Annotated in this window: 112 protein-coding genes, 7 tRNA genes, 1 pseudogene and 1 riboswitch (2 of these 121 only partly in view); of the genes and pseudogenes, 108 read left to right on the forward strand and 12 right to left on the reverse strand. The window is 60.2% G+C overall.

The window, feature by feature from the left end:
- From AKL28_RS01810 to AKL28_RS01895, 19 genes are all read left to right on the forward strand, one after another.
- Positions 1–366: the 3' portion of a hypothetical protein gene (locus AKL28_RS01810; RefSeq protein ID WP_050466359.1), read on the forward strand. The gene continues 3 nt to the left of window position 1, outside the view; only the last 366 of its 369 coding nucleotides appear in the window; the start codon falls outside the window, past its left edge; its stop codon occupies positions 364–366.
- Positions 367–380: 14 nt separating this feature from the next.
- A complete protein-coding gene (locus tag AKL28_RS01815) occupies positions 381–644 on the forward strand; it encodes a hypothetical protein (protein WP_050466360.1) in 264 nt (87 codons plus the stop codon).
- Between the two features lie 2 nt (positions 645–646).
- Positions 647–1,528: a hypothetical protein gene (locus AKL28_RS01820; protein WP_050466361.1), complete on the forward strand. Its 882-nt coding sequence runs from the start codon at positions 647–649 to the stop codon at positions 1,526–1,528.
- A complete protein-coding gene (locus tag AKL28_RS01825) occupies positions 1,525–2,229 on the forward strand; it encodes a phage adaptor protein (RefSeq protein ID WP_050466362.1) in 705 nt (234 codons plus the stop codon). The genes AKL28_RS01820 and AKL28_RS01825 overlap by 4 nt, the downstream gene beginning before the upstream one ends.
- A 2-nt stretch (positions 2,230–2,231) precedes the next feature.
- Positions 2,232–3,638 carry a hypothetical protein gene (locus AKL28_RS01830; protein ID WP_231602303.1) on the forward strand — a complete coding sequence of 469 codons (1,407 nt, stop codon included), beginning with the start codon at positions 2,232–2,234 and terminating at the stop codon, positions 3,636–3,638.
- Positions 3,638–4,054 carry a hypothetical protein gene (locus AKL28_RS01835; protein WP_050466363.1) on the forward strand — a complete coding sequence of 139 codons (417 nt, stop codon included), beginning with the start codon at positions 3,638–3,640 and terminating at the stop codon, positions 4,052–4,054. Before AKL28_RS01830 ends, AKL28_RS01835 begins: the two co-directional genes overlap by 1 nt.
- Positions 4,051–4,770: a hypothetical protein gene (locus AKL28_RS01840; protein WP_050466364.1), complete on the forward strand. Its 720-nt coding sequence runs from the start codon at positions 4,051–4,053 to the stop codon at positions 4,768–4,770. The genes AKL28_RS01835 and AKL28_RS01840 overlap by 4 nt, the downstream gene beginning before the upstream one ends.
- 12 nt (positions 4,771–4,782) lie before the next feature.
- The gene (locus AKL28_RS01845) at positions 4,783–5,283 is read left to right on the forward strand and encodes a hypothetical protein (protein WP_231602304.1); all 501 of its coding nucleotides are present in this window, start codon (positions 4,783–4,785) and stop codon (positions 5,281–5,283) included.
- Between the two features lies 1 nt (position 5,284).
- Complete coding sequence (locus AKL28_RS01850; protein WP_050466365.1) at positions 5,285–6,028, forward strand: hypothetical protein; 744 nt, start codon at positions 5,285–5,287, stop codon at positions 6,026–6,028.
- A 17-nt stretch (positions 6,029–6,045) separates the two neighbouring features.
- A complete protein-coding gene (locus AKL28_RS01855) occupies positions 6,046–7,254 on the forward strand; it encodes a hypothetical protein (protein WP_156226212.1) in 1,209 nt (402 codons plus the stop codon).
- A complete protein-coding gene (locus AKL28_RS01860; protein ID WP_082221327.1) occupies positions 7,175–10,015 on the forward strand; it encodes a glucosaminidase domain-containing protein in 2,841 nt (946 codons plus the stop codon). The genes AKL28_RS01855 and AKL28_RS01860 overlap by 80 nt, the downstream gene beginning before the upstream one ends.
- A gap of 148 nt (positions 10,016–10,163) precedes the next feature.
- On the forward strand, positions 10,164–10,415 hold the full coding sequence (locus AKL28_RS01865) for a DUF7940 domain-containing protein (RefSeq protein WP_050466368.1): 252 nt from the start codon (positions 10,164–10,166) through the stop codon (positions 10,413–10,415).
- Positions 10,412–10,858, forward strand: coding sequence for a D-Ala-D-Ala carboxypeptidase family metallohydrolase (locus tag AKL28_RS01870; protein ID WP_050466369.1), 447 nt, complete (start codon positions 10,412–10,414; stop codon positions 10,856–10,858). Before AKL28_RS01865 ends, AKL28_RS01870 begins: the two co-directional genes overlap by 4 nt.
- The gene (locus tag AKL28_RS01875; RefSeq protein ID WP_050466370.1) at positions 10,855–11,124 is read left to right on the forward strand and encodes a hypothetical protein; all 270 of its coding nucleotides are present in this window, start codon (positions 10,855–10,857) and stop codon (positions 11,122–11,124) included. Before AKL28_RS01870 ends, AKL28_RS01875 begins: the two co-directional genes overlap by 4 nt.
- A gap of 16 nt (positions 11,125–11,140) precedes the next feature.
- Positions 11,141–11,284: a hypothetical protein gene (locus AKL28_RS24990; RefSeq protein ID WP_231602305.1), complete on the forward strand. Its 144-nt coding sequence runs from the start codon at positions 11,141–11,143 to the stop codon at positions 11,282–11,284.
- A 536-nt stretch (positions 11,285–11,820) separates the two neighbouring features.
- Positions 11,821–13,548 (forward strand): GGDEF domain-containing protein, encoded by a 1,728-nt coding sequence (locus AKL28_RS01880; protein ID WP_050466371.1) that lies wholly within the window; start codon positions 11,821–11,823, stop codon positions 13,546–13,548.
- A 195-nt stretch (positions 13,549–13,743) separates the two neighbouring features.
- Positions 13,744–14,637, forward strand: coding sequence for a phytanoyl-CoA dioxygenase family protein (locus AKL28_RS01885; RefSeq protein ID WP_050466372.1), 894 nt, complete (start codon positions 13,744–13,746; stop codon positions 14,635–14,637).
- A 114-nt stretch (positions 14,638–14,751) separates the two neighbouring features.
- Positions 14,752–15,615 carry a sugar phosphate isomerase/epimerase family protein gene (locus AKL28_RS01890; RefSeq protein WP_050466373.1) on the forward strand — a complete coding sequence of 288 codons (864 nt, stop codon included), beginning with the start codon at positions 14,752–14,754 and terminating at the stop codon, positions 15,613–15,615.
- Positions 15,616–15,785: 170 nt separating this feature from the next.
- Positions 15,786–17,165 (forward strand): MFS transporter, encoded by a 1,380-nt coding sequence (locus AKL28_RS01895; protein ID WP_050466374.1) that lies wholly within the window; start codon positions 15,786–15,788, stop codon positions 17,163–17,165.
- Positions 17,166–17,252: 87 nt separating this feature from the next.
- Here the strand turns inward: AKL28_RS01895 and AKL28_RS01900 are convergent, their stop codons facing one another.
- Positions 17,253–18,290 carry a LacI family DNA-binding transcriptional regulator gene (locus tag AKL28_RS01900; protein WP_082221328.1) on the reverse strand — a complete coding sequence of 346 codons (1,038 nt, stop codon included), beginning with the start codon at positions 18,288–18,290 and terminating at the stop codon, positions 17,253–17,255.
- Between the two features lie 89 nt (positions 18,291–18,379).
- On the reverse strand, positions 18,380–18,805 hold the full coding sequence (locus AKL28_RS01905) for a MarR family winged helix-turn-helix transcriptional regulator (RefSeq protein WP_050466376.1): 426 nt from the start codon (positions 18,803–18,805) through the stop codon (positions 18,380–18,382).
- A gap of 178 nt (positions 18,806–18,983) precedes the next feature.
- Here AKL28_RS01905 and AKL28_RS01910 point away from each other — a divergent pair, with 178 nt between their 5' ends.
- From AKL28_RS01910 to AKL28_RS01915, 3 genes are all read left to right on the forward strand, one after another.
- Positions 18,984–20,189, forward strand: a complete 1,206-nt coding sequence (locus tag AKL28_RS01910; protein WP_050466377.1) for an HPP family protein — start codon at positions 18,984–18,986, stop codon at positions 20,187–20,189.
- Positions 20,190–20,295: 106 nt separating this feature from the next.
- Positions 20,296–20,418, forward strand: coding sequence for a hypothetical protein (locus tag AKL28_RS25280; RefSeq protein WP_269432160.1), 123 nt, complete (start codon positions 20,296–20,298; stop codon positions 20,416–20,418).
- Positions 20,419–20,740: 322 nt separating this feature from the next.
- The gene (locus AKL28_RS01915) at positions 20,741–20,950 is read left to right on the forward strand and encodes a DUF1289 domain-containing protein (protein ID WP_050466378.1); all 210 of its coding nucleotides are present in this window, start codon (positions 20,741–20,743) and stop codon (positions 20,948–20,950) included.
- A 9-nt stretch (positions 20,951–20,959) separates the two neighbouring features.
- Here the strand turns inward: AKL28_RS01915 and AKL28_RS01920 are convergent, their stop codons facing one another.
- The gene (locus tag AKL28_RS01920) at positions 20,960–21,601 is read right to left on the reverse strand and encodes a Maf family nucleotide pyrophosphatase (RefSeq protein ID WP_050466566.1); all 642 of its coding nucleotides are present in this window, start codon (positions 21,599–21,601) and stop codon (positions 20,960–20,962) included.
- A 183-nt stretch (positions 21,602–21,784) separates the two neighbouring features.
- On the opposite strand from AKL28_RS01920, the gene AKL28_RS01925 reads away from it, so the two are divergent.
- The 32 genes from AKL28_RS01925 to AKL28_RS02080 all read left to right on the forward strand — a co-directional run bounded on the left by AKL28_RS01925 (position 21,785) and on the right by AKL28_RS02080 (position 49,114).
- Complete coding sequence (locus AKL28_RS01925) at positions 21,785–22,282, forward strand: YceD family protein (RefSeq protein ID WP_050466379.1); 498 nt, start codon at positions 21,785–21,787, stop codon at positions 22,280–22,282.
- A gap of 102 nt (positions 22,283–22,384) precedes the next feature.
- On the forward strand, positions 22,385–22,567 hold the full coding sequence (gene rpmF / locus AKL28_RS01930; RefSeq protein ID WP_006463510.1) for a 50S ribosomal protein L32: 183 nt from the start codon (positions 22,385–22,387) through the stop codon (positions 22,565–22,567).
- A 221-nt stretch (positions 22,568–22,788) separates the two neighbouring features.
- Positions 22,789–23,892: a phosphate acyltransferase PlsX gene (gene plsX, locus AKL28_RS01935; RefSeq protein WP_050466380.1), complete on the forward strand. Its 1,104-nt coding sequence runs from the start codon at positions 22,789–22,791 to the stop codon at positions 23,890–23,892.
- Positions 23,893–23,908: 16 nt separating this feature from the next.
- The gene (locus tag AKL28_RS01940) at positions 23,909–24,895 is read left to right on the forward strand and encodes a beta-ketoacyl-ACP synthase III (RefSeq protein ID WP_050466381.1); all 987 of its coding nucleotides are present in this window, start codon (positions 23,909–23,911) and stop codon (positions 24,893–24,895) included.
- Positions 24,896–24,985: 90 nt separating this feature from the next.
- Positions 24,986–25,918 carry an ACP S-malonyltransferase gene (gene fabD / locus AKL28_RS01945; RefSeq protein WP_050466382.1) on the forward strand — a complete coding sequence of 311 codons (933 nt, stop codon included), beginning with the start codon at positions 24,986–24,988 and terminating at the stop codon, positions 25,916–25,918.
- Positions 25,915–26,670, forward strand: a complete 756-nt coding sequence (fabG, locus tag AKL28_RS01950) for a 3-oxoacyl-ACP reductase FabG (protein WP_050466383.1) — start codon at positions 25,915–25,917, stop codon at positions 26,668–26,670. Before fabD ends, fabG begins: the two co-directional genes overlap by 4 nt.
- Before the next feature lie 163 nt (positions 26,671–26,833).
- Complete coding sequence (gene acpP / locus AKL28_RS01955; protein WP_006463505.1) at positions 26,834–27,073, forward strand: acyl carrier protein; 240 nt, start codon at positions 26,834–26,836, stop codon at positions 27,071–27,073.
- 34 nt (positions 27,074–27,107) lie between these two features.
- Complete coding sequence (gene fabF / locus AKL28_RS01960; RefSeq protein WP_050466384.1) at positions 27,108–28,349, forward strand: beta-ketoacyl-ACP synthase II; 1,242 nt, start codon at positions 27,108–27,110, stop codon at positions 28,347–28,349.
- 55 nt (positions 28,350–28,404) lie between these two features.
- Complete coding sequence (locus AKL28_RS01965) at positions 28,405–28,911, forward strand: protein YgfX (protein WP_050466385.1); 507 nt, start codon at positions 28,405–28,407, stop codon at positions 28,909–28,911.
- Between the two features lie 93 nt (positions 28,912–29,004).
- Positions 29,005–29,607 (forward strand): RNA polymerase sigma factor RpoE, encoded by a 603-nt coding sequence (gene rpoE / locus AKL28_RS01970; protein WP_050466386.1) that lies wholly within the window; start codon positions 29,005–29,007, stop codon positions 29,605–29,607.
- Between the two features lie 78 nt (positions 29,608–29,685).
- Positions 29,686–30,366 carry a sigma-E factor negative regulatory protein gene (locus AKL28_RS01975; RefSeq protein ID WP_050466387.1) on the forward strand — a complete coding sequence of 227 codons (681 nt, stop codon included), beginning with the start codon at positions 29,686–29,688 and terminating at the stop codon, positions 30,364–30,366.
- Between the two features lies 1 nt (position 30,367).
- The gene (locus tag AKL28_RS01980; RefSeq protein WP_050466388.1) at positions 30,368–31,408 is read left to right on the forward strand and encodes a MucB/RseB C-terminal domain-containing protein; all 1,041 of its coding nucleotides are present in this window, start codon (positions 30,368–30,370) and stop codon (positions 31,406–31,408) included.
- A gap of 14 nt (positions 31,409–31,422) precedes the next feature.
- On the forward strand, positions 31,423–32,904 hold the full coding sequence (locus AKL28_RS01985) for a DegQ family serine endoprotease (protein ID WP_050466389.1): 1,482 nt from the start codon (positions 31,423–31,425) through the stop codon (positions 32,902–32,904).
- A gap of 92 nt (positions 32,905–32,996) precedes the next feature.
- A complete protein-coding gene (locus AKL28_RS01990) occupies positions 32,997–33,284 on the forward strand; it encodes a glutaredoxin family protein (protein ID WP_050466390.1) in 288 nt (95 codons plus the stop codon).
- A 205-nt stretch (positions 33,285–33,489) separates the two neighbouring features.
- Complete coding sequence (lepA, locus tag AKL28_RS01995) at positions 33,490–35,283, forward strand: translation elongation factor 4 (protein ID WP_050466391.1); 1,794 nt, start codon at positions 33,490–33,492, stop codon at positions 35,281–35,283.
- Position 35,284: 1 nt separating this feature from the next.
- The gene (gene lepB / locus AKL28_RS02000) at positions 35,285–36,199 is read left to right on the forward strand and encodes a signal peptidase I (protein ID WP_050466392.1); all 915 of its coding nucleotides are present in this window, start codon (positions 35,285–35,287) and stop codon (positions 36,197–36,199) included.
- 335 nt (positions 36,200–36,534) lie between these two features.
- Positions 36,535–37,641, forward strand: a complete 1,107-nt coding sequence (rnc, locus tag AKL28_RS02005; protein WP_050466393.1) for a ribonuclease III — start codon at positions 36,535–36,537, stop codon at positions 37,639–37,641.
- Entirely contained in the window at positions 37,638–38,564 is a 927-nt protein-coding gene (gene era, locus AKL28_RS02010; protein ID WP_050466394.1) for a GTPase Era, read from the forward strand. The genes rnc and era overlap by 4 nt, the downstream gene beginning before the upstream one ends.
- Before the next feature lie 84 nt (positions 38,565–38,648).
- A complete protein-coding gene (recO, locus tag AKL28_RS02015; RefSeq protein WP_050466395.1) occupies positions 38,649–39,488 on the forward strand; it encodes a DNA repair protein RecO in 840 nt (279 codons plus the stop codon).
- A 154-nt stretch (positions 39,489–39,642) separates the two neighbouring features.
- Positions 39,643–40,413: a pyridoxine 5'-phosphate synthase gene (gene pdxJ, locus AKL28_RS02020; RefSeq protein WP_050466396.1), complete on the forward strand. Its 771-nt coding sequence runs from the start codon at positions 39,643–39,645 to the stop codon at positions 40,411–40,413.
- Between the two features lie 7 nt (positions 40,414–40,420).
- Entirely contained in the window at positions 40,421–40,813 is a 393-nt protein-coding gene (acpS, locus tag AKL28_RS02025) for a holo-ACP synthase (RefSeq protein WP_050466397.1), read from the forward strand.
- Positions 40,810–41,838 carry a beta-N-acetylhexosaminidase gene (gene nagZ / locus AKL28_RS02030; RefSeq protein ID WP_050466398.1) on the forward strand — a complete coding sequence of 343 codons (1,029 nt, stop codon included), beginning with the start codon at positions 40,810–40,812 and terminating at the stop codon, positions 41,836–41,838. The genes acpS and nagZ overlap by 4 nt, the downstream gene beginning before the upstream one ends.
- A 33-nt stretch (positions 41,839–41,871) precedes the next feature.
- Positions 41,872–43,737: an excinuclease ABC subunit UvrC gene (uvrC, locus tag AKL28_RS02035; RefSeq protein ID WP_050466399.1), complete on the forward strand. Its 1,866-nt coding sequence runs from the start codon at positions 41,872–41,874 to the stop codon at positions 43,735–43,737.
- A gap of 107 nt (positions 43,738–43,844) precedes the next feature.
- Entirely contained in the window at positions 43,845–44,429 is a 585-nt protein-coding gene (gene pgsA, locus AKL28_RS02040; protein WP_050466400.1) for a CDP-diacylglycerol--glycerol-3-phosphate 3-phosphatidyltransferase, read from the forward strand.
- A gap of 48 nt (positions 44,430–44,477) precedes the next feature.
- Positions 44,478–44,553: transfer RNA gene (locus tag AKL28_RS02045), tRNA-Gly, on the forward strand.
- Positions 44,554–44,718: 165 nt separating this feature from the next.
- Positions 44,719–44,792, forward strand: a tRNA-Cys gene (locus AKL28_RS02050).
- Positions 44,793–44,800: 8 nt separating this feature from the next.
- Positions 44,801–44,876, forward strand: a tRNA-Gly gene (locus AKL28_RS02055).
- A gap of 64 nt (positions 44,877–44,940) precedes the next feature.
- Positions 44,941–45,016, forward strand: a tRNA-Gly gene (locus AKL28_RS02060).
- 395 nt (positions 45,017–45,411) lie between these two features.
- Complete coding sequence (locus AKL28_RS02065) at positions 45,412–46,380, forward strand: chemotaxis protein (RefSeq protein ID WP_050466401.1); 969 nt, start codon at positions 45,412–45,414, stop codon at positions 46,378–46,380.
- Positions 46,381–46,632: 252 nt separating this feature from the next.
- Positions 46,633–47,667, forward strand: a complete 1,035-nt coding sequence (gene cobT, locus AKL28_RS02070) for a nicotinate-nucleotide--dimethylbenzimidazole phosphoribosyltransferase (RefSeq protein ID WP_050466402.1) — start codon at positions 46,633–46,635, stop codon at positions 47,665–47,667.
- Positions 47,660–48,496 carry an adenosylcobinamide-GDP ribazoletransferase gene (locus tag AKL28_RS02075; RefSeq protein WP_050466403.1) on the forward strand — a complete coding sequence of 279 codons (837 nt, stop codon included), beginning with the start codon at positions 47,660–47,662 and terminating at the stop codon, positions 48,494–48,496. The genes cobT and AKL28_RS02075 overlap by 8 nt, the downstream gene beginning before the upstream one ends.
- 3 nt (positions 48,497–48,499) lie before the next feature.
- Positions 48,500–49,114: a histidine phosphatase family protein gene (locus tag AKL28_RS02080; RefSeq protein ID WP_050466404.1), complete on the forward strand. Its 615-nt coding sequence runs from the start codon at positions 48,500–48,502 to the stop codon at positions 49,112–49,114.
- Between the two features lie 18 nt (positions 49,115–49,132).
- On the opposite strand, the gene AKL28_RS02085 is transcribed toward AKL28_RS02080, so the two are convergent.
- Together AKL28_RS02085 and AKL28_RS02090 are read right to left on the reverse strand one after the other, a co-directional pair.
- Entirely contained in the window at positions 49,133–49,786 is a 654-nt protein-coding gene (locus AKL28_RS02085) for a response regulator (RefSeq protein WP_050466405.1), read from the reverse strand.
- Positions 49,779–51,164 (reverse strand): cache domain-containing protein, encoded by a 1,386-nt coding sequence (locus tag AKL28_RS02090; RefSeq protein WP_050466406.1) that lies wholly within the window; start codon positions 51,162–51,164, stop codon positions 49,779–49,781. The genes AKL28_RS02085 and AKL28_RS02090 overlap by 8 nt, the downstream gene beginning before the upstream one ends.
- A 362-nt stretch (positions 51,165–51,526) precedes the next feature.
- Between AKL28_RS02090 and AKL28_RS02095 the strand changes: the two genes are divergently transcribed.
- The 7 genes from AKL28_RS02095 to AKL28_RS25360 all read left to right on the forward strand — a co-directional run bounded on the left by AKL28_RS02095 (position 51,527) and on the right by AKL28_RS25360 (position 58,855).
- On the forward strand, positions 51,527–53,596 hold the full coding sequence (locus AKL28_RS02095; protein ID WP_050466407.1) for a carbon starvation CstA family protein: 2,070 nt from the start codon (positions 51,527–51,529) through the stop codon (positions 53,594–53,596).
- 13 nt (positions 53,597–53,609) lie between these two features.
- Positions 53,610–53,825 carry a YbdD/YjiX family protein gene (locus AKL28_RS02100; RefSeq protein ID WP_050466408.1) on the forward strand — a complete coding sequence of 72 codons (216 nt, stop codon included), beginning with the start codon at positions 53,610–53,612 and terminating at the stop codon, positions 53,823–53,825.
- Positions 53,826–54,176: 351 nt separating this feature from the next.
- Positions 54,177–54,629, forward strand: coding sequence for a hypothetical protein (locus AKL28_RS02105; protein WP_050466409.1), 453 nt, complete (start codon positions 54,177–54,179; stop codon positions 54,627–54,629).
- 123 nt (positions 54,630–54,752) lie between these two features.
- Positions 54,753–55,628, forward strand: a complete 876-nt coding sequence (htpX, locus tag AKL28_RS02110) for a protease HtpX (RefSeq protein ID WP_050466410.1) — start codon at positions 54,753–54,755, stop codon at positions 55,626–55,628.
- 161 nt (positions 55,629–55,789) lie between these two features.
- The gene (gene ybaL, locus AKL28_RS02115; protein ID WP_050466411.1) at positions 55,790–57,442 is read left to right on the forward strand and encodes a YbaL family putative K(+) efflux transporter; all 1,653 of its coding nucleotides are present in this window, start codon (positions 55,790–55,792) and stop codon (positions 57,440–57,442) included.
- Positions 57,443–57,570: 128 nt separating this feature from the next.
- A riboswitch (FMN riboswitch) is annotated at positions 57,571–57,745 on the forward strand.
- 105 nt (positions 57,746–57,850) lie between these two features.
- Entirely contained in the window at positions 57,851–58,366 is a 516-nt protein-coding gene (locus AKL28_RS02120; protein WP_050466567.1) for a 6,7-dimethyl-8-ribityllumazine synthase, read from the forward strand.
- A gap of 42 nt (positions 58,367–58,408) precedes the next feature.
- Complete coding sequence (locus AKL28_RS25360; RefSeq protein WP_402698565.1) at positions 58,409–58,855, forward strand: hypothetical protein; 447 nt, start codon at positions 58,409–58,411, stop codon at positions 58,853–58,855.
- 114 nt (positions 58,856–58,969) lie between these two features.
- Here the strand turns inward: AKL28_RS25360 and AKL28_RS02130 are convergent, their stop codons facing one another.
- Positions 58,970–59,533, reverse strand: a complete 564-nt coding sequence (locus AKL28_RS02130; RefSeq protein ID WP_050466413.1) for a DUF2242 domain-containing protein — start codon at positions 59,531–59,533, stop codon at positions 58,970–58,972.
- Between the two features lie 282 nt (positions 59,534–59,815).
- On the opposite strand from AKL28_RS02130, the gene AKL28_RS02135 reads away from it, so the two are divergent.
- From AKL28_RS02135 to AKL28_RS02170, 8 genes are all read left to right on the forward strand, one after another.
- Entirely contained in the window at positions 59,816–60,874 is a 1,059-nt protein-coding gene (locus AKL28_RS02135; RefSeq protein ID WP_050466414.1) for an NAD(P)H-dependent flavin oxidoreductase, read from the forward strand.
- Positions 60,875–61,103: 229 nt separating this feature from the next.
- A complete protein-coding gene (locus AKL28_RS02140; protein WP_050466415.1) occupies positions 61,104–61,325 on the forward strand; it encodes a hypothetical protein in 222 nt (73 codons plus the stop codon).
- Positions 61,326–61,544: 219 nt separating this feature from the next.
- Positions 61,545–61,637, forward strand: a tRNA-Leu gene (locus AKL28_RS02145).
- Between the two features lie 181 nt (positions 61,638–61,818).
- Positions 61,819–62,685 (forward strand): alpha/beta fold hydrolase, encoded by an 867-nt coding sequence (locus AKL28_RS02150; protein WP_050466416.1) that lies wholly within the window; start codon positions 61,819–61,821, stop codon positions 62,683–62,685.
- A gap of 66 nt (positions 62,686–62,751) precedes the next feature.
- Entirely contained in the window at positions 62,752–63,102 is a 351-nt protein-coding gene (locus AKL28_RS02155; RefSeq protein ID WP_050466417.1) for a RidA family protein, read from the forward strand.
- Between the two features lie 6 nt (positions 63,103–63,108).
- Positions 63,109–65,361 (forward strand): RelA/SpoT family protein, encoded by a 2,253-nt coding sequence (locus AKL28_RS02160; protein WP_050466418.1) that lies wholly within the window; start codon positions 63,109–63,111, stop codon positions 65,359–65,361.
- 161 nt (positions 65,362–65,522) lie between these two features.
- A tRNA-Val gene (locus AKL28_RS02165) sits at positions 65,523–65,599 on the forward strand.
- Between the two features lie 366 nt (positions 65,600–65,965).
- Positions 65,966–66,373, forward strand: coding sequence for a response regulator (locus AKL28_RS02170; RefSeq protein WP_050466419.1), 408 nt, complete (start codon positions 65,966–65,968; stop codon positions 66,371–66,373).
- Positions 66,374–66,459: 86 nt separating this feature from the next.
- Here the strand turns inward: AKL28_RS02170 and AKL28_RS02175 are convergent, their stop codons facing one another.
- Positions 66,460–66,651: a hypothetical protein gene (locus AKL28_RS02175; RefSeq protein WP_050466420.1), complete on the reverse strand. Its 192-nt coding sequence runs from the start codon at positions 66,649–66,651 to the stop codon at positions 66,460–66,462.
- A 515-nt stretch (positions 66,652–67,166) separates the two neighbouring features.
- Between AKL28_RS02175 and thrS the strand changes: the two genes are divergently transcribed.
- The 9 genes from thrS to AKL28_RS02220 all read left to right on the forward strand — a co-directional run bounded on the left by thrS (position 67,167) and on the right by AKL28_RS02220 (position 75,774).
- On the forward strand, positions 67,167–69,074 hold the full coding sequence (gene thrS / locus AKL28_RS02180) for a threonine--tRNA ligase (protein ID WP_050466568.1): 1,908 nt from the start codon (positions 67,167–67,169) through the stop codon (positions 69,072–69,074).
- 81 nt (positions 69,075–69,155) lie between these two features.
- Positions 69,156–69,677, forward strand: a complete 522-nt coding sequence (infC, locus tag AKL28_RS02185; protein ID WP_082221329.1) for a translation initiation factor IF-3 — start codon at positions 69,156–69,158, stop codon at positions 69,675–69,677.
- A gap of 235 nt (positions 69,678–69,912) precedes the next feature.
- Positions 69,913–70,110 carry a 50S ribosomal protein L35 gene (gene rpmI / locus AKL28_RS02190; protein WP_034291984.1) on the forward strand — a complete coding sequence of 66 codons (198 nt, stop codon included), beginning with the start codon at positions 69,913–69,915 and terminating at the stop codon, positions 70,108–70,110.
- 25 nt (positions 70,111–70,135) lie between these two features.
- Entirely contained in the window at positions 70,136–70,498 is a 363-nt protein-coding gene (gene rplT, locus AKL28_RS02195; protein ID WP_050466422.1) for a 50S ribosomal protein L20, read from the forward strand.
- A 192-nt stretch (positions 70,499–70,690) separates the two neighbouring features.
- Positions 70,691–71,707, forward strand: a complete 1,017-nt coding sequence (gene pheS / locus AKL28_RS02200) for a phenylalanine--tRNA ligase subunit alpha (protein WP_050466423.1) — start codon at positions 70,691–70,693, stop codon at positions 71,705–71,707.
- Positions 71,708–71,779: 72 nt separating this feature from the next.
- Positions 71,780–74,206, forward strand: a complete 2,427-nt coding sequence (pheT, locus tag AKL28_RS02205) for a phenylalanine--tRNA ligase subunit beta (RefSeq protein WP_050466424.1) — start codon at positions 71,780–71,782, stop codon at positions 74,204–74,206.
- 62 nt (positions 74,207–74,268) lie between these two features.
- The gene (locus AKL28_RS02210) at positions 74,269–74,682 is read left to right on the forward strand and encodes an integration host factor subunit alpha (protein ID WP_082221330.1); all 414 of its coding nucleotides are present in this window, start codon (positions 74,269–74,271) and stop codon (positions 74,680–74,682) included.
- A 3-nt stretch (positions 74,683–74,685) separates the two neighbouring features.
- The gene (locus AKL28_RS02215; RefSeq protein WP_050466425.1) at positions 74,686–75,087 is read left to right on the forward strand and encodes a MerR family transcriptional regulator; all 402 of its coding nucleotides are present in this window, start codon (positions 74,686–74,688) and stop codon (positions 75,085–75,087) included.
- A gap of 156 nt (positions 75,088–75,243) precedes the next feature.
- Positions 75,244–75,774 (forward strand): GNAT family N-acetyltransferase, encoded by a 531-nt coding sequence (locus AKL28_RS02220; RefSeq protein ID WP_050466426.1) that lies wholly within the window; start codon positions 75,244–75,246, stop codon positions 75,772–75,774.
- A gap of 126 nt (positions 75,775–75,900) precedes the next feature.
- Here AKL28_RS02220 and AKL28_RS02225 read toward each other — a convergent pair whose 3' ends face one another.
- Complete coding sequence (locus AKL28_RS02225; protein WP_231602306.1) at positions 75,901–76,509, reverse strand: phosphatase PAP2 family protein; 609 nt, start codon at positions 76,507–76,509, stop codon at positions 75,901–75,903.
- Positions 76,510–77,008: 499 nt separating this feature from the next.
- On the opposite strand from AKL28_RS02225, the gene epsL reads away from it, so the two are divergent.
- The 13 genes and pseudogenes from epsL to AKL28_RS02290 all read left to right on the forward strand — a co-directional run bounded on the left by epsL (position 77,009) and on the right by AKL28_RS02290 (position 93,060).
- On the forward strand, positions 77,009–78,181 hold the full coding sequence (epsL, locus tag AKL28_RS02230; RefSeq protein ID WP_231602307.1) for an XrtB/PEP-CTERM-associated polysaccharide biosynthesis outer membrane protein EpsL: 1,173 nt from the start codon (positions 77,009–77,011) through the stop codon (positions 78,179–78,181).
- An 8-nt stretch (positions 78,182–78,189) separates the two neighbouring features.
- Positions 78,190–79,602, forward strand: coding sequence for an undecaprenyl-phosphate glucose phosphotransferase (locus tag AKL28_RS02235; RefSeq protein WP_050466428.1), 1,413 nt, complete (start codon positions 78,190–78,192; stop codon positions 79,600–79,602).
- A gap of 231 nt (positions 79,603–79,833) precedes the next feature.
- Positions 79,834–80,622: a polysaccharide export protein EpsE gene (gene epsE, locus AKL28_RS02240; protein ID WP_050466571.1), complete on the forward strand. Its 789-nt coding sequence runs from the start codon at positions 79,834–79,836 to the stop codon at positions 80,620–80,622.
- Between the two features lie 65 nt (positions 80,623–80,687).
- Positions 80,688–82,094, forward strand: coding sequence for a chain length determinant protein EpsF (epsF, locus tag AKL28_RS02245; protein WP_050466429.1), 1,407 nt, complete (start codon positions 80,688–80,690; stop codon positions 82,092–82,094).
- Positions 82,095–82,172: 78 nt separating this feature from the next.
- Complete coding sequence (epsG, locus tag AKL28_RS02250; RefSeq protein ID WP_050466430.1) at positions 82,173–83,057, forward strand: chain length determinant protein tyrosine kinase EpsG; 885 nt, start codon at positions 82,173–82,175, stop codon at positions 83,055–83,057.
- 420 nt (positions 83,058–83,477) lie between these two features.
- Positions 83,478–83,627: pseudogene (locus AKL28_RS25365) on the forward strand (hypothetical protein); the annotation flags it as partial.
- A gap of 128 nt (positions 83,628–83,755) precedes the next feature.
- Positions 83,756–84,778, forward strand: a complete 1,023-nt coding sequence (locus tag AKL28_RS02260; protein ID WP_050466432.1) for a glycosyltransferase family protein — start codon at positions 83,756–83,758, stop codon at positions 84,776–84,778.
- Positions 84,779–84,780: 2 nt separating this feature from the next.
- Positions 84,781–86,217, forward strand: a complete 1,437-nt coding sequence (locus AKL28_RS02265; protein WP_050466433.1) for an MOP flippase family protein — start codon at positions 84,781–84,783, stop codon at positions 86,215–86,217.
- Positions 86,218–86,303: 86 nt separating this feature from the next.
- Positions 86,304–87,203, forward strand: coding sequence for a glycosyltransferase family 2 protein (locus AKL28_RS02270; RefSeq protein ID WP_050466434.1), 900 nt, complete (start codon positions 86,304–86,306; stop codon positions 87,201–87,203).
- A 49-nt stretch (positions 87,204–87,252) separates the two neighbouring features.
- On the forward strand, positions 87,253–88,692 hold the full coding sequence (locus tag AKL28_RS02275) for an O-antigen ligase family protein (RefSeq protein ID WP_050466435.1): 1,440 nt from the start codon (positions 87,253–87,255) through the stop codon (positions 88,690–88,692).
- A gap of 51 nt (positions 88,693–88,743) precedes the next feature.
- Entirely contained in the window at positions 88,744–89,970 is a 1,227-nt protein-coding gene (locus AKL28_RS02280) for a glycosyltransferase family 4 protein (protein ID WP_050466436.1), read from the forward strand.
- A complete protein-coding gene (locus AKL28_RS02285; protein WP_050466437.1) occupies positions 89,967–91,025 on the forward strand; it encodes an acyltransferase family protein in 1,059 nt (352 codons plus the stop codon). Before AKL28_RS02280 ends, AKL28_RS02285 begins: the two co-directional genes overlap by 4 nt.
- Before the next feature lie 52 nt (positions 91,026–91,077).
- Positions 91,078–93,060 (forward strand): acyltransferase family protein, encoded by a 1,983-nt coding sequence (locus tag AKL28_RS02290; RefSeq protein ID WP_050466438.1) that lies wholly within the window; start codon positions 91,078–91,080, stop codon positions 93,058–93,060.
- A gap of 68 nt (positions 93,061–93,128) precedes the next feature.
- On the opposite strand, the gene AKL28_RS02295 is transcribed toward AKL28_RS02290, so the two are convergent.
- Positions 93,129–94,541: an Atrophin-1 multi-domain protein gene (locus tag AKL28_RS02295; protein WP_231602308.1), complete on the reverse strand. Its 1,413-nt coding sequence runs from the start codon at positions 94,539–94,541 to the stop codon at positions 93,129–93,131.
- Between the two features lie 335 nt (positions 94,542–94,876).
- On the opposite strand from AKL28_RS02295, the gene AKL28_RS02300 reads away from it, so the two are divergent.
- The 5 genes from AKL28_RS02300 (at position 94,877) to AKL28_RS02320 (ending at position 101,264) form a co-directional block, all read left to right on the forward strand.
- On the forward strand, positions 94,877–96,070 hold the full coding sequence (locus tag AKL28_RS02300; protein WP_156226214.1) for a glycosyltransferase family 2 protein: 1,194 nt from the start codon (positions 94,877–94,879) through the stop codon (positions 96,068–96,070).
- 31 nt (positions 96,071–96,101) lie between these two features.
- Positions 96,102–97,256 carry a WecB/TagA/CpsF family glycosyltransferase gene (locus tag AKL28_RS02305; protein WP_231602309.1) on the forward strand — a complete coding sequence of 385 codons (1,155 nt, stop codon included), beginning with the start codon at positions 96,102–96,104 and terminating at the stop codon, positions 97,254–97,256.
- A 65-nt stretch (positions 97,257–97,321) separates the two neighbouring features.
- Positions 97,322–98,644, forward strand: coding sequence for a UDP-glucose dehydrogenase family protein (locus AKL28_RS02310; protein ID WP_050466440.1), 1,323 nt, complete (start codon positions 97,322–97,324; stop codon positions 98,642–98,644).
- 58 nt (positions 98,645–98,702) lie between these two features.
- Positions 98,703–99,821, forward strand: coding sequence for a sugar phosphate nucleotidyltransferase (locus AKL28_RS02315; RefSeq protein ID WP_050466441.1), 1,119 nt, complete (start codon positions 98,703–98,705; stop codon positions 99,819–99,821).
- Positions 99,822–99,845: 24 nt separating this feature from the next.
- Positions 99,846–101,264, forward strand: a complete 1,419-nt coding sequence (locus tag AKL28_RS02320) for a mannose-1-phosphate guanylyltransferase/mannose-6-phosphate isomerase (RefSeq protein WP_050466442.1) — start codon at positions 99,846–99,848, stop codon at positions 101,262–101,264.
- A 437-nt stretch (positions 101,265–101,701) separates the two neighbouring features.
- Here the strand turns inward: AKL28_RS02320 and AKL28_RS02325 are convergent, their stop codons facing one another.
- Positions 101,702–102,868 carry a glycerate kinase gene (locus tag AKL28_RS02325; RefSeq protein WP_050466443.1) on the reverse strand — a complete coding sequence of 389 codons (1,167 nt, stop codon included), beginning with the start codon at positions 102,866–102,868 and terminating at the stop codon, positions 101,702–101,704.
- 328 nt (positions 102,869–103,196) lie between these two features.
- On the opposite strand from AKL28_RS02325, the gene AKL28_RS02330 reads away from it, so the two are divergent.
- The 6 genes from AKL28_RS02330 to AKL28_RS23805 all read left to right on the forward strand — a co-directional run bounded on the left by AKL28_RS02330 (position 103,197) and on the right by AKL28_RS23805 (position 105,760).
- Positions 103,197–103,400, forward strand: coding sequence for a hypothetical protein (locus tag AKL28_RS02330; RefSeq protein ID WP_050466444.1), 204 nt, complete (start codon positions 103,197–103,199; stop codon positions 103,398–103,400).
- Positions 103,401–103,674: 274 nt separating this feature from the next.
- Positions 103,675–104,472 carry a hypothetical protein gene (locus tag AKL28_RS02335; protein ID WP_231602310.1) on the forward strand — a complete coding sequence of 266 codons (798 nt, stop codon included), beginning with the start codon at positions 103,675–103,677 and terminating at the stop codon, positions 104,470–104,472.
- The gene (locus AKL28_RS24310) at positions 104,465–104,680 is read left to right on the forward strand and encodes a hypothetical protein (protein WP_156226215.1); all 216 of its coding nucleotides are present in this window, start codon (positions 104,465–104,467) and stop codon (positions 104,678–104,680) included. The genes AKL28_RS02335 and AKL28_RS24310 overlap by 8 nt, the downstream gene beginning before the upstream one ends.
- On the forward strand, positions 104,677–104,949 hold the full coding sequence (locus AKL28_RS02340; RefSeq protein ID WP_050466445.1) for a hypothetical protein: 273 nt from the start codon (positions 104,677–104,679) through the stop codon (positions 104,947–104,949). The genes AKL28_RS24310 and AKL28_RS02340 overlap by 4 nt, the downstream gene beginning before the upstream one ends.
- Positions 104,950–105,049: 100 nt before the next feature.
- A tRNA-Pro gene (locus AKL28_RS02345) sits at positions 105,050–105,126 on the forward strand.
- Between the two features lie 409 nt (positions 105,127–105,535).
- Entirely contained in the window at positions 105,536–105,760 is a 225-nt protein-coding gene (locus AKL28_RS23805; RefSeq protein WP_082221331.1) for a hypothetical protein, read from the forward strand.
- Between the two features lie 88 nt (positions 105,761–105,848).
- Here AKL28_RS23805 and dmeF read toward each other — a convergent pair whose 3' ends face one another.
- Complete coding sequence (gene dmeF, locus AKL28_RS02350; protein WP_050466446.1) at positions 105,849–106,799, reverse strand: CDF family Co(II)/Ni(II) efflux transporter DmeF; 951 nt, start codon at positions 106,797–106,799, stop codon at positions 105,849–105,851.
- An 8-nt stretch (positions 106,800–106,807) separates the two neighbouring features.
- On the reverse strand, positions 106,808–107,083 hold the full coding sequence (locus AKL28_RS02355) for a metal/formaldehyde-sensitive transcriptional repressor (protein WP_050466447.1): 276 nt from the start codon (positions 107,081–107,083) through the stop codon (positions 106,808–106,810).
- A gap of 308 nt (positions 107,084–107,391) precedes the next feature.
- On the opposite strand from AKL28_RS02355, the gene AKL28_RS02360 reads away from it, so the two are divergent.
- The 6 genes from AKL28_RS02360 to cheZ form a co-directional block, all read left to right on the forward strand.
- Positions 107,392–109,029: a methyl-accepting chemotaxis protein gene (locus AKL28_RS02360; RefSeq protein ID WP_414735679.1), complete on the forward strand. Its 1,638-nt coding sequence runs from the start codon at positions 107,392–107,394 to the stop codon at positions 109,027–109,029.
- Between the two features lie 194 nt (positions 109,030–109,223).
- The gene (locus AKL28_RS02365; protein WP_082221332.1) at positions 109,224–110,093 is read left to right on the forward strand and encodes a CheR family methyltransferase; all 870 of its coding nucleotides are present in this window, start codon (positions 109,224–109,226) and stop codon (positions 110,091–110,093) included.
- On the forward strand, positions 110,090–110,695 hold the full coding sequence (gene cheD / locus AKL28_RS02370) for a chemoreceptor glutamine deamidase CheD (protein WP_050466449.1): 606 nt from the start codon (positions 110,090–110,092) through the stop codon (positions 110,693–110,695). The genes AKL28_RS02365 and cheD overlap by 4 nt, the downstream gene beginning before the upstream one ends.
- A 69-nt stretch (positions 110,696–110,764) precedes the next feature.
- Entirely contained in the window at positions 110,765–111,841 is a 1,077-nt protein-coding gene (locus AKL28_RS02375; protein ID WP_050466450.1) for a protein-glutamate methylesterase/protein-glutamine glutaminase, read from the forward strand.
- 181 nt (positions 111,842–112,022) lie between these two features.
- A complete protein-coding gene (gene cheY / locus AKL28_RS02380) occupies positions 112,023–112,418 on the forward strand; it encodes a chemotaxis response regulator CheY (protein WP_050466451.1) in 396 nt (131 codons plus the stop codon).
- A 1-nt stretch (position 112,419) separates the two neighbouring features.
- A protein-coding gene (gene cheZ / locus AKL28_RS02385; protein ID WP_269432162.1) for a protein phosphatase CheZ crosses the window boundary here: on the forward strand, positions 112,420–112,811 show its 5' portion. The gene runs 244 nt beyond the window's last position; the window shows 392 of its 636 coding nt (coding positions 1–392); the start codon lies at positions 112,420–112,422; the stop codon falls past the right edge of the window.

Here is a 112,811-nt window from a genome sequence, read left to right on the forward strand (position 1 = left end):
GGTTGCTACATCAATTCGGAAATCGGTTACTACGAGGGTGACCAGATCAGCCATCACGATCAAGAAGTGCCACAGCGCCCAGATCCGAACGCTGGCTGGGATGGGCAAGCATGGCAGGCGTCTCCGGCGCCTGTGCCGACAGCAGTCACACCGCTGCAGGCGCGCCGTGCTCTTCTGGCGGCCGGCTTGCTGAATGCGGTCGACCAGGCTGCCGCGGCGGCTGGTGGAGAGGCCCAGCTGGCTTGGGCCTATTCAGCGACAGTAGAGCGTGCCAGCCCGTTCGTGGCTGCGCTTGCCTCTGCGATTGGGCTGTCGAATGAGGATGTCGACGAGCTGTTCCGGCAAGCAGCCCAATATACGATCTGAAAGAGAACAACGACATGAGAGATTCTCAGAACTGCGACACTCCAGCTTGCCAAGAGGCAGCCGACCGTGCCGTAAAGAAGGTATTTGCAATCTTGGGGGTTGATGTCGACAAGCCGGAGTCCGTCGAAGAATTCCGCGAGGACTTGCGTTTTGGGCGCCGGATGCGCCGGACGGCAGATAAAGCCAGGGATCACACCATTCTGGTGTTCATTGGCATCATGGTTGCCGCTGTGCTGGGTGCGATATGGGCAGGTATCACCAAATTCGGAGGGCATTGAGCATGAGTGCTGCACCCGCCTATAGCCGTTCCAAGAACTTTCTGGACAATACATCTGATCGTACCGACCATGCTGCGCTGAATTCCGAGTTTGATGCGGTATCGACATCCATCAACGCGCTGCGCAGTAATGCCGCGGAGATTCAGGGAGACGATGGCACCCTGAAGGAAGGCATCGTCAGCACCGCCACGCTGGCAGATGACGTGAAGCAATTGCTGGGCGTGGCCAGTTCTGGTGGTGCCGTGGTGAATCCATCCGGCGCATGGGAAGATGCTCGCGGCCTGATCGCAGAACGATCATATTTCGATGGCCGCCCCAAAGCATTCAGCTTCCTGGCGATGGATCAAGGCTTGGTGTATTTCAAGCTCTCGCAGGCTATTGCCGATTGGTCGCCTGGCTACCCATTTGGCAAGGGGGATCCAGGTGCTCAAGGTGAAACTGGGCCGCAAGCCACGGTCGATTATTCGTTGACGGTGCGCAAAGACGTAACCATTAGCCAGTCGATGAATGGCCCATTATCTGCGCTGTCGTTCTCCGCATCCCAGAGCGTGGCCGCACCACTGTTCCAATTCCAGGGCGCGCCCCTTCGGCTGACCGCATCAAATACCCGCTTGCGTCTGGATGACGGTGCGAGTAAGCCGCAACTTGCCAGCCTGGAACTGGCCTCTCTCGTAACGAATGGCGCCGGGGCAACCAATACTGGCGTGAAGCTGGCGAACGGCACGGACATTGGTTTGCTGTTCGATCCTGCCGGCGCGGCGGCTGGCAAGTTGGCCGGTGTCGCAGTCGGCTCGGCGCAAGCCAGCCTGACCGGGAAGACCACTATCACGGTCACGCTGGCGGTGGTGAATAACCAACTTCAAATCGGAGTAACTACGGCATGAACGGATTCGAGGAACGCAACAAGACGTTGGGCGAACTGCGTCGCCGGCTTCGCGCGCGCCTGGGTTTCGCCGTGCAGGGCCCGGCCGCAGAGAACAATCGGGACGTGCTGAACGACATCCTGCAGGAGGCCCATGAATTTATCGCCGGCGAGGTGGACGCCTCTGGGATGCGAAAGAAATGCATTTTGACGCTTTCGCCCGGCTCCTACTTGTACGACTGGCACAACGATCTTGAGGATGAAAATATCGACCCAAGTCATGTTTTCTCTATTTGGGTGATGGTCGGTGACACGCGCCGAGATCCACTGATCCAGGGCATCACCGAACGTCATCGTGAGCAATCCGACCTGCGGGACTTTCCTTTGCGTTACGACACGTTGAATGGCCAGATGGAACTGTGGCCAATTCCTGGCGGCGCATATCCCCTCATCATCGAATACACAGCCCCCATTGCACGTTTCGAGCAGGATCAGGACCGTCCGAGCGTGCCGTGGCGACTGCTGTTCCAGTATGCCCTTGGCGTCGCCAAGGCCCACTACCGTCACCCCGATGCCCAGGTGGCCGGGCAGACATTCGAAAGAATGCTGGCGAAATACAAGGATGCGCAGCATGAGAATCGCCGTTATTTTGCGACCCATGACCAACCGCGCGAGCCCCAGGTGGTCACCGACGGCAACGGAAATTTTTCTTTACGTGTGTGAGCATGGCTATCCGCGCTATTACTTTCGACCGCTTCGATTTGGGCATTGATCGCCGCAAGGGAGCATCCGTCTCTGACGCCAACCGCCTGTTGGAAATGAAGAATGCCTATGTCACCACCGGGCTGGCAACCCAAAAGCGCCCAGGTCTGGCGAAGGTGACGACGTTGGAATCTGGCACGAAAGGGCTGTTTGCCGGCCTGGGGAAGCTCAATACTTTCTATGGGCAGGGAAGTCTTTCTCACGCTGACACGCGCTTTGTCGCGCACAAGGTTGCGCATCCAGGTGGCGAGCGCCCAGTCAAGGACGTGTGGTTTGCCGACACGTTCAACGCCTATATCTATACGGCTGTCGAATATGCCGATGGCACTGTAAAGCACCACTATCTCGATGGATCGGCCACGACCGCGATTACGGATACCAACTGCCCGCATACCAAGGCTGTCATGAAGACTGCTTCGCGCATCTTCGCCGCCGGCGCGGGCGATGGTTCCACGGTGCGCTACTGCAAGGCGTCGGGCCCTAGGGATTGGACTGCGGCCAATGATGCCGGATTTCTTCCCACTGGCCTGCAATTCAGCGGTGACCGTAGCGCCAACGCCCTGGGCCTGTATAAATCCAGCCTGGTGGTGCTGTCGCGCGATGGCCTGCAAATATGGGATGTTCAGAATGTTGACCCCACCACAATGAGCTTGACCGACCGCGTGGAAAACGTCGGCACCAGCTTTCCGCGCACTGTGCGCAACGTGTCGGGCGACCTCTATTTCCTGGCCGACTTCGGTTTCCGGTCGATCACGACCTTGCAGTACACCAACAATCTTGCCGATGTGGACGTGGGCAGCCCCATCGATTCCATCGTGGTTCCTGAGATTCGGCAAACCGAGGCTGTGCCGCAAGCCTTTTTCCACTATGGCACGGGGCAATATATTTGCGTCGTCGGCCGCGAACTCTATGTTTATTCCGTGTCGCGCACAGCCAAGATCGCAGCATGGTCGCGCTACAGCATTCCTTTTCAGGTTGATGCGACCGCCGAGTTGGCCGGGGAGCTGTATTTCCGCAGCGGAGACGATATTTATCGTTTCACCGCCGACGCCTATACCGATGACGGTTCCAGCTTCGAAGTATTGGTGCAGCTTCCCTATATGGATTTGAAGGCGCCGGGGCAACTCAAGCGAGTCGTGGGCGTGGATATGGTAGTTGATGGCGAATGTACGGTTTCACTGGGCTATGACGTGCGCTACCCAGATGCGGTCACGCCGCCGGTGCGCGTGCGCGGCAATACGCGCCCCGGCGGCATCATTCCGATCGAGGTATCCGGTACCGAGTTTTCGTTGATTCTGCGTAACCTGTCGAGCAAGCCTTTCCGTGTCGACGCCGCCACCATCTATTACGAAAGCCTGGGGGCTGTCTGATGGAATCGATATTTCTCCGCGGCCCCAGCGAAACCGCCGCAGAATTCCCCCGTGTGCGACACCTATTTGAGCGCGTCACCAACGAGGCGGCCAAGGGAGAATTCACGGTGCAGGATCTGGAGCGCTTGGCGGGCGAGGGGCGGATTATCGTAGGCGTAGCGCTGCTTGCAAATACCCCCGTCCTGGCTGTGGCTCTGGAGTTCATCCATTACCCGCAGTACACGGTGATGAATGTGGTTGCGCTGGCCGGCGAGCAGCTACCGGCGGTCATGCAGGCGTTTTGGCCGGCGCTGCGGGAATACGCGCGAGAGGCTGGCGCGACGCACATACAAGCCAGTTGCAGCCCGGCGATGGCGCGGCTGCTGGCGAAATACGGATTTGAGGAAACCTACCGCACCATCAGGAGCAAACTATGACCCGACAAGATCAACTCGCCCAACTCGCCCAGGAATTCAGCGGCCCCGCTCTCAACGCATGGCCCACCGACAGGGCCGGAAAGCTGCGGCCGCACAAGGGAGGCGGCGGCGACGATGGCGGTGCGCGTGAGATGGAAAACCAGCGGCAGCAGCGCGTTGCGGATGCCACCAATCGCATCAGCCAGATTTTCGACAGCGCCAACCGGGACGCACTGTATGGCCAGCAGAAACAGGCAGTGTATGACCTGAACACTCAAGACGTGAACCGCCAGTTTGGGGAGGCTGAACGCGCTAACCGTTTTGGCCTAGCCCGTGCCGGCTTGCTGGGTGGCAGCGCAGACATCGACAGTAACGCCGAACTCACGCGCCGCACAAATGAGGGCCTGGTCAAAGCTGCAGGTATTGGCGACCAGGCGGCGGCCGATCTGCAAACCTCGGACGAGCGCGCGCGGCAGAACCTGATTTCGATGGCGCAGTCCGGCATCGATACCGGCGCCGCCGGGCAACTGGCATTGCAGCAGCTGGATGCCAATACAGCGAATGCATCTTCTGCGCGCTCTGGCGCCACGGTAGGTAACCTGTTCGGTGACCTTGCCAATGCCTACCTGTACGGGCAGCAGCAGAAAGGCGTACAGGCTGGTCTGGCGCCGTATACCAACTTCCAGCCGGGCGTGACCAACGGCAATACGCGTAGTTCCTACGGCGGTACTCAATAAGTGGGGAAAAGCATGGCTGATATTGAATCCCGGGCATTGACGGCGCCGCAGCCTGCCGAGTTGGCGGTGGTTTCGCCGTGCCTGCCGGCGATGGCGCCGGCGGCCATCGAAAAGGTTCGCCGGCTGGAGGCATTGTCGCTGGAGCAGTGCGAGCAAGTCGAATTCCCGACCGCGCACCTGATCCACGGCGGCATGTATGCACGCACCTTGCACATGTCGGCTGGCACGGTGCTGACCGGCGCGCTGTTGAAGATCCCAACGGTGCTGATCGTTGCCGGCGATTGCGCGGTGTTCATTGGCGAGGAAACCATCGAACTGCGCGGCTACAACGTGCTGCCCGGCAGCGCCGGCCGCAAGCAGGTTTTTTTGGCGCACACCGATGTCGACATGACGATGTTCTTCCCATCGAAGGCAGGTTCCGTAGGGGAGGCGGAGCAGGAATTTACCGATGAATACGAAATGCTGATGACGCATCGTCTCGGCGGCGATAAGACCCTGATTACAGGAGAGTGATATGGCTGGGGCAATTAGCGGAACCACGATGGCCGCGATCGCGGCAATGGTTGCAGGCGCTGCCATGCAGTACAAGGCGCAGCAGGATGCGGCCAGCCGTCAACGGCAGCAGATTCAGTCGGAATTGCAGCGCCAGCAGGATTATCAGAAGCAGGCGGAGAAGGTCGCCCTCGATCGAGTGCAGGACTACGACCCCGAGCAGCGCCAGAACCGGCAGCAGCAGATCGAGCAGCAGGTGACCGATGATTTGTTGCAGCCAGTTCAGCAAGCGCAGCCTGGGATGCAAGCGCAGTCAGCCGTACAGGGTAGCGTGTCGCAGGATTACACCGCGGCACGCGCGCAGTCGCAGGCCGAGCAGATGAAGTCCGCCGAGGCGCTGGCGCGCATCATGGGCAAGATCACCGGCGCGAACCGGCTGCGGCAGGATGAAGCCCTGAACATGATGGCGACGGGGCAACAGATCGATCGCCTCAAGAATTTTAGCCAGGGTAGCCAGGGCGTCGGCCAACTGGAAGCGCAATTGGCGGGAACCCCCGATGGCGGTTTAACGCTGGCCGGTAGCCTGGCGCAGACGTTGGGCAGCGTTGGGCTGATGGGTGGCTTCTCGGGGGCATCCACTGCCGGCGGCGCTTCTTCTGCCGGAACTACGGCAGATGTATGGGCCGGTCAGGCACCTAAAGTCGGCGCGAATTTCACGAATGGAGGTCTTGGTTTCAAGGCTCCAGCTTCTTTTGGTTGGCCCTAATTCTCGTAGGTGATGACATGGCAGGAATCGACGGAAATTTCGCAAGTGGCCTTTCTTCCGGCTTGAGCAAGGCAATTCAGGCTGTGGGGCTTGGTGGCGATGTGAAACAGCAGGCCCAGATGCAAGCCGGCTTGATTGGCGCGCAGACGGCAAAGTATGGCGTGGATGCCAACGAAGGCGCGCGCCTATCAGCATTGCGGCAAGATCCTGGGTTCCTCAAAAGCATCTCCGCCCTGTATGGACCTGGCGCCGCCGCGGCATTCCAGGCCGGCGGCGATGCCGACAAGTTCGGTGGCAACGCCATGGACATGCAGAAATACCAATTCCGCGACCGCGTGCTGAACAATATCGGAGATCCCGGTACCGACCCGACCAAGATCAACATGGGAACGTCCGCGGTGGAAGGAAAGACTTACGAGCCGTTCCGCCCGGTGGGTGATACCGGCTATACGGTGAATCAGGGAACTGGCGCGGTGGGCGTGGGCAATCCTGGCATGGCCGGCCTGTTCCAACAGGGCCAGCAGGCGCAAAACAACCTGCGCACCGCCCAGGCCGGCCAGGCCGCGCAGTCTGGCCGCAACTTCGACGCCACGCGCGGCGTGGTCATCGACACGCGCACCGGCACCGCCATGCCCGTCACGCTGCCCGATGGCGCGCCGCTGCCACCTTCGGCAGCCAGCTACAACAAGGCCTACGACGAGAACAAGGCGAAGGATATGGTCGCAGCGGAGGACTCCATCCGCAAGGCTGGCATGCAGGCGCCGGCCACCCTGGGCAATCTCTCCGAGATGGAGCGACTGGTGGGCAACTACGATGGCGGCCGTCTGACGGGCATGGCCATGAGCGCAGCCTCCATCGGGAACTCGCTGGGTATCCCCATCGACCCGAAGCTGGGCGACAAGCAGGCCGCCGAGGCGTTGTTCAATGAATTCGCCCTGAAGCTGAAGAATGCCGGCGGGGCAAACCAGCTGCCAGGCGCGCTTTCTGACCGCGATCTGGCGTTCTTGCAAGCAACCTCGCCACAGCTCACCCAATCCGCGGCTGGTCGCCAGTCGATCATCGACCGGCATCGAAAGCTGGCCATGCGCGACCAGCAGGTAGCGAACATGGCCCAGGCGTACAAGGAACGCAACGGCGGGCGCCTGGATGATGGATTCTTTACCCGTCTTTCCGCCTGGTCGCAGCGCAATCCTCTTTTCAGTGAGCCGGCCCATGGCAACCCCTGACGAATTCGTGCAGCAATATGGCCCAAGCGCCGCGCGCGCCGCGCGTACGCTGGGCGTGGATCCATCTATTCTTCTGGGGCAGTTTGGCCTGGAAACTGGGTGGGGGCGCTCGGTGGTGCCAGGAACGAACAACCTGGGCAACATCAAGGACTTCTCCGGCGGCGGCGTGGCGGCGCGTGACAACATGACCGGCTCCGCCGACCGCTACCGGCAGTACGCCACGCCCGACGCCTTCATGGACGATTACGTGAACCTGATCCAGCAGAAGTATCCGCAGGCGGTCGGCGTCGGAAATGACGCGGTGAAGTTTGCGCGTGCGCTGAAGTTTGGCGGCTATGCCGAGGATCCTGCCTATATTCCCAAGGTTGCCGGCGCCGCCAGTACGGTGCGCCGCTTGGGTGACAAGCTCACGTCTTTCCTGTTTCCCTCGGCACAAGCCGGCGAATTGCCTGCCAACAGGTTCGATGACATTTTTGCGGATATGCCCAAGCCGGCGGCACAAGCACCTGCTGCGGAACCGGCACCAGCACCAACAGCACCTGGTGCGGCGCCGCGCCAGGCTGCTCCGGCTGGCGCTGATCCCTTTGCCGACATTTTTGCAGATGCGCCTGCAGCGAAGCCTGCCACACCAACTCCCGCCAAGCAACCCGTGCCGGCGGTAAAGCCCGAGCGCGCAGCCGTACAGCAGGTCGGTGATGCCCTGATGGACATCCCCCGCCAAGTTGGCCTGACGGCTCGATACGGAATGGAGGGACTTGGGCGGGCCGTGGGCCTCTTCACCGAGCCGTTACGGAGGGTTGTTGTCAATCCCGCGTTGCGCGCGTTGGGCCTGCCTGAGGCCGTTCCTGCCGAGGAATTGGCATCTCGCGGTGCCTCGGGGCTGGGCTTGCCGCAACCGACGAACGCGAATGAGCGAGTGGTGGGTGATATTGCCCGTTCGATGGCGGGTGCCGGCGGTCTGGCTGGCACTAGCAACGCCCTGGCGCGTGGCGCGACCGGCGTAACCAGGACGGTTCTGCAAACATTGGGGAGCAACCCAGGCCAGCAGATTGCATCCGCGGCCGGCGCCGGTGGCGCTGGTGGTTCGGTGCGCGAAGCTGGCGGCGGAGAGGGTGCCCAGGCCATCGCGTCGCTGATTGGCGGTCTTGCTGCGCCGCTGGCCACCCAGCAGGGCACGCGCGCCGTATCCTCGGTTGCAAACCGGTTGAGCCCGCCCAGCACACAAGAGGTCGAGCAGCAGATTAGGCTGGTCATGGACAGGTCGGGGGTGGACTGGGGCGCGGTACCAGAGCGCGTGCGCCAGATGGTGCGGGAGGAAGCCGGTCAGGCGCTGCGAACCGGTGGCGACTTGAGCGGAGACGCGCTACGCCGGCTGGTGGACTTTGGCCGCGTGCAAGGCGCGACGCCGACGCGCGGCATGTTGACGCTCGATCCTGTGCAGATCACACGGGAACGTAACTTGGCGAAAATCGGGGCCAACGCCAGCGACGAAGGGCTGCAAGGGCTAGCGCGCGTCCAGAACAGCAACAATTCGGCGCTGATTGGCGCGCTGAATAATGCCGGCGCGAACACGGCTGATGATGCCTATGCCGCCGGCCAGCGCGTCATCGATGCCTTGCAGCGGAACGTCGACACCCAGCGCGGCAACATCAACAACTTGTATTCGGCGGCGCGCGACAGTGCCGGCCGGAGCTTTCCACTCGATGGTGCCGCCTTTACGCAACGTGCTTCGCAGGCACTGGATGACGCGCTACTGGGCGGCGCGCTGCCCGCCGACGTGCGCAATCACTTGAATCGCATTGCGCAGGGCGAGGTGCCATTCACGGTGGATTATGCGGAGCAGTTGAAAACCCGTATCGGGAACCTGCAGCGCGCCAGCCAAGATGGGCAGACCCGCATGGCGCTCGGCGTGGTACGCCGAGCATTGGACGATACGCCCGTCCTTGGCTTGGGCCAACAAACGGGGGCCGCCGGAGCGCGCGCAGTCAATCCTGGTAACCTGCCGGCGATTCCTCGCGTTCCAGACCTTGGCGAGCAGGCCGTGGAGGCCTTCAATCAGGCCCGCTCGGCAAACCGTTCGTTTATGCAGCAGGTGGAAAATACGCCGGCACTTCAGGCGGTCTACGATGGCACGGCCACGCCTGACCAGTTCATGCAGCGGTACCTGATCGGCTCGGCAGCCAAGGCAAGGGACGTGGAGGCGATGCGTACAGCCATTGCCGCCGATCCGGCCGTAGGCGACACCATCCGGGCGCATATTGCATCCTGGCTCAAGGGCAGGGCGCTGAACGGCGCCGCGGACGAAGTGGGGAATTTCAGTGCATCGAACTACAACAAGGCCCTACAGGCTATCGGTGGGCAGAAGCTGGCAGCGTTCTTTTCGCCCGATGAAATTGAGCAATTGAGGGCCATTGGCCGCGTCGGTAGCTATATGGCTCATCAGCCCGTCGGCAGCGCCGTCAATAACTCGAACTCTGGCGCGCTGGTGCTGGGCCGCGGCATGGATTTCTTGAATGCCGTTGCCAGCAGGTCATTGCCTTTAGGTATCGGCACCACGATTGTCGGAGCAATTCGCGGAGCGTACCAGAATGGGGCGGGGTCGGCTGCATCAGCGGCGGCGCAGCGCGTGCCGCCAGCGCTCGTACAGCCTACGGCGGTCAATCAGGCTGCCCGTGCATTGCGGTGGACTTCGCCGGTGGCATACAGCGCACTATTTCCCGCTGCGGGAATTCCACCAAGCCAGGATGATGGACGCCGCTAAATAGCCCAGAAAAATGGGATTCATGCCGAAGAGGGTGCCACTGTTTTCCATGTTCTTTTGATGTGGTTTAGAAAAATCCTCCTGCGCCGGAGCAGGAAGCCATAGTGACGCAAATTATGGACTTCAATGCTGCCGGGAGGTGATAAAAATGAAATTCCGCATCGGACTGGCCGAGGGCTGGCAAGAGCTGCACCGCAAGAGCAGCGTGCGCTTCTCGGCGGCCGTGGCCTTGCTGGCGTCGGTCGGGCCGCAGATTGCCCAGGCATGGGGGATGGTGCCGGATGACCTGAAGGGCTACCTGCCCACCAGCGTCAAGCAGACCATCGGTTACCTGGTGCTGGCCTGCGCCTTTTTGGCGTTGCGCTATACCAGGATCGAGCGGAAGGGGCCGACGCCATGAACCTGACTGACCACTTCAGCCTGGCCGAGCTCACCGCCAGCGAGACGGCCGCGCGCCGTGGTATCGACAACACGCCCTCGGCAGCCATCATCAAGAACCTGACGCGTATCGCTCAACTTCTGGAGCGTGTGCGCGTGCTGCTGGGGAGCAAGCCGATCCTGGTGTCTTCCGGCTATCGTGCACCGGCACTGAATGAAGCGGTCGGCGGTTCCAAGACTAGCGCCCACATGCAGGGCCTGGCCGCCGATTTCATTTGCCCCGGTTTCGGCACACCGCTGGCTATCTGCAAGCGCCTGGATTCACTGGGCCTGGAGTTCGATCAATTGATCCAGGAAGGCACATGGGTACATATCGGCCTGGCCGCCGAAGGTCAGAAGCCGCGGCGCCAAGTTCTGACCGCCAAATTCAGCGCAGGCGGCACAACCTATGGGAGCGGACTGTGATCGACATCATCCTCAAGGCGTGGCCCTATCTGCTGGCCGCCATCGGCGCCATCGCGGCCCTTTTCTTCAAGCAGGGCGCCGACAAGACCAAAGCCCAGGCTGCGCAAGAAGTTGCTGAAATTAAACAAAAAGTTGCAGAACAAAACGCCGCTGCCGCCCTATCGGGTGCCAATGCGGCAAAGGAGCGTACCGATGTGGAAAATACTATTGCCGGCCACCCTGGTGAGTCTGGTCAGCGGCTGCGCGACGAATGGTCCCGCGATTAATCCGGCGCCGGTGATCGTGGACAACAGCTGCGCCTGGGCCAAACCGATCTACATCAGCAAGCAGGACAAGCTGACGGATGGGACGGCTGACCAGATCCTGGCGCACAATCTTGCCGGCGCTGGTCGGTGCGGATGGAAGCCGACCAGCCAGAAGAAATAGCGCGTTGTATTGTTGCAACTTGCGCAACCCATTCCGACGCGTATAATCCGCCGCTTGCTTGTGGGGGAAATATTGCCCAACTGGGCGCAAACAGGGCCGTTTGCGCACTTGATGCAAAAGCAACAAATGCAGAGCCATGCGGCTTTGAGGGCTGCGCAGGATTCGCTACCTTGACTCGAAATCAGGCGTACGGTTTCCCGTACCGTGGGTTCGAATCCCACCCTCTCCGCCAGTTAGCTTGTAGGTAAAAGTAAGGCCCTGACATTCTCAGGGCTTTATTTTTATGTGCGCGTGCGCTTCTGTTGCCGTCGGCGTGATGGCAATCAAATACACATCGGTATCGCTGCTCTCAAGGGGAGGGACTGCGATGCCGGCTGTCAGAATCATCTCCAGTCCGGAGACGTCTCAAATCGGGTTTCATGCATCGGAACCCGTCCATGATTTATTTTCATCCCCGCTCACGATCTTCTATTTGTTGCTTGATCGGCCTTGTTGTATTCCTGAAAAATCGCAAGCCTTTGAAGCGGGCCAAAGAAATGTCCTTGAATCGACTGTTCCGGCTAATTTCCATCGCATTGCTGATGTTGTTTTTGGCGTTGGCGGTGTCGCTGGTATGGATTGAGTGGAACATATACCAGAGCAGCACCAATACCGTTCCGGCCTTGAAGCGATTCCGCCTGGGCCTGGTCGCGATGGAGCAGGTGTCGGCCGAACGTGGGCCGGCCAACGCCTTCATGGGTGCACGGGATGATGAGCGCGCGGTCCTTTATCAGCGCTTGCAGGCGGCGCGGGCAGCCAGCGATGCCGCACTGGCCGATCTGCGTGCCGCCTTGGAAAAGGATTCGGTGCAGCGTAATTCCGGCATTCTCGAAAAGGTCAGGATCGTGCAGCAGACCTTGGGTCCCGCCCGCGCGGCAGTCGATCATGTCGGCCAGCAGGCGCAGGGCCAGCGTAGCCATCTCTATATCGTTTCCGCGGTCAATGGCATGATGGATGTGATTCCGATGCTGGTGCGGATAACGGGGGAATTGGTCGGCACTGTCGACCTGGCCGATCCGGATTTGCGCGACGGCCTGGCCGGGGTGCGCGCGACAGCCAGCCTGCGCGAATATGCCGGGCAGGTGGGATCTCGCTTTACCGCTCCGCTGATCACCCATAACACGCTCAACCCGGATGAAGTCATCGAGATCGGCCGGCTTTATGGGCGGATCGAGTTGCTGCGTTCGCTGCTGGGGGCGCAGCTTGCTGCGTATTCGTCGCAGCCGCAATTTGCGCAGGGACTGGCCAATCTGGACAAGCAATATTTCGACAACGGTTTCCAGTTCATCGACTACTTGCTGCAGGTAGGCCTGAAGTCCGGCGATTACGGTATTACGCCGGCCGAACTGGCGGCGCGTTATGTGCCGCAGATGAAGGCCATCCTCGATTTGCGCGACATTATTCTTGATGACTTGATGGCCCGGGCCGAGCGCCGCAACTTGCAGGCGCGTAATTTTCTGGTCCTGGTGATCGGGTTGACCATAGTTGCCTGCCTGTTCTTCCAATTATTGATGTACATGATCCGCAAGCGCGTAGTCAGTCCGCTGGTCACTGCGACCGATTTGGTGGTGGGATTGGCCGACGGCAAGCTGGGACAGGAGATTCCCGCGGCCAGGTACGACGACGAGATCGGCGGCATGATGCGGGCGTTGCGCGTGCTGAAAGAACGGATCCTTGAGCGCAATAGCCTGGCGCGCGAACGCGAGGCGCTGATCAGCCAATTGCAGACATCTTCCAATACCGATTTCCTGACCGGCTTGTTGAACCGGCGCGCTTTTTTCTCTTATGGCGAGCAGCAGATGGGCGTGGCACAGCGCTATCGGCGCAACCTGTCCGTGGTGCTGTTCGATATCGACCATTTCAAGCGCATCAACGACAGCCATGGGCATTTGTCTGGTGACGCTGTCTTGCGCGGCGTCGCGCAAATCGCAGCGCAATTGCTGCGCAAGGTGGATGTGCTGGCGCGTTATGGCGGAGAAGAGTTCATTGTGCTGTTGCAGGAGACGGATATCGGCAAGGCTGAAGCGGTGGCGCAGAAGTTGCGCGTGGCGCTGGAGCAAAAGGAGTTCGATGTCGATGGCGGCCAGCGCATCAAGATCAGCGCCAGTTTCGGTGTGGCGGCGTTGAGCGAGGGGCATAGCCTGGAGCAACTGATCAAGCTGGCCGATACCGCGCTGTATGTGGCTAAAGAACGCGGCCGCAACCGCGTAGAAGTCAGCGTTTGATGGTGGGCCGGGGCGCCGGCAGTTGGATGCGGAAAGTCCACCGGGCGGAAAAATATTTGATGGGCCGGAGTTGACTCCGGTTTTTTTGCGACATATTATGTTCGCGCGAACATTGATTTTGGAAAGCAGGGCGCAAGTATTCCCAGGTACCCCGCCGAGGCGGGCAGAACACCATTCCTATCAAAGGAGACAGCCATGATCACGCAAGGGCAGGTTTCGCAATATCAGGACGAAGGTTGGCTGGTGGTGCCCGACCTTCTCAACGACATCATGCGGCAGCGGATGAAGGATGCGCTGGCGCAGTGGGTGGAGCAATCGCGCAAGGTCAGCGACCATACCGATGTATTCGATCTCGAGCGAGGTCACACTGCCGCCGACCCGCGTTTGCGCCGCATCAAGCAGCCGCACAAGAACCATCCGGTGTTTGAGGAATTCATCCGTTCGAAGGCAGTGCTTGAGGTGCTGGATGCCTTGCTGGGGCCGGCTTTCCGGCTGCAAAACTCCAAGCTCAACCTGAAATCTCCGCGTTTTGGTTCACCGGTGGAGTGGCATCAGGATTGGGCTTTCTATCCGGCCACCAACGACGACATCCTGGCAGTGGGCGTGATGCTGGACGATACCTCGCTGGAAAACGGCGCCATGCTGGTGGTGCCGGGCTCGCACACCGGGCCGACTTACGACCACCATGATGCCGATGGCCGTTTCTGCGGCGCGCTCGATCCCAGCCAGCCGGGTCTGCACCTGGACCGGGCGGTGCCTATCGTCGGCAAGGCAGGTTCGGTCTCCTTCCACCATGTGCGGGCGATACACGGTTCGGCACAGAACCGGTCGACCATGTCGCGCAACTTCCTGCTCTATGAGGTGTGCGCGGCCGATGCCTTCCCGCTGATGGGCGTTCCCGATCTCGACGACTTCAACAGCCGGCTGCTGCAGGGCGAGCCGACCATCGTGCCGCGTTTTCGCGATACGCCGGTGCGCATGCCGTTGCCGCCGGCATTGAACCAGGGGTCGATCTACGAGAACCAGTCGGCCAGCGGCAAGCGTTTCTTCGAACAGGTGGATGTGCCGCAGCAGGCGGCCAGTACCTGAACCGGCGTTTCCGTTTCACTTCGGGGCGGCACACCGCCCTGGCACGAACCTGGCGCCAGCTCATCCGCATGGGCCGCGCCGGAGGGACGAACATTTTTGCAGAGGCAAGCACCCATGCAAACGTTTCGCGTGTACCAATCGCTATGGGCAATGGAGCGCCGCCGTCCGGATGGGCAGGAATGGACGCTGGAACAAAAGTTGTCCATGATCCGCGACGCCGGTTTCGACGGCGCCGGCGTGCGCTTTGCCGATGTCCAATACGCCCGTACCGTCACCGCGTTCCTGCGCGAACATGGCATGAGCTGGCAGGCCCAGTGCTATCCGCGCACGGTCGATGACTTGAAGCCCATCATCGAACATGTGCAGGAGCTGGGCGCCGACCACATCAACCTGCAGGCCGACGTACGGCCTTACACGCTGCAGGAATGCATCCCCTACATCGAAGGCTGGCGCCGGCTTGCCGAGGACGCCGGCATCGCGCTGCATATCGAGACACACCGTGACCGCATGACCACCGACCTGCTGTTCACCCTGCATCTGCTGGACCGTTTCCCTGACCTGAGGCTGACGGCGGACCTTTCGCACTATGTGGTGGGGCGCGAATTCGCCTGGCCGATTTCCGCGGAAAACCATGCGCTGATGCACCGAATCATCGATAACGCCTGGGGCTTCCATGGCCGCGTCGCCAGCCGTGAACAAATCCAGTTGCAACTGGCCTTCAAGCAGCACCGGCAATGGGTGGAATTGTTCATGGACTGGTGGGAATACGGTTTCAGGAGCTGGATGGCGCGCGCGGGCGACGGTGCGGTACTGACCTTCCTGTGCGAACTCGGCCCGCCCGAATACGCGATGACCGGCGCCGATGGCTATGAGTTGTCGGACCGCTGGGAAGAGGCGCAATTGATGATGCGCATGGTGCGCGCGTTATGGGCCCGCTGCATTTCGGAGCAGGCCATCGCGCCGGCCAGGCGCGCCTGACGCGCCACGGAGCAGAAACGAATTTACTCAGGAAGCAGGCAGGAAGGAGCAACGACGACGGCAGTACATCCAATCGCAGGAAAGACGAGGCCAGTGCCGGACACATAACAAAACAGCCGGCCGGTGCGCAAAGCACCGCATGCGCCCGTCAACCAACAGGAGAGAGACACATGAACACAATCGCAGGTACCCGGGCGCACCCGGTGAACCACGGCCGTGCGCAGGCGCCCGGCCAAGCCTCGACATCGGCGGAGAACCTGAGCGAGGCAGAGATCCGGCAACGCAAGATGGCGCTGCGTTCGTCGGTGATCGGCACGGCGCTGGAGTGGTACGACTTTTTCCTTTACGGCACGGCGGCGGCGATCGTCTTCAACGTGCTGTTTTTCACCAAGCTGGATCCGATGATCGGCACGCTGGCCGCTTTCGGCTCTTACGCACTGGGGTTCGTGGTGCGCCCGCTGGGCGGATTCGTGTTTGGCCACATCGGCGACAAGATCGGGCGCAAGAATGTATTGGTGGTGACGCTCGTGATGATGGGCCTGTCCACCACGCTCATCGGTGTCTTGCCTACTTATGCCAGCATCGGCATCGCTGCGCCGATTCTGCTGACCTTGTTGCGGCTGGTGCAGGGCTTCGCCGCAGGCGCCGAGTTCGGCGGTGCGGTGACCATGTCGGCCGAGTATGCTCCGCCCGACAAGCGCGGCTATTACGCCAGTTGGCCGGGTGTCGGCGTGGCGCTGGGGGTGGTGCTCTCGGCCGGCGCATTTGCGCTGGTGCGCATGATGCCGGAAGCCGACTTCATGAGTTACGGCTGGCGCATTCCGTTCCTGCTCTCTTCAGTTGGCCTGGCGGTGGGGATCTATATTCGCCTGTTTGTGCAAGAGTCGCCCACTTTCGAAAAGATGAAGCAGCGCAAGACGGTGGCGAAGGCCCCGATCAAGGCGGTCTGGCAAGAGCAGAAGCGTAGCCTGCTGATTGCCATTGGCGCGCGTTTTTCGGAGAACACGGCGGGCTACATCTTCCAGGTGTGGGCGTTGTCGTATCTCACCGCCCAGCTCAAGGTCGAAGCCAGCGTCGGCCTGATGGCGGTGCTGATCGGCGCGAGCATCGGGGCCTTGCTGAATCCGTTTTGGGGAGCGCTGTCGGACCGCGTTGGCCGGCGACCAGTGTATATCCTCGGTATCCTCGTGATGATACTGGGCGCCTTCCCGTTTTTCTGGATGCTGGAGACGCGGGAAACTCCGATGATCATCGGCGCTTTCGTGATGATGATCGTGTTCGGGCTGTATCCGATGTTTTCGGTGCAGGCGGCTTTCTTCGCTGAACTGTTCCCGCCGAGCATGCGCATGAGCGGCATCTGCTGCGCGCGTGAACTGTCGTCGGTCATCACCGGCGGCATGGCGCCGGTGATCGCCACGGGCCTCCTGGCTTATTACGGCGGCAGCTACTATCCCATCATCGGGTACATCATGTTCATGGGCGGGGTGGCGCTGGTGGCTTTGCTGATCGCACCGGAGACGCGCGGCATCGTTTATGACGAGGAGCAATAGCGCACGGAAACAGGCAGGGCAATGGAGACGGCCGGTGTGCGCTTCAGTGTTGGCCGCACCGGCCGTTTTTGCCTGGATGGCAGCGGGTCAGGTACTTTCGCGTTCGACGATGGAGTAGCCCAGGTCGCATATCGGCTGGGCCACGCCCAGGCCGTTGAAGCGCGCCAGCAGCATTTCCGCCGTGGTCAGGCCGATCTGGTGGCCGCTGATCTGCACCGTGGTCAGCGCCGGCGTGACTTCGGGGGCGATCTCAAGATTGGCGAAGCCGGCCAGCGCAATCTGCCTGGGCACCTGGATTCCGCGCCGGATGCATTCCATCGCGGCGCCAGCGGCGATGACGTCATTGCTGAAGAAGACGGCATCGACATCGGGATGCTCTCGCAGCAGCAAGCCGATTGCTTCGCGCCCCGCGTGGAGGAAGGAACCCAGCGGGATCTTGATGTGGATCGGCTCCTGCGCGCCATGCGCCAGCACGGCATCGCGCATTCCCGAAAAGCGCGCCATGCCGCGCGGATCTTCGCCGCCGATGAAGGCCATGCGGCGGTATCCCTTCTTGATGAGGTAGTCGCCCATGGCGCGTCCGGCTTCATGGTTGTTGAAGCCGACCAGCATGTCGATGGGGCGCTTGGTCAGGTCCCAGGTTTCCACCACCGGGATGCCGGCTGCCTTCAGGCGCTGGCGCGTGCGGGCGGTATGCTGGACACCGGTCAGCACCAGGCCGTCGACGCGGCGGCCGATGAAGGCTTCCACCAATGCCGTTTCCGCCGTTTCAGAATAATTGGTCTGCCCCAGCAGCAACTGGTAGCCCTGCTCGCTGAGCTTTTCCGACAGTCCGCGCACGGTTTCCGCGAAGATCGAATGGCTGATGGTGGGGACGATGGCAGCGACGATGCGAGTGCGGCGCGACGCCAGGCCGCCGGCCAGCATGTTGGGGATGTAGCCCATGCTGGCGATGAAGGATTCCACCTTGGCGCGGGTCTCGGGAGAAACCTTTTCCGGCGTATTGATCACGCGCGACACCGTGATGTGCGACACACCGGCGGCGCGGGCAACGTCTTCCTTGGTGATGGCGCGTACTGGAGCGGCGCTGGCGGGTGCTGGCTCGGTATTAGGTTTTCTTGTCATTGGCAGGATTCATTTGCGGACCCGAGTGGTAAGCATAGCAGCATGGCTTGCCGGGATCAGTTGCGGAAAACCGCAGTTTGCCGCCGGTTTCAATCGCGGTCGTTGAAGGCCGAGATGTGCGAAACCTGGAACACGCCAGACAGGGATTGCAGTTCGTTGCGATGCAACTGCGCCAGCCGGTGCAGGTATTCCTCGCCGAGATCGGTCAAGCGTACCTGTACCAGGCGTTTATCGCGGTCATCGGGCGTGCGTGTGACCAGGCCGGCTTTCACGCAACGGGTAACCAGCGCCACAACGCCGTGATGCTGGGCCTGCAGCCGCTCCGCCAACTCGCTGATGCTGGCCCATTCGCGGCCGGGAAACCCCTTGATATGCAGCAGCAGCAGGTATTGCAGCGGCGTCAGGCCTTCGCTCTGGGCGGCATCTTCGGAAAAGCGCAGGAAGCGGCGCAATTGGTAGCGGAAGTCGGAGAGCGCTTCGAAGTCTTCCTTCTGCAGGCGGGATGCGCTTTTCATCGGCGGCGCCCATGTCCGCCGGACATGGAGTCTGTTGTGCGCATGTGCGGCAAGCTTGCTGCGCAGCAGGTGGAGTCAGACATAAATATCATCTTATGATGTAATTGCGGTTTGGCTGCGCTTCGCCGGTGCGTAGCCGTTTAATGTATGAAAAGACAAAAGACGCCGAAAAACAGATATGCCCGATTCTATCTTGCTGTGGCTTAAAAGTTTCATTCCGCCCAGAAACAACGTTGACCGCTTCGAGCGCATGCGCTCCTGTGCCGGGAGCCTGTTCGGCATCCTGCTGGTGGGTTTGGTGAGCTATGCCATCTTGCCGCATGAAGCCAGGACCATTTGGCTGATTGCGCCCATGGGCGCATCGGCGGTGCTGCTGTTTGCGGTGCCATCGAGCCCGTTGGCGCAACCGTGGTCCATCATCGGCGGCAATCTCAGTGCCGCATTGATTGGCATCAGTTGCGCCAAGCTGGTCCAGGAGCCGGCATTGGCTGCGGCGCTGGCCATTTCGCTGGCGATCGGAGCGATGTTCTTGTTGCGCTGCCTGCATCCACCCAGCGGGGCCGTTGCCTTGACTGCCGTGCTGGGCGGGCCGGTGGTGCACGACATGGGCTATCAGTTCGTATTGGTGCCGGTCGGCTTGAATTCGGTGCTGCTGTTGCTGGCGGCGTTGTTCTTCAATAACGCCAGCGGCCGCCGCTATCCGCATGCCCAGCAGAGCGTTGCACCGCATCCGCACCAGACCAGGGACGAATTGCCGATCACGCGGCTGGGCTTTTCGCATGAGGATCTGGACGAGGTGCTGAAGAGCTATAACCAGGTGATCGACATTGGCCGCGATGACCTGGAAGAGATTTTCATGCAAACCGAGATGCGCGCTTATCACCGCCGTTTCGGCGAGACGCGCTGCGAGGCGGTGATGTCGCGCGATGTCGTGGCGGTGGAATTCGCCACCAGCCTGGACGATGCCTGGAGGCTGTTGCAGAGGCATCGCCTGCGCGCTTTGCCTGTGATCGACCGGGGACGGCATGTGATCGGCATCGTCAGCCGCAGCGATTTCCTTGAACATGCCGGTGCGGAAGTGCATACCGGCCTGGCTGCGCAATTGCGCAAGCTGTTGCATCGCGTGCCATTTTCCCATTCCGATAAGCCTGAAGTGGTCGGCCAGATCATGAGCCGGCCGGTGATTTCAGCGGAGGTGGATACGCCGCTGCTGGAGCTGGTGCCGCGCATGGCCGATGGCTTGCACCAGATCCCCGTGCTGGACGCCGATGGCAAGTTGGCGGGCATGCTGACCCAGTCCGACATGATCGCCGCGCTGTATGAGAAGAATCTGGCGGCGGCCCGTGCGGCATCTGCCGGTGCCGGCTTGCGCAGTGCGGCTTGACAGGGTGGGCGGGGAAGGCGATTCTGCGCGGAACGATTCCCGCGATGAGTGATTGATGCGATATGTTAAGGAGAAAGGGCGGGAGCAGGTGTAAAGGAGAGCTGTGATGAGGATGAGTACGTTGGCTGTCGCTATTGCCATGATGCTGGCTCTGTCCGCCTGCGAGCGCAAGGGTGTGAATCCGCCCAAGCCGGTGACATCGATGCAAGCCATGCCTGCCTCGGGGTGAAAAGGGCGGAAATGCCGGCCTGGCACGAGTTATTGGAAAGGTGAATATCTGCTATTGCCACAATAAAGCAGACTCGGCGTTGGCGGATCGCTATAGTTGCACCTGTCTCCTCCAATCTCCTCCTTAAGAAATTGGATTCAAGCCCGCAGCCAACAGGTTCGCGGGCTTTTTTTTTGCCCGTTTTCCCCGGCCGCAGGTGTGCAATTTGAGGGGGCCGGCGGGTGGTGGGCGCTTCTTGGTAAGATGGAGGCTGTTGCGCGGTTAGTCTGACGCGCTGCGCGCCGACCGGCAGCGCTCCATGTTTTTTGTTTCAGAACCGTCAATGTCCCAAACGCCCCAAATACCTTCGCCTCCCCCTGAACGGCCCGATACGCCTTGCGTGGCTGTCTGCTCCACTACTTTTGACGACGTTTGCCGCGGTTGCGGGCGGACGGTCGATGAGGTGGCGCAATGGGTATTCATGAATCCCGAGGAGCGCGAAGTGGTGTGGCAACGCATCCTGGCGCAGGGATATCCGCGCCGCAATTACTGAGCCGTCTTTTCAGCGCGGCTGCGCAGCAGGCTGGCCGAAGAAAGCGACGCCGGCCTGGCGCAGCATATCGGTCAGTGCGATCAGCGGCAGTCCGGTGAGGGCGGTTGGGTCATCGCTTTGTATGCTTTGCAGAATGGCAATGCCCAGGCCTTCGTTTTTTGCGCTGCCGGCACAATCGTAAGGTTGCTCGATGCGCAGGTAGGCGTCGAGTTCGGCGTCTGGCAAGTCGCGAAATGTCACGAGGGTTTGTACGTTACGCATCTGTGCTGCGCGAGCCGCATCGGGCTTGCGGCCATCCCACAGGCACAGCGCAGTGTGGAAGATGACCTGGCGGCCGCGCATTTTCTGCAGTTGTTTCAGCGCATTGGCATGGTTGCCGGGCTTGCCGATCTGTTCGCCGTCCAGGGTCGCTACCTGGTCCGATCCGATCACCAGCGCGGCTCCCGCCTTGGCCGCTACCGCCGCCGCTTTTTCGCGCGCCAGGCGCAAGGCGGTGGCATCGGGCGTTTCGCCGGGATGCGGCGTTTCGTCGATGTCCGGCACCATGGTGTCGAAGGGCAGGCCGAGGCGGCTGAGCAATTCTTTGCGATAGACCGAGCTTGATCCGAGAATCAGGCGTGTCGGTACGGCGATAGTGTTGTCTTGCGGCATGGCGGCAGTCTTGTTGTGCGGATATTGATGTGGCTGGAAAGGCAAGATTGCCGCCCAAATCCGGCCGAAAAGACGTTGCGCGGCGACAGCCAGGCGACAAATTCGCAGAAAGCGCGCTAACGCTTTGACTGGTAAGGAAATTTTCTGTTATTATCGCAGGTTTTCCGGATTGCAGCTTTGGATATGAATGCACTTGTGATCGACGCGTTCGAGTTTTGCCGGCTGAAACAGCAGGCCCAGGGCGAGATTCCGGTTGCTGAATTAGGTCGTCTGGCGCAAGAGACGGTTGACCGTTCCGGCACGATAAAGTGGGCTTTGGCCGGCGATATCGACAAGCTGGGGCAGGCTCAACTTAGTCTGGCAGTGTCGGGTGCCGTTAATCTGATCTGTCAGCGTTGCCTGACGGCATTGCATTTCGAGATTGATTCGAAGTCGCTGCTGGTACTGGCAAAAGATGAGGCGCAGGCCGATGCGATCGAAGAGCTGATTGACGATGAAGGAATTGATGTCATCGTCGGTTCGGCAACTTTCGACGTAGCCAACCTGGTCGAGGATGAAGCGTTGCTTGCGTTGCCTGTGGCGCCCAAGCACGATGCCTGTCCAGAGAGTGGTGTGGCGGCTGAAGCCAAAGGTACTGAGCGGGCCTCCCCGTTTGCAGTGCTGAAGAAGTTGAAGCAGTAATTGTTAGGGGATGTCTGGCAGGTGCCGGGCAGCAGCATCCGGGTTGATGGAAACCTGAATCCGGTGTGTTAAAATTTTCAATCTTAAGGTTTAGGAGTAATCATGGCCGTTCAACAGAACAAAAAGACCCCGTCGAAGCGCGGTATGCACCGTGCACACGACTTTCTGACTGCACCTCCGCTGGCTGTCGAGCCGACGACTGGTGAGACCCACCTGCGTCACCACATCAGCCCGAACGGTTTCTACCGTGGTCGCAAAGTGCTGAAGACCAAGAACGACGAGTAATCTCATTTATTGAGCTTGCTGTTTTTGGAGAAAAGCGGCGCAATGAGCTTCCATTCCAGGAGGTTCATTTTGCGCCGCTTTTTTATGCCTGCGGCATTCGTGTCTGCAGGTATGCCTGCCTGCTTGTCGGCGTATCAATTGCGCCCCGGCTTGTGCGTGCCATTTTGAATGGTGCCCAATCTGCCTCATAATATGGGCTGGCAAGGCTCTGAATCAAATCGATGACCATCAAAATTTCAATCGACTGCATGGGTGGCGATCACGGCCCGTCAGTTACTCTCCCAGCCGCTGCCTCTTTCATCCGTCGTCAATCCGATGCGGAACTGATCCTGGTCGGCCAGGAAAGCGTGTTGCAACCGCTATTGAAAAAGTACAAGCTGGCCGGCGAGCCGCGCGTACAAATCCGCAATGCCTCCGAAGTGGTCACGATGGAGGATCCGATCGAGGTGGCCTTGCGCCGCAAGAAAGATTCTTCCATGCGCGTGGCGGTGACCCTGGTCAAGGACGGCCAGGCACATGCCGCAGTATCGGCCGGCAATACCGGCGCACTGATGGCGGTATCCCGCTACGTGCTCAAGACCCTGCCGGGCGTGGACCGGCCCGCCATCTGCACCATCCTGCCGAACCAGAAGGATGGTCCCACCTACATGCTCGACCTTGGCGCCAATGTTGATTGCGAACCCCAGCATTTGCACCAATTCGCCTTGATGGGCTCGGCGCTGGTGTCGGTAATGGAAGGCAAGCCCAAGCCGACGATCGGCTTGCTCAATGTCGGCGAAGAAGACACCAAGGGCAATGAACTGGTCAAGGAGACGGCCGGCTTGCTGCGGGCGGACCATGAGAAGGGTATCCTCAACTTCTACGGCAACGTGGAAGGCAATGATATTTTCGAGGGCACGACCGACCTCGTCGTCTGCGACGGTTTCGTCGGTAACGTGACGTTGAAGGCCTCCGAAGGGCTGGGGCGTTTCGTCAAGAGCGTGCTGACATCCGAATTCAAGAAGGGCTTGGTCAACAAGCTCGGCGCGCTCATTGCTTATGGCGCGATCAAGGCGCTGTCGCGCCGTCTCAATCCTTCCCGTTACAATGGCGCCAGCCTGCTGGGACTGAAGGGGCTTGTGTTCAAGAGCCATGGCGGCGCCGATGTATATGCCTTTGAATGGGCTATCCGCCGCGCGTATGATGCTGCCAAGTATGACGTGCTCGCGCGCATCGGCGCGACCATGGCAGAATTGATGCCCCAGGGACAGGGGCGCCCGGCCGAGGCGGCCGTCGCGGCTGAAGAGCCAGCGGTGGTGCAGGCTTCGCTGCAACAACCGAACTAACAGAGCAAAAAACGGTATGACCATTTATAGCAAAATCGTCGGTACAGGAAGTTATCTGCCTGCCAAGCGCGTGACCAACAACGAACTGGCTGCACAACTGGCAGAGCAGGGCATTGAAACCTCGGATGAATGGATCGTTACGCGCAGCGGCATTTCCGCGCGCCACTATGCGGAACCGACCCAGCTTTCCAGCGACCTTGCGCTGGCGGCTGCGCAGCGTGCGCTGGAAGCGGCTGGCATGCAGGCCAACGATATCGACCTGATCATCCTGGCGACGTCGACACCGGATCACCTGGGCGGTTTCCCCAGCACGGCCTGCGTGGTGCAGCACAAGCTCGGCATCACCAATGGTTCGCCGGCGATGGACGTGCAGGCAGTGTGCAGCGGCTTCGTCTACGCGATGTCGGTGGCCGACAGCTTCATCAAGTCCGGTGCGCACAAGAACGTGCTGGTGATCGGTACGGAAGTGTTTTCGCGTATTCTCGACTTCAAGGATCGCAGCACCTGTGTGCTGTTCGGCGATGGCGCCGGCGCGGTGGTGATGAGTGCATCAAGCGAGCCGGGCGTGCTGGCATCCAAGTTGCATGCCGATGGCAGCCATGGCCACATCCTGTGTGTGCCGGGCAACGTTGGCAATGGCGCCGTGGCTGGCAGCGCTTACTTGTACATGGACGGCCCGGCAGTGTTCAAGCTGGCTGTGTCGGTGCTGGACAAGGTTGCCCGCGAGGCGCTGGCGGCTGCCAAGGTCGACGCTTCCGAGATCGACTGGCTGATTCCGCACCAGGCCAATATCCGCATCATGCAAGGTACCGCCAAGAAACTGGGGCTGCCGCTGGAGAAGATGGTAGTCACCGTCGGTGAGCATGGCAACACGTCGGCTGCTTCGATCCCGCTGGCGCTGGATCAGGCGGTGCGCGATGGCCGCGTCAAGCCTGGCCATACCGTCATGATGGAAGGCGTGGGCGGCGGTTTCACCTGGGGCGCTGTGCTCGCCCGAATGTAAGGCTGGAGCGCCGCCGGGGCCGTTGCGGTATTGCGGCCTCATGGGCGGCGTTTCGTTTTCTGTTTCATCCAACCTCAATCAAATCCAAGCATGACAAAATTTGCTTTTGTTTTCCCGGGCCAAGGCTCTCAGGCGATCGGGATGCTCAACGGTTTCGCCGATAATGAAGCGGTTCGCCAGACCGTGGCTGAAGCGTCCGACGCCTTGCAGTTCGATTTGGGCAAGCTGATTGCCGAAGGCCCGAAGGAAGACCTGGACCTGACTACCAATACGCAGCCGGTCATGCTGACCGCCGCCGTGGCGTTCTACCGCGCCTGGCTGGCGGCTGGCGGCCAGGCGCCGGCGCTGGTCGCCGGCCACAGCCTGGGTGAATACTCCGCATTGGTGGCGGCTGGCGTGATCCAGTTCAAGGATGCGGTGCCGCTGGTGCGCTTCCGTGCCCAGGCCATGCAAGAAGCCGTGCCGGTCGGGCAGGGCGGCATGGCAGCTATTCTCGGCTTGTCCGACGACGATGTGCGCGCCGCGTGTGCGGAAGCGGCGCAATCGGAGGTGGTCGAGGCCGTCAATTTCAACGCGCCGGCGCAAGTCGTGATCGCCGGCCACAAGGGCGCTGTCGAGCGGGCTTGCGAGATCGCCAAGGCCAAGGGTGCCAAGCGCGCGCTGTCGCTGCCTGTATCGGCGCCGTTCCACTCGTCGCTGCTCAGGCCTGCATCCGACCGGCTGCAGGCTTATCTGGCCAATGTGGCGTTCGTCGCGCCGCAGATTCCTGTCATCAACAACGTTGACGTGGCGATAGTTGGCGAACCTGCTGCCATCAAGGATGCGCTGGTGCGCCAGGCGGCCAGCGCGGTGCGCTGGGTCGAGACCGTCCAGAAGATGGGCGCCGACGGCATCACCCATGTCATCGAATGCGGTCCGGGCAAGGTGCTGACCGGCCTGACCAAGCGTATCAACGGCGAACTGATCGGCGAGGCTATCGTCGACCAGGCGTCCCTGGAAAAAGTATTGGAGCTGCTCAAGTGAGTACACAGAATCTGCAAGGACAAGTCGCGCTGGTTACTGGCGCATCGCGCGGCATCGGCCGCGCCATCGCAGTGGAGTTGGCAAAGCAGGGCGCCAAGGTGGTGGGTACCGCCACTTCGGAGGCTGGTGCTGCCGCCATTAGCGAATATCTCAACGCCTTGCAGCCGGAGTGCGGCAAGGGGCTGGTGCTCAACGTCAACGATGCCGCAGCTTGTACCGCCATCGTCGAACAAGTGCAGAAGGAATACGGTTCGTTGTCGATCCTGATCAATAACGCCGGTATTACGCAGGACCAGTTGGCCATGCGCATGAAAGACGAGGAGTGGGACAGCGTCATCGCTACCAACCTGACCGCCGTGGGCCGCCTGTCGCGCGCGGTGCTGCGCGGTATGATGAAGGCCAGGCACGGCCGCATCATCAGCATCACTTCGGTGGTGGGGGAGGCCGGCAATCCCGGCCAGATGAATTACGCTGCCGCCAAGGCCGGCGTGGCAGGCATGAGCCGCGCATTGGCGCGCGAGATCGGCAGCCGCAACATCACCGTCAACTGCGTGGCACCCGGCTTTATCGATACCGACATGACCAAGGCGCTCAACGAGCAGCAGTCCGCCGCGATCCTGCAGCAGATTCCGCTGGGCCGCCTGGGCGCCGCTGAAGAGGTGGCGGCGGCGGTGGCCTTCCTGGCTTCGGCGCAGGCGGGCTACATCACCGGCAGTACGCTGAATGTGAACGGCGGCATGTACATGGGTTAAGCATGTTCCAAGGGATTGATTTAAATCCTTTTGGTGCATTTTGTTTGAAGTTAAGCTGGACTTGGCGCAATCTTGCCAAGAATAGTTAAAAGTAAATTTTCCCCGCGCAAACCTGCTAAAATGCGCGCACTTTTGTAACCTATCTATCCTCTGGAGGAACAATATGTCCGATATCGAACAACGCGTTAAGAAGATCGTCGCTGAGCAACTGGGCGTCGCCGAAGCCGACATCAAGAACGAATCGTCGTTCGTTGACGACCTGGGCGCTGACTCCCTCGACACCGTCGAGCTGGTCATGGCTCTGGAAGATGAGTTCGAAATGGAAATCCCTGACGAGCAGGCAGAGAAGATCACCACCGTGCAACAGGCGATCGACTACGCCAAGTCGCAAGTCAAGGCCTAACAAGGGCTTTGGACCAAGTTTGTAGGAGAATTGCTTGAGCCGCACTCGTGAACGTCGTGTAGTCATTACCGGCCTGGGGTGCATTTCACCTGTCGGCAACAATATCGCCGATACGTGGAGTGCCATCAAGGAAGGCAAGTCCGGCATCGCCACCATCACCAAGTTTGACGCTTCGCCATTCACCACGCACTTTGCTGGTGAAGTGAAGGGCTTCAATATCGAGGATTACATCCCCGCCAAGGAAGCGCGTCACATGGATACCTTCATCCACTACGGGATGGCAGCCGGTATCCAGGCCATTGAAAATAGTGGTTTGACGGTAACGGACGAGAATGCCGAGCGTATCGGCGTCATGATCGGTTCCGGTATCGGTGGCCTGCCCCTGATCGAAGAAACTCATGCGGAGCTGACCAACCGCGGCCCGCGTCGCATCAGCCCGTTCTTCATCCCGGCCTCGATCATCAATATGATCTCCGGCAACCTGTCGATCAAGTACGGCATGAAGGGCCCCAACCTGGCCATCGTGACGGCTTGCACCACCGGTTTGCATTGCATCGGCGCATCTGCGCGCATGATCATGTACGGCGATGCCGACGTGATGATCGCCGGCGGCGCCGAGTCCAGCGTTTCGCCGCTGGGTATCGGCGGGTTCGCCTCGGCGCGCGCGCTGTCGACCCGCAACGACGATCCCGCCACCGCGTCCCGTCCGTGGGACAAGGATCGTGACGGGTTCGTGCTGGGCGAAGGCGCCGGCGTGATGGTGCTTGAAGAATATGAGCACGCCAAGGCTCGCGGCGCGACGATCTATGCGGAGCTGCTGGGCTTCGGCATGAGCGGCGATGCCTACCATATGACCGCGCCGAACCTGGATGGTCCGCGCCGCTGCGTGCTCAATGCATTGCGCGACGCCGGCGTCAATCCGGATGAAGTGCAGTACCTGAATGCGCACGGTACCTCGACCCCGCTGGGCGACAAGAACGAAACCGAGGCGATCAAGGCCGCTTTCGGCGATCACGCTTACAAGATGGTAGTCAATTCGACCAAGTCGATGACCGGCCACCTGTTGGGCGGAGCCGGTGGCCTGGAAACGGTGTTGACGGTCCTGGCCGTGCATCACCAGATCTCCCCGCCGACGATGAACATCATCAATCAGGATCCGGAATGCGATCTCGATTATTGTGCGAATCAGGCGCGTGATCTGAAAATCGATATTGCCGTGAAGAACTCTTTCGGCTTCGGTGGCACCAACGGTACACTGGTCATCGGCAAGATGTAAAATGCGGTACCCGGCTTTCAGGTGAAAGCCGGGTTTGTCATTTTGATGGCGTCTTATGTCGACGATAGCGGTTTCTGCGGATATCAAACCTTCCCGTCTGCTTTTGCTGGTCATGACCTTCGCCTGCTTGTGCGTGGTTTTGGTCGGCGTTGCGGTGTGCCTGTTGCTGTCGGGGCAACTTTCATGGCTGCTGCGTGGTATCTTGGCGGCAGCCAGCCTCATTGCTGCGGCCATTGCGCTGTTTCTCGTCTTGCGCGGACGCAAGACCATCTGGTTGCATATCTCCGCCACGGGCCAGATTCGTGTCGTGGAACATCTCATCAACAGCAGTAGTGCCCGGGCCAAGCCCCAGGTAATGAAGGCCGGCCTGGCCCAGCTGTTGGCTGGGACTACTGTTTGGCCTGGCATGCTGTTTTTGCGCCTGCGTCTTGAGAATGGCAAGACCCGCACCATCCCAATCCTTTCGGATTCTGTCTCCGAAGATACATTCAGGGCGCTTTCCGTGGCATGCCGCTGGTTGGTCAGCCACAATATGGCCAAAACCCAGATGCTGGAAAAATAGGTCGATAGAGCTTGAAAATTGCCAAATCGGAACCATCTGGTTGAGGGCAATAGCCATAGAAAAACAAGGCGATAAAAGAACAAGGAATCCGGTTTGACGACAGAACGCGAAATAGACCAGCTGCTTGTTGAACGCGTCCAGCGTGGCGACAAGAAGGCGTTCGAGCTATTGGTAGTCAAGTATCAACGTAAGCTGATGCGTCTGGTGTCGCGGCTCGTGCGCGACCAGGCGGAAGCCGAGGATGTGGTGCAGGAAGCTTTTATCAAGGCTTACCGCGCGCTGCCGCAATTTCGCGGCGATTCGGCTTTTTATACTTGGCTTTATCGCATCGGCATTAATACCGCAAAAAATTATCTCGTTACTTTGGGAAGGCGAGCTCCAACTTCTACGGAAGCAGACGCTGAAGAAGCTGAAACTTTTGACGATGGAGACCACCTAAGGGACATCAACACTCCTGAGTCGATGTTGGCCACCAAGCAGATTGCTCAGACGGTCAACGTGGCGATGGAGGCATTGCCGGAAGAATTACGTACTGCCATCACGTTGCGCGAGATCGAGGGGTTGAGCTACGACGAGATTGCAGATGCGATGAATTGTCCAATCGGTACCGTGCGCAGCCGCATTTTCCGTGCACGGGAAGCCATCGCCGAGAAGTTGCGTCCGTTGCTGGATACGGCAGCGGACAAGCGCTGGTGACGCCGCTGGTAATGTTGTTGATAAGAAACAAAATAATAAAGCGGGTATGGAACTAAGATTTTTGCCGGGTGACTGCTTATGGATGCCAAAGTAACAACCAGAGAACAGATCTCTACGCTTGCCGATGGTGAGCTGAGTTCTGAAGAGATGACTATTGCCCTTGCCGCTTTGCGTTCGTCGCAAGATGGCCGTGAAGCCTGGGAGGTCTACCACCAGATTGGAGATGTCCTGCGCTCCGAGGAAATGGACATCTCATTGAGTGCCGGCTTTTCGGCCAAAATGAGCGCTTTGCTGGATGCAGAGCCTGCGATCGTGGCGCCCCAAGCGTCTGCGGACGCATCGAGCGAGGCTGCGGTGGTGGTGCCCTCTGCCGCCAACGGCGATCACCAGGCGGTGCGCCCGCGTGGCCGGAGCCGCTTTTTCCTGCCGGGCGCCGCTGCGGCTGCAGCTGTCGTGGCTGCCGTATTCGTGGCGATGCCGCAGCAGGCTGTCGTGACTGCGGATTCGGGGACTTCCCCGGTACAGGTCGCTTCAGCGCCAGTCGTCGTGCCGTCGGCGATTTCCAATGTGTCGGCTAACGGCGCTGCGGGGGACGGTTCGCAAAACGTCACTCAACTGAGCACGTTGGCGCAGCAAGGGGAAGTCAAACGCGATCCGCGCATCGACGATTACCTGTTTGCCCATCAGCGCTTCTCGCCGTCATACAGCTCGGCGCAATACGCGCGTTCTACCGCTTTCTCTGTTAACGCAGATAAATAATATGTGGCAAAAAGGGCATTTGCTCAGGCTACTTCCATTCCTCTCCACTTTATTCGTACTGTCCGCCCAAGCGGTGGATGGTACGCCACCACCGGCTACGAGGCAGGCTCTATCTGCTTCTGCTGCCGCGGCTCAAGCCCAGCTGAAGAAGATTCAGTCTGCGGCACAGCGTCTCAGCTATTCGGGTACTTTCGTTTATCAGCAAGCCAACCAGATGCGCACCTCGCGCATCACGCACATCCTGGCCGGCAAGAACGAACTGGAAAAGCTCGAAGTATTGGACGGCAAGCCGCGTGAATATCTCCGCAATAACGATGATGTCGCCTGTTATATTCCTGACGCCAAGACGGTATTGATCGAGAAGCGCGTTACGCGCGATGTTTTCCCCGCCATTTTGGGCGCCGATCCGGAGGATCTGGTGAACCATTACAATCTGAGCATGGGTGGAGATGAGCGGGTGGCCGGCAGGGATTGCCAGGCGATTGTGCTGGAACCCAAGGACAAGCTGCGTTATGGTTACCGATTCTGGGCCGACAAGAATTCCGGCCTGTTGCTGCGGGCGCAGACGCTGGACAGCAAGGGGGAAATCGTCGAGCAGATTGCTTTCACCCAGATTGAAATCGGCCCGATCGACCGCGCCCGGATACGTCCCAGCTATACCGATACGCGTGGCTGGCGCATCGAGAAGGCAGCGATGAGTTCGGTTGATCTGTCCGGTTGGAGCGTCACGCCGCCACCGGGGTTTCGCAAGGTCCAGGAAGTACGCAGGCTGATTTCCGATACGGCAGACGCCGGAGCATCGTCGGCCCAGAATCGGCCGGCCGAGCGTGAAGTGTCGCAGATCGTGTTTTCCGATGGACTGGCAGCCATTTCGGTGTTCATTGAAGCCGGTGGCCAGAATCATAATGAAGGTGCAATCCAGCAAGGGGCGCTGAATATCGTCGGCCGGCGCCAAGGAGATTACTGGCTGACTGTGGTGGGGGAAGTGCCTGCTGCCGCGATCCGCCAGGTGGCTAATTCGATCGAGCTAAAAACCAAATAAAAGAGAACGTTGCAATGACTTCACTGAAGAAAACTATCGTCGCTTGCTCACTGCTGGCAGCATCCGTTTTTGTGGCCGTTCCCGCAGCGTCTGCGGCACCGGCCGTGGTGGCGCCCAGCGTGGCGGGGTTGCCCGATTTTGCCGATATTGTCGACCGTACCGGCCCAGGCGTCGTCAACATTCGCACCACTGAACGTGTGCGTAATGGCGGCCAGGTGCAAGGGGGCATCGACGATCCTGAAATGCAGGAATTTTTCCGCCGTTTCTTTGGCATTCCCATTCCGCGCCAGCAGCAGCCGGGTACCCCCCGCGGCAATGGAAAGCAAGGCGGCCAAAGCCAGCAGGAAGAGGTGCCGCGTGGCGTAGGATCCGGTTTCATCATTTCGGCGGACGGTTTTATCCTGACCAACGCCCACGTGGTGGATGGCGCCAGCGATGTCTATGTGACGCTGACCGATAAGCGTGAATTCAAGGCCAAGATCGTTGGCGCCGATACCCGCACCGACGTTGCCGTGCTGAAGATCGACGGCAGCAACCTGCCGCGCCTGGCCATGGGTGACTCGGACAAGATCCGGGCCGGCGAATGGGTATTGGCCATCGGTTCGCCGTTCGGCCTGGAGAACACCGTGACTGCCGGCATCGTTTCGGCCAAGGCACGCGACACCGGCGATTATCTGCCGCTGATCCAGACCGACGTGGCGGTCAATCCCGGCAATTCAGGCGGTCCGCTGATCAACCTCAAGGGCGAGGTGATCGGTATCAATTCGCAGATCTACAGCCGTTCGGGCGGCTTCATGGGCATCTCGTTCGCGGTACCCATTGATGAAGCGCTGCGTGTGGCCGACCAATTGAAAGCCAGCGGCCGCGTGACGCGCGGACGCATCGGTGTGCAGATTGGCGAAGTTACCAAGGATGTGGCCGAGTCGCTGGGCCTGGCGCGTGCACAAGGTGCGCTGGTGCAGCGCGTCGAGCCGGATGGCCCGGCGGCGAAAGCCGGCCTGGAGGCTGGCGACATCATCCTGAAGTACAACGGTGCTCCAATCGAACGCCCGAGCGATCTGCCGCGCATGGTTGGCGCCACCAAGCCGGGCGCCAAGGCGACTGTGAATATCTGGCGCAAGGGCAGTGCGCGCGACGTCAGCGTGGCCGTGGTGGAGCTGGAGGCCGACAAGCCCAAGCAGGCCGAGGAAAAGAAGGCCAAGCCGGACAATACGCCCAACGCGCTGGGCCTGATCGTCAGCGATCTTTCCGACGCGCAGAAGAAGGAGCTCAAGGCGGATAACGGCGTGCTGGTTGAGGCCGCGAGCGGAGCTGCTGCGGCGGCGGGTATTCGTCCCGGCGATGTCGTGCAACGCCTCAACGATGTCGATATCAGGGATGCCAAGCAATTCAACCAGTTGGTGGCCAAGCTGGATGCCAAGAAGCGTGCGGCGGTATTGATCCGCCGTGGAGATTCTTCGCAATTCGTGCCGTTGCGTCCTAACGGCGGCAACTGAGGCCGATAAAAACGCGCCGTCTCGGTGCGAGAGGCTGCAAACCGTGGTCTGCAGCCTTTTTTATTGTCTGAGCCGGGTGGGCAAGAGGTGAGATGGCCGATACGCTTCGTTTCGTGATTTACTCCCGCAGTTATTGCCATCTATGCGATGACTTGCGGCAAGCCTTGCTGACCAGGCTGGATGGACGGGCGGCTGATATCGAGATGGTGGATGTCGATGCGGATCCTGCCTTGGTGGAACGCTATGACGAACTGGTGCCGGTGCTGATGGCGCAGCAGCGTGATGGCGAATGGTTGCAACTCTGCCATTATTTTCTGGACGAATCTGGTCTTCAGGTCTTTATCGATGGTGTCGACGGCCAGGGCACCGGCGCGCGATAGGATATTTTGCCGAATTCCTCCGAGGAAATTTTTTCTTCCCGGAAGATCGTATGCATGCGTGACAGGAATGGTCTGGACTACAGGAAAGACGCGATTCTCCCTCTGAAATCCGGTAAAATGCCGGGTCGAACAAGCTGTTGCAAAGGCGCTCGGCTGGGACTGCTCCCGCTACAGAGCGCCTTTTTTTATCGTTACCCGTCTGTTAATGAACAATATTCGTAATTTCTCGATCATCGCCCACATCGACCATGGCAAATCCACCTTGGCCGATCGCATCATCCAGTTGTGTGGAGGTCTCTCCAACCGTGAAATGGAAGCCCAGGTGCTGGACTCGATGGATATCGAGCGCGAGCGCGGCATCACCATCAAGGCGCAGACCGCCGCCCTGTCGTACAAGGCGAAGGATGGTCAGGTCTACAACCTCAATCTGATCGATACCCCGGGACACGTCGACTTCAGCTACGAAGTCAGCCGCTCGCTGTCCGCCTGCGAGGGCGCATTGCTGGTGGTGGATGCCTCGCAAGGCGTGGAGGCGCAGACGGTGGCCAACTGCTACACCGCGCTGGAGCTCGGTGTGGAAGTGGTGCCGGTGCTGAACAAGATCGACTTGCCCTCGGCCGATCCAGACAACGCCAAGAGCGAGATCGAAGAAGTCATCGGCATCGACGCCTCCGACGCCACACCGTGCTCGGCCAAGACCGGCCTGGGCGTGGAAGACGTGCTCGAAGCCATCATCGCCAAGGTGCCGGCACCGAAGGGCGACGCCGATGCGCCATTGCAGGCGCTGATCATCGACTCCTGGTTCGACAATTACGTCGGTGTGGTGATGCTGGTGCGTATCGTCAATGGCACCTTGCGTCCCAAAGACAAGATCCTGTTCATGGCCACCGGCGCCCAGCACCTGACCGAAAGCATCGGCGTGTTCACGCCCAAGTCGCAATCGCGCGAGGCGCTGACAGCAGGGCAGGTGGGCTTCGTCATTGCCGGTATCAAGGAACTCAAGTCCGCCAAGGTGGGCGATACCGTGACCCTGGCAGGCAAGCCGGCGCCGGCGCCGCTGCCCGGCTTCAAGGAAGTGCAGCCGCAAGTGTTTGCCGGCCTGTTTCCGGTCGAAGCCAACCAGTACGACGCGCTGCGCGACTCGCTCGAAAAGCTCAAGCTCAATGACGCTGCATTGATGTACGAACCGGAAGTATCGCAGGCGCTGGGCTTCGGCTTCCGCTGCGGCTTCTTGGGCCTGCTGCACATGGAAATCGTGCAGGAGCGCCTGGAGCGCGAGTTTGACATGGACCTGATCACCACCGCGCCAACCGTGGTGTATGAGGTACAAATGCGCGACGGTACATTGCTGATGGTGGATAACCCGTCGAAGATGCCGGAAGTCTCCAAGATCGAGGAAGTCCGCGAACCCATCGTCACGGTCAACCTGTACATGCCGCAAGAATATGTCGGCTCGGTCATCACGCTGTGCACGCAAAAGCGCGGCATCCAGACCAACATGAGCTACCACGGCAAGCAGGTGCAACTGACTTACGAAATGCCGATGGCCGAGATCGTGCTCGACTTCTTCGACCGCCTCAAGTCGACTTCGCGCGGCTACGCCTCGATGGACTATGAGTTCAAGGAATATCGCGCGGCCGATGTGGTCAAGGTCGACATGCTGATCAATAGCGAGAAGGTCGATGCGCTGGCCATCATCGTGCACCGTGCGGCGGCGCAGTTCCGCGGGCGCGCAGTAGCGGCCAAGATGCGCGAGCTGATTCCGCGCCAGATGTTCGACGTGGCGATCCAGGCCGCCATCGGCGCCACCATCATCTCGCGCGAGAACGTCAAGGCGTTGCGCAAGAACGTGCTGGCCAAGTGCTACGGCGGCGACATCTCGCGTAAGCGCAAGCTGCTGGAAAAGCAGAAGGCCGGCAAGAAGCGCATGAAGCAGGTCGGCTCGGTGGAAATCCCGCAGGAAGCATTCCTGGCAATCTTACAAGTGGAAGAGAAATAACATGCAGGCATTGTTGGGCAACTTCGCACTGATTCTGTTCGTCTTGATGGTGGTGACCGGCGTGGTCTGGTTTGCCGATGTGTTCTTCCTCTCCAAGCAGCGCAGCGCCCGTGCCGATGCGGCATTGGCCGAGTTCGACGCCCGCGTGGCGCGCGACAACGCCGAAGGCATCAAGCGCGAAGGCAATGTGGCCAGCGGCCGCGCCGATCTCAAGGCCAAGCTGCTCAAGCAGCCGGCATGGATTGAATATTCCGGCAGCTTCTTCCCGGTGATCGCGCTGGTGTTTTTCCTGCGCTCCTTCCTGTACGAACCGTTCAAGATCCCATCGAGTTCGATGGTGCCGACCTTGCTGGTGGGCGACCTGATCCTGGTGAACAAATACACCTATGGCATTCGCCTGCCGATCATCAATAAGAAGATCATCGAGGTGAACGATCCCCAGCGCGGCGACGTCATGGTTTTCAAGTATCCGAAGGATACGACGGTCGATTACATCAAGCGTGTTGTAGGCGTGCCTGGCGACAAAATAGTCTATAAAAACAAGCGTTTAACGGTGAATGGTGAAGAAATCTCTTATAAACCGCTGCCGGATTATCTGGATGAAGAAAATCTGACGTACTATAAGCAGTGGCAGGAAAACCTGACCGGCGTGGAACACAAGATCCTGACTGACGAGCGCGCTCCGAATTTCGTACCGAACCCTGATGCCTTCCCGCATCACGAGCTGTGCACCTATAACGCCGAAGGCTTTGCCTGCACGGTGCCGCAGGGCGAATATTTCATGATGGGCGACAACCGGGACAACAGCCTGGACAGCCGCTATTGGGGATTTGTCCCCAATCAGAACATTGTCGGAAAAGCATTCTTCGTCTGGATGAATCTGGGCGATTTAAAGCGGATCGGCAGCTTCAAGTAAGGCGCCGCATCCTGGTAAGAACCTGCTCCCGCTCTCCCCGGGAGTTGGTCAATCGTCCTTTCGGGATGGGATGCAAGGCGCAAAACGCAGTCGGGCCGGTGGCCCGGCGAGGCTTTGCAACGCCGCAGACCGCCTGAAAGGGCGATTGGACAACCCCGGTGGAGAGCGGGAGCAGGTTCTAAGTAGTTTCCATTGGGCATTTTTGCATTGTGGAGGCAGACCGGAGCAGTTTTCAGCTTTGCTTTGAACCGATCCCGCTGACTAATCAGGCTGGGCCGATGTGCGCAGCGCCTTGCGCGCCACACGGACAACTGGCCTGAATGACGGATGAGAAAATGGATCCTCAACTCTTGCAACAACGGCTAGGCCACAACTTCAAGGACGCTTCTTTACTGCAGCAGGCCTTGACGCACCGTAGCCATAGCTCTTTGCATAATGAGCGGCTGGAATTCCTTGGCGATTCGGTGCTGAACTGCGTGGTGGCTTCGCTGCTGTTCGACCGTTACGACAAGATCGACGAAGGCGATTTGTCGCGCCTGCGCGCCAATCTGGTCAAGCAGCAATCCCTCTATGAAATCGCCCAGCGGCTTGAGCTGTCGCAGTTTCTGCGCCTGGGCGAGGGCGAGCTTAAATCGGGCGGTTTCCGCCGTCCGTCGATTTTGGCCGACACGCTTGAAGCGCTGTTTGGCGCGATCTTCCTTGATTCCGGCTTTGAAGCGGCACGCGCGGCGATCCGTGCGTTGTACCTGCCGGTGCTGGAACACGTCGACCCGCGAACCTTGGGTAAGGATGCCAAGACCCTGCTGCAGGAGTTTCTGCAAGGGAAGAAGATCCCGCTGCCGCAATACAACGTCATCGCCACCCACGGTGCGGCCCACAATCAGGAGTTCGAGATCGAATGCCTGGTGCCCAAGCTGGACATCCAGGTTTTCGGTACCGGCGGCAGCCGCCGTGCCGGCGAACAGGCAGCGGCCAAGCTGGCGCTGGAGGCCGTCCAGCTGGCGCTGGCCAAGACTCCCTCCGCCAGCCGCAAGCCGCGTGCACGCACGACCCAGCTCAAGCTGGCCGGCATCGCCACCATCCAGCCGGACGCTCCTGACGTGGCGGAACCGTCGGCCAAGGGCCATCGCCCGGATACCGCCGAGCGCAGCGCCAACGTCAAGCCCTTGAAGGGCGAAGTGCGCGCCGACAAGAGCGACCTGGTCGACAAGGCCGAGCGCGCGGAAAAGGTGGAGAAGATCGAGAAAGCCGAAAAGGCTGACAAGAGCGATAAAGGCGATAAAGCCGACAAACAGGACAAAGCCGTGAAAGAGCCGAAAGACGCAAAGGAGGCCCGTCACCAGGCCGCCAGAGGCGACGGCAAGACCAGCGGCGACCGCAGCGAAGCGGTGGCAGAACCCATTTCGGCAGCCTCGGCTGCCACGCAATCCAAGACAGCATGACAGACTCTCCAATGACCGGCACTGAGCCGGCACCGGTGCCGGGCGATTACCGCTGCGGCTATATCGCCATCGTGGGCCGTCCCAACGTCGGCAAATCGACCTTGATGAACGTCCTGGTCGGCGCCAAGGTCAGCATCACCTCGCGCAAGGCGCAGACCACGCGCCACCGCATTACCGGTATCCAGACCATCGGCGAGACGCAATACGTCTATGTCGATACGCCGGGTTTCCAGACCCGCCACAGCAATGCGCTGAACAAGACGCTCAACCGCACCGTCACCAATACGCTGACGGCCGCCGATGTGATCCTGTTCGTGATCGAGGCGGGGACGTTCGGCCCGGCCGACAAGCAGGTGCTGGACCTGCTGCCATCCAACGTGCCGTGTATCCTGGTGCTGAACAAGTCGGACCGCAGCAAAGACAAGGCCACGCTGATGCCGTTCGCGCAGGAGGTCGCCTCCCACCGCGATTTCGCCGCTGTGGTGCCGGTGTCGGCCAAGCAGCGTTTCCAGCTGGATCGCCTGCAGGAAGAGATCCGCAAGCTGCTGCCGCACAATCCGCCGATGTTCGACGAAGACGACATCACCGACCGCAGCGAGAAATTCCTGGCGTCCGAGATCGTGCGCGAGAAGGTGTTCCGCTTCGTCGGGGAAGAGTTGCCGTATACCAGCACCGTGCTGGTTGAGAAGTTTGAACAAGAGGGCAACCTGCGCCGCGTGTTTGCCGCCATCCTGGTCGAGCGCGACACCCACAAGGCCATGGTGATCGGCCAGAAGGGCGCGCGCCTGAAGGAAATTTCGACCCAGGCCCGGCTCGACATGGAGCGCCTGTTCGGCGGCCCGGTCTATCTGGAAATCTGGGTCAAGGTCAAATCCGGCTGGGCTGACAACGAAGCCGGTTTGCGCGCCTACGGTTACGAGTGACCTGGTCGGCAGGCGCTGCAGCACATTTCATGGCATACCGCCGCCCAGCTTGACGCGGCACAACGCATTCAGGACGGATATTTGATGACTACCGTGCTTTCCGAATCCCAGCTTGCCGGCCAGGTTGAAGGCGCCGTCACTGTCGTGCCGGCCAAGACTGACGCTAAAAAGCCCGCGCGCGCGCCAGCGCGCAGCCGCGCTGTCCCGGAGAAAGAGCATCGGGTACAGGCGCAGCCGGGCTTCATTCTGCACAGCTATCCCTATAAGGAAACCAGCCTGATCGTCGACGTGTTTTCACGTGACCATGGCCGTGTGGCGCTGGTGGCCAAGGGGGCCAAGCGTCCGCATTCCAAGCTGCGCGGTGCGCTGCAGACTTTCCAGCCGCTCTCGTTGTCATGGAGCGGCAAGTCCGAAGTGCGCACGCTGACCGAGGCGGAATGGGTAGGCGGCCTGCTGCCGCTGGAGAAATCGGCGCTGCTGTGCGGTTTCTACCTCAATGAATTGCTGGTCAAGCTGCTGGCGCGCGAGGACGCGCACCCGGCGCTGTTCGACCATTACGTGGCTACCCTGAACAAGCTGGCCCACGGCGAGAATGCACCCATCGTGCTGCGCCAGTTCGAACGCTTCCTCCTGAAGCAAACCGGCGTGGCCGGCAACTGGGGCCTGTGCACGGTCAGCGGCAAGACGGTGCAGCCGGATGGCGTGTACGTGGTTGATCCGGAGCAGGGTACGCGTCCCGAGCGCCTGTCCGACCGGGCGCCCAAGGTCTCCGGCAAGACCTTGCTGGACATGGAGCGCGAAGACTACAGCGATCCGACCACCCAACTGCAAAGCAAATTCCTGATGCGCTACCTGCTGGCCCACCATCTCGGCGGCGCCCAGCTCAATACGCGCCAAATCCTGATCGACCTGATGCAGCTTTGATCCGGTTTGCATGGGCAAGCCGTTCGCATTCCTGGTTGACGCAAGGTTTGATATGGCGCCACCGGACATGCGCCGATATGGATAAAATCACCGGTTTCCCGGCGCCGTGCAGGCGCCACTTTGACAGAACCAAGCACATACGATTCCAGACGCCATGAGTTTCCTGCAACCCGCCGGCCCGTCCATTGAACTGGGCATCAATATCGACCACGTCGCCACCTTGCGCAATGCCCGCGGCACGGCCTATCCCGACCCGATCAAGGCTGCGCTGGAAGCGGAAGAGGCCGGCGCCGACGTCATCACGCTGCACTTGCGCGAAGACCGCCGCCACATCCGCGACGCCGACGTCAAGGCGATCCGCCCGCTGCTCAAGACGCGCATGAACCTGGAAGCGGCAGTGACGCGCGAGATGATCGATTTCGCCTGCGCCATCAGGCCGCAGGATGTCTGCCTGGTGCCGGAAAAGCGCACTGAGGTCACTACCGAAGGCGGCCTCGACGTGATCGGCCATTTTGCCGACGTACAGGCGGCGATCCGCCAACTGCAGCAGGAAGGCGTGCGCGTCTCGCTGTTCATCGATCCCGACCCGCAGCAGATCAAGGCCGCAGCCGAAGCGGGTGCGCCGGTCATTGAGCTGCATACCGGCCGCTACGCCGACGCTACCAGCCAGAAGGAGCAGCAGGACGAACTGGAGCGCATCCAGGGCAGCGTGCTGGAAGGCGTCAAGCTCGGCCTCAAGGTCAATGCCGGCCACGGCTTGCACTACACCAACGTGCAGGCGATCGCCGCCATTCCGCAAATTGCGGAGCTCAATATCGGCCATGCGGTGGTGGCGCATGCGGTGTTCGCCGGTTGGCGCAATGCCGTTTCCGAGATGAAGGCGATCATGATCAAGGCGCGCCTGGCCGCTATCGGCAAGGTTTAACGCAAGCATGATTTACGGCATCGGTACCGACATCCTCCAGATCTCGCGCGTGCAGGCCGCACTGGGCCGCCACGGCGACCGCTTCGCCGAAAAGATCCTGGGGCCGGAGGAAATGCAGAAATACCTGCGACGCAAAGCCAAGGTCGAAGCGCGCGGCATCCGCTTCCTCGCCACGCGCTTTGCCGCCAAAGAAGCCTTTTCCAAGGCGATTGGCATGGGCATGCGCATGCCCATGACCTGGCGCGCCATGCAGGTGTTGAACGCACCCAGCGGCAAACCGGTGGCGGTATGCAGCGGCGCCCTGAAGGAGTGGATGGAGCAGCAGGGCCTTTCCGCCCAGGTGTCGATTACCGACGAGGCGGAATACGCCGTCGCATTTGTCATTGTGGAGAAACCATGAGTAAAGCAGGCAAGGCCCTGGGGCCGGTCATGCTGGATGTGGTCGGCACGCGCCTGGAGGCGGACGATATCAAGCGCATCCAGCACCCGTTGACCGGCGGCGTGATCCTGTTCACCCGCAATTATGAAAATCGCGCCCAATTGGTCGAATTGACCTCGGCCATTCGCAAGGCGCGCCCGGGCGTGCTGATCGCGGTCGACCATGAGGGCGGCCGCGTGCAGCGTTTCCGTACCGACGGTTTCACGCTGCTGCCCGCCATGGGCAAGCTGGGGGAGACCTGGGACAAGGATGTGCTGCATGCCGCCAAGCTGGCTACGGCAACCGGTTTCGTGCTGGCTTCCGAATTGCGTGCCTGCGGCATCGACCTGTCGTTCACGCCGGTGCTGGACCTTGACTATGGCGAGTCCACGGTCATCGGCGCGCGCGCTTTCCACCGCGACCCGCGTGTGGTCACATTGCTGGCCAAGAGCCTGAACCATGGCCTGGCGCTGGCGGGCATGGCCAATTGCGGCAAGCATTTCCCCGGCCACGGTTTCGTCGCAGCCGATTCGCATGTGGCCATCCCGGTCGACGAGCGCGAGCTCGACGCCATCCTCGGCGAAGACGCGACGCCTTACGACTGGCTGGGCATGAGCCTGGCCGCCGTGATGCCGGCGCATGTGATCTATCCCAAGGTGGACAAGCACCCGGCCGGCTTCTCGGTGAAGTGGCTGGGCATGCTGCGCCAGCGTTTCGCCTTCCAGGGCGTCATTTTCAGCGACGACCTCAGCATGCATGGCGCCAGCGTTGCCGGTGGCGCGCTCGATGCGGCGCAGGCTGCCATCGATGCCGGCTGCGATGTCGCGCTGATCTGCAATTCGCCGGACAAGGCCTGGCAGATATTGAACGGCCTCAAGGGCGGCACGGACGCCGCCTCGGCCGCGCGCCGCGCGGCGCTGGTGCCGACGTCTGCCGCATTGGACTGGGATGCATTGCAGGCCGACGCGCGCTATCTGGCCGCGCGCGCGCTGGTGTTGTCGCTGTAACGCTGGCGCGCGTTTCGCCATCCAGCCGCCGCCATGTCAGAGCCCATCGTTACCCCGTTACCCGATCCGCGCGAACTCGTGCTGGAGACGGTCGCACGGCTGCCGCACCTGCCAGGCGTCTACCGCTATTTCGATGTGCAGGACAACGTGCTGTACGTCGGCAAGGCGCGCGACCTGAAGAAGCGCGTTTCCAGCTACTTCCAGAAGACCCTGACCAGCCCGCGCATCGCCATGATGGTGGAGCGCATTGCGCGCCTTGAGACCACCGTCACGCGCAGCGAGGCCGAGGCGCTGCTGCTGGAAAACAACCTGATCAAGACCTTGCGTCCGCGTTTCAACATCCTGTTTCGCGACGACAAGTCCTATCCCTACCTGAAACTCACCGGCCATGCCTACCCGCGCATGGCCTACTACCGTGGCGCGGTCGACAAGCGCAGCCAGTACTTCGGGCCGTTCCCGAATGCCGGCGCGGTGAAGGAATCGATCCAGATCCTGCAGAAGGTGTTCCTGCTGCGTACCTGCGAAGACAGCGTCTTCACCAACCGCACGCGGCCCTGCCTGTTGCACCAGATCCATCGCTGCAGCGGGCCGTGCGTGAAGCTGATCAGCACCGAGGATTACGCCATCGATGTCGAGAACGCATCGAAATTCCTGCGCGGACGCCAGACCGAGGTGATGCAGGCGCTGGAGCAAAAGATGCATGCCTTTGCGGCCGACCTCAAGTTCGAGCAGGCGGCGGCGGTGCGCGACCAGATATCGTCGCTGTCATCCGTGCTGCACCAGCAAAGCATGGAGACGGTGAGCGACGCCGACATCGACATCATCGCCGTGGTGGTGCAGGGCGGACGCGCCTGCGTCAACCTGGCGATGGTGCGTGGCGGCCGCCACCTGGGCGACCGCGCTTATTTCCCGACACAGGTGGACGACGCGCTGGCCACCGGCGAGGAGGCCATCGAGGTGGAGGTGCTCAAGGCTTTCCTGGCCCAGCATTACATCGACAAGTTCATTCCCTCGGCGCTGATCGTCAATACCGAGTTCGACGACCCGGCGCTGATGGTGGCGCTGATGGAGCAATGCGGCCACCGCATCGCGCTGACTTTCCAGCCGCAAGGCCAGCGCCGCCAGTGGCTGGAGATGGCAGCCAAGGGCGCCGGGCTGTCGCTGGCGCGGCTGCTGTCGGAGCAGGGCTCGCAGCAATCGCGCACGCGCGCGCTGGCCGAGGTGCTGGGGCTGGAGGGCGAGGACCTGGAAAACCTGCGCGCCGAATGCTTCGATATCAGCCACACCCAGGGCGAAGCGACCCAGGCCTCGTGCGTGGTGTTCCATCACCATGCGATGCAGAACGGCGAATACCGCCGCTACAACATCAACGACATCACACCCGGCGACGACTATGCGGCCATGCGCCAGGTATTGCTGCGGCGCTACGAGAAGGTCGCCAACGGCGATGGCGTGATGCCGGATATCGTGCTCATCGATGGCGGCCGCGGACAGGTGGAAATGGCGCGCCAGGTGCTGACCGAACTCGGCCTGGATATCAGCCTGATCGTCGGCGTGGCGAAGGGGGAGGGGCGCAAGGTTGGACTGGAAACACTGGTGTTCGCCGATGGCCGCCCGTCCAGGGAGCTGGGCAAGGAATCGGCTGCGCTGATGCTGATCGCGCAGATCCGCGACGAAGCCCACCGTTTTGCCATCACCGGCATGCGCGCCAAGCGCGCCAAGGCGCGCCAGACCTCGCGCCTGGAAGAGATCGAAGGCATCGGCGCCAAGCGGCGGCAGCGTTTGCTGGCACGCTTTGGCGGCTTGCGCGGCGTAGCCGACGCCAGCGTGGATGAATTGGCCTCGGTGGATGGCATCTCGCGTCAGCTGGCCGAAGAGATCTACCGCCAGTTGCATTGAGCCCTCAATCAATGGTTCTCATCGCCCGGTGAGCCGCGGGCAGGGCTACTCTGCTACTATTCGGTAAAATTTTTTGTGTACGCCGCTTCCAAAGACCAACAAGACGTATGCCTTTCAATATTCCCATTTTGCTGACCTGGCTGCGGGTCGCGCTGATCCCGCTGGTCGTCGGCGTGTTCTACCTGCCGGAAATCGGCCTGAACCGTTTCGAGCAGGGCATCGCATCCACCATCGTGTTCATCGTCGCCGCGCTGACCGACTGGTTCGATGGTTTCCTCGCGCGTCGCTGGAACCAGACTTCGGCGTTCGGCGCCTTCCTCGATCCGGTGGCCGACAAGCTGATGGTGACCGGCGCCTTGCTGGTGCTGGTGCATCTGGGCCGGGTGCATCCGGTCATCGCTTTCATCATCATCGGCCGCGAGATCGCGATTTCGGCGCTGCGCGAGTGGATGGCGCAAATCGGCGCCTCCAAGTCGGTGGCCGTGAGTTCGCTGGGCAAGATCAAGACGACCGCGCAGATGATCGCCATTCCCATGCTGCTTTACTACGACACGCTGCTGGGCGTCGTCGACACGCGGCTGTGGGGTACTATCCTGCTGCTCGTCGCGGCGGTGCTGACGGTGTGGTCGATGCTCTACTATCTGCGGAAAGCGATGCCGCTCATCAAGAAGGTGCATGAAAACAGCAATTGATAGTTGACAATTTCTAAGCGCGTCCTATAATAGCGTTCTGTTGTCGATGCGGGAGTAGCTCAGTTGGTAGAGCGATACCTTGCCAAGGTATAGGTCGAGAGTTCGAGACTCTTCTCCCGCTCCAGGTTACTTGGAAAAAAGGAAGCCTAAAAAAGCTTCCTTTTTTTATTGTACGAGGCGCGCACGCATCAGCGATGTGGTCGCAATGAAGGTTGGATCAATCGATAAGATGTTTGCAAAGAAGTCGTTTGCAAACAACGCGCGTTTTAGGTAGTATGCGTGTCCCCAAGGCGGGGTAGCAAAGTGGTTATGCAGCGGCCTGCAAAGCCGTGTACGCCGGTTCGATCCCGACCCCCGCCTCCAAACTCCATGCGGGAGTAGCTCAGTTGGTAGAGCGATACCTTGCCAAGGTATAGGTCGAGAGTTCGAGACTCTTCTCCCGCTCCAGATTTGAAAGAGGAAGCCAGCTTCCTCTCGTTGTTGAAGTCGGCGCAACACAGTACGGTCCCATGCGGGAGTAGCTCAGTTGGTAGAGCGATACCTTGCCAAGGTATAGGTCGAGAGTTCGAGACTCTTCTCCCGCTCCAAATTGAAAAAGAGGAAGCCTGATGGCTTCCTCTTTTCATTTCTGCTTCCGGTTTCTTTCTGAAACCCGGTCTTTTCAGTTCAAGGCTTCCCATGCCACCACTTCTTGCGCGCTCATGCGGCAGCGCGCAAGAGATAGCCACGTCGCTTTGCATCGATGTTTAAACCGTTTTCCCTCAGGAGATCGGCATGCCCTTATTTGGGAATGAGGCCTGCACGCGGCAGGAAATTGTTTATTGGAAATGTCACGTCGCATAGCATCAATTTTTGAGGGCGGACAACGAAAAGCAACATAAGCCCTTTTTCGTGGATTCCCCTGATTGCCACCGCAGGATTTCCCATCTACATTGGGAAGTTCAGGCTTATTGCTTGTCTATCCATAAAATTCGGGGGAAACATGGACAGTTTTCAGAAAGAGATTGATGAAAGAACCAATCTCACTGCATCCAACAAGTTCGAGCTTCTGCTATTCCGCTTGGGGGCGGATGCCTATGGCGAGCGTTCCGAACTGTTCGGCATCAATGTATTCAAGATCCGCGAAATCGTCCCGATGCCGCCTGTCACCAAGGCGGCCGGTACGCAGTCGCCGATGCTGGGAATGGTCAACATTCGAGGCCAGATCATTTCCGTGATCGACTTGCCGGCCGTGGTCGGCTGTGTGCCCAAGACCGGCCTCAACATCCTGCTGGTGACCGAATACGCGCGCAGCACGCAAGCCTTCGCGGTGGAGTCTGTGGACGAGATCGTGCGTCTGGAATGGAGCCAGGTGTTATCGGCGGAATCCAAAACCGGCGGCAACTTCGTCACCAGCATCGCACGCCTGGACAACGACCAAGACGCTGGCCGACTGGCCCAGGTGCTCGACGTCGAACAGATCCTGCACGAAATCATGCCGACCGACCGCGACCTGAAGATGGAAAACCTGGGCAAGGGCAGCAAGCACGGCATGAAGGCCGGGGCCATCGCCATCGCCGCGGACGACTCCAAGGTCGCGCGCTCGCTGATCGAGCAGGGGCTGCGCGCCATGGAGATCCCTTTCGACATGCACATTACCGGAGCGGAGGCCTGGCTCAAGATACAGAAACTGGCACAGGAAGCGCGCAGCGAAGGGCGGCCGGTCTCGGACAAGATTTCGTTTGTGCTGACCGACCTGGAAATGCCGGAGATGGACGGCTTTACCTTGACCCGCAACATCAAGCGCGATGAGTTCCTGAAAAACCTTCCGGTGATCATCCATTCTTCGCTGTCGGGTTCGGCCAATGAAGATCACGTCAAGAGCGTGGGAGCGGACGCGTATGTTGGCAAGTTCGAAGCCAATGAGTTGGCCGCCACGATTTTCGGTGTGCTGGACCGTATGCCGAGTTGAGTTGCAGGGTGCTTGGCAGGTCATGCAAAAGAGCCCAGATGGGCTCTTTTGCATAATGGGATGAGATATGTTGTCAGTGGCTACCATGCAGAACGATTGTCCTGCATGCCCCGAAAAAGGGCATGAAGCGGTTGACTGAATACCGGCAAATACCCGCCGGCTGTTTCTCCCTCGAATTTTGTCGATCTCTTATACTGTCGCTCTTTCGACTACGCCATGCCGCGTCACAAGCGGCGCCAGGCCCAGTATCCCATGCAGATTCCAGCCATTCCACCGATCCACGATCCCGAGCTGGCGGCGCGACTCGACCACCGTATCGACGACAAGACCAAGCCGCAAGGCAGCCTGGGCGTGCTCGAGCAGTTGGCGCGCCAGATCGGGCTGATCCAGCGTAGTGAGCATCCGGCGATCGCCAAGCCGGCCATCGTGGTTTGCGCCGGTGACCACGGCGTTACCTCAGAGGGAATTTCCGCCTATCCCCAAAGCGTGACCTGGCAGATGGTCGAGAATTTCCTGGCCGGCGGTGCCGCCATCAACGTTTTCGCCCGGCAGAATGGCTGCGCGCTGCATATCGTCGATGCCGGGGTGAACCATGAGTTCGGCAAGCGCGTTGACCTGGTTGACTGCAAGGTGGGGCCTGGCACCAGGAATTTCTGCGAACAAGCGGCAATGAGCGATGAAGATTGCGTACGCGCGCTGGAGGCCGGCATGCGTTTCGTCGATGGCCTGGACTGTGATGTGCTCGGCTTCGGTGAAATGGGCATCGGCAATACGACCTCGGCGGCGGCATTGATGTCCGCATTCACGGGGATTGCGGCCGCCGACTGCGTGGGTGCCGGCACCGGACTGGATGCAGAGGGCATCGCGCACAAGCGTGACGTCATCGAACGCGCCTTGCGCCTGCATGCCGATGCCAAGGCGCCATTGGACGTGCTGGCTGCTTTCGGCGGCTTCGAGATTGCGTTCATCGTCGGTGCCATGCTGCGTGGCGCACAAAGGCGCATGGTATTGCTGGTGGATGGCTTCATCGTCACCTCGGCCTTGCTGGCCGCAGCGGCCTTGCAGCCTGCGGTGCTGGACTACTGTGTGTTTTCGCATTGCTCCGACGAGGCCGGTCACCGCCGCATGCTGGACTACCTCAAAGCCCGCCCGCTGATGCAACTCGACCTGCGCCTGGGCGAGGGGACCGGTAGCGCGCTGGCGTTGCCGCTGTTGCGCGCAGCAGTGAATTTTCTGGAACGCATGGCGACTTTTTCCTCCGCCAGCGTCAATGGAAAAAATGGCTGAGCATCCATCAACCGGACAAGCGCAGCCTGCGCCCGCCAGCCGTGGCGTAGCCTATCAGTTGCGGCTGTTTTTCATCGCACTGCAATTTTTCACGCGGTTGCCGATTCCCCGCTGGGTCGGCTTTCATCCGGACTGGCTGCAGCGCTGCACGCGTTATTTCCCGCTGGTCGGCTGGATCGTCGCCTGGGTGACGGCGCTGGTCTATGTACTGGCGGCCCAGTTCTGGCCGCAAGCAGTGGCCGTACTTTTATCCATCGCGGCAGGCATCTGGCTGACCGGCGCTTTCCATGAGGACGGTTTTGCCGATATATGCGACGGCCTTGGCGGCAGCAGCAGCCGAGAGCGTGCGCTGGACATCATGCGCGATTCGCGCGTTGGCGCTTATGGCGCGATCGGCATCGCCATGCTGCTGGCGTTGAAGCTGGTAGCGCTCAACGCCATGCTGCCATTCCAGGTGCTGGCCGCGCTGGGGATCGCCCATCCGCTGTCGCGCTGGCTGGCAACCTGCCTGATCTGGCGTATGGATTACGTCCGCGAAGAGGGCAAGGCCAAGCCGCTGGCGCAGCACATGACTGGCGGCGAATTCCTGCTCGCGACTGTTTTTGCGGTGTTGCCGGTGATCGGTACGGTTTATTGGGGGCTGATGTCGTGGCAGCGCATCGCAGCAGGCCTCGCACTGGCCGTGGTCGCCGCTGCATGGCTGGCGCGCAAGTTCAACAGGCGTCTGGGCGGTTATACCGGCGATTGCCTGGGCGCCGTCCAGCAATTCAGCGAGACCGCTTTCTATTTGGGTGCGCTGGCAGTGGCTCCCGGCTTTATCGGAAACTGAGCCATGCATCTCCATCTTGTCCGCCATCCTGCGCCCATCCTCGACAAAAGTTATTGCTACGGCAGCAGCGACGTCGCCGTGGCGCCCGGCACACTTGAGTTGTGCTGCGAGCGCGTAAGCCTTTTGCTGCCCCGTGGCGCGCCGATCATTTCCAGCCCCTTGCAGCGTTGCGCCGATCTCGCGCTGGCCTTGGCACAGGCGCTGGACATTGAGAGCATCGCCCTTGATATCGGCCTGCAGGAAATGCACTTCGGCAGTTGGGAGCTGCGTGCCTGGGACGATATTGCCTGGGCCGAAGTCGAGGCCTGGAACCGCGATCTGCTGCACCACGCGCCAGGCGGAGGCGAGACGCTGTTAGAGGTGGCCCAGCGTGTATGGGATGTGTTCGATGCGCTGCGTCGCGGTGACGATGCGCAAGCCATCGTGGTGTGTCATGGCGGTTCGATCCGCATGTTGCGCGCCTGCGCGGCATGGCATGCCGAACACGGCGCCGATACGGCCCCCGACTCCAGCGCGATGGAGGCGATCGCCTTGCGGGCAGCCGCCGATAAGCGAGATATTGGATTCGGCGAATTGATTACGCTTGAGATCGACGCCTTGCCTCTCATACAGCGCTGATTCCGGCGTTCGCCGACATCAGATTTTTCCTTCCAGCCGCAGCGACTCCACCGCGAACTTGATCAGTTCGGCCTGGCCGTCGATGTTCAGCTTGCGCTTGATGTTGAGCCGGTGGGTTTCCACGGTGCGTACGCTCAGGTCGAGTTCGCGCGCAATCTGTTTGTTGGATTCGCCATTGGCGATATGCTTGAGCACCTCCCGCTCGCGCAGCGTCAGCAGGTTGCGTTCCGGCAGCGGTTGCGTCAGCTGGCGTGCCAGTGCCGCGCTGTAATAGATCCCGCCCGATTTCACGGTTTCGATGGCTTGCACGATATCCTGGCTGGGCGCATCTTTGAGCACGTAACCGCGGGCGCCGGCCTGGATCGACTGCATGACGTATTCGCCCTTGTCATGCATGCTCAGGATGAGCACGGCGATCTCAGGATGGCGGGCATGGAACTGCGCCGTCAGCTCGATGCCGTTGGTGCCGCGCATGTTGATATCCATCAGCGCGAGATCGATATTCTGGCGGGCCGCCGCTGCCAGCGCTTCTTCCGCATTGCCGGCTTCGGCCACTACCGCCAATCCCGGCACTGCTTCCAGCCGGGCGCGCAAGCCGTCGCGTACCAGCGGATGGTCATCGATCAGCATCACGCGGGTGGTGCAAGGAGAGGACGCTTGGATGTCAGGCATGGGAATGGGCAAAGGAAGAGTGACGGGGAACCAATGCGGTGACCTGCGTGCCGGCGGGAGACGAGTCCAGCGCGAGCTCGCCGCCCACGGCTTCCATGCGTTCTTGCATGTTGCGCAGGCCAATGCCGCGCCGGGGGGGGTCATCCACCTGGTCGACATTGAAGCCGGAGCCATTGTCGCGTACCTGCAGCATCACGAAGTTCTTTCCGCCATGCAGGCGCACTGCGATCTCGGTCGCGCCGGCATGGCGCGCGATATTGGTCAGCGCCTCCTGCGCGACGCGAAACAGCACGGTATTGACGGCATCCGGCAACGGGCCGGTTTCGCCATCGGTATCGAATTGGATCGTTGTGCCGGCATCGGCTGCTTCGCGCCATTCTCCGCACAGGTGCTCCAGCGCGGCCGCCAGCCCCAGGTCGTCCAGGATCGCCGGACGCAGGTCGTGCGAGATGCGCCGGACCTCGGCCAGCACGCCGTTGATTTGTCCGGCCGTCTTTTCAAATGCCCCGCGCGCCGCCTGCACTTGTTCCGGCGTGCCGTTGAGGCGGATCAGCGCGGCTTCGATCTGCAACTTGATCGATACCAGCCATTGGCTGATGCCGTCATGCAGGTCGCGCGAGAGCCGGGCGCGCTCATCTTCCTGGGAGCGCACCACCCGCTGCGCCAGCTGCCGCAGCTTGGCATCGGCGACGCGATGTTCGCTGATGTTGAGCAGCAGGCCCGACAAGGCCACCGCCAGTGCACTCGAAACCGCGATGATGGCGATCATCAGCATGGTCTGGTGGACGTGGCCGGAAATCTGGTTGTCGATTTCGGACAGCGCCGCATCGACATCGTCGAGATAGATGCCGGTACCGATCACCCAGCCCCAGCGCGGCAGGCCTGCCACGTAACCGAGCTTGGGCGCGACGTTCTTGCTCGAGGGTTTCTGCCACAGGTAGCGTTCGTAGCCGCCCCCCTTGTTGGCGCGTTCGATGAGGTGCTGGATGGTCAGGCTGCCTGAGGCATCGCGCCAGTCCCACATTTCAGTGCCGACCAATTCGGGCTGGCGTGGGTGCATCACGTTGCGGCCGTTCTGGTCGTAGACGAAGAAATAGCCGTCATCGCTGAATTCCAGGTCGGCCAGGATGCGTTTGGCTTCGTTGCGGACCGCTTCGTCGCTGCGGCCGCTGTTGTAAAGATGGCTGACCGCGTGAATGGCCAGATCCACATAGTGTTTGAGCTCCGCGTTCTTACTGGCGAGATAGGCCGCTTCGATCGAGGCGCGCTGTTGGCGTCCCAGCTCCACCGCCTGATGCCGCACCACCAGTGCGATGGCGGCAATGGCCAGGCAGAGCGGCACGATGGCGAGGAAGATGATTTTCTGGCGCAATTTCATGACGCGATTCTACCGAATGCCTTTTCACATTCGTTGAAAAGAAGGCGCATTTGCAACGCCAAAACCGCCCAGGCGCCAAGTTTTCTTTGGAATTGAAAGAGGGGGGAGGCTGTTCTCGGTAATTCTACGTAGAGGTTCTGCGTAGTCCTGCGCTTGTGGGCGAGGTCATCGATATCGAATACTACTGCCCGTTTCTCGAATATTTTTTGCGCCAGTCAGAGTGGGCAAAACGGTGGCATTCACCGCGCTCTGCCGGCATGAGAAATATGAGAAAGAAACGCCCGTTCGAGGACGGGCCGCGCCAAGGCAAACCGACAATAAAACATTCTTATAACCAAGATTCCCATCGCGGGAGGAGAACAATGAACCAGACTATTTCCAGGCTGGGCTGGCTTGCGCTAGCCCTGGCAGGCGCAAGCGCATGCGCCTATGTCGCGTTGCAGCGCGGCGAATCGATCAACGCGGTGTGGCTGGTGGTCGCCTCGGTATGCGTCTACCTGATCGCCTATCGCTTCTACAGCAAGTTCATCGCCGAGCGGGTGCTCGGCCTGGACGGCAAACGCATGACGCCGGCCTATAAATTCAACGATGGGCTGGATTACGTGCCGACCAACAAGTACGTGCTGTTCGGCCACCATTTCGCCGCCATCGCCGGCGCCGGTCCGCTGGTGGGGCCGGTGCTGGCCGCGCAGATGGGCTACCTGCCGGGCATGTTGTGGATCCTGTCCGGCGTGGTGTTCGCCGGTGCCGTGCAGGATTTCATCGTGCTGTTCATCTCCAGCCGTCGCGACGGCCGTTCGCTGGGCGACCTGATCAAGTCCGAGCTGGGCCAGGTGCCTGGCGTGATCGCGCTGTTCGGCGCCTTCATGATCATGGTGATCATCCTGGCGGTGCTGGCGCTGATTGTGGTCAAGGCGCTGGCCGAGTCGCCCTGGGGGACGTTCACCGTGGCGGCGACGATTCCCATCGCGCTGTTCATGGGGGTGTACTCGCGCTATATCCGTCCGGGCCGCATCGGCGAGGTGTCGTGGATCGGCTTTGTGCTGCTGATGCTGGCCATCGTCGGCGGGCAGTATGTGCAGGAGCATCCGGCACTGGGCCACATGTTCACCTTCGACGGCAAGCAATTGACCTGGATGCTGATCGGCTATGGTTTCGTCGCCTCGGTGCTGCCGGTGTGGCTGTTGCTGGCGCCGCGCGACTATCTCTCGACCTTCCTCAAGATCGGCACCATCGTCGCGCTGGCGCTGGGCATCGTGTTCATCGCACCGCACCTGAAGATGCACGCAGTCACGCGCTTCATCGACGGCAGCGGCCCGGTGTGGTCGGGCTCGCTGTTCCCGTTCCTGTTCATCACCATCGCCTGTGGCGCCGTCTCCGGCTTCCATGCGCTGATCTCCTCGGGCACCACGCCCAAGCTGCTGGAGAATGAAAAGCATGCGCGCTTCATCGGTTATGGCGCGATGCTGATGGAATCCTTCGTCGCCATCATGGCGTTGATTGCGGCTTCCTGCATCGAGCCCGGCATCTACTTCGCGATGAACAGTCCGGCTGCGCTGATCGGCACCACGCCGGAGAATGTGGCCCAGGTGATTTCGCAATGGGGTTTCCACATTACCCCTGAGATGCTGGTGCATACCGCACAGGCGGTCGGCGAGCACACTATCATCTCGCGCGCCGGCGGCGCCCCGACACTGGCGGTGGGCATGGCGCAAATCCTTTCAGGCGTGACCGGCGAGGCGATGATGGCGTTCTGGTACCACTTCGCCATCCTGTTCGAAGCGCTGTTCATCCTGACTGCAGTGGATGCGGGCACGCGTGCCGGCCGTTTCATGCTGCAGGATTTGCTGGGCGCCTTCATCCCGCCGATGAAGCGTACCGACTCGTGGGCTGCCAGCCTGATTGCTACCGGCCTGTGCGTGGCCGGCTGGGGTTACTTCCTGTACCAGGGCGTGGTCGATCCGTTGGGCGGCATCAATACCCTGTGGCCGCTGTTTGGTATCTCGAACCAGATGCTGGCAGGTATCGCGCTGATCCTGGCAACCTGCGTGCTGTTCAAGATGAAGCGCGACCGCTTCGCCTGGGTGACGGTGGCGCCGACCGCGTGGCTGCTGGTGTGCACCTTGACGGCAGGCTGGCAGAAGGTGTTCGATGCCAACCCGCGTGTCGGTTTCCTGGCGCATGCCGCCAAGTACCAGGCGGCGCTGGATGAAGGCAAGCTGCTGGCGCCGGCCAAGTCGATCGAGCAGATGCGGCAGGTGATCTTCAACGATTACATCGATGCCGGTTTGGCGGCAATGTTCATGATCGTGGTGGTGAGCGTGCTGGTGTTTGGCATCCGTACGGTGCTCAAGGCGCGCGCGGCCAACCAGCCCAGTGTGCGGGAAGCGCCGTATGAATCCCTGCCGGCAACGGCTGTCGCGCAACCATGAGAGGAGGCCGGCCATGAAAATGTCGGGAGCATTCGCGCAACTGTTGGCCTGGCGCCGCCAGGCCGGCCGCACGCTGAACCTGATGGTCGGCATGCCGGAATACGACAATTACGTTGCCCACATGAAGCATACCCATCCCGACCAATGCGTGATGAGTTATGAAGAGTTCTTCCGCGAAAGGCAGGAAGCGCGTTACGGCGGGAAGGGGCGGGTGGGGCGCTGCTGCTGACAACTGCGCATGTCGCTGCACAAAAAAGGAGGCCTTGGGCCTCCTTTTTTGCTGGCGACTATCGCCGATGGCTGTGTAGTAGCGCGTTGAGCCGGCCAGGCATTACAAAGTGGCCTCGCCTGGCGGCGTAGTTGTCCAAATTGCGAGCAATTTATTGGAAACCCTTGCCGTGAAAGGATGTCCGATACCCGATAACTGCTTGTCCACAGACTTGTTCACAGCTTCTGTGAGTAACTTTTTTGTCCAGGGGGCAAAGTGGGGCAGGTCGGGGGGCGTGCGCATTTGCGTATAATGCCGGTCTTTCGCTGGCCTGTTGATTGACAGACATTATTCTTCTCCAATAACACAACGATGCGACGACTGCTATTACTGCTGTTGACCTTCCTGCTCCCGCTGCAATTGCTGGCGGCGACGGTTGGCGACCTGCCGTCGCGCGCAGAGGTGGCGCAAAGTTTTGCTGGAGTCTTATCCGTGACGTGGGAGCCGGGGCCGGCGGCGTTGTCCGGCCCCGTTTTGCACGATATCGCCTTGGTTGCCGATGCGACTGAAAAAAAGCTTGCCGTCTCAATGAACGCCGTCTTTGATACGGAACTGCCGCAACCGCCCCTATATGCAGTCGACCAGCCGGTTGGCGACGACGACAGCGATTTCCCCACTTCTCAGGTGGAATGCGAAGACCATACAATGCCGGCGCGTATTGCTACGCCGGATGCGGTCTGGCAACCTTTCCCCCATCTTTTCACGGCCCCGTTGAGCTGGCCGTCCTTCGTTCGCGACCAGTTGCGTCCGCCCCCATTAGCCTGATTCCCTTTTCGTGCGCCGACAGTGCGTGAGGCGGCTGGTTCGCCTGCACCCCTGCGCATGATTTCGCTTGCCGTCCATTCCTTGTAAGGGAGCGGACGTATCACTACTCAATCGGGAAAAACCATGAAGCGCATCATCCTGTTCCTCGTTACCAACCTTGCCGTGATGCTGGTGCTGAGCTTTACCGCCAGCCTGCTCGGCATCAACCGCTACCTGACCGCCAATGGCATGAATTTCGGCATGCTGCTGGCGTTCTGTGCCCTGATCGGCTTCGGCGGCTCCTTTATCTCGCTGCTTATGTCCAAGACGATCGCCAAGTGGTCGACTGGCGCACGCGTGATCGAGCAGCCGCAAAATTCTACCGAACTGTGGCTGGTCAATACCGTCCAAAGCCTGGCCACCCGCGCCCAGTTGCCAATGCCGGAAGTCGCAGTCTATGACGGCCCGCCGAATGCCTTCGCCACCGGCGCCAGCAAGAGCAATTCACTGGTGGCGGTGTCCAGCGGCTTGCTGCAGGGGATGACCAAGGAAGAGGTCGAGGCGGTGCTGGCGCACGAAGTGGCGCACATCGCCAATGGCGACATGGTGACGCTCACGCTGATCCAGGGCGTGGTCAATACTTTCGTCATGTTTATCGCCCGTGTGGTCGGGTATTTCGTCGACTCGGCCTTGCGCCGCAACAGCGAGCAATCCGGGCCGGGCATCGGTTACATGGTGACCGTGATCGTCTGCGAGATTGTGTTCGGCATCCTGGCCAGCGTCATCGTCATGTATTTCTCGCGCCAGCGCGAATTCCGCGCCGATGCCGGCGCCGCTTCGCTGATGGGATCCAATGCGCCGATGATCAATGCCTTGCGCCGCCTGGGCGGCATGCAGCCTGACGGCTTGCCGCAGAACCTGCAGGCATCCGGCATCTCCGGCCGCGAGTCGTGGATGGGCCTGTTTTCCAGCCACCCGCCGCTGGAGTCGCGCATTGCCGCGCTGCAGGCGCGCCGTTGATCTGGCTGTGCAGTCCGCGGTACGGCGTCACGCCATGCGCCGTGCGGACGATCGGCGGTGTCCGTGATAGTCTTTATGCCGCCGTTGGTGCAGTCTCTGCAGTCTTTTGTGCAGTCGTTCCAAAAAATTCAAATCATCCACCTCGAAAGGACCATTGACTGATGCCTCATCACACCCCACTTATCGCCACCATTGTCGGTGGCCTGGTGCTGGCGTTCATTTTCGGCACCCTGGCCAACCGTTTCAAGATGCCGCCGCTGATCGGCTACCTGGTCGCCGGTATCGCTATCGGCCCGTTCACACCGGGCTTCGTCGGTGACGCGGATCTGGCGCAGGAGTTGGCCGAGATCGGCGTCATCCTGCTGATGTTCGGCGTCGGCCTGCATTTTTCGCTGAAGGATTTGCTTTCGGTAAAAAACATCGCCATTCCCGGCGCGGTGGCGCAGATCGCCATCGCCACCTTGCTTGGCATGGGGTTGGGATGGACGTTGGGGTGGCCGATGGGAGAAGGTTTCCTGTTCGGTCTGGCCTTGTCGGTCGCCAGTACGGTGGTGCTGCTGACGGCGCTGCAGGAGCGGCGCCTGGTGGAAACCAAGCGCGGGCGCATTGCCGTGGGTTGGCTGATCGTTGAAGACATCGCGATGGTGCTGGCGCTGGTGCTGATTCCGGCGTTGAGTGGCATTCTCGGCGGCAAGGGCGAGGCGATGAGCGGCAACGCCTTGTTGCTGACGCTGGGCATGACGTTGGGCAAGGTAGTGGCCTTTGTGGCGGTGATGCTGATTGTCGGGCGGCGTGTGATTCCGTGGATCCTGGAGCGGATTGCCGATACCGGCTCGCGCGAGCTGTTTCGCCTGGCGGTGCTGGCGATCGCACTGGGGTTTGCGCTAGGGTCTGCTTATGTTTTCGGCGTATCGTTCGCACTGGGCGCTTTCTTCGCCGGCATGATCCTGTCGGAGTCCGAGCTCAGCCACCGTGCCGCGGAAGAGTCGCTGCCGCTGCGCGACGCCTTCTCGGTGCTGTTCTTTGTGTCGGTGGGCATGCTGTTCGACCCGTCGATATTGCTGCGCGAGCCGCTGCTGGTGTTGGCCACCGTACTGATCATCGTGGTCGGCAAGTCGCTGGCGGCATTGCTGATCGTGCGCATTTTCGGCCATCCGATGTCGACCGCGCTGACCATTTCCGCCAGCCTCGCGCAGATTGGCGAGTTCTCCTTCATTCTGGCTACGCTCGGCATTTCGCTGGATCTGCTGTCGCCGGTAGCGCGTGACCTGATCCTGGGCGGCGCGATTCTTTCCATCCTCATCAATCCCTTGTTGTTTTCGCTGCTGGACCGTCTCAAGCCGCGCATCGAAGCCCGCGAGGGGGCCGAGGCTCAGGCCGAAGTGGCGCAGCAGGAGGTCGACCTCGACGGCCACGTGGTGCTGGTCGGTTATGGCCGTGTGGGGCGTGGTATCGGTGAACAATTGCGCGCCCAGGGGACTCCCTTCGTCGTGATCGAGGCGCAGATCGAGAATGTCGAAGCCTTGCGCGCTGAAGGCATCCAGGTGCTGTATGGCAATGGCGCCCAGTCGGACTTGCTGAAGGCTGCCGCCATCGAGCGTGCGCGCTGGCTGCTGGTGGCGATTCCCGAGGCATTCGAGGCTGGCCAGTTGATCGAGCATGCGCGTGCGGCCAATCCAAACCTGCAGGTGGTGGCGCGGGCGCATTCCGATGCCGAAATTGAACATCTTGAGAAGCACGGTGCTCATCAGGTGATCATGGGTGAGCGCGAGATCGCCCGTGGCATGCTGGGTGCGCTGGGGCAGGGCGCCTGAGCATATAGGGTTCGCAGCCTTGGGTGTTGACGGCGATTCGTCAATATCCATGGCGCTCTGCAGCATTTTTTAAGCCATGATAAAGTCGTGTTTGCCGTGCTGATGGGTCTTGCGCCCGATGTACGGCAACAAGTTCTCGGGGCGGGGTGAAACTCCCCACCGGCGGTGATCATGTGGCGCCTTTAGTGGCGCCGGCATGTAGCCCGCGAGCGCCCGGCATGCCGATTCCTTTCGGCGCCGGGGTCAGCAGACCTGGTGAGATCCTGGGGCCGACGGTCATAGTCCGGATGAAAGAGAACGGGATGCCGACACCGTGCACGCGTTGTGCGCGGATGGCCGTGCATTCCCACGCCCTGTTTATTCATCGAACAGGAGTCCTGAACCGTGTCTCAAATCGCATCTCAAAGCATTTCCCATCCGCATCTTTCCGCAGTCAATTCCAATCACGGCAAGCGCATCGCCTTTATCCAGGCCAGCTGGCACAAGGAGATCGTCGACCAGTGCCGCATTGCCTTCACCGAGGAAATCGCCAAGCTGGGCTGGCCTGCCGATAGCATCGATTTCTTCGAGCTGCCGGGGGCTTTTGAAATCCCGTTGCATGCAAAGGTTCTAGCCAAGACCGGCAAATATGCAGGCGTAGTTGCCAGCGCCCTGGTAGTCGACGGCGGTATCTATCGCCATGATTTCGTCGCGCAGTCGGTGGTCTCGGCGCTGATGCAAGTCCAGCTGGAAACCGAAGTGCCGGCCTTCTCTGCCGTGTTGACGCCGCATCATTTCCATTCGCATGGCGAGCACCAGGCCTTCTTCCATGAGCACTTCCTGGTCAAGGGCCGCGAAGCTGCCCGCGCTTGCGCGACGACCATCGCCAAACTGGCGGAAGTCAGGGCTGTCGAGGGTGCCAAGCCATCATTGAACGCTGCCTGATTGGTGGGGCGATAAAGCATGAGGCGGTGAGAAGGCCGCTTCATGCGGACCGGATTGCCTGGCGTTAATTTTCTTGATGCCTGTGAAGCATTTGCTTACAAACATTACGCCTTTCCTCTAGCTGGGCGTCGCGCCGGAGCATATATTCTGGATACGTATTTCAGAATGAATAAAGGAGCTATCGTGAAAAAGTCGATTCCCATGATGGTCGGCATGTTTGCTATCGCGGCCATTGCCGGCTTGTCTGCCGCGCCGGCGATGGCCGGGCATGTCTCGATCGGTGTGAATATCGGCGTTCCGGGCGCTTATTACGCTGCTCCGCCGCCGGTATATGTCCAACCCGCACCGGTGTATGTTGCGCCGCCTCCGGTTTATATGCGTCCGGCTCCGGTCTACTACGTGAATCCGGCCCCGGTGTATGTGGAGCGCGATTATTATCGCCGCCATCACTATTGGCACCGTCCGCCGCCTCCGTATTGGCGTCGTTGAGGCGCAGCAGGGCGGTCGGGTCTGAATGGCCCGGAGTATGAAAAATGGCAGCCTGGGCTGCCATTTTTCATTTTCTCCACCCCCGAATTTCTTGAATCCCGGGCGTCCGATTGCTTATTTCTTCGGCGGCGCCGGATCGTCTTCGTCCGTATCGACCAGCAGATAGCGTTCGGCCGCACCGAAGAAGCGGTCATAGAAATCCGGTGAACGTATGGTTTCGCTGGAGACCCGCACCAGAGAGTCGTCGCTGGAGCCGAAAGGCATCGAAACCGAACCTAGGACGCCCACGCCAAGACTGGCGGAGGTGTTGCTCTTCTTCAGGGCGAACCCATCCTGAGTGGCGCTGACGAACATGGTCGAGCTTTTGCCGTTGCCGTTGGATGCGCACACGACATGGAATGCGATCTCCATGTGTTTATCGCTGGCCGGCTGGAAACTCTTGTTGCCATCCATGGTGGTTTCGGTGGTCTTGCTGATGACATAGCCTTGGCCTAACAAGGCTCGGCGCGCCGCTTCGCAGACGGCCTTTTCAGTGCCGGGGAAACTGCGCGAGAAGGCGTTGGTGTCGCTGAATTCTTCCTGATGATAGAACGCCGCCTTATCGGTGGAACAGGCCGACAGTCCCAATGAGAGCGCGATGATAAGAGGCAGAGGATAAGAAAAACGCGGGCGGGGCATGCAACAGATCTCCGACGACATGGTGGCCTGAATTGTAAGGGATTCGATGCGCGGAGGGCTCGAAGAGTTCGTAAATATCGGTAACAGTGCCGTAAGCGGTGGAAACGATGGCGATTTGCCGCGCATATGCGCACTTTTCAATTGTTTGCATTCCTTTGTCGCCGTGCGGAGTACAGTGATCTTGTTCGAGGCCTGCTATCCTATCCGGTATCACGTTTTTCGGTGCGCCTGGTAATAGCTTTTCTGAAGAAGGCTTGCCGAAACAATCTTCGGGCGAACTATATGAATTCACTGCAAACACTCTTTGGCATCGAACATCCATTGATCCAGGCGCCGATGGCCGGCGTTCAACTGCATGGACTGGCTGCGGCCGTATCCAACGCCGGCGCGCTCGGCTCCCTGCCTGGCGCCATGCTGGCGCCGGCGGCACTGGCGGAAGAGCTCGGCAAGCTGCGTGTGGCGACAGATAAGCCTTACAACGTCAATTTTTTCGCCCACACCAATCCCAAGCCCGATGCCGTTCGTGAAGATCGTTGGCACAGGGCCTTGTCCCCGTATTACGAAGAGTTCGGCGTCGATACCTCGTCCATTACGGCAGGCCCCGGTCGCCAGCCGTTCAGCCCGGCGGTGGCTGATTTGCTGGAAGAGTTCAAGCCCAAGGTGGTCAGTTTCCATTTTGGACTGCCGGCGCCGGAGCTGATGCAGCGGGTGCGTAGCTGGGGTTCGCGCATCATCGCTTCGGCCACCACGGTGGAGGAGGCAAAGTGGCTGGCCGAACGCGGCGTCGACGCCATCATTGCCCAAGGAGTGGAGGCAGGCGGCCATCGCGGTATTTTCCTTTCCGGCGACCTGACAACCCAGGTTGGAACATTTTGCCTGGTGCCGCAGATCGTCCGCGCGGTGAAACTGCCGGTGATTGCCACCGGCGGCATTGTTGACGCCAACGGCGTGGCAGCGGCCATGGCGCTTGGCGCTGCCGGTGTGCAAGTCGGTACTGCTTATATGCTGTGCCCTGAGGCGATCACCAGCGCATTGCACCGCGCTGCGTTGAAGAGCGAACGCGCACGCCATACTGCATTGACCAACCTGTTTACCGGACGTCCTGCGCGCGGCATCGTCAACCGTGCGATGCGTGAGCTGGGGCCGATCAGTTCGGAAGCGCCGGAATTCCCGTTGGCGACGTCGGGTATCGCCCCTTTGCGCGCCAAGGCCGAGGCTGCCGGACGCGACGATTTCACTTCAATGTGGGCAGGACAGAATCCGGACGGATGTAAGGAAATCCCTGCTGCAGATCTGACACGAGAGCTGGTGGCAGGATTGCGGATGTCTGGCAGCCGTTGATGTGTTTGACTACCTGTATTTGGGTTACCGGAAGCCAAATGGGAGTTACCATTTGGCGGGAATGTTGAAATGCTTCGCCAAATTTGGACCTGCATGAGTAAAATTACTTGTGAAATTACCGCGCTGTAAGTAAGGTTTAATGATTCAATGGTATTGTTTTCCATCAGAACTATCGTGAATCTGCTCGAGATCCGGTCAGATTCGAACAACTTCCTTGTTAAAGATAGCAATGGATAAAAATCAGAAAGTGGAATTGGAGCGCATCCAGAAGGAATTGATCGATGCGCACAACAAGGCGGCCTGGCAAATGGCCGCTACCATCATTAAGGCCTCCCTTGTCAAAAATGGCATGGACCAGCCGCCTACAGCCGCCGAGCTGGCTGCTCTCAATGCCACCATCACCAATTTGCGCAGCGTCGCCGAAGATGCGCTGGAATTGCTCAAGCGCTGACGGGCGTGCCTTGATTCCGGGTAACCGGGGCCCTCATTTTTTATCTCTTTCCTGATTGTCCTGCTTGCTTCGCCTCCAATACGGTGGCGAATCCGCCGTCAGGCAGCCGTCTTGGCATGTATGCGGTTTTATTCGTGGTCCGGCAAAACAATCGGCGGAACTACGGTAACTCGCTGCTATAATGCGATCCTTTTTCGGCGGCCAGCGCCGTTTCCACACGCCTGAGTGGTGAAATTGGTAGACACAGCGGACTTAAAATCCGCCGCTTACCCGCGAGGGGGCGTACCGGTTCGATTCCGGTCTCAGGCACCAATGCGGTACCGTTCCGCAACCCGGTCTTCGGGGCTTCAAAATATCCATCTCTCCTTTGTTTGCCGGCACTCCTGAGTGCAGGGGCGCGAGCCGTTTCCGGTTTCATTCCGAGGGCCTGGCCCCCGGCAAGCGGTGGCGAAAGAGTAAAATGGAGCCTTCATTCATCTTGAGAGCCACGACGATGACAGAAGCTGTAGTGAAGACGGTACAGTGCATTTCTCCCGGCGGACTGCACACGATGGCCTATAAGGAGTGGGGAGACCCCCGCAATCCCGATGTGCTGGTGTGCGTGCACGGCGTCACGCGCGTCTCGGACGATTTCGACCGCATGGCGCGCGAGCTGTGCGACACCTATCGGGTGGTCTGCCCCGACGTGGTCGGGCGTGGCCGTTCCGGACGACTGAGGAATCCCCAGTATTACACGGTGCCGCAATACGTCAGCGACATGGTGACTTTGCTGGCGCGCCTGGACGCGGAGATTGTCGACTGGTTCGGCACTTCCATGGGCGGCCTGATCGGCATGGGCCTGGCTTCGTTGCCGGACAATCCTATCCGCCGCCTGGTGCTCAATGACATCGGCCCCTCCATCAATGGCTCCGCTCTGGCGCGCATCGGCGAGTACATCGGCCAGGACGTGCGCTTCGACAGCTTTGGCGAAGCCGCGCAATACATCCGCACCATCTCGGCCAGCTTCGGTACGCACAGCGAGGAGGAATGGCACAAGCTGGCCAGCGACGTGCTGCGCCAGAATGATGACGGCAAGTGGGTTCGCCACTACGACTTGTCGCTGGCAGTGCCGTTCAAGCTGACCACGCCCGAGGCCGCTACCGTGGCCGAGCAGATGCTGTGGGCCGCATACGACGCTATCCGTTGCCCAACCTTGCTGGTGCGCGGAGCGAATTCCGACCTGCTGCTGCCTGAGGTGGCGCAGGCCATGACGCAGCGTGGGCCAAAGGCCCGGCTGGTTGAATTGCCTGATGTCGGCCATGCGCCGACCTTCATGCATGCGAACCAGATCGAAATCGCCAAACAGTTCCTGCTGGGCTGAGCTTTCAATTCTCCCCGGCACGATTCATCTTCACCTGTAACAGCAATAACGCATAAAGGAAGTCACATGTCTGTACAACGTCTTCATGTCGGAAAGCGCCTTTCCGAAGTTGCCATCCATAACGGCACCGTTTATCTGGCCGGCCAGATCGCCGAAGACACCGCCCAGAATATCGAAGGGCAGACCCGCGAAGTGCTGGGCCACATCGATCGCCTGCTGGCTGAAGCCGGCAGCGACAAGAGCAAGATCCTGTCGTGCCAGATCTTCCTCGCCGATGTGAAGGACTTCGCCGGTATGAATGCGGTGTGGGATGAGTGGGTTGCGCAAGGCAATGCGCCGCCGCGCGCCACCGTTGAATCCAAACTGGCCCGTCCCGAACTGCTGGTGGAAATCATCATCGTCGCAGCCCAGAAGTAAGCAGCCATGGTTTCAGTTGCAACCATACAGGGCGAAGGCCTGGCGGCGATCACCGCCGGTTTGGGGGCGGACGATGCTGCGCGCGTGGAAAAGGCGCTGGCCGAGGTCGAGCCCTTGTATGCAGACAGGCAGATCCTGTCAGGCCAAAACGCGCTGCAGTTCGTGTTCTCGGTCGCCTCGGTGCTGACCGCCCTGAACGCGGACGCGCAGACGCGCATTGCCGGACTGCTGTTTGAGGCGCAGATGCTGCATCCAGAACTGGATGAAAAGTGGGAAGATCGCTTCGGCAAGGAAATTACCGACCTGGTCGGCGGCGTGCGCCAACTGATGCGCTTCCACAGCCTGACTTTCCAGCCGCCGCAGCAGGAAGTCCTGCGCGGGAAGAATGCAGCACAGCAGGCGGCCGCCCAAGTCGAGACGCTGCGCAAGATGCTGCTGGCGATGGCTTCCGACATGCGTGCCGTGCTGGTGCGGCTGGCCTCCCGCGTGGCAACTTTGCGCTATTTTGCCGAGATCAAGCAGGAAAACGAAGTCAGCCGCCAATATGCGCGCGAAACCTTCGATCTTTATGCGCCATTGGCCAACCGTCTTGGCATCTGGCAGCTCAAGTGGGAGCTGGAAGACTTGTCTTTCCGCTTTCTAGAACCGGCCACCTACAAGCGCATCGCCAAGATGCTGGAAGAGAAGCGGCTTGAGCGCGAACAGTTTGTGGCCAATGCGATTACCCGTTTGCGCTCGGAGCTCGCCTCGCTGGATATCAAGGCCGAAGTCAGCGGCAGGCCCAAGCACATCTACAGTATCTGGAACAAGATGCGCGGCAAAGCGATCGACTTTTCCGAGCTTTACGATGTGCGCGCATTCCGGGTGATCGTCGACGATGTCAAGACTTGCTATACGGTGCTGGGCATCGTGCACGATATCTGGACGCCGATTCCCGAGGAGTTCGACGACTATATTTCCCGCCCCAAGCAGAACGGCTACCAGTCTTTGCACACGGTTGTGGTAGCCGAAGACGGCCGGGCGCTGGAAGTGCAGATCCGTACGCATGAGATGCACCATTTCGCCGAATACGGCGTGGCGGCGCATTGGCGTTACAAGGAAAGCGGCGGTTCAAATTTCGCCGCGCAAAAGTACGATGAAAAAATTGCGTGGCTGCGCCAGTTGCTGGCCTGGAAATCGGAGGTTACCGACGCCGTCGTGGATCAGGATGAAGTGCGCCGCGACTGGGTGGAGAAGCTCAAGGCGACCACCCTGGACGAGCGCATCTATGTGCTGACGCCGCAGGCGCGGGTGATCGAGTTGCCCAACGGCGCCACCCCGATTGATTTCGCTTACCACTTGCATAGCGATGTCGGCCATCGTTGCCGCGGCGCGCGGGTGGATGGCGTGATGGTGCCGCTGAATACGCCCTTGAAGAATGGGCAGACGGTGGAAATCATTACCGTCAAGAGCGGCCCGGGCGTCGGGCCGTCGCGCGATTGGCTGAGTTCAGGGTATGCGGCGAGCTCGCGCACCCGCTCCAAGGTGCGTGCCTGGTTCAATGCGATCGAGCAGCAAGAGACCTTGTCGGTGGGGCGTGGCCTGCTGGAAAAGACCTTGCAGCGAGAGGGCAAGACGGCGGTCAACTTGGAAGAGCTGGCCCAGAAGCTGGGCTTCGCCAAGGTGGATGACCTGTGCCTGTCGCTGGGCAAGGATGAGTTCAGTCTGCGCCACGTCGAGCAGGCGCTGCACGATGCCGAGGCCAAGAAGCCGGAGATCGACGACGAGGCCGCGATCACGCGCAAGAGTCGTGCATCGAGCATCGTGCAGGGCGCCAAGTCCGGCGTGCTGGTAGTCGGTACCGATGGCTTGCTGACCCAGCTGGCGCGCTGCTGCAAGCCGGCGCCGCCGGATCCGATCGCCGGTTTCGTCACGCGCGGCAAAGGCGTGTCGATCCATCGCGTGAGCTGCAAGAACTTCGCCGAGATGAGTTCCCATGCGCCTGAGCGTGTGATCCAGACGACCTGGGGGGCGCCGGCCAAGGATACGGTCTATCCGGTCGATATCTTTGTACTGGCCAATGACAGGCAGGGTTTGCTGCGCGATATCTCCGATATCTTCTTGCGCGACAAAATCAATGTGATCGGTGTGAGCACGCAGAGCGCGCGAGGCCATGCACGCATGGCCTTTACCGCTGAAATCGCTTCGACCGAGCAGTTGCAGAAGGCCCTGACGGTGATTCGCGAGGTAAAGGGCGTCATTGAGGTGAAGCGGCAATAGATGGTGCAGGGAAGTGACTGTGGAACTGCCGGCGGCATGAGCGCCGGCAGTTCCAGTGTTGTGATGCGGGAGGCATTGGCCGTATGAGAAAAATATTTCAGGTTTTTTCTTTTACCCCTTTGCAAAATTTAAAAAGCCCCCTATAATCTCGCTTCTTCGTTAGGCGCGTAGCTCAGCTGGTTAGAGCACTACCTTGACATGGTAGGGGTCGTTGGTTCGAGTCCAATCGTGCCTACCAATTCTTCTGATGGTTCGGTTGAGTTGGGTAGCGAAGTCAAACTGAAATGGAAGCGCATTCGCAGCTTCCATTTTTGTTTTCTGCCCTTCGTTTTTTACTTTCCCTTGATTTTTAATTCAGTGCGTATTTTTTCGTTACGTTAGGCACGATGTCGGGCGTGGAAAAAATGTACGAACGGGCTTGGTATTGGCCCGCACATGAAATTTATTTTCGTTTAGGGTGCTCGCAGTCAATGGTCGCGTAATTATTCGTGATTAAAATTTTGCTGTGTTGCGGAAACTTTTTTAAAATGTTTTAAACTGAGAGTCGAATTTTTTCTATTTCCCTCTCTCCAAGCTCTATCTTTATACAGGCGTTCGATTACCTATGGCAGCAGATGACCAGTATTTCCTCGTGGTTGATGACTTTTCGACAATGCGGCGTATCGTTAGCGGCTTGCTGAAGGAGTTGGAGTACAACAAGATTGTCGAGGCGGATGACGGCTCTTCGGCCATGAAGGTGCTGGAGGCGGGCGCCTTGCCGGTGACTTTTGTGCTTACCGACTGGAACATGCCGGTAATGGATGGCCTGACGTTGCTCAAGAAGATTCGTTCGACGCCATCCCTGAGCCATTTGCCGGTGCTGATGATTACGGCGGAGGCCAAGAAGGAAAATATCGTCGAGGCTGCGCAGTCGGGGGCGGACGGTTATATCGTCAAGCCTTTTAATGCCGCGACCTTGAAAGAAAAGATCGAAAAGATCCTGGCGCGGCGCGCCAATCTGGAAAAGGCGTAAGCGCTCTTCCGCGGAATATAAAACGGCATCCTGGTGGATGCCGTTTTCATTTGTGCGCTTGTCCGGTATGCGATGCGGGAAGGGCGTTAATCCTGCTTGAGCCCGAAATAGGGCAGGATGTCGCCGCGTGTCCATGATTTGATTTCATCGCCGTTCAGCAGTACCCGGTATTCCAGGTGGCGCACTCCATCGCCCAGTTCCACCGTGCGGCTCTGTAACGTGTATTCGACGTTATTGATGACGGTCAGGTGTTCGATGCAATTGTGTTCGTCTGGCATGATGCGATTCTCCATAATCTATCTAAATCCTAGCATGGGAGTGGGGATAAATTGATGACCGTTGTGTGTTAAAAAACGCATTTGCAACTGTAAGCGGCGAAGATTCTTGCGTGATCGTCCTGTTGAGCTGGTTGTAATCGATAGTTGATATTTGTCGTTACTCTACGTACTTATGAGTGAAGTTGTTTTTATATCATTAATATTGCCTGGTGGTGAAAAGAAGATCCAGTAAAGCCGATAAATTAATTTGTTATAATTTCGGCTTGCGCACGCTTGATGTTGTTTTCAAAAGATGACAATGCGGCATTGCAATGGATTCACCACATTCTGTAAGAGCGAGAAAGGCAAACCGGTTATGACACCGCGAACTACCACCGAGTTTTTTGCGCGACGCTAGTCGGGTTCTTTTTCGTTTTCTGAAAAAGCGCGGCTGGTCCGCGTTTTTTTTCGTCCGTCATTTCGACATCAATACCCAAATCAGGCAAGGCAGCATGGCTGCCGACATGGAGTGCAAAATGGTTTCAGTTCGTCTTCCCGATGGTTCACAACGCCAATTCGACGGTCCGGTAACAGTGGCGCAGGTCGCCGCCAATATCGGCGCCGGCTTGGCCAAGGCCGCGCTGGCCGGCCGTATCGACGGCAAGCTGGTCGACACCTCGTACCTGATCGACAAGGATTCCGACCTGGCTATCGTGACCGACAAGGATGCGGATGGCCTGGAGGTGATCCGCCATTCAACCGCCCACTTGCTGGCCTACGCGGTCAAGGAACTGTTTCCCGATGCGCAGGTGACCATCGGCCCGGTGATCGACAATGGTTTCTACTACGACTTTTCGTACAAGCGCCCCTTTACTCCGGACGACCTTGAGGCGATCGAAAAGAAGATGGCCGAACTGGCCAAGAAGGATGAGCCGGTGACCCGCAAGGTGTTGCCGCGCGACGAGGCGGTGGCTTACTTCAAGTCGATCGGCGAAGACTACAAGGCCGAAATCATTGCTTCGATTCCACAAAATGAGGATGTGTCGCTGTACACCGAGGGCGGCTTCACTGACTTGTGCCGCGGACCGCACGTGCCCTCTACCGGCAAGCTCAAGGTATTCAAGCTGATGAAGCTGGCTGGCGCCTACTGGCGCGGCGACTCCAACAACGAGATGCTGCAGCGTGTCTACGGCACTGCCTGGGCCAAGAAGGAAGACCAGGAGGCCTACCTGCACATGCTGGAAGAGGCTGAAAAGCGCGACCACCGCAAACTCGGCCGCGCGCTGGACCTGTTCCACTTCCAGGACGAAGCGCCTGGCCTGATCTTCTGGCATCCCAAGGGATGGTCGATCTGGCAGCAAGTCGAGCAATACATGCGCCGGGTCTACCAGGATAGCGGCTATCAAGAGGTGAAGGCGCCGCAGATCCTGGACCGTTCGCTGTGGGAAAAGACCGGCCACTGGGATAACTACCGCGAAAACATGTTTACGACCGAGTCGGAAAACCGCGCTTACGCGTTGAAGCCGATGAATTGCCCGGGCCATATCCAGATCTTCAACTCCGGCCTGCACAGCTACCGCGACCTGCCGCTGCGCTACGGCGAATTCGGGCAATGCCACCGCAACGAGCCTTCCGGTGCGTTGCACGGCATGATGCGCGTGCGCGGTTTTACCCAGGATGACGGCCACATCTTCTGTACCGAAGACCAGGTGCAGGAAGAGGTTGCGGCCTTCAACAAGGTGGTGCGCGAGGTTTATGACAACTTCGGCTTCAAGGATGTGGCGGTCAAGCTGGCCCTGCGCCCGGAAAAGCGCATCGGCGCGGAAGAGGTCTGGGACAAGGCTGAGAACGCGCTGCGCGAAGCCATCCGTGCATCCGGCTCGGAATGGGAAGAGCTGCCGGGCGAGGGGGCTTTCTACGGCCCCAAGATCGAATACCACTTGAAGGATTCGATCGGCCGTTCCTGGCAGTGCGGCACCATGCAGGTCGATTTCTCGATGCCGGCGCGCCTGGGCGCGGAATATGTCACGGAAGACAACGGCCGCAAGGTGCCGGTCATGCTGCACCGGGCGATCGTCGGTTCGCTGGAGCGTTTCATCGCGATCCTGATTGAAAACCACGCCGGCGCCATGCCGCTGTGGCTTGCTCCTGTGCAAGTTGTCATCCTGAATATTTCCGACGCGCAAGCCGATTACGTGAAGAACGTTGCACAAACGCTGAAAAAACAAGGGTTTAGGGTTGAGACCGATTTGCGTAACGAAAAGATTACCTATAAAATACGGCAGCATTCTATTCAGAAGCCGCCCTATATCTTGGTTGTCGGCGATAAAGAACGGGATGCAAACACAGTGGCCGTGCGTGCGCGGGGCAATGTCGATCTGGGCGTAATGTCCATCGACACCTTGGTGGAGCGCCTCAAGACTGAGGTGGAAGCCAAAGCCTGATCAGTCGATCGGAGGAAGCGAATGCTTCCTTCTCAGCGCAAGAGCACGGCTTAATTTATTGGTTTTTAAAAGGAAACTGCAATAGCTACTGACAAGTCGCATCGCCTGAATCGCGAAATCACTGCGCCGGAAGTGCGCTTATCGGGTGTCAATAACGAGCCGCTGGGCATCGTCAGTCTGGCCGAAGCCATTCGGCTGTCTGAAGAGGCGGAAGTGGACCTGGTTGAGATTGCGCCAACTGCACAGCCCCCGGTTTGCCGCCTGATGGATTATGGCAAGTTCAAGTACCAGGAGCAGAAGAAGGCCCACGAAGCCAAGCTCAAGCAGAAGGTCATCCAGGTCAAGGAAGTCAAGTTCCGCCCGGGTACCGATGATGGCGATTACAACATCAAGCTGCGCAACTTGACCAAGTTCCTGGATGAAGGCGATAAAACCAAGATCACGCTGCGTTTCCGCGGTCGTGAGATGGCGCACCAGGAAATCGGTATGCGTATGCTGGAGCGCTTGAAGGCAGACCTGGAGCCCTACGGCCAGGTCGAGCAGTTTCCCAAGATGGAAGGCCGCCAGATGATCATGGTGCTGGCGCCCAAGAAAAAGAAGTAAGTCGAAGTTTGCCGTATCCGGATGGCGTCTCCCGATGCCGTCTGCGCTGTGAAAGCAGTGAAGTGTAGGGCCGACAAAGGATTTGCCGGCCGCAGTCAAATGCGGTGGGCAAAAGCAGCGGAGGGTGAAATACCCGCCGCTGTCAAATAAGTGAGAGCAGGCATCAAAGAGCAGCGAGCATTGCTGCCACCTGCAATCATCAAAAAATGGAGCTGTCCGGAAGGACAGAGTTGCTATGCCTAAGATGAAAACGAAGAGCAGCGCGAAGAAGCGTTTTCGCGTGCGCCCAGGCGGCACCGTCAAGCGCGGTCAAGCCTTCAAGCGTCACATTCTGACCAAGAAGACCACCAAGAACAAACGCCAATTGCGCGGTGCAGTGGGAGTCCATGAGACTAACCTGACATCGGTTCGCGCAATGCTGCCGTTCGCTTAACCTCACACTCAATTAAGGAGCTACTATGCCTAGAGTCAAACGTGGGGTAACAGCGCGTGCCCGTCACAAGAAAGTCCTCGCCCTCGCCAAGGGTTACCGCGGTCGCCGCAAAAACGTCTACCGTATCGCCAAGCAAGCAGTCATGCGCGCTGGTCAATACGCGTACCGTGACCGCCGTAACAAGAAGCGCGTGTTCCGTGCCCTGTGGATCGCCCGTATCAACGCCGCTGCCCGTCAGCATGGCGTGACCTACAGCGTGTTCATGAACGGCCTGAAGCGCGCTTCGATCGAGCTGGACCGCAAGGTTCTGGCCGACATGGCTGTCACCGACAAGGCTGCTTTTGCTGCCATCGTCAACCAGGTGAAGGCCAACATCGCTGCCGCCTGATCGTCAGCGTGTTGATGCGGTTGCCGACCGCTGAATGGTTCAACGCCTAAAGTAGTACAGCAGTCGGCGCTGCAAAATCCTGCGGGGCAAAGGTGTAATACCGATGCCCCGTATGTTTTTGATCCACCGATTTGTGGATCTTCTTCTTTTCGACTTCGTCGTCGGATTTTCGATTGGAGCGAGACTTACCGCATGAATCCCCTAGACCAACTCGTGGCGCAGGCGCAGAGCGATTTCACCGCCGCGACCGATGCTGCCGCACTGGAAAACGCCAAGGCAAAATATCTGGGCAAGACCGGCCAGATCACCGAGCAGATGAAGGGGCTGGGCAAGCTGGCCCCTGAAGAGCGCAAGGCGCAGGGGGCGATCATCAACGTCGCCAAGGAACAGATCGAAAACGCGCTGACCGCACGCCGTGACGAACTGTCGAATGCGCAGATGCAGGCGCGCCTGAATGCGGAAGCGATCGATGTCACGCTGCCCGGCCGCGGCCGCGGCGTTGGCGGCATCCACCCGGTGATGCGCTCGTGGCAGCGCGTCGAGGAAATCTTCCGTTCGATCGGCTTCGACGTGGCCGACGGCCCCGAGATCGAAACCGACTGGACCAATTTCACCGCATTGAACAGCCCGGAAAACCACCCGGCCCGTTCGATGCAGGACACCTTCTACATCGAAGGCAACGATACGCAGGGCAAGCCCTTGCTGCTGCGTACCCACACCAGCCCGATGCAGGTGCGTTACGCGCGCATGAACAAGCCGCCGATCAAGGTGATCGCGCCCGGCCGTACCTACCGCGTCGACAGCGATGCTACCCACTCGCCAATGTTCCACCAGGTCGAAGGCCTGTGGATCGCCGAGGACATCAGCTTCGCCGACTTGAAGGGCGTCTACCTCAATTTCGTCAAGGCCTTCTTCGAGACCGACGACCTGCAGGTGCGTTTCCGCCCATCCTATTTCCCGTTCACCGAACCCTCGGCCGAAATCGACATCGCCTTCGGCAGCGGCCCGCTGAAGGGGCGCTGGCTGGAAGTCTCCGGCGCCGGCCAGGTGCATCCGACCGTGGTGCGCAACATGGGGCTGGATCCCGAGCAATACATCGGCTTCGCGTTCGGCTCCGGCCTCGAGCGCCTGACCATGCTGCGCTATGGGATCAACGACCTGCGCCTGTTCTATGAAGGCGACCTGCGTTTCCTCAAGCAATTCAATTAAACCGATAACGAGCGGCACCGCCTGCGTGGGCGGTGCACGTCCGGCTGATAGCTGAAACTGAAAGTCTGAATCATGCAATTCTCCGAAAACTGGTTGCGCACGATGGTCAATCCGAACATGACGTCGGATGAACTCTCGCATTTGCTGACGATGTCCGGCCTGGAAGTGGAGGAGGTGGAGCCGGTTGCTCCCCCATTCACCAATGTCGTGGTGGGCGAAGTGCTGGAAGTGGCCAAGCACCCCGATGCCGATCGCCTCAACGTGTGCCGCGTCAACGTGCATACCGGCACCATCCTCAACATCGTGTGCGGCGCACCCAACGTGCGCCCCGGGTTGAAGGTGCCATGCGCGATGGTTGGCGCCGTGCTGCCGCCGGGCACAGATGGCAAGCCTTTCGAGATCAAGGTTGGCAAGCTGCGCGGCGTGGAGTCGCAGGGCATGCTGTGCTCGGCGCGCGAGCTGAAGCTGTCGGAGGACCATGGCGGCCTGATGGAGCTGCCCGACGACGCACCGGTCGGCCAGAATTTCCGTGATTACCTGCAGTTGAACGACCTCAAGTTCACCATCAAGCTCACCCCCAACAAGGCGGACTGCCTGTCGGTGCTGGGCGTGGCGCGCGAAGTGTCGGCACTGACCGGCACGCCGCTGAAGGCGCCGCAGTTCCAGACGGTTGCCGTCAACCTGGACGAAAAACTGCCGGTGCGCATTTCCGCGCCCGACCTGTGCGGCCGTTTCGCCGGCCGCGTGATCCGCGGCCTCAATGCCAAGGCGCCGACCCCGCAATGGATGAAGCAGCGCCTGGAGCGCAGCGGCCAACGCTCGATCTCGGCGCTGGTGGACATCTCCAACTACGTCATGCTGGAACTGGGCCGCCCGTCGCACGTGTTCGACCTGGACAAGATTCATGGCGGCCTCGACGTGCGCTGGGGCAAGAAGGGCGAATCGCTCAAGCTCCTGAACGGCAACACCGTGGAAGTCGACGAATGGGTCGGCGTGATCTCCGACGACCGCGAAATCGAATCGCTGGCCGGCATCATGGGTGGCGACGCCACCGCCGTGTCGCTGGACACCACCAATATCTACCTGGAAGCCGCCTTCTGGTTCCCGCAGGCGATCCAGGGCCGCGCACGCCGCTACAACTTCTCGACCGATGCCGCGCACCGTTTCGAACGCGGGGTGGATTTCGCCACCGTGGTCGAGCACATTGAGCGCATCACGGCACTGCTGATCGAGATCTGCGGTACGCCCGACACCAAGATCGGCCAGGTCGACGACCAGGTCGTCAACCTGCCCAAGCGCAATCCCGTGCAGTTGCGCACCGCGCGCGCTGCCAAGGTGATTGGCGTCGAGATCACCGATGAGATGGTGGCCGATATTTTCAAGCGCCTGGGTTTATCGTTTACCCAGGAACCCGGCCTGTTCTCGGTGACGCCGCCGTCCTACCGTTTCGACATCGAGATCGAGGAAGACCTGATCGAAGAGGTCGCCCGCGTCTACGGCTTCGAGAACATTCCGACGTTGCCGCCGGTGGCTGCCAACGCGATGCGTATCGCACCGGAAGAGTCGCGCTCCCTGTTTGCGATCCGCCGCCTGCTGGCCGACCAGGATTATCAGGAAGTGGTCAATTTCAGTTTCGTGGAAACGGCATGGGAAGCGGACTTCGCCGGCAATACCGACCCGATCAAGCTGCTCAATCCCATCGCCAGCCAGATGGGCGTAATGCGCTCATCGCTGATCGCCGGCCTGGTGGCCAATGCGCGCTACAACATCAACCGCAAGGCCTCGCGCATTCGTGTGTTTGAAGTCGGTGCGGTGTTCGCCAAGAATCCTGCCATCGTCGACGGCCCGCTATCGGTGGCCGGCTTCGAGCAGCCAAAGCGCGTCGGCGCGCTGGCCTATGGGGCGGTGGCCGAAGAGCAATGGGGCCAGCCCAGCCGCAATGTGGATTTCTTCGATGTCAAAGCTGACCTGGAAGCCTTGTTTGCCCCACGCACGTTGCGCTTCGCCAAGATCGACCATCCGGCGCTGCACCCGGGCCGTTCGGCCAGCGTGATGCTGGGCGAAGAGGTGATCGGCGTGATCGGTGAGCTGCACCCCAAGTGGCAGCAAAAGTACGACCTGCCATTGCCGCCCGTGGTGTTCGAAGTCAGCGCTGATGCACTGCAGCAGCGCGACTTGCCGTCCTATGCCGAAATCTCCAAATTCCCGGCAGTCAGCCGCGACCTCGCGCTGGTCGTCAAGCAGCCGGTGGCAGCCCAGCAACTGCTGGATGTTTTCGCCGTGGAGAAGCAGGCCAATCCGGCATGCGCTATCATCCAAGCCATTGTTTTATTTGATGAATATCAGGGCAAGGGGCTGGAAAATGACGAAAAAAGCCTTGCGTTCCGATTCACCATGCAAGATACTCAAAACACCCTTCAGGATGACAAAGTCGACGTTGCGATGAATGCACTGGTGACAGCTGCAAGCGCAAAGCTTGGCGCCAGATTACGTGCCTGATGTGAGTCCCCGAAAAATAATTACGGACCGGAACCGGTAAGACGGCCAAGCCATTCATCGCCATGAACAACGTGAATTCAAACGAATTTCAATCCGTGCTGGACGCCGACCTGCAGCGCGCCGTGCTGGAATCCCAGGCGCGCTCGCAGGCCGAAAAAAACCTGCCGACGCTGACCAAGGCCGAACTGGCCGAACTTTTATTTGAACAGGTCGGTCTGAACAAGCGCGAAGCGAAAGACATGGTGGAAACCTTTTTCGATGAGATTCGCAACGCGCTTGAGCGCGGCGAGGCGGTCAAGCTGTCCGGCTTCGGTAACTTTCAGTTACGTGACAAGCCCCAGCGTCCAGGCCGCAATCCGAAGACCGGTGAAGAAATTCCCATTACGGCAAGGCGCGTGGTCACGTTCCATGCCAGTCAGAAATTGAAGGAAATGGTGGAGCTCTCCAACGGCAACTCCGTTGAACTGTCCGTCTAATCTATGAACGATCGTGTCAATAAACCTGCGGCAATCGTTTTGCCGCCGATTCCCGCCAAGCGCTATTTCACGATCGGCGAGGTCAGCGAATTGTGCGGCGTCAAGCCGCACGTGCTGCGTTACTGGGAGCAGGAATTCACCCAGTTGAAGCCGGTCAAGCGTCGCGGCAATCGCCGCTATTACCAGCATCATGAAGTGCTGCTGATCCGCCGCATCCGCGAGCTGCTGTATGAACAAGGCTTTACCATCAGCGGCGCCCGCAACAAGCTGGATGGGAGCAATGGGCTCGAGCAGCCTGAAGTCTTTCAGGAGCCGGCCATCAGTCTGGACGAGGCCGGCATCGAGAAGATTCGCGAAGAATTGCGCGCGGTACTGCATACCTTGAGGCCAGGGGCGCTTGCCTGATTTCTGCCTGCCTGGAGGTCCATTTGAAAACCGCTGCATGTCATGCAGCGGTTTTTTTATTGATATGTGCTTGCGGGAGGAGGAGTGAGGGCGGGCGCCGTACTTGGCGCGGCATCATCCCTTCCTGCGCCGGCCGTGTAATGAAAGGAGCGTCACATGAAACATCAATGGCGGCCCATGGTGGCTGCGGATTTGCCGAAGGTCATGGCCATGGCGGCTGTCGTGCACGCCGGTTATTTCGAGGAAGAGCAGGTCTTTGCGGAGCGCCTGGCATTGTTCGCAGCAGGCTGCTGGATAGCGGAACGCACGGACGGTGCGCTGCCGCCGCAGCCGGTCGGCTATGCGGTGATGCACCCGGCACGGCTCGGATATCCGCCATCGCTCAATTCTCTCCTGCACACGCTGGACGATCATGCGGATTGCCTCTATCTGCATGATGTAGCCTTGCTTGCCGATGCGCGCGGCGCGGGTCTTGGCCACGCCTTGCTGGCGATCCTGCGCGAGCAGATGCGGCATTCCGGCCTGACGCAGGCGGCGCTGGTCGCAGTGCACAGTTCCCGGCCGTACTGGGAGGCGGCGGGCTTCGCCGTCCTGCAGCAGATGCCGGCAGCATTGTCGGAAAAACTGGCGAGCTACGACAGGCAGGCGGTGTACATGGTAATGACATCTGCCGACGCCATTGGGTGAGTCGGCGTCCTATGCGCCGATGACGAAATTCAGGACAACACAGAATAACGAAAACTGAATGGGAAAGGGCCGGCATGCATATTGGCTGGCCGATCTTGGCAGATGCCGTAGAGGGCCGCTTCCTCTTTAAAGCGGTTCAGTGCGGATGAATGCCTGTTCCCGGCCCGACAATTTCATCGCAATTTCCTGGAGCAGGTCATGGGTGGGGGCTGGCTTGCCTCCGGTCCCAAGCAGCAGGGCTGCGATGAGAATGGCGGGCGCCCATTTGGCTGAGAGCCGGCCTGGTGCAACATCGTAACTGCGGCAAAAAGCCCATGCGGCTATTGCGCCGGTCATCAGGCCGGCAATGACTTCCGATTCAGAATGCAGATGCAGCAGCAGGCGCGAGGCGCCCACGGTAAGCACCAGGGCGGTGGCGATGCCCAGCAGAACCAGGGGAAGGTGCGGTGAGCGCTCCCTGCCGAACAGGAATGCCGCTGACAGGTAGACTGCCGCGGCAGAGGCGGTATGTCCGCTGATGCCGGTGAAGTTGATGAAGGGCGGACGAATATCCCAGCCCATGAACAGGAGCTTGCTGATAACGACAAGCAGCATCGCGCAGCAAAAATAAAAAAGCCATCGGGCGGCCTGTTTCCAGGCGCCGTTCAATGCGAGCCAGATGGCAAGAACAAAGGCGCCGGGGACAGTGATTGCGCTGTCTCCAAGGGAAGTGACTGCATTCCAGATCGTCATCATCAATACATCAAAAAGAAGTGCTGTTATTCAAATGCAGCCAGCGCTGCCGGAGTGAACACTGCCGGCAGGCGTGATCTACCTATTCCATTGGAAATTGTGCCAGTTGTTGCTGAGGTGAGGCGACGCTGGATGGAGTTTTTTCGCGCGCAAAAATTCACCAAAATTTTCTCTGGCATGCAAATGCAGGAGCATCTTTCGGCATCTCGTCGCATTGTCCTACAGCGCATGTAGGGATCTGCTGATTGACTTTTTTGGGGAAAATTTAATTAACACATTAATTTATATTTCGCAATACTTTTTCAACATTTATTTTGATTAAATGGGGAAAATGCTGCATGATGACATCTGATTTTTTCTGTTGCGACGCAGCAATGGACGGTTGGGAAAATTTCCTATGTTGAACTTTGCATAACAGGAAGGGATGTTGAACAGGATGACTTTGCGGTTTTCATTCGTTTTCTCTGGCCGATCAGGTGCCCCATTTATCGCTCTCGTAGCCTTGGGGACGCTGCATCCGGCCTATGCAGCCGATGAGGACGGCAAGGTTGTCACGCCCTATGCCCAGTACTCGATTCTCTATGACGACAATTTGCTGCGACTGCGTGATGAAAATGCCGCATTGTCCGCGGTCGGCACCACCCAGATGTCCGATTACGTACGCAATGCCGTCGGCGGGATCAAGATCGACAAGATGATCAGCCGCCAACACATCATGCTGGATGCGAGCTTGAACCGGACCAATTTTGATTATTTCAAGCAGTTCGATAACACCGGCAAGGATTTGAAGGCGGATTGGGGCTGGGTGGCTGGCGACTATCTGTCAGGCGATGTTGGCTATGTCTATTCCGAGGCGCTGACCCCATTCCAGAATTTTCGGGTGTTCGAGAAGAACATGCGGACCCAGAAAACAAGCTACGCGACGGCCGCATGGCGCATGCATCCGGACTGGACGCTGCGAACGCAATTTACGCGCTTCAGCCTGGATTACGACCTGGCGTCGCAACTGCCCAATACGCTGGAGCAGAACTCGGCCGAGCTGGGCTTGGACTACACCGCACGCAGCGGCAGTGTGGCGGGAATCCAATTACGTCATTCGCGCGGCACTTTTCCCTACACCACCGTCATCAGCGGCACCGAAATCAATAACTCGTTCAAGCAGGATGAGGTGAAGGCGAAGGTCCTGTGGCTGTTCAGCGGCAAGACGCGCTTGCAGTTCCTGGGCGGCTGGGTTGAGCGCACGCGCGACATGTCCGGTGCGGCCGATTATTCGGGCTTCAATGCACGCGTGATTGCAGACTGGGCGGCCACCGGCCAGACCCTGTTTACCGTCAACCTGTGGCGTGAAATCGGCGGCTTGAGCGATGTCGATGCGAACTATGCGCTGACCAACGGCGTCAGCCTGGCCGCGAAGCTGCAATCTTCCGACAAGCTGCGTTTCGACGGTTTTCTGGACTATGAAAAGCGCAATTACAACGGCGCGGCAGTGATTACCGGCGTAACGCCCTCATCCCGTCGCGACAAGTATGAAAAGGCCACCCTGAGCGTGACTTACTCGCCGACAACATCATTGTCATTGATCGGCTCGATCTTTCGCGAAAAGCTGCAGTCGAATATCGATAGTTTAGGTTACGTCTCCAACGGTATCGCGGTAACAACACGCTACGAGTTCTGAGGTCCGATATGAATGAGATCCATGACCATTTGCCCTTGCCGAACATCAAGCCTAATTCGGTTGCGCTGCTTTTCAAGCGCTTCCTTGAACCATCGTTCGTCGTTTCTTATCTGTGGCTGATCACCAAAATTGAACGGCAGCCTTTCAGCGGCGATTATTGGGTGCTGGCCATCATGGCGTTTTTTGCCAGCTCCTATATCTTCGGAGAAATGCATGGGAGGCGCTTGCGGCGCAACCCCAAGAGCGTGCGATGGATCGTGCCGATTTTCATCGACTGGCTGCTGGTCGTGGCTGTGCTTGCGGTACTGGGCTACGTGTGCGAACTGTACAGCTTGTTCACCGTCAAGATCATCGTGCCGTGGGTGATCGGCACGCCGTTCGGCCTTGTCGTGAGCCAGCATGCGCAGTCGCGCGTCATGAGGGACATGCGCACCAAGGGCGATATCGAGAAGGCCATCATCATCGGCGTCAATCCGGCATCGCTGAAACTGGCCGAGCGCCTGGCCGACTATCCCGCCCTGATGCTCAACCTGATGGGCTATTTCGACGACCGTGCGGTAGGGCGTCAGCCCGAGGGTACCTATACGCCCTTGCTGGGAAAGATGTCCGACGTGGCCGCCTATGTGCGCGAACACGGCATCAACCGGGTCTATATCAGCATGCCGATCTCGGCGCAGCCGCGCGTGCTGCAGGTCATCGACGAATTGCAGGATACGACCGCATCCGTCTACTTCATTCCCGATATCTACATCTTCAACCTGATCCAGGCACGGTTCGACTATGTCGGCGGCATGGCGGTGATGGGCATCTGCGAGACGCCCTTCACCGGCATCAACAAATTCGTCAAGCGTGCCAGCGACATCGTGCTGGCATCGATCATCCAGCTGATGCTGCTGCCGGTGATGCTGGTGATCGCAATCTGCGTCAAGGCGACTTCTCCCGGACCGGTGATCTTCAAGCAGCGCCGTTATGGCCTGGATGGCGAGGAAATCGTGGTCTACAAATTCCGTTCGATGACGGTGATGGAAGATGGCGGCAGCGTGCAGCAGGCCACCAAGGGCGACATGCGCCTGACCAAGATCGGCGGTTTCCTGCGCAAGTCGTCGCTGGATGAGCTGCCGCAGTTCTTCAACGTCATCCAGGGACGCATGAGCATTGTCGGGCCGCGTCCGCATGCGGTTGCCCACAACGAGCTGTACCGCAAGCAGATCAAGGGATACATGCTGCGCCACAAGGTCAAGCCCGGCATTACCGGCTGGGCGCAGGTCAACGGCTTGCGCGGCGAGACCGAGACGCTGGACAAGATGAGGGCGCGTATCGAGTTCGACCTTGAATACTTGCGCCGCTGGTCGCTGGTGTTCGACCTGTGGATCATCATCCAGACCGTGCGCATGGTGCTCAAGAAAGAGAACGCGTACTAAAAAGAAAAATAGCGCGCGGTTCACGTTTGTTCGAATGGTCATGAGATCGCCATCTGTCAGCTCAATGACGAGTTGACCAGGACTGGCGCGCAGAACCCGCTGGAATCAGTGCCATCGCAGCAATTCACAGGTGCGGCCGGCAGCGATGCTGTTACCCACGGCGTCGCAGGGCTGAAGTCTGGGCCCGAATGAAGAAGACGCACAAACCGGAAAAATTGGAGTCGAAAAATGATGAAAAGAGTTTTGCTGTTGCTGCTCGGATTGATGATTGCAGGCTGGGGCCCGGCCTCTACTGCAGCCGACATCCCGCTGGGACCGGGCGATGTGGTCAAGGTCAGTGTCTTCGGCAGCGACGACCTCACTTTGGAAACCCGCGTCAGCGAAGCTGGCAGCATCAGCTATCCGATGATCGGCGACGTCCAGGTGGCCGGCCTGTCGCCCGCGCAGGCATCGCGCAAGATGGCCGACCTGCTGCAGAAGGGCGGTTTCCTGGTCAACCCGCAGGTCAATATCCTGGTGACGGTGCCGCAAAGCCAGATGATTTCGGTGCTGGGACAGGTGATCAAGCCTGGCCGCTATCCGCTGGACGGACAGCGCAACGTGGCCGATGTGATCGCGCTGGCCGGCGGCGTTTCACCCGATGGCGGCGACAGCGTGACCATCGTGCGCACCGAGAATGGCCAGGTCACCAAGAAGCAGGTCGATATCTATGACCTGACCCACAACGGCGACGGCACAGCCTTGCCTTTCGTCGGACCCAACGATGTGGTCTATGTCGAGCGTTCGCAGAAGTTCTACATCTATGGCGAAGTGCAGCATCCCGGCATGTACCGGCTGGAGCGCGGCACTACCGTGCTGCAGGCATTGTCGGTCGGCGGCGGCCTGACCCTGCGCGGCACCGAGCGCGGGCTCAAGGTCAAGCGCAAGTCTGCAAGCGGCGAGATGGAAGAACTCTCGCTGAAGAAGGACGATCTGTTGAAGCCGGACGACATCGTCTACGTCAAGGAAAGCTGGTTCTGACCGCTCCGTTCCCACCATCACCCAGTCATCCACCTTGGCCGAAGCGGCCGTGAAGAGGTAACGATATGAATCTGTCGCAATTTCTGCTCATCCTGCGGGCCCACCTGAAGGTCATCCTGATGATCTTCGGCGTCACTGTACTGGCGACCATCATCGCCAGCTTGCTGATGACCAAACAATACAAAGCCACCGCGTCGGTGGTGCTCAACTACAAGGCCAACGATCCGGTGACCGGCCTGGTGGTGACGGCGCAGGCCTTGCCCGGCTACATGCCGACCCAGGTGGACATCATCAACAGCCGCGGCGTCGTCTTGCGCGTCATCGACGACATGAAGCTGACCGAGCAGCCCTCCATCAAGGAGAGCTTCGCCAATGACAATGGCGGCAATACCGACATCCGCAACTGGCTGGCCGACGTCCTGCTGAAGAACCTGGATGCGGTTGCCTCCAAGGACAGCAGTGTGATCGACATCACCTACAAGGCGGCCGATCCGCAATTCGCCGCGGCCGTGGCCAATGCCTTTGCCGAAGCCTACCAGCAGGTAAGCGTGCAGCTGAAGCTGGATCCGACCCGCAAGGCTTCGCAGTACTTCAACGACCAGATCAAGGTGCTGCGCGATGACTTCGAGAAGGCCCAAACCAAGCTTTCCAATTACCAGCAGGCGCATGGCATCACCAACGTCGACAATCGCCTGGATGTGGAAAACAACCGCCTCAACGACCTCTCCACGCAACTGGTGCTGACCCAGGCTGCGGTGTCCGAGGCCACCTCGCGCCGCAACCAGGCTAAGGGCTCCGCGGCCGATTCGCCGGACGTCAACGCCAATCCGCTGATCCAGACCCTGAAGGCCAACCTGGCCGGCGCCGAATCACGCTTTGAACAGGCCGCGCGCCGCCTGGGCGTCAACCATCCCGGCTACCAGACCGCCAAGGCCGAAGTGGATGGCTTGCGTGCCCAGCTCAACTCGGCGATCGCCTCCACCTCAGCCAGCGTTGGCACCAATGCCACCATCCTGCAAAAGCGCGAATCTGAAATCCGCGCCGAATTCGACGCGCAAAAGATCAAGGTGCTGGAACTGAACCGTACCCGCGATGAAATGTCGGTGCTGCAGCGCGATCTCGACAGCGCCCAGCGCGCCTTCGAACTGACTTCCCAGCGCTTTGCGCAAACCAACCTGGAAGGGCAGTCCAACCAGTCCGATGTGGCGCTGCTGGCCAGTGCCGTGCCTCCGATCAAGCCATCCAGCCCCAAGCTCCTGATTAATACGCTGTTGTCGATCTTCGTCGGCGTCATCCTGGGTGTGGCCGCAGCACTGGCCCTGGAGCTGATCAACCGTCGCGTCCGTTCGGAAGAAGATCTGGTCGAAGGCCTGGGCATCCAGGTGCTCGGCCAGCTCGCGCGGCCGGCGCCGAGCAAGACGCGCGAGAAGCGCCTGGGCTTCAGACGCAATCCCAAGGCCTTGGGCGCGTAAACGTCTCTTTCTGGTGAGTGTCGTAACGACTGGCCTGCGCCACCGATGAAACACCTTATCCAACAGGACTCGACGAACATGGACACTGTAACTTTGATCACCGACAAGAGTATCGGCAATGCACTGCCGAACCAATCGATTGGCGCCATCCTGGTCGACAGCGGCAAGCTGACGGCCGACGAGGCCGAACGCATCATGCGGCTGCAGCGCGAGCGCGGCACGCGTTTTGGCGATGCCGCCATCGAACTGGGATTCTTGACGCAAGCCGATATCGAACAGGCACTGTCGCTCCAGTTCGACTATCCCTATCTGCTCAAGGGCGAAAGCAAGGTCAGCGAAGAAATTGTAGCTGCCTATAATCCCTTCAGCCCGCAAGTCGAAGAGCTGCGGGCGCTGCGCAGCCAGTTGATGCTGCGCTGGTTCGACGCCAGCGCCGGCCGCAAGGCACTGACCATCATCAGCGCCGACAGGGGGGAAGGGCGCAGCTTCATCGCCGCCAACCTGGCTGTGGTGTTCTCGCAGTTGGGCGAACGCACCTTGCTGATCGATGCCGACATGCGCAATCCACGCCAGCACAAGCTGTTTGGCCTGGACAACCGCAACGGCTTGTCGGCCATCCTGGCCGGCCGCAGCGAACGCAATGCGGCAATTCACCGCGTCCCCTCATTGATCGACCTGTCGGTGATGACCGCCGGTCCGACTCCACCCAATCCGCAAGAGCTGCTGGGCCGCTCTGCATTCCAGCAATTGCTGGAAGAGGTGGCACCGCTGTTCGATGTGATCCTGATCGACACTCCTGCCCATTCCGAATGTGCCGACAGCCAGATGGTGGCGGGCCGCAGCGGTGCGTCGCTGATCGTGGTGCGAAAGAACTCCAGCCATATTTCCGCGGTGCGCGACCTGGTCGACAGCGCGGCCAATTCCAACGTGGTTGTGGTCGGCAGCGTTCTGAACGCGTTCTGATCGAAAAGCCGGAGCCGGCCGATTCCGCGCCGGGCAGGAGAAGAAGACTTTCGATGAAAGCAGACAATGGCTGATGGCTTTTTCAGTGCAAACCAGCGAAGCAAAATGGCGGCGGCACTGTTCAACCTGGTATTCAACTGCCTGCCGGGTTTCGGCACGCGGCGCGGTTTTCTGAAGTTGCTGGGCTTTCGCATCGGAGAAAAAGTGTCGATCCATTCCTGGGTGACTTTTTTCGATGCCAAAAGGAATGTGTGCATCGGTTCCAACGTCACCATCAACGGCGGCTGTTACCTAGACAACCGCCTGGGCATCGACATCGGCAACAACGTGAACATTTCGCATGACGTGAAGATTTATACGCTGGGCCACGACATCGACGATCCGCAATGCGCGGCAGTCGGGGGCAAGGTCGCCATCCATGACGATGTGTGGATCTTTCCCAATGTACTGATCATGCCCAAGGTGGTGATCGGACGCGGCGCCGTGGTGTACCCGGGCAGTGTGGTGACCCGCGATGTCGGAGAGCTGGAAGTGGTAGGCGGCAATCCGGCGCGCAAGATCCGCATGCGTCGTGACGACATCCAATACCGGATCGATTACCCGGTCTGGTTCGCCAAGTAAGGCGAACAGCCAAGGGCGCCATCGGCCCTGGTTCCTCCAGCCCATAGTCAATACCAAGAGTCCTGATGCAAAACACGATGAATCCGCCAAATCAACAGACCGGCCGCGCCAAGATTGCCTATATCCCGATGGAGGATGTCGGCAACGAGTACACCGTGCGCATGCGCGAACTGCTGGCCGGTTATGGCGATGTGGTGCGCTACGAAGGCACCAAGGCCTGGGCCTTGCGCCTGCTCAAGGGGCGCTTCTGGCGTTATGACTATGCGGTGCTGAACTGGATGGAGAACGAGTTCGTGGACCTGCGTAGCGGCCGCATCTCCTGGAAGGGATTTGCCAAGGTGCTGGCCAAGACCCTGATCATCAAGGCTGGTGTGCGGCGCGTGGTCTACGTGCGCCACAACAATTACCCGCATGCGGCGCAGGGGCCGGCAATGGAACGCTCCAGAAAACTGGTGGACTGGTATTGCCGCCTGTTCGCCAATGTACTGTCCCATTCCGGCGCGCTGACCGCGGCAGGCGCCGCCTATTGCCCCCATCCCTTGTACCGCATCGCTGAACAGCGTGGCGCAGATCTGCCGCGCGCCTTGCCGGAAGCGTATTTCGTGGTGTTCGGCCGCATTGCCCGCTACAAGAAGATCGAAGAACTGATCGCCGGCTTTCCCGCCAACAAGGCGCTGGTGGTCGCAGGCGCCGTCGCCGATGAAGCCTATGCGCAGCGCCTGCTGGCGATGCAGCGCGACAACGTCATCGTCATGCCCGGCAAGCTGAGCGAGGCGCAGGCGCAAAAGCTGGTGGCGGACGCGCGCGGCGTGGTGATCTCGCATGCCGATGGCGATGTGGTGGTCAGCGGTACGTTCTTTTATGCGATGTCGGTGCGCCGCCCGGTGTTCGCCATCGAAACGCCTTTCCTGCGCTGGATCGCACCGCGCGTGGGCGATGAACTGCTGAACCTGGGGGGCGATATGCGCGAACTGTGCCAGACCATCGCCGACGCTGCGCCAGCTGTTGGCGCGCTCAACCTGTCCGACCGCATCGAAGAGCAGTTCGGCGACGAGGCCGTGCGCCGCGCCCTCGGGCTGGCGCTGGGAAGGGGAGCCTGAACATGTCGGCCATTTCCAACGCGCGCTGGGTATCGTTCTCGCAGGGCACGCGCATCCTGTCCCAGGTGATCGGCATGACGGTGCTGGCGCGGCTGCTGCAGCCGCATGCCTACGGCCTCATGGCCATGGCCGCCATCGTCACCAACCTGGCCTACCTGTTCAAGGATATGGGGACATCGGCGGCGGTGATCCAGGCCAGGGAAATCTCGCGCGAGACCGCCAGCACCGTCCATTGGTCCAATCTCGGCCTGGGCGTGCTGATCTGCATCCTGATCCTGCTGGCGGCGCCGGTGATGGCGACCGTGTTTCGCGAGCCGGGCCTGGCCGATGTGCTGTACGTGCTGGCCTGGGTTTTCCCCATCGTCAGTTTCAGCGTGGTGCACCAGGCCTTGCTGGAGCGCGAATCCAAGTTCGCCGTGGTGGCCAAGGCGGAGGCCCTGGCCGCATTGGTCGGCCTGGCCGCTGCGCTGGGGCTGGCATGGTGGGGGGCCGGCGTGTTCAGCCTGGTGCTGCAGATGATCGTGTCCACCGTGGTCTCCACCGCCATCATCCTGTGGAATTCGGAATTCAAGGCCTTGCGCCATTGGAGCCGCGAGGAATTCAAGTCCATCGCCGGCTTCAGCGGCAACCTGTCGCTGTTCAATGTGGTGCTGTACCTCTCGCGCAATGCCGACAGCATGATCGTCGGCCGCCTGCTGGGTGCGCAAGTGCTGGGCGCCTACTCGATCGCCTATCGGGTGATGCTGTTCCCGGTGCAGAACATGAGCTACGTGGTTTCGCGCGCGCTGTATCCGGTGATGAGCCGCCAGCAGGACAACAAGGGCGAGCTGGCCAAGCTTTACCTGAAATCGGTCAGCTTCATCGCCTTCCTCACGGCGCCGTTGATGGGCGGCTTGTTCGCGCTGCGCGAGCCCTTCGTGGATGTGGTGCTCGGTCCCAAGTGGTCGGCCGCCGCAGTGGTGATCGCCTGGCTGGCGCCGGTCGGTTTCATCCAGTCGGTGATCAGCACCACCGGCACCATCTTCATGACCAATAACCGCACCGACCTCCTGTTGTGCATCGGCGTGCTTTCCACCGTGGTGCAGATCGCGGCCTTTTTTGTCGGATCGCGCTGGGGCGTGGAAGGGGTTGCCATTGCCTATCTGGCCGCCAGCGTGGTCAATGCCTGGCCTGCGTTGTATTACAGCGGGCGCCTGATCGGCGTGGGCTTCGGCCGCCTGTTCCTGGTGCTGTACCGTTCGCTGCTGCTGACGGTGGCGATGTGCGCCGTGGTGCGCTATGTGCACATGGGCCTGATGGCCGCCGGCTGGTCCGAGTTGGACAGCCTGGCCGTCAACGTGATCCTCGGCGCCGGCATCTACCTGGTTGGCAGCCTGCTGGCCAACCGGCCGCAGGTCGGGCATTTCATCTCGTTTTTCCGCCGGAGGCCGGCGGTATGAGCCATTTCCTCCATTTCCGCCATTCCAGGGCAACCAGCCGCCGCGCCGACAGGCAACGCATGGCCCAGCATACGACAGGAGCATGAATGGCTATCGTCAGCGTGGTGATCCCATCCTATAACCGCGGACATTGCATCCGCGAGTCGATCGACAGCGTCTTGCAGCAGACGGTGCAGGACATTGAAATCATCGTGGTCGACGATGCGTCCAAGGACGACACGCGCGCCCAGGTCGAGGCGATCGCCGACCCGCGCGTGCGCTACCTTGCCCACGAGAACAACCGTGGCGGCGGCGCCGCGCGCAATACCGGCATTCAGGCTGCCAGCGCCGAATTCATCGCTTTCCTCGACAGCGACGACACCTGGGCCGCCAACAAGCTCGAACTGCAACTGGCCGAACTGGAGCGCAAGGGACCTGACTACGGTTTCGTCTATACCTGGCTGATCGGTGTCGACCCTCGGGGCAGGGAACTCTGGCGCTTCAGCGATGTGCTCGACGGTGCGAAGGTCGCAGCGCTGTTCATGCGCAATGCGGTAGGCACTTTCTCCAGCGTGATGGTCCGCCGCAGCGCCCTGGTCGCCGCCGGCGGCATGGATGAGCAAATGCGCAGCTGCCAGGACTGGGACTTGTTCGTGCGCATCAACCAGGTCACCAAGATTTGCTGCGTGCAGCAGTACCTGGTGCGTTACCTGCAAAACTCGGGCGACCGGCACCGCATTTCGGCCAATCCCACCAAGATCATCGCCGGCCATCAGCGCATGCTTTCCAAGCTGCGTCCGCAACTGGAAGAGATGGGCGTGGCGGTGAAGGTCGCGACTTTCAAGGAGTTCGCCAAGGTGTTCGTATCGGCGGCCTCGCTGGGCAACGTCACCAGGATGATCGCGGAAGTGCTCAAGCTGATGCCCACGCCGTCCAACCTGGTCTGGGCATTGTTGACGCTGGCGCGCGTATGCAAGCGCAAGATCACCCGCAATGTCGGATATTGAGAATGAACCGCGGAGCAGGCGCACAGCCTGGCCAGGAGGAAAGCCAGCCATGAAAAGGAAATACTTTCAGACATCGCAGCCGGTCCTGTTGGGCGGCATGCTGTTGCTGGCCCTCGTCATCGGGATCATCGTGCCGATTTTCGCCGGCATGGTGGGCGACAGCTACGCCCGTCTGGCGGCGCTGCCGGCATTGTTCATCCTGGGCGGGCTGATGATTTTCAATCGCACGCTGCTGCTGTTGATCATCGTGCTGCTGCGCTCGGCCGGGGACATCGTCCTGGAAGCCACGCGTGCGACTAACGCTTCCGGTTTCTCTCCCGGCCTGGGCGGAGCGATCAATGCGCTCATCATCCTCATCGCCTTCCTGTTCGTGGTGGAAAAGCCGCAGCGCTTGCCGCGGGCGGTCATGGTGCCGTGGATCATCCTGCTGGCTGTGTCGTTCTACGGACTGGCGGTGTCGCCGGAACTGGGCGCGGCCCTCAAGATCGTGCTGTCGCTGCTGTCGTACTGCGCCATGTTCATCTGCGCGTTTTACATCGTGCGTACACCCGAGGATTTCCGTTCGCTGGTGAAGCTGGTGATCTGGTCGTCGGTGCTGCCGGCCTTGTATGGCGTGGTTACCGTGGCGCTCAATGCGCGCGGCGGCTTGAGCGGTTTCCGCCTGCAAAGTACCTTCGGCCATGCCAACATCCTGGCGTTCTACCTGACGCTGGTGCTGTCGATGGGCCTGTATGTGCTGAAGAGCCCGGAGTTCCGGCTGACGCAATTGAAGCGTATCGGCCTGATGTCGTGGATGTTCTTCCTCATGGGGCTGCTGCTGCTGACGCAGACGCGCAGCGCGTGGATCGCCTGCTTCCTGATGTTCTTCCTGTACGGTACCCTGTTCGAGCGGCGCTATCTGCTGTACCTCATGGTGCTGCCGCTCATCGCGCTGATGATCCCCAGCGTGCATGAGCGCATCGCACAGCTCGACAGCGGCAATACGGTCGAGACGTATGCCAAGCTCAACTCCTTCGCCTGGCGTGTGCTGCTTTGGAAATCCGGCCTGCATTGGATGTCGCCGTCGCATTACCTGCAGGGCTACGGCGTCGAATCCTTCCTGCATTATTCCGTGGTGTTCTTCCCGCTGGCGGGTGGCGTTCCGTGGGGAGCGCACAGCGTCTACGTCCAGTGGTTCTTCGATACCGGACTGATCGGCATCGCGGCCTATTTTTTCGTGTTCTATGCCGTCATCCGCATGCTGGCCAAACTCTATCCGGCGGACAAACTGGCTGCATGCATGCTGATCTTCATCGCAGTCGAGCATCTGATTGTATCGGCCTCCGACAACGTGCTGGCCTACCTTGCCTTCAACTGGTACTTCTGGCTGCTGTGCGGCGCCGGTTGCGCCCTGTACTACAACAGCGATGCCTACAAGGCGGAGCAGGAGCGGCGGCGCCAGAAGCGGCTGCCCGGATACCGTCTTCCTGCCACCACACGTGCGCGCTGAGCGGCATCCGACGATGCCGCCGGCTTTCCCAATCAGACAACGACGATACCCATGAAAATTGCCTACCTGGTGAACCAGTATCCCAAAGTCAGCCACAGCTTCATCCGGCGCGAGATCGCCGCGATGGAACGGCAAGGTTTCGACGTGCAGCGCATCGCACTGCGCGGCTGGGATGCGGAGGTGGTCGACCAGGAAGACCAGGCCGAGCGCGAGCGCACCGAATATGTGCTCAAGGAAGGCATGGGTGCCTTGCTCAAGGATGTAATGGGCGCGGCGATCGAGCGGCCGCAGGCGTTTCTCAAGTCGCTGGTGCTGGCCATGCGCATGGCGCGCAACGGCGAACGCTCGCTGCCATACCATCTGGTCTACCTGGCCGAGGCGGCGAGGGTGGTGCGGATGATGCGGCGTAACGGGGCTTTGCACCTGCATGCGCACTTCGGCACCAATTCGGCCGAGATTGCGATGCTGGCCCAATGCCTGGGCGGGGCGCAATACAGCTTCACCGTGCATGGTCCGGAGGAGTTCGACAAGCCGGTGCAGCTTGGCCTGGGCGAAAAGATCCACCGTTCCGCCTTCACCGTGGCCATCAGTTCTTACGGCCGCAGCCAGTTGTTCCGCTGGGCCGGCCATCGCGACTGGCGCAAGGTCGGGATCGTGCATTGCGGGCTGGAACCCGCTTTCTATGTCGGTGAGGAAAGCGCGCCGGCCGTTGCGCCGCGCCTGGTGTGCGTGGGGCGCCTGTGCGAGCAGAAGGGGCAGTTGTTGCTGGTGGAAGCCGCACACCTGCTGGACCGGGCCGGTGTCGGCTTCGAGCTGGTCCTGGCCGGCGACGGCGAAATGCGCAGGGAAATCGACGGAGCCATCGCGCAGTACGGCCTGCAGGAAAAGATCCGCATCACCGGCTGGATCAGCAGCGACCAGGTGCGCGCCGAACTGTTGGCTGCGCGCGCGCTGGTGCTGCCCAGCTTTGCCGAAGGCTTGCCGGTGGTGCTGATGGAAGCAATGTCCTTGCATCGTCCGGTGCTGACCACCTACGTGGCCGGAATCCCCGAGCTGGTGAAAAACGATGAGAACGGCTGGCTGTTCCCCGCCGGCGATATCGAGGAACTGGCGCGCTCCATGCGCGCTTGCCTGGAGGCCTCGCCGGCCCGGCTTGAAGAAATGGGGCGCGCCGCCTATGTGCGCGTGGTGGAGCGGCATTCGGTCGATACCGAGGCCGGCAAGCTGGCCGCCATGATTCGCGATTCGTTGCCTTCGCACGCGGGGGCAGCCGTTTGAATCTGGCGCATACACATCACAAGGAAATACCGTCCCTGGATGGATGGCGGGCCGTTGCCATCGCCATCGTGTTCCTGAGCCATGCGGGGCTGGGCGAGCTGGTGCCGGGCGGATTGGGCGTCACCATCTTCTTCTTCCTCAGCGGCTACCTGATTACCACGCTGCTGCTGCGGGAGTACGGCGCGACCCGCACCATTCAGATCCGCAATTTCTATATCCGCCGCGCCCTGCGCCTGACGCCGCCGCTGGTGCTGGTACTGGTTGGCGCCTACCTGCTGACGGCCGCCGGCCTGCTGCAGGGGAATGCCACCTGGCGCGGATTCTTCGCCCAGCTGTTTTACTTCGCGAACTACTATGTGCTGTTTTTCGATCCGGGGCACACGGTTCCACGGGGTACCGGCATCTTCTGGTCGCTGGCGGTGGAAGAACACTTCTACTTTGTCTTTCCGGCCTTGTTGCTGCTGCTATTGGGCCGTATCCGCCACGCGCTCATCCCGGTATTCCTGGCGCTGCTGTGCGTGCTGGTGCTGTCGTGGCGCCTGCATCTGGTGGCGATGCCGGACTTCTCGATGTCGCGCACTTACTATGCAACCGATACCCGCATCGACTCGATCCTGTACGGCTGCATCCTGGCTACGGTCAGTTTGCCGCAGCGCTGGCAGGCCGCGTTGCGCAGCAAGGTTGCCAGTCGTTTGGGTATCGCCGGCGGCGCCCTGGTGATCCTGCTGACCTTGCTGGTGCGCGAGGAATCGTTCCGTGAGGGACTGCGCTATTCGCTGCAGGGGCTGGCACTCATCCCATTGTTTTATTACTCGATCGGCGACAGCACGAGCTTCCTCCACCGGCTGCTGAACTTGTCGGTGATGCGCAAGATAGGCGTCTATTCGTATTCGATCTACCTGATCCATCACATTCTGCTGGAGAACCTGGAGGCAATGAGTCCATCGCCGCTGCTCAACGGCTTGGCGGCGGCTGCAGTGGCGCTGCTGTTTGCGTTCCTGATCGACCGCTACCTCGACACGTATCTGCGGCAGCTGCGGGTGCGCTTCCGCTAGGGCATCCAGTACCCGTTACCGTTACCCGGAAAACATTTTCAACAAGACCGACATGGCAATCGCAAAAGCTCACGAACACGGCACCTCGCTGCATCCGCAATATCGTCCCGATATCGACGGCTTGCGTGCGATCGCCGTCCTGTCGGTGCTGGCATTCCATGCTTTCCCGGAATTTTTGCCGGGTGGCTTCATCGGCGTCGACATCTTCTTCGTCATTTCCGGTTTCCTGATCTCGCTGATCATCTTCAAGAACCTGGAGCAGGGACGTTTTAGCATCGTCGATTTCTACATCCGCCGTATCCGCCGGATCTTTCCGGCACTGATGACGGTGATGCTGCTGTGCATCGCCGGCGGCTGGATGCTGTTGTACGCCGACGAGTACAAGCAACTGGGCAAGCATTTGTTCGGCGGTTCCAGTTTCATCTCCAATTTCCTGTTCTGGAAAGAAAGCAACTACTTCGACAACGCGGCCGAGACCAAGCCGCTGCTGCACCTGTGGAGCCTGGCCATCGAGGAGCAGTTCTACCTGTTCTGGCCGCTGCTGCTGGCATTCGTCTGGCGGCGCAAGTGGGGCTTCCTGCGCATCATGGGCGTGATCGGGCTGGTGTCGTTCGCGGTCAACATCTACCTGGTCGGGCATGACCAGACCGCGGCCTTCTATTCGCCATTGTCGCGTTTCTGGGAACTGATGGTCGGCGGTGCGCTGGCCTATATCAACCTGCACCGGCCGCAACTGAACCGCTTCCATCGCGACTTGCAGTCGGTGCTCGGCCTGGCCTTGCTGGTGATCGGGTTCGCGGTGGTCAACAACACCCGGGCGTTCCCCGGCGGGTGGGCCTTGCTGCCGACCGTGGGCGCTTTCCTGATCCTGTCGGCAGGGCCGGGAGCCTGGTGCAACCGCAAGTTGCTGGCCAGCCGCGTGCCGGTATGGTTCGGCCTGATCAGTTACCCCCTGTACCTGTGGCACTGGCCGCTGCTGGCCTTCGCCACCATCATCGAAGGCGCTACGCCCAATCCTGCCATCCGCCTGGGTGCGGCGCTGGCCGCGATTGTGCTGGCCTGGCTTACCTACCTGTTCATCGAGCGGCCGCTGCGCACCACCAACAGCCTGCGTCCGGTGCTGGCGCTGGCGGCGGTCAATGTGGTGGTCGGCGTGGTCGGGCTGGGGATCTACTTCAACGCCGGCTTCGTGCAGCGGCCACTGAACGAACGGCTCGATTTCATCGCCGCCGGCGATGTTTTCCTGGGATCGCGCAATGCCGATGCCAGTTGCCCCAAGCTCAACCAGAGCAAGATCCTGCCGGAAGAGGTTTGCCTGTCCAACTCCGCCACGCCCAAGGTCATGTTCGTCGGCGACAGCCACATGATGGCCTTGCATTCGGCGGTCTATTCGCATGCGGTCAAGGCCAGTTCCATCATGGTGGCCGGGCATTCCTGCTATCTCTATCCGAACCTGCCCTACAAGGCCGGCGGTGCGCACGACTGGGGCAACAACTGCACCGCGATTGCGCAGGAAGCGCTGGCCGTGGCGGCGCGCACGCCCTCCATCGATACGGTGGTGATCAGCAACACCTACCCGCGCGGCGACCTGGCCAAGGCCTCACGCTATGAACTGGACGGCAAGCCGCTATCACAGCGCGAGGCCTTCCTGGCCGGTAACGCCAGCCTGATCGGCCAATTCCAGAAGATGGGCAAGAAGGTGGTGTACGTGATGGACGTGCCGCATCTCAAACGCGATCCGCATGCCTGCGTGAGCCGCTTCGATGCATCGGCCGAACGCGACTGCGTGTATACGCCGCAAGAGAACGAGGCATTGCGTGCGCAGTACAACGATGCGGTGAAGGCGTTGCAGGCGAGCTTGCCGGGACTGGTGGTTTACGACCCGACGCCGGTGTTCTGCGCCGACGGCAAGTGCCTGGCCAAGGTCCGTGGCAAGTACTTGTACAACGATAACCAGCACATCAGCGTGGCCGCGTCGCAGTTGGTGTTGGACCGGATGGAGCAGCAGGGACTGGTCCAGTTGCAGGCGCCTTGATTAGGTGCGGGCCGAAAAAATACCCGCGACCGGAATGGCCGCGGGCGATGTACCGGAAAGTGGGCGGATCAGTTCGCGCGCAGCAATTGACCGCCGACCTTGGATCCGGCGCCGATGCCGCTCTGTGCGTAGACGATCGCCATCGGGTTGGCGCCGCTCCATTGGAAGGTGGCGGTCTGACCGTTGTCCAGGAAGCCGGTATCGACCAGGGTCTTGTTTCCGTTGCCCTTGTCGACCACGGTCAAGCGCAGCTTGCCGCCGCCGGTGGTCTTGGCAGTGAGCGTGTAGCTCACGCCGGCGGTGGGCAATGCCCATGACACCGGATGCAGGTTGTTGCTGTTGTAGTTCACCACCTGCGATTGGGTGGTGGTGGCGGGAAATACCACGGCCTGCTCCCACGACTGGTAGGCGCCGGCCACGGTGCCTGACTGCAGCGTCCAGTTGCCGCGCATGGAGAGCAGGTTGAGGTTTTTCTCCGGCGTGAAGGCATTGCCATTGCCGTCGACCCAGCCCTTGGCGCCGGTTACGCGGCGCAGGTTGGCGCGGATCAGCTGCAACTGGTTGGCGTTGCCGGTGTTCCAGCCGTTGCGGTGCGGGTTGATGTCGGAGCCGATCTCGGCATAGATGGAAAACGGCGTGCCGACGTTGGTATCGACCACATAGGCGCCGAAGCGCTTCAGGGTCTCGGCCACTTTGCGCAAATCGGCATCGGTGATCTGCGCAGTGTCGAAGGACGGCGGCAGCATCAGCAGCGAGCCTTCCGGGAAGGCGCCGGTGTTGACGGCGGCGGCGTTCCAGTCGGCGGTGGTGGCCGGGAACACATAGGTCGGGTTGGTCGACAGGCCGTTGGTGGTGAGCGAGAGGCACAGCGCATGCGGATAGTAGGGCGCGTTGCGGTCTGCCACTTCGTGGATGCGCATCAGCCCGCCCGCCGCCGGTACACCGGTGGCGCGGGCGCCCTGGTAGTAATGGCCGGGATCGGGCCAGCCGCTGCCGTCGAGCTTGGTCCAGGCGTACTGGGTGGCGACCCATTGCGTGCCTTCCTTCTTCAACTGCCAGAAGGAATGAATGATGTTGGTGACCGGGTCGACGATGTCGGCGTGGCCGTCGCTGCCGGTGGCAGGTAGGGCCGAGGCAGGCCAGCGCGGAATGGTGACGTCGTGGTAGGTCTCGTCGTCGGCGTTGAGCAGGCCTTGCTTGCCGCTGGCGCCCTTGACGGTCATCGGGCCGTCATTGGCGGCGGCAAGGAAGATGCCGGTGGAGTAGGCGCCGGTGCTGATGGACGGGAAGTAGGACGACGTGGGAATAACGTCGCTGGCGAAGGTCGGCTCAACCGGACGGCTGTTCCACAAGGAGTTGGCGGCAAAGGGTTGTTGGTAGGTACCGAATTGGGCAGCTTGTGCCGGCATCGGGATTGCCATGGAAAAGCTCAGCAGTACTGCGGTAGCCATGGCGCTTCGCAAGCGGATTCGTTTTTTCATGTGGACTCCTTGAGATTGGATTGGACGAGGGGTTACTGCAGAGCTGGATAGGGAAGGATGGCGGTCGGATTTTTGTTTTTCAGTATAGGGATGAGGGAGTGGATTCATACCGGAACAAGTAAATGATTGGTGTAGGCGACTCGTATGCGAGTGCACTTGTCGGAGATCGTTCAGTTGCACTGTGCAGTAAGGGAAATTCGCATGCTGTGATGCCGCATTTTTTATTCAAATATTTCTTCCGGGGTGAATTTCTTTTCCCATCATGCTTGTCAAAGAAGTGGTTTTCCTGAGGGGGATAACGATTTTTGAATGACAACCTCAACAAGGGAAGACATATGGAAATGAATTTTGCGGTGCAGCTAATTTTGCTCCTTGGCCTGAGCTTGCTGGCTATTCCCGTTTGCGTGCTGCTGGTGCAGGCGATGGCGGCGATCATTGCGCAGCATCGCGCGACCCGTTTGAGGGTGCAGCGACCGCGCATCGCGGTCTTGATGCCGGCCCACAATGAGGCGGGCGGTATCGTCGAGGTGATCACCAGCGTGCGCGCTCAACTGGAACCCGGCGACCGCTTGCTGGTAGTGGCCGACAATTGTTCCGACAATACTGCCGAGCTTGCGCGCCGCGCGGGCGCACAAGTTACCGAGCGCTTTCATGACCAGAAACGCGGCAAGGGTTACGCGCTTGACCATGGCATGGCCCACCTGGCCGCCGATGTGCCGGAGGTGGTGATCATCGTCGACGCCGATTGCATTCCCGAGGCCGGCGCGCTGGACATGGTGGCGCGCGCCGCCGCTCACAGCGGCCGTCCGGTGCAGGCGCTCTACCTGATGTATTCGCCGGCCGGCGCGGGGCCGATGCGCAAGATCGCGGAGTTCGCGTGGCTGGTAAAGAACCTGGTGCGCCCGCTCGGCTTCCAGCATCTCGGCTTGCCATGCCAGTTGATGGGGACCGGCATGGCCTTCCCCTGGAAGCTGATCAGCAAGGCCGAGCTGGCGACCGGGCATATCGTCGAAGACATGAAGCTGGGCGTGGATCTTGCACGCGAGGGGCGGGCGCCGCTGTTCTGCCCGGAAGCGCTGGTGTACAGCTATTTCCCCAGCAGCGAGGCCGGTAGCCGTACGCAGCGCACCCGCTGGGAGCACGGCCATATGAGCGTGATCCTGACGCAGGTGCCGCGCTTGCTGGCAGCCGGCGTCGGCGCCGGCAACGGTGCGTTGCTGGGACTGGCGCTGGACCTGTGCGTGCCGCCGCTGGCGTTGCTGGTGTTGCTATGCGCGGGAGCGCTGGCGGTGTCGCTGCTGGCGTGGGCGGTGTTCTCGCTGTGGGCGCCGGCATTCGTGGCGGCCTTGCTGGTGTTGGCCATCGGCGTGTCCATTGTGGCGGCCTGGATGCAGTATGGCAGGAAGGTGATCTCCTTCGGCGAACTGATGATGGCGGCGCTCTACGTGCTGGGCAAGCTGCCGCTCTATTTGAAATTCCTGGTCAATCGCCAGGTGGAATGGGTGAGGTCAAAACGTGATACAGAATAATCAGGCACGGGCCGCGCAGGAGGAACAGATCTTGCCGGAGGCCCCACTGGCGTCGGCCGATTTCGACCGTGACGTCCATTGCATCCTCGGGCTGCCGTTCGACCGCGTAAGCGTTGAGCAAGCGGCCGACCAGCTGCGTGTTGCCGCACGTGACGGACGCCGCTGCTTCTTCTCCACGCCCAACCTGAATTTCGCGATCGCTTGCATGGACGATCCGGCGTTCCGCAATTCGGTCATCCAGAGCGATCTTTCCATTGCCGACGGCATGCCGTTGATATGGATCGCCAAGGTGCTGGGCATTCCATTGCATGAGCGCGTGGCCGGTTCCAGCCTGTTCCAGGCATTGCGCCTGGCGGATGCGCGGCGTCCCGTGGCGCGCCTGGAGCGTCCGCTCAAGGTGTACTTCTTTGGCGGACCGCCGGGTGTGGCCGAAGCCGCCAGCATCAGGCTCAATGCCGAGCAGTCGCGGATGCGGTGCGTGGGTTTCAATTCGCCGGGCTTCGGTAGTGTGGCGCAGATGAGCGACGCCAAATCCATCGAGCATATCAACCGCAGCGGCGCCGATTTCCTGGTGGTGGCGCTGGGTGCCAAGAAGGGCCAGGAGTGGATCAAGTACAACCTGCCGGCGCTTCAAGTGCCGCTGGTGAGCCATCTTGGCGCGGTGATCAACTTCGTGGCGGGCACGGTCTCGCGCGCGCCCGGATGGCTGCAGAAATGCGGCCTCGAATGGGTCTGGCGCATCAAGGAAGAGCCCAAGCTGTGGCGCCGCTATTGGGACGATGGTGCGGCTCTGCTGCAGTTGTTGGCCACGCGCGTCGTGCCGGCCATGCTGGCCAGGCGCAAGCGGCCGGCCAAGCCTGAATTCGACCGTGCCGCACTGGCAGTGCGCGATGAGGGGGACCGCATCGTCCTGGCGTTGTCCGGCGCCTGGGGCGGGGAAAACATCGACCGCTTGCGTCCCGCCCTCAAGCAACTGGCCGCGTCGCCGGCCATCCTGGTTTGCATCGATCTGGACGGCACCGATTTCGTCGACAGCGCGGTGCTGGCATTGCTGATGCTGTTGCAGGGAGACTGCGTGGCCAAGGCCCGCTCGTTGCAACTGGCCAACTCGTCGCCTGCGCTGCGCCGCCTGTTGCGCTGGCATTGTGCCGATTACCTGATCGAACCTGCCGGCCATGCCGCCTGAGGCCGCAATAAGCCATTCAACCAATACCCATTTCTTTTTTGCATACTCCCTGAGGAAAGCACGCTATGAAAATCACAGTTATCGGCACCGGCTACGTTGGCCTGGTCACAGGCACCTGCCTGGCGGAAATGGGCAACGATGTCCTGTGCCTGGACCTGGACGCAAGCAAGATCAAGGTGCTCAACGATGGCGGTATTCCCATCCATGAGCCCGGCCTGCTTGACATGGTCTTGCGGAACAAGGCGGCCAAGCGCCTGGGCTTCACCACCAGCATCGAGGAGAGCGTGGCCTTCGGTGAGCTGCAGTTCATCGCGGTCGGCACGCCGCCCGACGAAGACGGTTCGGCCGACCTGCAGTACGTGCTGTCGGCGGCCCGTAACATCGGCAAGTACATGACCGGCTATAAGGTGGTCATCGACAAGTCCACCGTGCCGGTCGGCACCGCCGACAAGGTGCGCGAAACCATCGCCGCGGAGCTGGCCGCGCGCGGCGTCGAGCAGGAATTTGCAGTAGTGTCCAACCCCGAGTTCCTCAAGGAAGGCGCCGCCGTGGAAGACTTCATGCGGCCGGACCGTATCGTCATCGGCGCCGACGACCAGCGCGCCATCACCGCCATGCGCGACCTGTATGCGCCGTTCATCCGCAACCACGACCGCGTGATCGTGATGGATGTGCGCTCGGCCGAGCTGACCAAGTACGCGGCCAATGCCATGCTGGCGACCCGGATCTCGTTCATGAACGAACTGGCCAACCTGGCCGACAAGCTGGGCGCCGACATCGAGCAGATCCGTGTGGGCATCGGTTCCGATCCGCGTATCGGATTCCACTTCCTGTATCCGGGCTGCGGCTACGGCGGCTCCTGCTTCCCCAAGGACGTGCAGGCGCTGATCAGCACCGCCGACGAAAACGGTATCGGCCTGAAGGTGCTGCGCTCGGTGGAAGATGCCAACGACGACCAGAAGCATGTGCTGCTCAACAAGATCCGCAGCCGTTTCGGTTCTGACCTGCGCGGCATGACCTTCGCCCTGTGGGGCCTGGCGTTTAAGCCCAATACCGACGACATGCGCGCGGCGTCGAGCCGCGTGGTGATCGAGGGCCTGTGGGAAATGGGCGCTGTCGTGCGCGCCTACGATCCGGTGGCGATGAACGAAGCGCGCCGCATCTACGGCAACGACGACCGCCTGGTCTATGCGGATTCGCCGTCGGGCGCCGTGGCCGGCGCCGATGCCCTGGTCATCGTGACCGAGTGGAAGGAGTTCCGCGCGCCCAACTTCGATGCCATCAAGCTCGCGCTGAAGCATCCGGTGATCTTCGATGGCCGCAACCTGTATTCGCCGGAGCAACTGCGCAAGAAGGACTTCGAGTACTTCGCCATCGGCCGCCGCTGATTCTGCGGGCATAGCGCCAAAGACCGAATTCACTCAGCATGAGGACACTATGAAAGCGATGATTCTGGCAGCCGGCAAGGGAACGCGGGTAAGGCCGCTGACCTATGAGCTGCCCAAACCGATGATTCCCATCCTGGGCAAGCCGGTGATGGAGTATCTGGTCGAGCATCTGGTGAGATACGGCATCCATGACATCATGGTCAATGTCAGCTACCTGCATGGAAAGATCGAGGACTACTTCGGTGACGGCCAGCGTTTCGGCGCGCGCATCGGCTATTCCTTCGAAGGCTATGTCGACGAAGCGGGGGAAGTGCATCCGCATCCCATCGGTTCGGCCGGCGGCATGAAGAAGATCCAGGAGTTCGGCGGTTTCTTTGATGAAACCACACTGGTCATCTGCGGCGACGCGCTGATCGACCTGGATATCCAGTCCGCGCTTTTTGAACACCGCAGCAAGGGGGCAATGGTCAGCGTGATCACCAAGGAGGTGCCGCTGGAGCAGGTTTCCAGTTACGGCGTAGTGGTAGCGGACCACGAAGGCCGTGTGCAGTCCTTCCAGGAAAAGCCCAAGCGCGAAGAGGCATTGTCCAACCTGGCCAGTACCGGCATCTATATCATGGAGCCGGAGGTGCTGGACCTGATTCCGCGCAATGCCGTGTTTGACATCGGTTCGGACCTGTTTCCGCTGCTGGTGGAAAAGAAACTGCCGTTCTACGCACAGAAGCGCTTTTTCAACTGGATAGACATTGGTAATGTCACCGATTTCTGGGGCGTGCTGCAAGGCGTGCTCAGCGGCAAGGTGGCGCAGATGTATGTGCCGGGAACGCAGGTGCGGGAAGGCTTGTGGGTCGGCCTGAATACCCGTATCGATTGGGCGGGAACGACCATCGAAGGGCCGGTGTATATTGGCGCCGGCACGCATGTCGAAGCCGGCAGCAAGATCGTCGGCCCTTCCTGGATCGGCCATGGCAGCCATATTTGCGCAGGGTCTGAGATCATCAGGAGCGTGTTGTTCGAGTACACTCGCACCGCGCCAGGCACCAAAGTGGAAGAATCGGTCGTTTGCGGTAATTACAGCGTGACGCGCGAGGGCGAAATGAAGCATATTTCCGAATACGACGACAACCATTGGAACGACGCCAGAGACCGGCGCCTCAAGCCACGGAAACAAGCTTGAAACATCTGATTTTGTGAGGAAGCTATGAAAATTTATCCCGTCATCCTTTCCGGCGGTTCCGGCACCCGTTTGTGGCCTTTGTCGCGCGCTGCGCTGCCCAAGCAACTGATCTCGGTAGTGGGGCAACGTACCATGCTGCAAGATACCGTGACCCGAGTGAACAACTGGCCGCAGGTCATGCCGCCCTTGTTTGTGTGCGGCAACGATCACCGCTTCATGGTGGCCGAGCAGATGCGCGAGATCGGCGTCAAGCCGCTGGGAATCATGCTCGAACCGGTGGGGAAGAACACGGCTCCGGCTGTGGCCGCCGCCGCCCATCTGTTGGCCAAGCGCGACCCGGATGCGGTCATGCTGGTGCTGCCGGCCGATCACGTGATCAATGATGTCGAGGCCTTCAGGGATGCCGTGTCGCGCGCATCGGAAGCAGTCGCCGGCGGCGCCCTGGCGACTTTCGGCATCTTGCCTTCCACGCCTGAGACCGGTTACGGCTATATTCGCCGCGGCAAGCAGGTCGCCGGCGTCGGCGATGCCTTTGTGGTGGACAAGTTCGTCGAGAAGCCGGATCTCGCCACCGCCAAGGCATTCCTTGAAGAGGGGAGTTATTCCTGGAACAGCGGCATGTTCCTGTTCAAGGCCACCGATTATCTGGAAGAGTTGAACACGCATCGGCCGGACATCGCCGCGCCGGTTGAGCAGGCAGTCGCCAAGGGTTATGAAGACCTCGATTTCTGCCGGCTGGACCAGGCCAGCTTCGAAGCCACGCCTTCCGAATCGATCGATTACGCGGTCATGGAAAAGACCAGGAAGGCCGTGGTCGTGCTGGCCGATATTGGCTGGAGCGATGTCGGTTCATGGAGCGCCTTGTGGGCCGTGCAGGAAAGCGATAGCAATGGCAACGTGTCGCGTGGCGATGTGCTGCTGCAGGATGTCTCCAATACCCTGGTGCGCGCAGAGAGCCGCATGGTGGCGGCCTTGGGCGTCGAAGACCTGATCATTGTCGAAACCGACGACGCCGTGCTGGTTGCACATAAGGACAAGGTGCAGGACGTCAAGAAGATCGTCGACTCCCTGAAGTCATCGGGGCGCAGCGAGCACCTCCATCACAAGCGCGTATTCCGCCCGTGGGGCAGCTATGAGAGCGTCGCCGAGGGCGAGCGTTTCCAGGTCAAGCGCATTATCGTCAAGCCGGGTGAAAAGCTCTCGCTGCAGATGCACCACCATCGCGCCGAACACTGGGTCGTGGTCAGCGGCACCGCATTGGTGACGCGCGGGGAAGAGGTCAAGTTGTTGAGCGAAAACGAATCGATCTACCTGCCCATCGGCGTGACGCACCGCCTGGAAAACCCGGGCAAGCTGCCGCTGCACCTGATTGAGGTGCAGTCGGGAAGTTATCTCGGGGAAGACGATATCGTGCGGTTCGAGGATATCTACAAGCGCGTCTAACAATCGTTATTGGGCCGATTGTTGCAGTGAATGCATGATGCCGGATTCAGCAAGCCGATGTGTGAGTTGGCAGCGTAGCCAGGCAGGCATGCATTCACTGCGTACAGAATCAGAAAAACTATTTATATCAATGGCTTAAGCCGCTCTTCCCGGAGTTTTCCACAGGCTTGCCCCCATTTTCTGGGGATAAGTGGGAGAGGGCGGTGACAGGCGGATATGAAACGCTGCCATGCGTTTGCCGGAATGCCTTTCCTACGGCGGAAGATTAAAAAACAGGCGCGTTGCACGCCTTTGAACCGTTTTGGGAAAACGGTTTTCAATCAATGGCTTGGGTGAGTTTTCCTCAGCTTTTCCACAGGCATGTCCCCGAATTGTGTGAACAACTTTGAGACGGTGGCAAAGAGCTCCCGCCTGTGGAAAAGATCTGGCGCTTGCGTTTATTGCTTCGCGCCGGCGGCGGTTTGCCATAGCCGCGCAATTTGTTCCGCGCTGCTGCGCAGCAAATGAGGCGCGTCGGCGATCGCATCTTGCAGGGTGCCGGGGCCGAATACGATGGAGAAGCAGCCCGAGAAGCTGGCCTGGAGTTCGCCCAGCGATTTGCGGTCGATGCCGCCGGAGAGCAGCGTGGTCGGTATGCCGGCGCGGCGTGCCCTTTGACTGGCGATGAAGGGGGCCTTGCCGTGCAAGGTCTGTGCATCGCTGCGTCCTTCACCGGTGATGAGCCAGTCGGCGCCGGCCAGCGCCTCGTCCAGATCGATGTGGTCGGCTACCGTTTCGGCGCCGGAGCGGAACTCCGCACCCAGCATCAGCAATGCGTAACCCAGGCCGCCAGCCGCGCCGGCGCCGGGCTTGCCGCAGGCGGAGCGTCCCAGCTCCTTTTCCAGCACTGCCGCGAAATGGGCCAGTGAGTGATCCAGCACGCCGACTTGTTCGGGCGTTACGCCTTTTTGCGGGCCGAACACTGCGGTGGCGCCTTCGTCGCCGCATAAGGGATTGTTGACGTCGGACATGGCGACAATCTTCGCGTCCCTGATGCGCGCATCGATACCGGAGGCATCGATACGGGTTACCTTGTGCAATTGCGAGGGCAGTGGCGGCACGGCTTCTCCGGCCGCATCGTAGAGCTTGATGCCAAGCGCGGACAGCAGGCCGGCACCGCCGTCATTGGTGCTGCTGCCGCCCAGGCCGACCAGGAAATGGCGTGCGCCGCGATCCAGCAGCTTGAGCATGGCGTCGCCCACGCCCAGGGTGCTGCGTTGTTCCACCGGCACGGCGATGCCTGCGGCATCGGTCAGGCCGACAATGGCGGCCGATTCGATCACCGCGCTGCCATCCTTGAGGATGCCGACCGGACAGTCGGCGAGTTGTCCCGCCGCGTTGCGGCAGGCGATGGCAAGGCGTTCGCCGCCGGCATGCATCAGCGCGTCCAGCGTTCCTTCGCCGCCGTCGGCGATTGGCCGCAGTCGTATCTGCGCACCGGGAATGGCGGCTTGTATGCCCGCGCCGATGGCAGCTGCGACTTCTTCAGCGGTCAGCGAGCCTTTGAAGGAGTCGGGGGCGATGACGACGATGGGCGGGCGTGGCGATGTGCTGGTGTTGGTCATGGATATGGTTTGAAAAAGGCGCCGGTGGGGTTGCCTGGATTGCGGGAGTCTCTCTGCTTATTCTGGTTGCGTGTCGCAACGGGCGTCCTTGATGGCGAGCCGGCCGCAACCTGGCAATTATATAAGCAGAGCCTTATTCGATTATTGAAACGGAGGTATAGGCACTAGAGAATGCCGGTACGGGTTTCCCGCGGGTAAGAGCGTGAACAGGTTTCAGGGCCGTGTAGTGCAAGCGGCGCGTAACAAAAGGTAAGGGCAGTGGATGCGTGCAAGTGGCTGCGGCATATTCTATTAATTACCGGCCTTACGTGCCGGAGGAGCAACGGCCATGAAGCGTTTTCTTTATCTGCTTGCGGTGCCCGCAGTGTTGCTGCTGAACGGCTGCGTGGCGGTGCCATACGATCCTTATTACGGAGCTTATCCGGCGCAGCCGGTGTATGCGGCGCCTTATCCTTACTATTCTTATCCGTCTACATCTTTCTATTTTGGTTACGGCGGCGGATGGGGCGGCCGGGGGTATGGACGCCGTTGATGATGTGACGGGACTGCCGCAATAACAGCCTTTACGGTTTTAGCGGTGAAAAAAGCGTGGAAACGGGGCGCATTGGGGCGCACAAAACCGTTAAAATGTTGCGTCCTCAATATTGGCACATGGCTGACGGCGCATCGGGCGCTGTAGCGCTTGTTCAAGCTGTTGCCGCTTTTGCCTCCATTCCGCTGAATATCAGGAACCGCTGCCGTAAGGTATGAGTTTTTTCAGTTCGTTCACCCGTCCAGACACTGTTTCCCGCTCGCGGCGCCGAACCGTGCTCGGCCTCGTGCTGTCCGTGCTGATCCACGCCGTTGCGTTCATGGTGCTGCGGGCCAAGCTGAGCGAGCCGCCGCGATTCGATACTCCCGGCAAGCCTGATTCGCCGCTGCAAGTGACCTTCATCAAGCCGCCCGCGCCAGCCCCCAGGCCAGAGCCGCCGGCTGCTCCCCCGCCTCCCAAGAAAGCCCCGGCGCCGCCGAAGAAGCAGCAGGCCAAGGTCGCGCCCAAACGCAGTACGCCAGCTCCCCGCAAGACCGAAACGGCGCGTGCCATGCCGGCGCCGGTTGCTCCCGAGGGCACTGTGCCTCCGGTGACGCAAGCATCGCCGGAGATGGATTTCAGTTCGATGATCAACCGTAACCGCGAGCGCCGGCAGGCGCTGGAGGATGCGGCAGCACAGGAGAATGCGGCTGCGCGTGCGGCGGAAAATCCCTCTGCCAATGAAATCGCAAAGGCCAATATCGCGTTCCAGGAGCAGCGCGGACGCGGCACCAACGGCGTGTTTGAGATTATCAGCAAGGGGCCTCGCGTGGCCCAGTATTCTTTCCGCGGCTGGACCAGCGACCAGCGGCGCAGCCAGAAGCAATTGATCGAAGTCGATGCCGGGCCTGGCGGCAATGTCGAACTGGCGGTGGTGGACAGCATGATTGCGCTGATCCGGAAGTACTATACCGGCGATTTCAATTGGGATTCGCAGCGCTTGGGGCGGGTAGTCGTGTTGTCGGCTCGCCTGAGCGATACGAAAGGATTGCAAGCGTTTCTGCTGAAGGAATTCTTCAGCACCGGTGGCTGATATTGCCGCGTCGGCATTGTCGTTGGCCGGTTCAATTGCCTGGCTGGCATCGCTTCGCGGCAAATTCCCCGCAAAATTCCAACGGTTTATTTATGCCATGCCAAGAGTTGCGAGGCTTTTCGCTGGTAATGGCGTTTCCTTGCGGGAAATCAAAATATTTCGTGCTAGGATTCATGGTGTTTCCGGATGGAAAGGAACATTCAAATGAATATGGAACTGACTGGTGAAGAATTGCGCTGGATGTACAGCGTATTCAAAGGCGAATTTCACATCGTCCCGCGACGGATTGTCAAAAGTGTCATCTCCAAAGGGTTGGGTATTCCCAATCTCGGCGGCGCCTTCAACCTGACGCGTGCCGGCAGGGAAGTATTCCGCCGCACGCCGCAAGAAGGTCTCCAGGACTATAAGGCGGAGGATGAGGAGATGCATATCATCCGTTCCAAGGCGCGTTCGCGCAGCAACTGGCGTTTAGGCTGAGTTTTGCTCCGGATTCTCAAGAGCGCATGCAAAGAACATTGATGGCTTTGAGAAATAGTTGAGCAAAAAACACATGTCCTGTTATAATTTCGAGCTCAGTCGGGGCGTAGCGCAGCCTGGTAGCGTACTTGCATGGGGTGCAAGGGGTCGAGTGTTCGAATCACTCCGTCCCGACCAATAGAATCAAAGACTTGCGGCGAAAGCTGTATGTGCAGACGGCACTGAATATTGGATTTTATCTAATATTCAGTGCCGTTTTACTTTGTGGGCCAGGGAAGTGCAGGTTGATCTTATGCGCTTCAGTTGTTGCCTTGCCGATATGCCTTGGATGTCCCAAGCTGAATTGCCGGAGAGCCCTCTTCGCCGGTGAACAATCACTTTCTCAGAAAATCATTTTCGTTATCTGGCGGGATTGATCATGTCTATGGTTTTTTGCCGCACCGGATGTCCAGGCGTTACACAAACACACAATTTCACGTCCACATCGCTCTTGCTTCAGGCGTTATCTGATCACCACGAATGACATGTGGAGTCCGGATTCGACTCTCCGGAAAGCAATCCGCCAAACAAAATCAGGAGCGCAAGAATGAAAATCCATTTATTGATTCCGGCTATTGCCGCAACACTCGTTCTGGGTGGCTGCGTAGTGACGCCGCCTACGGTGCGGCCGGCTTATGTCGCGCCTCCCGGAGTGGTGTACGTTGAACCCACTTATGTATCGCCGGGTCCCGGTTATATCTGGGAATACCATCCTCATTATGGTTGGGGCTGGCATCATCCGCAGTACGGCTGGCATCGAGGTTGGCGTTGAGGCTGTAAATGTGGCCATTGATGGTGAAGTAAAAAACAGCGGCAGAGTGCCGCTGTTTTTTTATGGCCTGTCCGTGATGGCGCTGGTTTCAGGCAATCCGGTGTTCCAGCGTGAGGTGTTTCAGTTCGGCGATCGTGGCCAGCTTTTCGCGCAGGACGGCTTCGCTGATGTGTGCCGGAGTCGATACGCTGACAATGGCCGCGCGTGCCGTTGGACCGATACGCCATACATGCAAATCGTCAATGTGGGTTTCGTCATCGCCAAGCGTATGGCGAATCCGGTGCGCGAGCCGGTCGTCGGTGACGTCGAGCAGTACGGCGGAGGTTTCTTGCAGCAGTGAATAAGACCAGCGTGCGATCACCACTGCACCCACCAGGCCCATCAGCGGGTCGAGCCAGGTCCAGCCCAGGTAAAGGCCGGCCAGCAGGGCGCCGATGGCCAGTACCGAAGTCAGCGCATCGGCCAGGACGTGGATGTAGGCCGAGCGCAGATTGTTGTCGTGGTGATCCTGGCTGTCGTGGCCATGTTGCTGATGGTGCGAATGCGCATCGTCATGCAGATGGTCATGGTCGCTGCCATGATGTGCGTGTCCGTGGTTGGCCAGCAGCAGCGCGCTGGCAATATTGACAGCCAGGCCGATGGCCGCGATGGCAATGGCTTCGCCGAATTGGACCGTGGTTGGCCGGGCAAGCCGCCAGATGGATTCGGCGCCGATGCCGATGGATACGCCGGCCAGCACCAGAGCCGAGGCAAAGCCGGCCAGGTCGCCGACCTTGCCGGTGCCGAAGCTGAAGCGCGTATTGCGTGCATGGCGGCGCGCGAACACATAAGCGCCCACCGAGACCGCCAGCGCGCCGGCATGGGTCGCCATGTGGAAGCCGTCGGCCAGCAGCGCCATCGATCCGGTGAGATAGCCGGTGACGATTTCTGCCACCATCATCACCGCAGTCAGCAGGACGACCCACAATGTGCGTTTGGTATTGCGGTCGTGGTCGGCGCCGAGGTAGATATGTTCATGCGCGAAGGAGGGTGATTGCATATGCGTTCCTATTTTGAATAGCGGCGAATTGCTTGCAGAACTTCATCCAGGCCCTGGCTGCGCTCATGGTCGGACAGGCCAGGGCGGGCGACGTGTTCGCGTGCATGGGCTTCAATCAGTTCATCCATCAGCCCGTTGAGCGCGCCTCGGATAGCCGCGGCCAGATGCAGGGTCTTGCTGCAATCGGCATCGGCTTCCAGTGCTCGGTCCAGTGCTTGTACCTGGCCGCCGATACGGCGTACGCGCTTGAGCAACTGGTCTTTGTGCTGCGTAATGTGGCTCATACCATACCCCCCTATCCTATTTTTTGGATTATATCGCCGTATCTGGCATTTGTCTCGGATCCGGTTGCTGATGTCATTCAGATAAGTTCGGACAGCCACTGGCTCTGCCTGGCAAGGAGCAAAGATCCGGAAAAATAGACGAACAGCCCCGCCTCTATAAGCTATGCGTAAGTTATCGGCTCTACATTGCGGACAATGCGGCTCTTTATGCGCGCAGCAATGCCTGCCTTGAAGCAGGCGCAGATAAGCGGAATATCCGCAGGGAGACAAGCATGGCAAAGTTGAAGGCAGGGGCCTCTGAGGGCCGCATGAGGGCTTGGGGCATAAGGCTGTTGCCTTGGCTGGTGGGCGGGCTGGCAGGGGGCGGCCTGGTTTTCGCGCTGGACGCGTTTCGTGCCGGCGAAGTGATCGGCGCGCCATGGCAGGCTTGCCTGGCGGTACTGGTGGCGTTGATGTGTTTCGCCTTCGTGCAGCGCCGGCGCAATCCGGGTGCCGCACAACTGGTCGACAAGGTCGGCAACGAGATCGACCACATCATGATCGGTGCGGCTGAAACTTCCTTCTTCGTCGACTCCATCAAGGGCAAGATCAGCAAGGACGTCGACGCGGCCAATAACATCGCGGCCAGTGCGGAGCAGAGCGCGGCCAGCACCGAACAGATTGCGGCCAATGCCGAACGCGCTTCGGCCATTGCCTCCGAGGTGCGTTCGGAAAGCGTCAGCGGCCGGGCAGAAGTCGACCGCGGCTTGCAGCAGATCGGCCAGGCGCGCACCGATGCGCAGGCGGCTTCCGGCATGATGGAACAACTGCAGGAAAAATCGCGCCGTATCCATGGCATCACCGAAGTCATCAGCGAGATCGCGGCGCGCACCAATCTGCTGGCGCTCAATGCCGCCATCGAGGCGGCGCGCGCAGGAGAGCAGGGGCGCGGGTTTGCCGTGGTGGCAGGGGAAGTGCGCCAGTTGGCGCAACGCACCAAAGAAGCCACGGACGATATCGGCGTGATGGTGCGCGCCATCAACGAAGAGGCTGAACGCGCCGCATCGGGCATGAATGCGCTCAGCGGCCGTGTGCTGGAAGCGGCGCAGAATGTCGAAAAGGTGCATACGCTGTTGAACAGCATCGAGCGTTCAGCCAGCCATTCGCAGGAGCAGATCGAGGAGATCGCGCTGGCTTCGCGCGAACACGTGCAGACCACGCAAAACATCGCCGAATCCATTTCGGCCATCCGTAACGGGATGCTGCAAACCGATGCCGAACTGCCACGCGTGGCGGCGTCGGCGATGGCGCTGTCGGAGCGCGCCGAAATCGTGTTCGAAGCGATCGCCGAGAGCGGCGCGGACACGGTGCACGATGCGATCCGCGCGGTGGCGGCGGATGGCGCGCATCGGGTCGGGCGACTGTTTGAGGAGTCGATCGCTGCCGGCCGCATCTCGGAAGCAGCGCTGTTCGACCGCACTTACAAGCCTATCCCGAATACCTCGCCGCAAAAACACTCCACCCAGTTCGACGGTTTCACCGACCGTGTGCTGCCGCAAGTCCAGGAAACGCTCCTTGAGCAGATGCCGCAACTGGCGTATGCCGGCGCGGTCGACAACAACGGTTATTTTCCGACGCATAACAAGAAGTTTTCACAGCCGCTGACAGGCAACTACGACGTCGACCTGGTCAACAACCGCACCAAGCGTATCTTCAGCGACCGTACCGGCAAGCGCTGCGGCGCAAACACCAAGCCTTTCCTGTTGCAAACGTATAAGCGCGATACCGGGGAGGTGATGCACGACCTGTCGGTGCCGATCTATGTCAATGGCAAGCATTGGGGTGGTTTTCGCGTCGGCTACCGTTCCAGCCATGCACCTGCGGCAGCACCGGCGCCGTCCGGGGCAGGTGGGCAACCGCGGCTCCAGGCGCGGCAAGCCGGCCGTATCGGTATTGCAAAGGTTTAGGCCGGCAGCGGCAAACCTGCTTGACTTGGCGCAATAGGGGGGTAAATCCACTTCATTTCCAAGGCTGATTCGCTTGACCCGGCTCAGTGGCTGATAGATTATTCGACAAGGGGGTACCCCGCCCGCAAGGAGCTGGGGAGTAGAGATCGTATGCATTCGCGCCGCTGGCGCGATTTGCCAGTGAAGGAAAGTCAGTGAAGCCTACCGTGCCGAGCAAGGGCGAGTCCGGGAAAGAGTTCGATTTCACCGGTCGTGATTTCGAGCGTGTCCGTGGGCTTATTTATCAGCGTGCGGGCATTGCCTTGGCCGACAGCAAGCAGGAGATGGTCTACAGCCGCCTGGCGCGCCGCCTGCGCGCGACCGGCATCACCTCGTTCAATCAGTACCTCGACATACTCGAGCGTACCCACGATTCCGATGAGTGGGAGGCATTTACCAATGCGCTGACCACCAATCTGACTTCATTTTTCAGGGAATCGCATCATTTCCCGATTCTCGCCGATTTTGTCAAGACGCTAAAAGAGCCGGCTTCCATATGGTGTTCCGCCGCATCGACCGGCGAGGAACCCTATACCATTGCCATGACGGTGTGCGAGGCTTACGGAACGCTGACGCCGCCGGTGCAGATCATTGCGACCGATATCGATACCAATGTGCTGGCTACCGGCGCCAATGGCGTTTATCCGATGGAGCGCATCGAGAAGCTGTCGCCGGAGCGGGTGAAGAAGTTTTTCCTGCGCGGCAAGGGCAACCATGAGGGCTATGTGCGCGTGCGGCCGGAGTTGCGCAAGTTGATCACCTTCAAGCAATTGAACCTGCTGGCCGATGGCTGGCCGATCAGCGGCCAGTTCGATGTCATCTTTTGCCGGAACGTGATGATTTACTTCGACAAGCCGACCCAGAGCAAGATCTTGTCGAGATTTGTGCCATTGATGAAGCCACATGCCTTGTTGTTTGCCGGTCATTCGGAAAACTTCCTGTACGTTTCCGATGCACTCAAACTCAAAGGCAAGACGGTTTATGAACTGAATGCGGCGCAGCGTGGCGCAAGGAACAAGACATGAGTCAAGCCCCGGAGCAGTTTGCCTCCAACCTATACTACGATCGCACGTTCGACTGCGATGCGGCAAAGATCCTGCCAGGAGAGTATTTCTTTACGCATAAGGACATGATGATCGTCACGGTCCTGGGCTCCTGCGTCTCGGCCTGTATCCGCGACCGGGTGTCGGGTATCGGCGGCATGAACCACTTCATGCTGCCGGACGGCGGCGGCGACGATGGCAGTCCGGTATCGGCATCGGCGCGCTACGGCACCTACGCAATGGAAATCCTGATCAACGACGTGCTCAAGGCCGGTGCGCGCCGCGATAACCTGGAAGCCAAGGTGTTCGGCGGCGGCAACGTGCTGCGCGGTTTTTCCGCCATCAACGTCGGTGAGCGCAATGCCGAGTTCGTCAGGCGCTATCTCAAGGCGGAAAGCATTCGCGTCGTGGCGGAGGACCTGAACGACATTTGGCCGCGCAAGGTTTATTTTTTTCCCCGGACCGGCAAGGTGCTGGTCAAGAAATTAAAGCAACTGCACAACGACACGCTGGCAGTACGGGAAAAGGCTTATGCAAGCAAACTGGTTACCAAACCGGTGGGCGGCGAAGTCGACCTGTTCTGAGTGTGGCCGCGTGGACAGTAATGAGGCGTGGCGCCGCGCGGCGTAGCAAGCAATACGGAAAGCATGGTTATGAAAATAAAAGTACTCATCGTTGACGACTCCGCGCTGATTCGCAGCGTAATGCGCGAAATTATCGGTAGCCAACCGGACATGGAAGTGGTCGGTGTGGCGCCCGACCCGATCATCGCCCGCGAATTGATCAAGCAGACCAATCCGGACGTACTGACGCTGGATGTCGAAATGCCGCGCATGGACGGCCTGGATTTCCTGGAAAAACTGATGCGCCTGCGCCCCATGCCGGTGGTGATGGTGTCTTCGCTGACCGAACGCGGCTCGGAAATCACCTTGCGCGCGCTTGAACTGGGCGCGATCGATTTCGTCACCAAACCGAAAATATCGATCCAGAGCGGCATGCAGGAATATGCCGACATGATCGCCGACAAGATCCGCGCCGCTTCGAAGGCACGGGTCAAGGCCCGCGCGCCGCGTGCGGCGGAGCAGGGGCATGTGCCAGGCGATGTCCTGCCGCAGATCCGCAATCCGCTGACCAGTAGCGAAAAGCTGATCATCATCGGCGCCTCCACCGGCGGCACCGAAGCCATTAAGGAATTCCTGATCCGCATGCCGTCGGATTGCCCGGGCATTCTGATTACCCAGCACATGCCGGAAGGTTTTACCCGGTCGTTTGCGCAGCGATTGAACAACCTGTGCAAAATTTCCGTGGTCGAAGCTGCGGGCAATGAACGGGTGCTGCCAGGCCATGCCTACATCGCCCCGGGCCATTCGCACCTGAAACTGGTGCGCAGCGGCGCCAACTATATGACCCAGCTCGACCAGGGGCCGCCGGTCAACCGCCACCGGCCATCGGTGGATGTGCTGTTCCAGTCGGCTGCGGCTTGCGCCGGCAAGAATGCCGTCGGCGTGATCTTGACCGGCATGGGCAAAGACGGCGCACAGGGCATGCTGGAGATGAAAGGGGCCGGCGCCTACAATTTCGCACAGGATGAGGCATCCTGCGTGGTGTTTGGCATGCCGCGCGAAGCCATCGCAATCGGCGCCGCGCATGAAGTGCTGTCGCTGCAAGCGATGCCGGGCCGGGTGCTGGCATGGCTGGCGGAACACGGAAGCCGGGCGTTGCGCGTGTAAAACACGGCGGCAGCGCCGATTCCGCTGCCATTTTCGTGGTCGCTGCACTACAATGCCGTGGCAATGAAGAGGGACGCATGGACGGGATGTCGTGCGTACGGAATAAGAAAGTGGGACGGTTCAAGTTCGCATGCGGGCTGGCCGTTAACCAAGAAATCAATTGATTAGATGGAGTCTTAGCATGTCGGGTCCCAATACCAAGTTCTTAGTCGTCGATGACTTTTCGACCATGCGCCGCATCGTGCGCAACCTGCTCAAGGAATTGGGCTACACCAACGTGGACGAGGCGGAAGACGGCGTGCAGGCATTGCAAAAGCTGCGCAGCGACCAATTCGACTTCGTCGTCTCCGACTGGAACATGCCCAACATGGACGGCCTGACCATGCTGCAGGAAATCCGCAAGGACCCGTCGCTGTCCAAGCTGCCGGTGTTGATGGTCACGGCTGAAGCCAAGAAGGAAAACATCGTGGCTGCTGCCCAAGCCGGCGCCAATGGGTACGTGGTCAAGCCTTTCACCGCAGCGACGCTGGATGAGAAGCTGGCCAAGATTTTCGAAAAGATGGCCGCGGGTGGCTGACGTGAGCGGGGGGGCAAACGCCGACACTACTGGCGCTCTCAACGAGGAAGTGCTGTCCCGTATCGGGCACATGACGCGCAATCTGCACGACAGCCTGCGCGGCCTGGGCTTTGACAGGTTATTGGAAAGAGCCGCCAGCGACATGCCGGATGCGCGCGATCGCCTTGAGTACGTGGCGCGCATGACCGAGCAGGCGGCGCAACGCGTGCTTACTGCCACGGAGCTGGCCAGCCCGCTGCAAGAGCGCATCAAGGACGGCGCTACGGAGCTCAAGGCGCAGTGGGATGCGGCGGCGGTATCGGGTTTTTCCGAAACCGACTATCGGGCGCTGGGGGCGAAGACATCGGCATTCCTGGCGCAGGCAGGCGAGGATAGCAGCGTCACCAAGCAGCA

Source organism: Herbaspirillum chlorophenolicum (genome assembly GCF_001189955.1).
In the GTDB taxonomy this organism is placed as follows: domain Bacteria; phylum Pseudomonadota; class Gammaproteobacteria; order Burkholderiales; family Burkholderiaceae_D; genus Herbaspirillum; species Herbaspirillum chlorophenolicum.

What these genes read in the sequence shown, in the direction of transcription:
- rplT (WP_050466422.1), top strand. Translation starts at nt 70,136, where the DNA reads ATGCCTAGAGTCAAACGTGGGGTAACAGCGCGTGCCCGTCACAAGAAA.
- rnc (WP_050466393.1), top strand. Translation starts at nt 36,535, where the DNA reads ATGGATCCTCAACTCTTGCAACAACGGCTAGGCCACAACTTCAAGGAC.
- AKL28_RS02375 (WP_050466450.1), top strand. Translation starts at nt 110,765, where the DNA reads ATGAAAATAAAAGTACTCATCGTTGACGACTCCGCGCTGATTCGCAGC.
- AKL28_RS02270 (WP_050466434.1), top strand. Translation starts at nt 86,304, where the DNA reads ATGGCTATCGTCAGCGTGGTGATCCCATCCTATAACCGCGGACATTGC.
- AKL28_RS02065 (WP_050466401.1), top strand. Translation starts at nt 45,412, where the DNA reads ATGGACAGTTTTCAGAAAGAGATTGATGAAAGAACCAATCTCACTGCA.
- AKL28_RS01880 (WP_050466371.1), top strand. Translation starts at nt 11,821, where the DNA reads ATGTCCTTGAATCGACTGTTCCGGCTAATTTCCATCGCATTGCTGATG.
- AKL28_RS02160 (WP_050466418.1), top strand. Translation starts at nt 63,109, where the DNA reads ATGGTTTCAGTTGCAACCATACAGGGCGAAGGCCTGGCGGCGATCACC.
- AKL28_RS01815 (WP_050466360.1), top strand. Translation starts at nt 381, where the DNA reads ATGAGAGATTCTCAGAACTGCGACACTCCAGCTTGCCAAGAGGCAGCC.
- AKL28_RS01855 (WP_156226212.1), top strand. Translation starts at nt 6,046, where the DNA reads ATGGCAGGAATCGACGGAAATTTCGCAAGTGGCCTTTCTTCCGGCTTG.
- era (WP_050466394.1), top strand. Translation starts at nt 37,638, where the DNA reads ATGACAGACTCTCCAATGACCGGCACTGAGCCGGCACCGGTGCCGGGC.
- AKL28_RS01890 (WP_050466373.1), top strand. Translation starts at nt 14,752, where the DNA reads ATGCAAACGTTTCGCGTGTACCAATCGCTATGGGCAATGGAGCGCCGC.
- AKL28_RS01965 (WP_050466385.1), top strand. Translation starts at nt 28,405, where the DNA reads ATGTCGACGATAGCGGTTTCTGCGGATATCAAACCTTCCCGTCTGCTT.
- AKL28_RS01925 (WP_050466379.1), top strand. Translation starts at nt 21,785, where the DNA reads ATGAATGCACTTGTGATCGACGCGTTCGAGTTTTGCCGGCTGAAACAG.
- AKL28_RS02320 (WP_050466442.1), top strand. Translation starts at nt 99,846, where the DNA reads ATGAAAATTTATCCCGTCATCCTTTCCGGCGGTTCCGGCACCCGTTTG.
- AKL28_RS25360 (WP_402698565.1), top strand. Translation starts at nt 58,409, where the DNA reads ATGCGGACCGGATTGCCTGGCGTTAATTTTCTTGATGCCTGTGAAGCA.
- AKL28_RS01865 (WP_050466368.1), top strand. Translation starts at nt 10,164, where the DNA reads ATGAAATTCCGCATCGGACTGGCCGAGGGCTGGCAAGAGCTGCACCGC.
- AKL28_RS02325 (WP_050466443.1), bottom strand. Translation starts at nt 102,868, where the DNA reads ATGACCAACACCAGCACATCGCCACGCCCGCCCATCGTCGTCATCGCC.
- AKL28_RS02355 (WP_050466447.1), bottom strand. Translation starts at nt 107,083, where the DNA reads ATGAGCCACATTACGCAGCACAAAGACCAGTTGCTCAAGCGCGTACGC.
- AKL28_RS02080 (WP_050466404.1), top strand. Translation starts at nt 48,500, where the DNA reads ATGCATCTCCATCTTGTCCGCCATCCTGCGCCCATCCTCGACAAAAGT.
- AKL28_RS01835 (WP_050466363.1), top strand. Translation starts at nt 3,638, where the DNA reads ATGGAATCGATATTTCTCCGCGGCCCCAGCGAAACCGCCGCAGAATTC.
- nagZ (WP_050466398.1), top strand. Translation starts at nt 40,810, where the DNA reads ATGAGTAAAGCAGGCAAGGCCCTGGGGCCGGTCATGCTGGATGTGGTC.
- AKL28_RS01910 (WP_050466377.1), top strand. Translation starts at nt 18,984, where the DNA reads ATGCCCGATTCTATCTTGCTGTGGCTTAAAAGTTTCATTCCGCCCAGA.
- AKL28_RS02225 (WP_231602306.1), bottom strand. Translation starts at nt 76,509, where the DNA reads ATGATGACGATCTGGAATGCAGTCACTTCCCTTGGAGACAGCGCAATC.
- AKL28_RS01820 (WP_050466361.1), top strand. Translation starts at nt 647, where the DNA reads ATGAGTGCTGCACCCGCCTATAGCCGTTCCAAGAACTTTCTGGACAAT.
- AKL28_RS02290 (WP_050466438.1), top strand. Translation starts at nt 91,078, where the DNA reads ATGGCAATCGCAAAAGCTCACGAACACGGCACCTCGCTGCATCCGCAA.
- AKL28_RS02135 (WP_050466414.1), top strand. Translation starts at nt 59,816, where the DNA reads ATGAATTCACTGCAAACACTCTTTGGCATCGAACATCCATTGATCCAG.
- AKL28_RS01975 (WP_050466387.1), top strand. Translation starts at nt 29,686, where the DNA reads ATGGATGCCAAAGTAACAACCAGAGAACAGATCTCTACGCTTGCCGAT.
- AKL28_RS02215 (WP_050466425.1), top strand. Translation starts at nt 74,686, where the DNA reads ATGAACGATCGTGTCAATAAACCTGCGGCAATCGTTTTGCCGCCGATT.
- AKL28_RS02150 (WP_050466416.1), top strand. Translation starts at nt 61,819, where the DNA reads ATGACAGAAGCTGTAGTGAAGACGGTACAGTGCATTTCTCCCGGCGGA.
- AKL28_RS02105 (WP_050466409.1), top strand. Translation starts at nt 54,177, where the DNA reads ATGCGACGACTGCTATTACTGCTGTTGACCTTCCTGCTCCCGCTGCAA.
- cheD (WP_050466449.1), top strand. Translation starts at nt 110,090, where the DNA reads ATGAGTCAAGCCCCGGAGCAGTTTGCCTCCAACCTATACTACGATCGC.
- lepB (WP_050466392.1), top strand. Translation starts at nt 35,285, where the DNA reads ATGCAGGCATTGTTGGGCAACTTCGCACTGATTCTGTTCGTCTTGATG.
- pheT (WP_050466424.1), top strand. Translation starts at nt 71,780, where the DNA reads ATGCAATTCTCCGAAAACTGGTTGCGCACGATGGTCAATCCGAACATG.
- acpS (WP_050466397.1), top strand. Translation starts at nt 40,421, where the DNA reads ATGATTTACGGCATCGGTACCGACATCCTCCAGATCTCGCGCGTGCAG.
- AKL28_RS02095 (WP_050466407.1), top strand. Translation starts at nt 51,527, where the DNA reads ATGAACCAGACTATTTCCAGGCTGGGCTGGCTTGCGCTAGCCCTGGCA.
- AKL28_RS01895 (WP_050466374.1), top strand. Translation starts at nt 15,786, where the DNA reads ATGAACACAATCGCAGGTACCCGGGCGCACCCGGTGAACCACGGCCGT.
- AKL28_RS02220 (WP_050466426.1), top strand. Translation starts at nt 75,244, where the DNA reads ATGAAACATCAATGGCGGCCCATGGTGGCTGCGGATTTGCCGAAGGTC.
- AKL28_RS02075 (WP_050466403.1), top strand. Translation starts at nt 47,660, where the DNA reads ATGGCTGAGCATCCATCAACCGGACAAGCGCAGCCTGCGCCCGCCAGC.
- thrS (WP_050466568.1), top strand. Translation starts at nt 67,167, where the DNA reads ATGGTTTCAGTTCGTCTTCCCGATGGTTCACAACGCCAATTCGACGGT.
- acpP (WP_006463505.1), top strand. Translation starts at nt 26,834, where the DNA reads ATGTCCGATATCGAACAACGCGTTAAGAAGATCGTCGCTGAGCAACTG.
- AKL28_RS02130 (WP_050466413.1), bottom strand. Translation starts at nt 59,533, where the DNA reads ATGCCCCGCCCGCGTTTTTCTTATCCTCTGCCTCTTATCATCGCGCTC.
- AKL28_RS02360 (WP_414735679.1), top strand. Translation starts at nt 107,392, where the DNA reads ATGAGGGCTTGGGGCATAAGGCTGTTGCCTTGGCTGGTGGGCGGGCTG.
- AKL28_RS01980 (WP_050466388.1), top strand. Translation starts at nt 30,368, where the DNA reads ATGTGGCAAAAAGGGCATTTGCTCAGGCTACTTCCATTCCTCTCCACT.
- AKL28_RS02090 (WP_050466406.1), bottom strand. Translation starts at nt 51,164, where the DNA reads ATGAAATTGCGCCAGAAAATCATCTTCCTCGCCATCGTGCCGCTCTGC.
- fabD (WP_050466382.1), top strand. Translation starts at nt 24,986, where the DNA reads ATGACAAAATTTGCTTTTGTTTTCCCGGGCCAAGGCTCTCAGGCGATC.
- htpX (WP_050466410.1), top strand. Translation starts at nt 54,753, where the DNA reads ATGAAGCGCATCATCCTGTTCCTCGTTACCAACCTTGCCGTGATGCTG.
- rpmI (WP_034291984.1), top strand. Translation starts at nt 69,913, where the DNA reads ATGCCTAAGATGAAAACGAAGAGCAGCGCGAAGAAGCGTTTTCGCGTG.
- AKL28_RS01940 (WP_050466381.1), top strand. Translation starts at nt 23,909, where the DNA reads ATGACCATTTATAGCAAAATCGTCGGTACAGGAAGTTATCTGCCTGCC.
- AKL28_RS01990 (WP_050466390.1), top strand. Translation starts at nt 32,997, where the DNA reads ATGGCCGATACGCTTCGTTTCGTGATTTACTCCCGCAGTTATTGCCAT.
- AKL28_RS01900 (WP_082221328.1), bottom strand. Translation starts at nt 18,290, where the DNA reads ATGACAAGAAAACCTAATACCGAGCCAGCACCCGCCAGCGCCGCTCCA.
- AKL28_RS25280 (WP_269432160.1), top strand. Translation starts at nt 20,296, where the DNA reads ATGAGGATGAGTACGTTGGCTGTCGCTATTGCCATGATGCTGGCTCTG.
- lepA (WP_050466391.1), top strand. Translation starts at nt 33,490, where the DNA reads ATGAACAATATTCGTAATTTCTCGATCATCGCCCACATCGACCATGGC.
- AKL28_RS01885 (WP_050466372.1), top strand. Translation starts at nt 13,744, where the DNA reads ATGATCACGCAAGGGCAGGTTTCGCAATATCAGGACGAAGGTTGGCTG.
- AKL28_RS01915 (WP_050466378.1), top strand. Translation starts at nt 20,741, where the DNA reads ATGTCCCAAACGCCCCAAATACCTTCGCCTCCCCCTGAACGGCCCGAT.
- AKL28_RS01920 (WP_050466566.1), bottom strand. Translation starts at nt 21,601, where the DNA reads ATGCCGCAAGACAACACTATCGCCGTACCGACACGCCTGATTCTCGGA.
- AKL28_RS02340 (WP_050466445.1), top strand. Translation starts at nt 104,677, where the DNA reads ATGAATATGGAACTGACTGGTGAAGAATTGCGCTGGATGTACAGCGTA.
- uvrC (WP_050466399.1), top strand. Translation starts at nt 41,872, where the DNA reads ATGTCAGAGCCCATCGTTACCCCGTTACCCGATCCGCGCGAACTCGTG.
- cheY (WP_050466451.1), top strand. Translation starts at nt 112,023, where the DNA reads ATGTCGGGTCCCAATACCAAGTTCTTAGTCGTCGATGACTTTTCGACC.
- AKL28_RS02330 (WP_050466444.1), top strand. Translation starts at nt 103,197, where the DNA reads ATGAAGCGTTTTCTTTATCTGCTTGCGGTGCCCGCAGTGTTGCTGCTG.
- AKL28_RS01870 (WP_050466369.1), top strand. Translation starts at nt 10,412, where the DNA reads ATGAACCTGACTGACCACTTCAGCCTGGCCGAGCTCACCGCCAGCGAG.
- pdxJ (WP_050466396.1), top strand. Translation starts at nt 39,643, where the DNA reads ATGAGTTTCCTGCAACCCGCCGGCCCGTCCATTGAACTGGGCATCAAT.
- rpmF (WP_006463510.1), top strand. Translation starts at nt 22,385, where the DNA reads ATGGCCGTTCAACAGAACAAAAAGACCCCGTCGAAGCGCGGTATGCAC.
- AKL28_RS02235 (WP_050466428.1), top strand. Translation starts at nt 78,190, where the DNA reads ATGAATGAGATCCATGACCATTTGCCCTTGCCGAACATCAAGCCTAAT.
- AKL28_RS02265 (WP_050466433.1), top strand. Translation starts at nt 84,781, where the DNA reads ATGTCGGCCATTTCCAACGCGCGCTGGGTATCGTTCTCGCAGGGCACG.
- AKL28_RS02175 (WP_050466420.1), bottom strand. Translation starts at nt 66,651, where the DNA reads ATGCCAGACGAACACAATTGCATCGAACACCTGACCGTCATCAATAAC.
- AKL28_RS02280 (WP_050466436.1), top strand. Translation starts at nt 88,744, where the DNA reads ATGAAAATTGCCTACCTGGTGAACCAGTATCCCAAAGTCAGCCACAGC.
- AKL28_RS01830 (WP_231602303.1), top strand. Translation starts at nt 2,232, where the DNA reads ATGGCTATCCGCGCTATTACTTTCGACCGCTTCGATTTGGGCATTGAT.
- plsX (WP_050466380.1), top strand. Translation starts at nt 22,789, where the DNA reads ATGACCATCAAAATTTCAATCGACTGCATGGGTGGCGATCACGGCCCG.
- AKL28_RS02275 (WP_050466435.1), top strand. Translation starts at nt 87,253, where the DNA reads ATGAAAAGGAAATACTTTCAGACATCGCAGCCGGTCCTGTTGGGCGGC.
- pgsA (WP_050466400.1), top strand. Translation starts at nt 43,845, where the DNA reads ATGCCTTTCAATATTCCCATTTTGCTGACCTGGCTGCGGGTCGCGCTG.
- epsF (WP_050466429.1), top strand. Translation starts at nt 80,688, where the DNA reads ATGAATCTGTCGCAATTTCTGCTCATCCTGCGGGCCCACCTGAAGGTC.
- AKL28_RS01905 (WP_050466376.1), bottom strand. Translation starts at nt 18,805, where the DNA reads ATGAAAAGCGCATCCCGCCTGCAGAAGGAAGACTTCGAAGCGCTCTCC.
- AKL28_RS02140 (WP_050466415.1), top strand. Translation starts at nt 61,104, where the DNA reads ATGGATAAAAATCAGAAAGTGGAATTGGAGCGCATCCAGAAGGAATTG.
- AKL28_RS02170 (WP_050466419.1), top strand. Translation starts at nt 65,966, where the DNA reads ATGGCAGCAGATGACCAGTATTTCCTCGTGGTTGATGACTTTTCGACA.
- AKL28_RS02260 (WP_050466432.1), top strand. Translation starts at nt 83,756, where the DNA reads ATGAATCCGCCAAATCAACAGACCGGCCGCGCCAAGATTGCCTATATC.
- cobT (WP_050466402.1), top strand. Translation starts at nt 46,633, where the DNA reads ATGCAGATTCCAGCCATTCCACCGATCCACGATCCCGAGCTGGCGGCG.
- AKL28_RS02085 (WP_050466405.1), bottom strand. Translation starts at nt 49,786, where the DNA reads ATGCCTGACATCCAAGCGTCCTCTCCTTGCACCACCCGCGTGATGCTG.
- recO (WP_050466395.1), top strand. Translation starts at nt 38,649, where the DNA reads ATGACTACCGTGCTTTCCGAATCCCAGCTTGCCGGCCAGGTTGAAGGC.
- AKL28_RS02155 (WP_050466417.1), top strand. Translation starts at nt 62,752, where the DNA reads ATGTCTGTACAACGTCTTCATGTCGGAAAGCGCCTTTCCGAAGTTGCC.
- epsG (WP_050466430.1), top strand. Translation starts at nt 82,173, where the DNA reads ATGGACACTGTAACTTTGATCACCGACAAGAGTATCGGCAATGCACTG.
- AKL28_RS02315 (WP_050466441.1), top strand. Translation starts at nt 98,703, where the DNA reads ATGATTCTGGCAGCCGGCAAGGGAACGCGGGTAAGGCCGCTGACCTAT.
- AKL28_RS01825 (WP_050466362.1), top strand. Translation starts at nt 1,525, where the DNA reads ATGAACGGATTCGAGGAACGCAACAAGACGTTGGGCGAACTGCGTCGC.
- AKL28_RS01850 (WP_050466365.1), top strand. Translation starts at nt 5,285, where the DNA reads ATGGCTGGGGCAATTAGCGGAACCACGATGGCCGCGATCGCGGCAATG.
- AKL28_RS01860 (WP_082221327.1), top strand. Translation starts at nt 7,175, where the DNA reads ATGATGGATTCTTTACCCGTCTTTCCGCCTGGTCGCAGCGCAATCCTC.
- epsE (WP_050466571.1), top strand. Translation starts at nt 79,834, where the DNA reads ATGAAAAGAGTTTTGCTGTTGCTGCTCGGATTGATGATTGCAGGCTGG.
- ybaL (WP_050466411.1), top strand. Translation starts at nt 55,790, where the DNA reads ATGCCTCATCACACCCCACTTATCGCCACCATTGTCGGTGGCCTGGTG.
- AKL28_RS02100 (WP_050466408.1), top strand. Translation starts at nt 53,610, where the DNA reads ATGAAAATGTCGGGAGCATTCGCGCAACTGTTGGCCTGGCGCCGCCAG.
- dmeF (WP_050466446.1), bottom strand. Translation starts at nt 106,799, where the DNA reads ATGCAATCACCCTCCTTCGCGCATGAACATATCTACCTCGGCGCCGAC.
- pheS (WP_050466423.1), top strand. Translation starts at nt 70,691, where the DNA reads ATGAATCCCCTAGACCAACTCGTGGCGCAGGCGCAGAGCGATTTCACC.
- AKL28_RS23805 (WP_082221331.1), top strand. Translation starts at nt 105,536, where the DNA reads ATGAAAATCCATTTATTGATTCCGGCTATTGCCGCAACACTCGTTCTG.
- AKL28_RS02300 (WP_156226214.1), top strand. Translation starts at nt 94,877, where the DNA reads ATGGAAATGAATTTTGCGGTGCAGCTAATTTTGCTCCTTGGCCTGAGC.
- AKL28_RS02310 (WP_050466440.1), top strand. Translation starts at nt 97,322, where the DNA reads ATGAAAATCACAGTTATCGGCACCGGCTACGTTGGCCTGGTCACAGGC.
- AKL28_RS02295 (WP_231602308.1), bottom strand. Translation starts at nt 94,541, where the DNA reads ATGAAAAAACGAATCCGCTTGCGAAGCGCCATGGCTACCGCAGTACTG.
- AKL28_RS01840 (WP_050466364.1), top strand. Translation starts at nt 4,051, where the DNA reads ATGACCCGACAAGATCAACTCGCCCAACTCGCCCAGGAATTCAGCGGC.
- AKL28_RS01845 (WP_231602304.1), top strand. Translation starts at nt 4,783, where the DNA reads ATGGCTGATATTGAATCCCGGGCATTGACGGCGCCGCAGCCTGCCGAG.
- AKL28_RS02210 (WP_082221330.1), top strand. Translation starts at nt 74,269, where the DNA reads ATGAACAACGTGAATTCAAACGAATTTCAATCCGTGCTGGACGCCGAC.
- AKL28_RS01985 (WP_050466389.1), top strand. Translation starts at nt 31,423, where the DNA reads ATGACTTCACTGAAGAAAACTATCGTCGCTTGCTCACTGCTGGCAGCA.